At 66.5% G+C, this 115343-nt stretch carries 90 protein-coding genes, 2 pseudogenes and 1 riboswitch (1 of these 93 running past the window's edge); of the genes and pseudogenes, 50 read left to right on the top strand and 42 right to left on the bottom strand.

The features are described 5' to 3' along the window. Positions 1 to 202: 202 nt before the first annotated feature. Genes AWC31_RS21285 through AWC31_RS21300 form a run of 4 tightly spaced genes read right to left on the bottom strand, consistent with a single transcriptional unit; the run spans position 203 to position 3520 of the window. Positions 203 to 655 carry a MarR family winged helix-turn-helix transcriptional regulator gene (locus tag AWC31_RS21285; RefSeq protein ID WP_067848479.1) on the bottom strand — a complete coding sequence of 151 codons (453 nt, stop codon included), beginning with the start codon at positions 653 to 655 and terminating at the stop codon, positions 203 to 205. 32 nt (positions 656 to 687) lie between these two features. Continuing rightward, complete coding sequence (locus tag AWC31_RS21290; RefSeq protein WP_085145984.1) at positions 688 to 1926, bottom strand: metal-dependent hydrolase family protein; 1239 nt, start codon at positions 1924 to 1926, stop codon at positions 688 to 690. Further along, entirely contained in the window at positions 1923 to 2252 is a 330-nt protein-coding gene (locus AWC31_RS21295) for a hypothetical protein (RefSeq protein ID WP_067848473.1), read from the bottom strand. Before AWC31_RS21295 ends, AWC31_RS21290 begins: the two co-directional genes overlap by 4 nt. Next, positions 2249 to 3520, bottom strand: coding sequence for an aromatic ring-hydroxylating oxygenase subunit alpha (locus AWC31_RS21300; RefSeq protein WP_085145985.1), 1272 nt, complete (start codon positions 3518 to 3520; stop codon positions 2249 to 2251). Before AWC31_RS21300 ends, AWC31_RS21295 begins: the two co-directional genes overlap by 4 nt. Positions 3521 to 3638: 118 nt before the next feature. Between AWC31_RS21300 and AWC31_RS21305 the strand changes: the two genes are divergently transcribed. Together AWC31_RS21305 and AWC31_RS21310 are read left to right on the top strand one after the other, a co-directional pair. Continuing rightward, on the top strand, positions 3639 to 5093 hold the full coding sequence (locus AWC31_RS21305) for an aldehyde dehydrogenase (protein WP_085145986.1): 1455 nt from the start codon (positions 3639 to 3641) through the stop codon (positions 5091 to 5093). A 14-nt stretch (positions 5094 to 5107) separates the two neighbouring features. Then, complete coding sequence (locus AWC31_RS21310; RefSeq protein ID WP_085145987.1) at positions 5108 to 6250, top strand: amidohydrolase family protein; 1143 nt, start codon at positions 5108 to 5110, stop codon at positions 6248 to 6250. Here AWC31_RS21310 and AWC31_RS21315 read toward each other — a convergent pair. Further along, complete coding sequence (locus tag AWC31_RS21315; protein ID WP_085145988.1) at positions 6247 to 6849, bottom strand: TetR/AcrR family transcriptional regulator; 603 nt, start codon at positions 6847 to 6849, stop codon at positions 6247 to 6249. The two genes, AWC31_RS21310 and AWC31_RS21315, sit on opposite strands and share 4 nt — an antisense overlap. Before the next feature lie 102 nt (positions 6850 to 6951). Between AWC31_RS21315 and AWC31_RS21320 the strand changes: the two genes are divergently transcribed. Together AWC31_RS21320 and AWC31_RS21325 are read left to right on the top strand one after the other, a co-directional pair. Beyond that, positions 6952 to 8130 carry a spirocyclase AveC family protein gene (locus AWC31_RS21320; protein ID WP_085145989.1) on the top strand — a complete coding sequence of 393 codons (1179 nt, stop codon included), beginning with the start codon at positions 6952 to 6954 and terminating at the stop codon, positions 8128 to 8130. Then, positions 8117 to 8947 carry a CbbQ/NirQ/NorQ/GpvN family protein gene (locus tag AWC31_RS21325; protein ID WP_085145990.1) on the top strand — a complete coding sequence of 277 codons (831 nt, stop codon included), beginning with the start codon at positions 8117 to 8119 and terminating at the stop codon, positions 8945 to 8947. Before AWC31_RS21320 ends, AWC31_RS21325 begins: the two co-directional genes overlap by 14 nt. A 2-nt stretch (positions 8948 to 8949) precedes the next feature. Here the strand turns inward: AWC31_RS21325 and AWC31_RS21330 are convergent, their stop codons facing one another. From AWC31_RS21330 to AWC31_RS21350, 5 genes are all read right to left on the bottom strand, one after another. Further along, entirely contained in the window at positions 8950 to 10143 is a 1194-nt protein-coding gene (locus AWC31_RS21330; protein WP_085145991.1) for an alpha/beta hydrolase, read from the bottom strand. Next, positions 10136 to 11752 (bottom strand): acyl-CoA ligase FadD12, encoded by a 1617-nt coding sequence (fadD12, locus tag AWC31_RS21335; RefSeq protein WP_085145992.1) that lies wholly within the window; start codon positions 11750 to 11752, stop codon positions 10136 to 10138. Before fadD12 ends, AWC31_RS21330 begins: the two co-directional genes overlap by 8 nt. A gap of 6 nt (positions 11753 to 11758) precedes the next feature. Then, the gene (locus AWC31_RS21340) at positions 11759 to 12568 is read right to left on the bottom strand and encodes a 1-acyl-sn-glycerol-3-phosphate acyltransferase (protein ID WP_085145993.1); all 810 of its coding nucleotides are present in this window, start codon (positions 12566 to 12568) and stop codon (positions 11759 to 11761) included. Between the two features lie 93 nt (positions 12569 to 12661). Further along, positions 12662 to 13093: a type II toxin-antitoxin system VapC family toxin gene (locus tag AWC31_RS21345; protein WP_085145994.1), complete on the bottom strand. Its 432-nt coding sequence runs from the start codon at positions 13091 to 13093 to the stop codon at positions 12662 to 12664. Continuing rightward, positions 13080 to 13337, bottom strand: coding sequence for a ribbon-helix-helix protein, CopG family (locus tag AWC31_RS21350; RefSeq protein ID WP_085145995.1), 258 nt, complete (start codon positions 13335 to 13337; stop codon positions 13080 to 13082). Before AWC31_RS21350 ends, AWC31_RS21345 begins: the two co-directional genes overlap by 14 nt. A 79-nt stretch (positions 13338 to 13416) precedes the next feature. Between AWC31_RS21350 and AWC31_RS21355 the strand changes: the two genes are divergently transcribed. From AWC31_RS21355 to AWC31_RS38155, 4 genes are all read left to right on the top strand, one after another. Beyond that, positions 13417 to 14247, top strand: coding sequence for an arylamine N-acetyltransferase family protein (locus AWC31_RS21355; RefSeq protein WP_165766016.1), 831 nt, complete (start codon positions 13417 to 13419; stop codon positions 14245 to 14247). Between the two features lie 64 nt (positions 14248 to 14311). Further along, positions 14312 to 15220: a helix-turn-helix domain-containing protein gene (locus tag AWC31_RS21360; RefSeq protein WP_085146335.1), complete on the top strand. Its 909-nt coding sequence runs from the start codon at positions 14312 to 14314 to the stop codon at positions 15218 to 15220. Beyond that, positions 15220 to 15744 carry a dihydrofolate reductase family protein gene (locus tag AWC31_RS21365; protein ID WP_085146334.1) on the top strand — a complete coding sequence of 175 codons (525 nt, stop codon included), beginning with the start codon at positions 15220 to 15222 and terminating at the stop codon, positions 15742 to 15744. The genes AWC31_RS21360 and AWC31_RS21365 overlap by 1 nt, the downstream gene beginning before the upstream one ends. 61 nt (positions 15745 to 15805) lie before the next feature. Beyond that, positions 15806 to 15940: a hypothetical protein gene (locus AWC31_RS38155; RefSeq protein ID WP_264051771.1), complete on the top strand. Its 135-nt coding sequence runs from the start codon at positions 15806 to 15808 to the stop codon at positions 15938 to 15940. 59 nt (positions 15941 to 15999) lie between these two features. Here the strand turns inward: AWC31_RS38155 and AWC31_RS21370 are convergent, their stop codons facing one another. Together AWC31_RS21370 and AWC31_RS21375 are read right to left on the bottom strand one after the other, a co-directional pair. Next, on the bottom strand, positions 16000 to 17475 hold the full coding sequence (locus AWC31_RS21370; protein ID WP_085146336.1) for an aldehyde dehydrogenase: 1476 nt from the start codon (positions 17473 to 17475) through the stop codon (positions 16000 to 16002). A gap of 55 nt (positions 17476 to 17530) precedes the next feature. Further along, positions 17531 to 18295, bottom strand: a complete 765-nt coding sequence (locus AWC31_RS21375; protein ID WP_085145997.1) for a class I SAM-dependent methyltransferase — start codon at positions 18293 to 18295, stop codon at positions 17531 to 17533. Between the two features lie 33 nt (positions 18296 to 18328). Here AWC31_RS21375 and AWC31_RS21380 point away from each other — a divergent pair, with 33 nt between their 5' ends. Then, complete coding sequence (locus AWC31_RS21380) at positions 18329 to 19489, top strand: glycosyltransferase family 4 protein (protein ID WP_085145998.1); 1161 nt, start codon at positions 18329 to 18331, stop codon at positions 19487 to 19489. A 485-nt stretch (positions 19490 to 19974) separates the two neighbouring features. Here AWC31_RS21380 and AWC31_RS21385 read toward each other — a convergent pair whose 3' ends face one another. After that, on the bottom strand, positions 19975 to 21654 hold the full coding sequence (locus AWC31_RS21385) for an MmpA family trehalose lipid delivery protein (RefSeq protein ID WP_085145999.1): 1680 nt from the start codon (positions 21652 to 21654) through the stop codon (positions 19975 to 19977). Between the two features lie 17 nt (positions 21655 to 21671). Further along, positions 21672 to 22868 (bottom strand): cell envelope lipid trafficking protein PgfA, encoded by a 1197-nt coding sequence (gene pgfA / locus AWC31_RS21390; protein ID WP_067848413.1) that lies wholly within the window; start codon positions 22866 to 22868, stop codon positions 21672 to 21674. Positions 22869 to 23083: 215 nt separating this feature from the next. Between pgfA and AWC31_RS21395 the strand changes: the two genes are divergently transcribed. After that, complete coding sequence (locus AWC31_RS21395; RefSeq protein WP_234816967.1) at positions 23084 to 24202, top strand: acyltransferase family protein; 1119 nt, start codon at positions 23084 to 23086, stop codon at positions 24200 to 24202. 20 nt (positions 24203 to 24222) lie between these two features. Here the strand turns inward: AWC31_RS21395 and AWC31_RS21400 are convergent, their stop codons facing one another. From AWC31_RS21400 to AWC31_RS21410, 3 genes are all read right to left on the bottom strand, one after another. Further along, positions 24223 to 25194, bottom strand: a complete 972-nt coding sequence (locus tag AWC31_RS21400) for a phosphotriesterase family protein (RefSeq protein ID WP_085146001.1) — start codon at positions 25192 to 25194, stop codon at positions 24223 to 24225. A gap of 138 nt (positions 25195 to 25332) precedes the next feature. Continuing rightward, complete coding sequence (locus AWC31_RS21405) at positions 25333 to 25752, bottom strand: carboxymuconolactone decarboxylase family protein (protein WP_085146337.1); 420 nt, start codon at positions 25750 to 25752, stop codon at positions 25333 to 25335. Positions 25753 to 25812: 60 nt separating this feature from the next. After that, a complete protein-coding gene (locus tag AWC31_RS21410) occupies positions 25813 to 26127 on the bottom strand; it encodes a GNAT family N-acetyltransferase (RefSeq protein ID WP_085146002.1) in 315 nt (104 codons plus the stop codon). A 72-nt stretch (positions 26128 to 26199) separates the two neighbouring features. Between AWC31_RS21410 and AWC31_RS21415 the strand changes: the two genes are divergently transcribed. Next, positions 26200 to 27801, top strand: coding sequence for an MFS transporter (locus AWC31_RS21415; RefSeq protein ID WP_085146003.1), 1602 nt, complete (start codon positions 26200 to 26202; stop codon positions 27799 to 27801). A gap of 50 nt (positions 27802 to 27851) precedes the next feature. Then, positions 27852 to 28793 carry a R2-like ligand-binding oxidase gene (locus AWC31_RS21420; protein WP_085146004.1) on the top strand — a complete coding sequence of 314 codons (942 nt, stop codon included), beginning with the start codon at positions 27852 to 27854 and terminating at the stop codon, positions 28791 to 28793. Positions 28794 to 29108: 315 nt separating this feature from the next. Here AWC31_RS21420 and AWC31_RS21425 read toward each other — a convergent pair whose 3' ends face one another. Together AWC31_RS21425 and AWC31_RS21430 are read right to left on the bottom strand one after the other, a co-directional pair. Then, positions 29109 to 33296 carry an alpha-(1->3)-arabinofuranosyltransferase gene (locus tag AWC31_RS21425; protein WP_085146005.1) on the bottom strand — a complete coding sequence of 1396 codons (4188 nt, stop codon included), beginning with the start codon at positions 33294 to 33296 and terminating at the stop codon, positions 29109 to 29111. Positions 33297 to 33330: 34 nt separating this feature from the next. After that, positions 33331 to 33504, bottom strand: a complete 174-nt coding sequence (locus tag AWC31_RS21430) for a DUF2613 domain-containing protein (protein ID WP_018602702.1) — start codon at positions 33502 to 33504, stop codon at positions 33331 to 33333. A gap of 140 nt (positions 33505 to 33644) precedes the next feature. On the opposite strand from AWC31_RS21430, the gene AWC31_RS21435 reads away from it, so the two are divergent. After that, positions 33645 to 34793, top strand: coding sequence for a glycoside hydrolase family 3 N-terminal domain-containing protein (locus AWC31_RS21435; RefSeq protein ID WP_085146006.1), 1149 nt, complete (start codon positions 33645 to 33647; stop codon positions 34791 to 34793). A gap of 3 nt (positions 34794 to 34796) precedes the next feature. On the opposite strand, the gene AWC31_RS21440 is transcribed toward AWC31_RS21435, so the two are convergent. The 5 genes from AWC31_RS21440 to AWC31_RS21460 are packed head-to-tail and all read right to left on the bottom strand — an operon-like array spanning position 34797 to position 41539. Then, positions 34797 to 36251 carry an aminotransferase class I/II-fold pyridoxal phosphate-dependent enzyme gene (locus AWC31_RS21440; protein ID WP_085146007.1) on the bottom strand — a complete coding sequence of 485 codons (1455 nt, stop codon included), beginning with the start codon at positions 36249 to 36251 and terminating at the stop codon, positions 34797 to 34799. Further along, entirely contained in the window at positions 36248 to 37426 is a 1179-nt protein-coding gene (locus AWC31_RS21445; protein ID WP_085146008.1) for an amidohydrolase family protein, read from the bottom strand. Before AWC31_RS21445 ends, AWC31_RS21440 begins: the two co-directional genes overlap by 4 nt. Beyond that, complete coding sequence (locus tag AWC31_RS21450; RefSeq protein WP_085146009.1) at positions 37413 to 38708, bottom strand: aspartate aminotransferase family protein; 1296 nt, start codon at positions 38706 to 38708, stop codon at positions 37413 to 37415. Before AWC31_RS21450 ends, AWC31_RS21445 begins: the two co-directional genes overlap by 14 nt. Continuing rightward, entirely contained in the window at positions 38705 to 40198 is a 1494-nt protein-coding gene (locus tag AWC31_RS21455; RefSeq protein ID WP_085146010.1) for an APC family permease, read from the bottom strand. The genes AWC31_RS21450 and AWC31_RS21455 overlap by 4 nt, the downstream gene beginning before the upstream one ends. Positions 40199 to 40219: 21 nt before the next feature. Then, a complete protein-coding gene (locus tag AWC31_RS21460) occupies positions 40220 to 41539 on the bottom strand; it encodes a type I glutamate--ammonia ligase (RefSeq protein WP_085146011.1) in 1320 nt (439 codons plus the stop codon). 115 nt (positions 41540 to 41654) lie between these two features. Here AWC31_RS21460 and AWC31_RS21465 point away from each other — a divergent pair, with 115 nt between their 5' ends. The 3 genes from AWC31_RS21465 to AWC31_RS21475 are packed head-to-tail and all read left to right on the top strand — an operon-like array spanning position 41655 to position 43967. Continuing rightward, complete coding sequence (locus AWC31_RS21465; protein WP_085146012.1) at positions 41655 to 42452, top strand: class II glutamine amidotransferase; 798 nt, start codon at positions 41655 to 41657, stop codon at positions 42450 to 42452. Between the two features lie 5 nt (positions 42453 to 42457). Continuing rightward, positions 42458 to 43330: a MurR/RpiR family transcriptional regulator gene (locus AWC31_RS21470; RefSeq protein WP_067848367.1), complete on the top strand. Its 873-nt coding sequence runs from the start codon at positions 42458 to 42460 to the stop codon at positions 43328 to 43330. 16 nt (positions 43331 to 43346) lie between these two features. Beyond that, a complete protein-coding gene (locus AWC31_RS21475) occupies positions 43347 to 43967 on the top strand; it encodes a TetR/AcrR family transcriptional regulator (RefSeq protein ID WP_067848364.1) in 621 nt (206 codons plus the stop codon). A gap of 16 nt (positions 43968 to 43983) precedes the next feature. On the opposite strand, the gene AWC31_RS21480 is transcribed toward AWC31_RS21475, so the two are convergent. Beyond that, entirely contained in the window at positions 43984 to 45072 is a 1089-nt protein-coding gene (locus AWC31_RS21480) for a methyltransferase (RefSeq protein WP_085146338.1), read from the bottom strand. A gap of 159 nt (positions 45073 to 45231) precedes the next feature. Next, a riboswitch (cobalamin riboswitch) is annotated at positions 45232 to 45418 on the top strand. A gap of 111 nt (positions 45419 to 45529) precedes the next feature. Here AWC31_RS21480 and AWC31_RS21485 point away from each other — a divergent pair. From AWC31_RS21485 to AWC31_RS21515, 7 genes are all read left to right on the top strand, one after another. Beyond that, positions 45530 to 46504 (top strand): ABC transporter substrate-binding protein, encoded by a 975-nt coding sequence (locus AWC31_RS21485; protein ID WP_085146339.1) that lies wholly within the window; start codon positions 45530 to 45532, stop codon positions 46502 to 46504. Beyond that, positions 46501 to 47274 (top strand): class I SAM-dependent methyltransferase, encoded by a 774-nt coding sequence (locus AWC31_RS21490; RefSeq protein WP_085146013.1) that lies wholly within the window; start codon positions 46501 to 46503, stop codon positions 47272 to 47274. The genes AWC31_RS21485 and AWC31_RS21490 overlap by 4 nt, the downstream gene beginning before the upstream one ends. A gap of 29 nt (positions 47275 to 47303) precedes the next feature. Beyond that, positions 47304 to 48302: a FecCD family ABC transporter permease gene (locus AWC31_RS21495; protein WP_085146340.1), complete on the top strand. Its 999-nt coding sequence runs from the start codon at positions 47304 to 47306 to the stop codon at positions 48300 to 48302. Then, a complete protein-coding gene (locus tag AWC31_RS21500) occupies positions 48299 to 49093 on the top strand; it encodes an ABC transporter ATP-binding protein (protein ID WP_067848349.1) in 795 nt (264 codons plus the stop codon). The genes AWC31_RS21495 and AWC31_RS21500 overlap by 4 nt, the downstream gene beginning before the upstream one ends. Before the next feature lie 103 nt (positions 49094 to 49196). Beyond that, positions 49197 to 50663, top strand: a complete 1467-nt coding sequence (locus tag AWC31_RS21505) for a DUF3375 domain-containing protein (RefSeq protein ID WP_085146014.1) — start codon at positions 49197 to 49199, stop codon at positions 50661 to 50663. Beyond that, entirely contained in the window at positions 50660 to 51373 is a 714-nt protein-coding gene (locus tag AWC31_RS21510) for a DUF4194 domain-containing protein (RefSeq protein WP_085146015.1), read from the top strand. The genes AWC31_RS21505 and AWC31_RS21510 overlap by 4 nt, the downstream gene beginning before the upstream one ends. Next, positions 51363 to 54716, top strand: a complete 3354-nt coding sequence (locus tag AWC31_RS21515) for an ATP-binding protein (protein WP_085146016.1) — start codon at positions 51363 to 51365, stop codon at positions 54714 to 54716. The genes AWC31_RS21510 and AWC31_RS21515 overlap by 11 nt, the downstream gene beginning before the upstream one ends. A gap of 35 nt (positions 54717 to 54751) precedes the next feature. Here the strand turns inward: AWC31_RS21515 and AWC31_RS21520 are convergent, their stop codons facing one another. Further along, complete coding sequence (locus AWC31_RS21520; RefSeq protein WP_085146017.1) at positions 54752 to 55342, bottom strand: helix-turn-helix domain-containing protein; 591 nt, start codon at positions 55340 to 55342, stop codon at positions 54752 to 54754. A gap of 184 nt (positions 55343 to 55526) precedes the next feature. Here AWC31_RS21520 and AWC31_RS21525 point away from each other — a divergent pair, with 184 nt between their 5' ends. Genes AWC31_RS21525 through AWC31_RS21540 form a run of 4 tightly spaced genes read left to right on the top strand, consistent with a single transcriptional unit; the run spans position 55527 to position 61507 of the window. Next, on the top strand, positions 55527 to 56966 hold the full coding sequence (locus tag AWC31_RS21525; protein WP_085146018.1) for an APC family permease: 1440 nt from the start codon (positions 55527 to 55529) through the stop codon (positions 56964 to 56966). Then, on the top strand, positions 56963 to 59479 hold the full coding sequence (locus AWC31_RS21530; RefSeq protein ID WP_085146019.1) for a CehA/McbA family metallohydrolase: 2517 nt from the start codon (positions 56963 to 56965) through the stop codon (positions 59477 to 59479). Before AWC31_RS21525 ends, AWC31_RS21530 begins: the two co-directional genes overlap by 4 nt. A 31-nt stretch (positions 59480 to 59510) precedes the next feature. Then, positions 59511 to 61139: a N,N-dimethylformamidase beta subunit family domain-containing protein gene (locus AWC31_RS21535; protein ID WP_234816943.1), complete on the top strand. Its 1629-nt coding sequence runs from the start codon at positions 59511 to 59513 to the stop codon at positions 61137 to 61139. Beyond that, positions 61136 to 61507: a cupin domain-containing protein gene (locus AWC31_RS21540; protein WP_085146021.1), complete on the top strand. Its 372-nt coding sequence runs from the start codon at positions 61136 to 61138 to the stop codon at positions 61505 to 61507. The genes AWC31_RS21535 and AWC31_RS21540 overlap by 4 nt, the downstream gene beginning before the upstream one ends. Here AWC31_RS21540 and AWC31_RS21545 read toward each other — a convergent pair. Beyond that, on the bottom strand, positions 61493 to 62206 hold the full coding sequence (locus AWC31_RS21545) for a TetR/AcrR family transcriptional regulator (protein WP_085146022.1): 714 nt from the start codon (positions 62204 to 62206) through the stop codon (positions 61493 to 61495). The genes AWC31_RS21540 and AWC31_RS21545 overlap by 15 nt on opposite strands. 77 nt (positions 62207 to 62283) lie before the next feature. On the opposite strand from AWC31_RS21545, the gene AWC31_RS21550 reads away from it, so the two are divergent. Continuing rightward, entirely contained in the window at positions 62284 to 62988 is a 705-nt protein-coding gene (locus tag AWC31_RS21550) for an NAD(P)-dependent oxidoreductase (protein ID WP_085146023.1), read from the top strand. Continuing rightward, a complete protein-coding gene (locus tag AWC31_RS21555; RefSeq protein WP_085146024.1) occupies positions 62985 to 63689 on the top strand; it encodes a DUF4386 domain-containing protein in 705 nt (234 codons plus the stop codon). The genes AWC31_RS21550 and AWC31_RS21555 overlap by 4 nt, the downstream gene beginning before the upstream one ends. A 64-nt stretch (positions 63690 to 63753) precedes the next feature. Here AWC31_RS21555 and AWC31_RS21560 read toward each other — a convergent pair whose 3' ends face one another. Beyond that, the gene (locus AWC31_RS21560; protein ID WP_067848861.1) at positions 63754 to 64569 is read right to left on the bottom strand and encodes a MaoC/PaaZ C-terminal domain-containing protein; all 816 of its coding nucleotides are present in this window, start codon (positions 64567 to 64569) and stop codon (positions 63754 to 63756) included. Positions 64570 to 64582: 13 nt separating this feature from the next. After that, positions 64583 to 65935 carry a 3-oxoacyl-ACP reductase gene (locus tag AWC31_RS21565; protein WP_085146025.1) on the bottom strand — a complete coding sequence of 451 codons (1353 nt, stop codon included), beginning with the start codon at positions 65933 to 65935 and terminating at the stop codon, positions 64583 to 64585. A gap of 109 nt (positions 65936 to 66044) precedes the next feature. On the opposite strand from AWC31_RS21565, the gene AWC31_RS21570 reads away from it, so the two are divergent. The 4 genes from AWC31_RS21570 (at position 66045) to AWC31_RS21585 (ending at position 70625) form a co-directional block, all read left to right on the top strand. Next, positions 66045 to 67346, top strand: coding sequence for an acetyl-CoA C-acetyltransferase (locus AWC31_RS21570; RefSeq protein ID WP_085146341.1), 1302 nt, complete (start codon positions 66045 to 66047; stop codon positions 67344 to 67346). A gap of 364 nt (positions 67347 to 67710) precedes the next feature. Further along, positions 67711 to 68616, top strand: coding sequence for a TIGR03564 family F420-dependent LLM class oxidoreductase (locus tag AWC31_RS21575; protein WP_085146026.1), 906 nt, complete (start codon positions 67711 to 67713; stop codon positions 68614 to 68616). 69 nt (positions 68617 to 68685) lie between these two features. After that, a complete protein-coding gene (locus tag AWC31_RS21580) occupies positions 68686 to 69981 on the top strand; it encodes a sensor histidine kinase (protein WP_085146342.1) in 1296 nt (431 codons plus the stop codon). Continuing rightward, complete coding sequence (locus AWC31_RS21585; RefSeq protein WP_085146027.1) at positions 69978 to 70625, top strand: response regulator transcription factor; 648 nt, start codon at positions 69978 to 69980, stop codon at positions 70623 to 70625. Before AWC31_RS21580 ends, AWC31_RS21585 begins: the two co-directional genes overlap by 4 nt. Here AWC31_RS21585 and AWC31_RS21590 read toward each other — a convergent pair. The 6 genes from AWC31_RS21590 to pdxS all read right to left on the bottom strand — a co-directional run bounded on the left by AWC31_RS21590 (position 70622) and on the right by pdxS (position 76874). Continuing rightward, positions 70622 to 71296 (bottom strand): DUF1361 domain-containing protein, encoded by a 675-nt coding sequence (locus tag AWC31_RS21590; protein ID WP_085146028.1) that lies wholly within the window; start codon positions 71294 to 71296, stop codon positions 70622 to 70624. The two genes, AWC31_RS21585 and AWC31_RS21590, sit on opposite strands and share 4 nt — an antisense overlap. 29 nt (positions 71297 to 71325) lie before the next feature. Next, the gene (locus AWC31_RS21595; protein ID WP_085146029.1) at positions 71326 to 72417 is read right to left on the bottom strand and encodes an S-(hydroxymethyl)mycothiol dehydrogenase; all 1092 of its coding nucleotides are present in this window, start codon (positions 72415 to 72417) and stop codon (positions 71326 to 71328) included. A gap of 66 nt (positions 72418 to 72483) precedes the next feature. Next, positions 72484 to 73845: an aldehyde dehydrogenase family protein gene (locus tag AWC31_RS21600; protein ID WP_085146030.1), complete on the bottom strand. Its 1362-nt coding sequence runs from the start codon at positions 73843 to 73845 to the stop codon at positions 72484 to 72486. A gap of 1 nt (position 73846) precedes the next feature. Next, positions 73847 to 74581, bottom strand: coding sequence for a gamma-glutamyl-gamma-aminobutyrate hydrolase family protein (locus AWC31_RS21605; protein WP_085146031.1), 735 nt, complete (start codon positions 74579 to 74581; stop codon positions 73847 to 73849). Between the two features lie 6 nt (positions 74582 to 74587). Continuing rightward, on the bottom strand, positions 74588 to 75961 hold the full coding sequence (locus AWC31_RS21610) for an aminotransferase family protein (protein WP_085146032.1): 1374 nt from the start codon (positions 75959 to 75961) through the stop codon (positions 74588 to 74590). Between the two features lie 31 nt (positions 75962 to 75992). Continuing rightward, positions 75993 to 76874 (bottom strand): pyridoxal 5'-phosphate synthase lyase subunit PdxS, encoded by an 882-nt coding sequence (gene pdxS, locus AWC31_RS21615; RefSeq protein WP_110775224.1) that lies wholly within the window; start codon positions 76872 to 76874, stop codon positions 75993 to 75995. A gap of 231 nt (positions 76875 to 77105) precedes the next feature. On the opposite strand from pdxS, the gene AWC31_RS21620 reads away from it, so the two are divergent. From AWC31_RS21620 to AWC31_RS21635, 4 genes are all read left to right on the top strand, one after another. Further along, complete coding sequence (locus AWC31_RS21620) at positions 77106 to 78122, top strand: phosphotriesterase family protein (RefSeq protein WP_085146034.1); 1017 nt, start codon at positions 77106 to 77108, stop codon at positions 78120 to 78122. Positions 78123 to 78264: 142 nt separating this feature from the next. Further along, positions 78265 to 79467 carry a glutamine synthetase family protein gene (locus AWC31_RS21625; protein WP_234816944.1) on the top strand — a complete coding sequence of 401 codons (1203 nt, stop codon included), beginning with the start codon at positions 78265 to 78267 and terminating at the stop codon, positions 79465 to 79467. Beyond that, positions 79460 to 80863, top strand: coding sequence for an APC family permease (locus tag AWC31_RS21630; RefSeq protein WP_234816945.1), 1404 nt, complete (start codon positions 79460 to 79462; stop codon positions 80861 to 80863). The genes AWC31_RS21625 and AWC31_RS21630 overlap by 8 nt, the downstream gene beginning before the upstream one ends. An 83-nt stretch (positions 80864 to 80946) precedes the next feature. Continuing rightward, positions 80947 to 81717 (top strand): FadR/GntR family transcriptional regulator, encoded by a 771-nt coding sequence (locus AWC31_RS21635; RefSeq protein WP_165766018.1) that lies wholly within the window; start codon positions 80947 to 80949, stop codon positions 81715 to 81717. Between the two features lie 11 nt (positions 81718 to 81728). Here AWC31_RS21635 and AWC31_RS21640 read toward each other — a convergent pair whose 3' ends face one another. Continuing rightward, on the bottom strand, positions 81729 to 82388 hold the full coding sequence (locus tag AWC31_RS21640; RefSeq protein ID WP_234816946.1) for a TetR/AcrR family transcriptional regulator: 660 nt from the start codon (positions 82386 to 82388) through the stop codon (positions 81729 to 81731). A 265-nt stretch (positions 82389 to 82653) separates the two neighbouring features. On the opposite strand from AWC31_RS21640, the gene AWC31_RS21645 reads away from it, so the two are divergent. From AWC31_RS21645 to AWC31_RS21675, 7 genes are all read left to right on the top strand, one after another. Continuing rightward, entirely contained in the window at positions 82654 to 83970 is a 1317-nt protein-coding gene (locus AWC31_RS21645) for an FAD-dependent oxidoreductase (protein WP_085146037.1), read from the top strand. Between the two features lie 38 nt (positions 83971 to 84008). Beyond that, complete coding sequence (locus AWC31_RS21650) at positions 84009 to 84461, top strand: flavodoxin domain-containing protein (protein WP_085146038.1); 453 nt, start codon at positions 84009 to 84011, stop codon at positions 84459 to 84461. 39 nt (positions 84462 to 84500) lie between these two features. Further along, the gene (locus AWC31_RS21655) at positions 84501 to 86012 is read left to right on the top strand and encodes an APC family permease (protein WP_085146039.1); all 1512 of its coding nucleotides are present in this window, start codon (positions 84501 to 84503) and stop codon (positions 86010 to 86012) included. A gap of 43 nt (positions 86013 to 86055) precedes the next feature. Continuing rightward, positions 86056 to 87264, top strand: a complete 1209-nt coding sequence (locus AWC31_RS21660; RefSeq protein WP_085146040.1) for a cytochrome P450 — start codon at positions 86056 to 86058, stop codon at positions 87262 to 87264. A 28-nt stretch (positions 87265 to 87292) separates the two neighbouring features. Next, positions 87293 to 87655 carry a cupin domain-containing protein gene (locus AWC31_RS21665; RefSeq protein WP_085146041.1) on the top strand — a complete coding sequence of 121 codons (363 nt, stop codon included), beginning with the start codon at positions 87293 to 87295 and terminating at the stop codon, positions 87653 to 87655. A 152-nt stretch (positions 87656 to 87807) separates the two neighbouring features. Beyond that, positions 87808 to 88215, top strand: a complete 408-nt coding sequence (locus AWC31_RS21670) for a YciI family protein (protein ID WP_067848184.1) — start codon at positions 87808 to 87810, stop codon at positions 88213 to 88215. Continuing rightward, the gene (locus AWC31_RS21675) at positions 88216 to 89367 is read left to right on the top strand and encodes an RNA polymerase sigma factor (RefSeq protein ID WP_085146042.1); all 1152 of its coding nucleotides are present in this window, start codon (positions 88216 to 88218) and stop codon (positions 89365 to 89367) included. A gap of 40 nt (positions 89368 to 89407) precedes the next feature. On the opposite strand, the gene AWC31_RS21680 is transcribed toward AWC31_RS21675, so the two are convergent. Next, positions 89408 to 91243 carry an acyl-CoA dehydrogenase gene (locus AWC31_RS21680; protein ID WP_067848179.1) on the bottom strand — a complete coding sequence of 612 codons (1836 nt, stop codon included), beginning with the start codon at positions 91241 to 91243 and terminating at the stop codon, positions 89408 to 89410. 237 nt (positions 91244 to 91480) lie between these two features. Between AWC31_RS21680 and AWC31_RS21685 the strand changes: the two genes are divergently transcribed. Beyond that, positions 91481 to 92560, top strand: a complete 1080-nt coding sequence (locus tag AWC31_RS21685; RefSeq protein WP_085146043.1) for an NAD(P)H-dependent amine dehydrogenase family protein — start codon at positions 91481 to 91483, stop codon at positions 92558 to 92560. 16 nt (positions 92561 to 92576) lie between these two features. Here AWC31_RS21685 and AWC31_RS21690 read toward each other — a convergent pair. Continuing rightward, positions 92577 to 103565, bottom strand: a pseudogene (locus AWC31_RS21690) (type I polyketide synthase). A gap of 246 nt (positions 103566 to 103811) precedes the next feature. Between AWC31_RS21690 and AWC31_RS21695 the strand changes: the two are divergent. The 4 genes and pseudogenes from AWC31_RS21695 to AWC31_RS21710 all read left to right on the top strand — a co-directional run bounded on the left by AWC31_RS21695 (position 103812) and on the right by AWC31_RS21710 (position 111261). Beyond that, a pseudogene (locus AWC31_RS21695) lies at positions 103812 to 105229 on the top strand (condensation domain-containing protein). A 63-nt stretch (positions 105230 to 105292) separates the two neighbouring features. Further along, entirely contained in the window at positions 105293 to 108304 is a 3012-nt protein-coding gene (locus AWC31_RS21700; protein WP_085146044.1) for an MMPL/RND family transporter, read from the top strand. Positions 108305 to 108361: 57 nt separating this feature from the next. Beyond that, positions 108362 to 109510 carry an acyltransferase PE gene (pe, locus tag AWC31_RS21705; protein WP_085146045.1) on the top strand — a complete coding sequence of 383 codons (1149 nt, stop codon included), beginning with the start codon at positions 108362 to 108364 and terminating at the stop codon, positions 109508 to 109510. After that, positions 109510 to 111261 carry an AMP-binding protein gene (locus AWC31_RS21710; protein WP_085146046.1) on the top strand — a complete coding sequence of 584 codons (1752 nt, stop codon included), beginning with the start codon at positions 109510 to 109512 and terminating at the stop codon, positions 111259 to 111261. The genes pe and AWC31_RS21710 overlap by 1 nt, the downstream gene beginning before the upstream one ends. Positions 111262 to 111267: 6 nt before the next feature. Here the strand turns inward: AWC31_RS21710 and AWC31_RS21715 are convergent, their stop codons facing one another. Beyond that, entirely contained in the window at positions 111268 to 111921 is a 654-nt protein-coding gene (locus AWC31_RS21715; protein ID WP_085146345.1) for a GAP family protein, read from the bottom strand. 101 nt (positions 111922 to 112022) lie between these two features. Between AWC31_RS21715 and AWC31_RS21720 the strand changes: the two genes are divergently transcribed. Continuing rightward, a complete protein-coding gene (locus tag AWC31_RS21720; protein WP_085146047.1) occupies positions 112023 to 112508 on the top strand; it encodes a flavin reductase family protein in 486 nt (161 codons plus the stop codon). Between the two features lie 12 nt (positions 112509 to 112520). Here AWC31_RS21720 and AWC31_RS21725 read toward each other — a convergent pair whose 3' ends face one another. The 3 genes from AWC31_RS21725 to AWC31_RS21735 form a co-directional block, all read right to left on the bottom strand. Continuing rightward, positions 112521 to 112682, bottom strand: coding sequence for a hypothetical protein (locus AWC31_RS21725; RefSeq protein WP_110775225.1), 162 nt, complete (start codon positions 112680 to 112682; stop codon positions 112521 to 112523). Between the two features lie 264 nt (positions 112683 to 112946). Then, positions 112947 to 113696: a succinate dehydrogenase/fumarate reductase iron-sulfur subunit gene (locus AWC31_RS21730; protein ID WP_067848152.1), complete on the bottom strand. Its 750-nt coding sequence runs from the start codon at positions 113694 to 113696 to the stop codon at positions 112947 to 112949. A gap of 1 nt (position 113697) precedes the next feature. Further along, on the bottom strand, positions 113698 to 115343 hold the 3' portion of the coding sequence (locus AWC31_RS21735) for a fumarate reductase/succinate dehydrogenase flavoprotein subunit (RefSeq protein WP_085146049.1). Its footprint extends 265 nt past the window's final position; the window shows 1646 of its 1911 coding nt (coding positions 266-1911); the start codon falls outside the window, past its right edge; its stop codon occupies positions 113698 to 113700.

The following is a 115343-nucleotide window of genomic DNA, read 5'->3' on the forward strand; positions in this document are numbered from 1 at the left end:
GCCTCCCAGAACCGCTCCCGCACCCAATCTGCCAACCCGCCGCCCGGCGGTACACCACGACCACGAAACCCCGTCTGGAAACCCATAAAAGCAACACCCTTCGAATCAAGGTGTTGCAGCCACCACTTGAGTCTGAGCGGCGGGTCGCGGATGAAACCGCACCCTCAGCGCGAACGGCGCGAACGGCCCGGCAGACGGCGGCTCAGTGCTCGACGTGGTCGTCGAACAATTCGTGGCCCGTGCCCTTTTCGACCACGCGGCTCAACAGCTCACGCAGCGTCTTCTGCTCCTCGGCGGTGAGAACGCCGAACACCTTCTCGTGGGCGGCGATCGCATCGGCGACCACTGCCGCGGCGACCGAACGTCCCTCATCGGTGAGGAACGCCTGCAGGATGCGGCCGTGCTGGGGATTCTGCTTGCGCTCGACGAGCCCGCGCTTCTCGAGGGCGGTGAGGGCCAGCTGCACGCCCTGCGGGCTGATCAGCAGCCGGCGGGCCAGCTCGGCTCCGGACAGGCCGGGTTCGTTCGCCAGCTGTCTGAGCACACCAATCTGTGCGGTGCTCACGCCGTGGTCGCTGACCGCATCGTTGACGGTGGTCAGCGAGAAGTAGAAGGCCTGCTTGAGCAGCCACAGGATGTTGTCGGTGAGTTCCATGTCCGTCCCTTCACCACGACGGTATCGCGTGATCAGGCCGCTTTGTGCACTACGCCGTCCTTCATCACGAATGAGACGTCGAGTGTGGTGGAGATGTCTTCCGAGGGGTCACCGGGGACGGCGATGATGTCGGCGAGGTAGCCGGGCGCCAGCCGACCGAGTTCGTCGTCGGCGTCGATCAACTCGGCGGCAACCACGGTGGCCGCGCGGATCGCCTGCATCGGAGTCATCCCGCGCTCGACCAACGCGCACAGTTCCTTGGCGTTCTGGCCGTGCGGAATCGCCGGCGCGTCGGTACCGCACGCGATGCGGACGCCGGCCGCAATCGCCTTGGGCAGCATGGCTTTCGCACGCGGGAACACGTCGAGCGCCTTCTTGCGCAGTTCGGGTGCGATGCGGTCGATCGCCATGGCGTCGGTGAGGTAGGTGGTGGAGACCAGGAAGGTGCCGTGGTCGACCATCATCTGGATGGTCTCGTCGCTCGCGAGGAAGCCGTGTTCGATGCAGTCGATGCCGGCGCGGATGCAGGCCTGGATCGCGGTGTCACCCACGGCGTGCGCGGCCACCCGGACCCCGGCGCGGTGCGCCTCGTCGGCGATGGCCGCGAACTCGGCGTCGGAATACTGCTGGGCGCCCGGGGCGGTGCTGTGCGACATCACCCCGCCCGACGCGGACACCTTGATCAGTTTGGCCCCGTGCCGGATCTGGTAGCGCACGCACGCGATGACGTCGGGCACCCCGTCGGCGATGCCCTCGGCCACGGATAACGGCATGATCCCCGGCGCCAGCCGCTGGAACACCGTCGGGTCCAAGTGCCCGCCGTACGGTGTCACCGCGTGCCCGGCCGGATAGATGCGCGGCCCGGCGTGCCAGCCCTGATCGATCGCCCGCTGCAATGCGACGTCCAGCAGATATCCACCGGTCTTGACCATCAGCCCGAGGTTGCGCACGGTCGTGAATCCGGCGTCGAGCGTCGTACGCGCGTTGACCGCACCGCGCAGGGTGCGATACGCCGGATCGTCCTGCACGCCGTGCATGGGCGTGGGCAGCCCCTCGGGGCCACCCGGCCCGCCGATCAGCAGGTTGAGCTCCATGTCCATCAGGCCCGGTAGCAACGTGACGTCACCGAGGTCGATCACTGTCGAATCGGACGGCAGCTCTGGGGGATTCACCGCCGTGATGCGGTTGCGGTCGACCACGATGTCGGCCGGTGTGCACACCTGCCCGGCCTCTACGTCGGCCCACCGCGCGGCGCGCAGGACGACCGTCACGGCACGGGCTCGAAGTCGCAGTCCAGCCAGGTGGCACCGGAATCGGGGACCCGCGGCTGCTTCCAGCACTCCACCGGGAACGACACGGTGATCATCGAATACAGCATGTGCATGAGCGCCAGGACGTCGTCGGGCAGATCGTCGAGGGGGAACTTGTCGCAGTACGCGATAGCTTCCTCGGCGCGCGCGGTGATCGCGTCGTAGAACGCCTGCATCTCCGTCATCGAGCTGGCCAACCGTTTGGCGTAGCGCTGTCGTTCGGTGGACAGGCACCACTCCGAATACGGTTCGAGGTCGGCGAATTCGGTTGGCAGCACGGCGCTCACACCCCCACCGCCGATATGCGGTTCTGGTAGTCGGCTATCCACGCCGCGGTCTCCTTGTGCAGGTGCCGCAGCAGGATCTCCTGATCGTTGAGCACGAACTCGGAGATTGCGCGCGACTCGATCATCGTCTGGGTGGCCTCGAGCGTGTTGGCGTCCTGCAAGCCGTATTCCTTGAAGGAGGCAGCCGCCAACTCCTGGGCGATGCGCTCGCGCGGGGTGCGCGGCTGCGGGAAGTACAGCGTGCCTTCGAAGACGTGTGTGTTGTACGACGTCGGCCAGTAGTGGTAGGTGAGATACCAGCCCTGGCCCCAGAACAACATCACGAAGTTCGGGAACAGCTGGAACGAATCCAGGCCCCACGGATCGCATTTCGCCGGGTTCAGGCCTTCGGGCATGGGCCCGAGATCGGGTTTGTCCCACGGGCCGAAAAGCCCGCTCTGGCAGATGTCTTCGATCGGCTTGCGCATCTCGGCCGACATCTCCCAGGCTCGCACGCCCGATGTGCTGACGAGCCGGTGCGGGCCTTCGAGGCGATAGTGCGGTGCCTCGAATCCGGCCTCGGCCGCGGCCTTCGAATACGCGGTCGGTGACTGGTTCGCATGCAGTACCGGTGCGTGGTAGAACTCCTGGAACGCGTCCATGTAGAGCTTCCAGTTCGCGTTGACCTCGGAGCGGTAGTGCCAGCGTGAGGTCAGCTTGTCGAACGGATAGCCTTCCAGCCCAACGATCATCGGCCCGAGGAACTCACGCAGCGACTGATCGGGAGTCTTGGCGAAGTTGACGAAGATGAACCCTTCCCACACGTCGCAGTGCACTTCCACCAAGCCGTAGCGGGATTTGTCGAGGTCGAAGAACTCCTCTTCCTGCTGCACGAACGTCAGGTTGCCGTCGAGGTCATAGCGCCAGGCGTGGTACTTGCAGGTGAACTGGCGGCACACGCCGCGGGTCTCCTCGCGCGGCATGTCGTTCCACACCAGTTTGTTCCCGCGGTGGCGACAGACGTTGTGGAAGGCTTTGATTTCGCCAGAGGCGGTGCGCACCAGGATGATCGACGTCTTGACAACCGGGAGTTCCTTGGTGAAGTAGCTGCCCTTGCGTGGCAGCTGTTCGACGCGGCCGACGTTGAGCCAGGCCCGTTTGAAGATCGCCTCGCGCTCGAGCTCGTAGATCTCCGGGCTGATCGAGTCCTCGTAGGACACCGGGCCGGTGCCCAACTCGGGGTAATGCTCGGTCCAACTGCCTTCTGGCGGCTTGGGGAAACGTGGCATCGCTACTCCTGTCCCGATGACTTGGGCCGACCGTATCGGCTCATCCCGATAATGACAAGTAGTTGATAATGCATGCTGTCACCGCCCATACTGGAAGGACGACGGCGGGAGGATCCGGATGGATCAACATCTGGGGGAGTACATCGGCATCGAGGCCGACTGGTCGCTCGACGGTGGCCACCCGCACCAGATCGAGGTGGTGTCACCGCACACCGAGCAGCCCATCGCCCGGGTGGCGGCGTCGCTGCCTGCCGACGTCGACGCGGCCGTGGCGGCCGCACGCGCGGCCGTCGATCGGGGACCATGGCCGCGGCTTCCACCCGACGAGCGCATAGCCGCGCTGCGACGCCTGGCCGACTTGTATTCGCAGCGACGTGAGCAGATGGCCCAGCTCATCTCCGCGGAGATCGGTGCGCCGATCAGCTTCGCCAAGCGTGCCCAGGTCGGCTTGCCGACCATGATGATGTCGGCGTTCTGCGATGTCGCCGAGGCCTACCCGTGGCAGGAGGCGCGGCCGGGCTTCTTCGGTGCCGACGTGCGCATTCGCCGGGAACCGGTCGGTGTTGTCGCGGCCATCGTGCCGTGGAACATGCCGCAGTTCCTGATCATGACGAAGCTCGTGCCCGCGCTGCTCGCGGGATGCGCCGTCGTGCTGAAGCCTGCGCCGGAGTCGCCGCTCGACGCGCTGCTGCTCGCCGAGATGATCGAGCAGATCGGGCTGCCGGACGGTGTCGTCACCGTCGTGCCGGGTGACGCGGCCGTCGGTGCGCACCTGGCAAGCCATCGCGGCGTGGACAAGGTTTCGTTCACCGGGTCGAGCAGCGCGGGCCGTGCGGTCGCCACGGCATGTGCGGCCAATCTGACAAGGGTCAGCCTTGAGCTCGGCGGCAAGTCCGCCGCGATCGTTCTCGGCGACGCCGATCCCGAGACGGTGGCCGCCGGGGTGCGCTCGGCGAGCCTGTCCAACAGTGGGCAAATCTGCAACGCCCTGACCCGCATCGTCGTGCCTGCCGCGCGGGAGGAGGAGTTTGTCGACGCCCTTGCGGCTCGGATGTCGGCGCTCAAAGTGGGCGATCCCGCGGATCCGGCCACCGAACTCGGCCCACTGGTGTCCCGCAGGCAACAGCAGCGTGTCCGCGACTACATCGAACTCGGCCGGCGCGAGGGTGCCCGCCTGGTGATCGGCGGAACCGACCTGCCGACGGGAGTCGACACCGGGTGGTACGTGCAGCCGACGTTGTTCGCCGCTGCGGACAACTCGATGCGCATCGCCCGTGATGAGATTTTTGGTCCCGTGCTGACCGTCATCCCGTATGAGGACGAGCGCGACGCCATCGCGATCGCCAACGATTCCGACTACGGGCTGGCCGGGTCGGTGTGGACCGCCGACACCGATCGCGGGATACGAATCGCCGAACAGGTGAGAACCGGCACCTTTGGGGTAAACCAGGGGTACACAATGGATCCGTTCGCACCGTTCGGCGGTGTCAAGGACAGCGGCTACGGCCGTGAGCTCGGCCGCGAAGGTCTCGACGGCTACGTGGAGACCAAGTCCATCGCCGTCGCCGGTTGAACGAGAGGGAGACCATGACCGCAATAGCTTCGCACCGGACACCGGCCGCCGAACGCATCGCCGTTCGCTGCGTCGATTCCGACGTGCATCCCGTGCCGCGCCGCGGTGTGCTCGGCGAATACATCCCCGAGCCCTGGCGCAGCAGGTATTTCGGCACGCACGACGTCGGTGAGCTGATCTACTACGACGCTCCCGACTACGCCCACGCCTACGCGATGCGCACCGATACGTTCCCATCCGACGGCGAATTCGCGGGCAGCGATCCCGATCTCGCGTTCCGACAGTTGATCATGGAAGCCGGGGCCGACATCGCGATCCTTGAGCCCGCGGCGTATTCGGCGCACATTCCCGAGGCCAACCACGCCATGAACTGCGCGCTCAACGATTGGCAGGCCAATCACTGGCTCGACAGTCACAACAACTGGCACGAGCGGTGGCGCGGATCGATCTGCCTTGCGGTCGAAGCCCCCGAGCTCGGGGCACAGGAGATCGAGCGGTGGGCCGGCCACCCGTACATGGCCCAGATCCTGATCAAGGCCGAGCCGCGTCCGTCGTGGGGCGACCCGAAATACGACCCGCTGTGGGCCGCGGCCACCAAACACGACATCACCGTGAGCTGTCACCTGTCGCGCGGCGAATACGACGAACTTCCGCTCCCGCCAGTGGGTTTGCCGAGCTACAACCACGACTTCATGGTCACCTACTCGCTGCTGGCGGCCAATCAGGTGATGAGCCTGATCTTCGACGGCGTGTTCGACCGGTTCCCGACGCTGCGGATCGTGTTCGTCGAGCACGCGTTCACCTGGATCCTGCCGCTCATGTGGCGTATGGACGCGATCTATGAGGCGCGCAAGTCGTGGATGGACATCAAGCGCAAACCCAGCGAGTACGTCAAGGACCACATCAAGTTCACCACCCAGCCCCTCGACTATCCCGAGGACAAGACCGAACTGTCGCGGGCCTTCGAATGGATGGAGTGCGACAAGATCCTGTTGTTCTCATCCGACTACCCGCACTGGACCTTCGACGATCCGCGCTGGCTCGTCAAACACCTGCCGGAACGCGCGCGCGAAAATGTCATGTTCCGCAACGGAATCGAGACTTACAAGCTGCCGGAGACCGTACCGGTGCTCGAAGGGCAGGTGCGAGTCTTCTAGGGCAGCTTGATAGCTGACACGTACATGTCGACGATCGGCCGATAGAGGTCGACGTCGTCGAGTTCGCTGCCCAACACCACTGAGTCGCTCGTGGCGATGAGGACCTGAGCGAACGTCTTGGGCGGTATCAGCAGCGTGCCGCCGAGGCGATCGATGCCGTCGACGATGAACTTCGCCAGCGCGTCGACCACCTCTGAGCGCTTGGCGGCGACGCGTTCCCGCGATTCCGGGTTTCTCCGGAGGTAGAGCGTGAACTCATGTCCGAGGGCGGCGTGTTCGGCCCCGCGGTCCTGGCTCAATTCGCGCCAGCGCTTGGCGATCTCGTCGCGTTCGCGTGCGCCGACCTGCTTCGCGCTCGACATCACGTCGGCGAAGTTGTCGAAATACCGGCGCCAATACCGGTCGCTCACCGCCAGGAACAGGTCTTCCTTGGTGGCGAAGTGCTTGTAGATGGCACCCTTGGTGTAACCGGCGGCGCGTGCGATGTCGTCGAGAGTGGCTGGCGCGAAACCCTTTTCGGCGAACACCTCCTCGGCGGCGTCGAGCAGCACTGAGCGCGTGTGCTCCATGCGTTTCTCTCGGGTCCACCGCTCGACCATGACTGAAATTCTTCCACAGAATCTCAGATACCTATTGGTTACTGAGATACCGATTGGTATATTTTCGGCGAACCGCCACGAGAGCGAACTTCAGGAGGCGTCGTGAGCGATCTGTCCAAGAAACCTGCCGTCACTGAATCGATCGCCGGAATCGCCGACCTGGAGAAGCAAGGCCCGTCGTCGGCGAACGCGTACAAGATCTGGGCGACCGTTGGCCTGGCCTTCCTGGTGCTGACGCTGTATGTCGCCATCCGGTGGGTCACCGGCCCCTATTTCGAGCCGGTGTCGAGCGGCCCGAGCGAACCACCGCTGTACATGAAGATCCCACTGATCGCGAACGCCGTCGTGCTCTGGATCGGCTTGCCGTTTGCCTTGTGGTTCTTCCTCATTCGGCCCTGGGTGCGCGAGAGGCGCATCACGCTCGACGGCATGCTGCTGGTGTCGATGGGCCTGATGATGTTCCAGGACCCGATGCTCAACTACTACAGCACCTGGTGCACGTACAACGCGTGGCTGTTCAACCAAGGTTCGTGGGCACCGTACATCCCGGGCTGGGTGGCGCACGAGGAACCGGGGCACACGGTGCCCGAACCGATACTGACCAACATCCCCGGCTACGCGTACGGCGTCTTGCTGCTCACCATCGTCGGGTGCTGGATCATGCGAAAGATCAAGAACCGGTGGCCCGGGATCAGCAACCTGCGGCTGGTGTTGGTCACCTACGCGATCGCGTTCGTATTCGACTTCATCATGGAGGCGCTCATCCTCCTGCCGATCGGCTTCTACTCCTACCCCGGCGCCATTCAGTCGTTGTCGTTCAACGCGGGCACTTACTACCAATGGCCCATCTACGAGGGGCTGATGTGGGGTGGCGTCCAGACGGCGCTGGTCTGCCTGCGCTTCTTCACCGATGACCGGGGCCGCACCGTCGTCGAACGCGGAATCGACCGCGTCCGCGGCGGATTCGTCAAACAACAGTTCATCCGGTTCCTGGCGGTCTTCGGCGGTGTCAGCGCGTGCTTCTTCCTGTTCTACAACGTGCCGGCGACCTGGCTGGGCATGCAGGGCGACGCGTGGCCGGAGGACGTGCAGAAGCGTTCGTACTTCAACCCCGGCATCTGTGGCGAGGGCACCGACCGGCCGTGCCCGAACCCTGACCTTCCCGTACCGACCCACCGTTCGGGGTACGTCAACCACGAAGGTGAACTGGTCCTGCCGGATGGGGCGACCATCCCGCCCGTCGTGCCCATCCAGCGGGCGAACACCGATGACGGTCAGTAAGTTTCGGCCGATCACCGAACCGGGCGTATCGGCGCCGTTCTACCGAGCGGTCGGTGACGAGGTCGAGGTGTTCCGGGCAGCGGCTCGCCGCGGTCTGCCGGTGTTGCTGAAGGGGCCGACGGGGTGCGGAAAGACCCGCTTCGTCGAGGCGATGGCGCATGACCTCGGTCGGGAGCTGATCACCGTCGCGGGTCACGAGGACATGACGTCGGCGGATCTGGTGGGCCGCTTCCTGCTCAAGGGTGGCGAGACCGTCTGGGTCGACGGCCCGTTGACGAGAGCGGTTCGCGAGGGTGCCATCTGCTACCTCGACGAGATCGTCGAAGCACGCCAGGACACCACCGTCGTCATCCATCCCCTGGCCGATCACCGTCGCGAACTGCCCATCGACCGGCTCGGTACCACTTTGTCGGCGGCACCGGGATTCCAACTGGTGATCTCGTACAACCCCGGTTACCAGAGCATCCTGAAGAGCCTCAAAGACTCGACCCGTCAACGCTTCGTCGCGATCAGCCTCGATTTCCCGGCTGCGGAGATCGAGACCGAAGTGGTCGCCCGCGAGGCCGGGATCGACGAATCGACTGCTGAGTCGCTCGTCGCGCTCGGAAACGCGATCCGGACGCTGGACCGCTCGGCGCTCAGCGAGGTGGCCTCCACCCGCATGCTCATACTCGCCGGCGGGCTCGTCGCCGAAGGACTGAGCCTGCGCGGCGCTGTCCAGTCCGCCGTAGTTGAGGTGCTGTCCGATCTGAGCTCGCGGATGGACGAACTGTTCTTGTCCGCCCTCGCCGAACTGGCTGCGCCGCAACGGCGGTGAAGTCAGCGCTTCGCCAACACCCAGTTCAGGAACTTCTCGACGGCATCGGCGGTGTAGTGGCCGTGGGGTGAGCCGAAGAAGTCGAATGCGTGCTGTGCGTGCGGGATCTCGGCGTAGACGACGGGCGACGTGGACGCGTCGCGTAGTGCTTTCGCGAACTCCCGGCCCTCACCGACGGGGATGAGTGAGTCGTTGACGCCGTGGAGGATGAAAAACGGTGGGGCATCGGGGCGTACCAACGTGATGGGCGACGCGTCGCGGTACACCTGCTGATTGCCCGAGAGCGGCAGCTTCACGATGAGCCGTTGCAGGATCTCCATGAACTCTGAGCGCCCGGTTCCGCTGGTGCTGAACCAGTCATAGCGACCGTAGACCGGCACCGCGGCGACCACCGAGGTATCGGCGTCCTCGAATCCCGGCTGCCACTTGGGATCGTTGGGGGTCAGCGCCGCCAAGGCGGTCAGATGTCCACCTGCCGATCCGCCCGTGATGCAAACCGACTCGGGATCGCCGCCGTACGACGCGATGTTGTCCTTGACCCAGGCCAGTGCCCGCTTGACGTCGACGATGTGATCGGGCCACGGGTGGCGTGGGCTGATCCGGTACCCGATCGACACGCAGATCCAGCCTTGCTCGGCGAGGTGGCTCATCAGCGGATAGGACTGCGGGCGGCGCATCCCGATCATCCAGGCGCCGCCGGGTACCTGCAGGAGCACCGGCGCCTTGCCGTCGCGCGGCAGGTCGGTCCGCATCCAGATGTCGGCCAGGTTCGCCCGGTGCGGGCCGTAATGCACGGTCTTCTGCGCGTAGCGGCGCCTGCTCCACGACGTGGACCACACCTCGCCGCGCCGCAGTGGCCGCGGTGCCACCGCGTAGTCGGCACCGAGCGCGGTGCGCAGCGGATCCTCGAAATACGGTTGCGAGGCCAACCCGCGACGATGGATGAGATACAACAAAGCCCAGGAAATCGCCTTGAGCGCCAATGAGATCCGGCCCTGTGCAGACCGGTAGTCGCCGCGGATACCGCGACGCAGGGCGTCGACAACCGACACCGTCGTGATCAGTGGTGCGTTTTCCGACGTCGGCCAGCCGAACGCGAAGGCCGCGACGGTGGTGTAGCCCTTGCGGCCGAGCGGCTTCACCGCGTTGACCGCGTTGAGCAACTCCGCGGCCGCAGACAGCAGTGGTCTAGCCATCGACCCGGTCCTGCAGTTCGCGGCGCGCGATCTTGCCGGTGCTGTTGCGGGGCAGTTCATCGAGAACGGTGATCTCGCGTGGCACTTTGTAATTGGCGAGGTTTTCCCGCACGTGGGCCTTGAGCGCGTCGACCGTGACCGCACCGGACAGCACGACGAACGCCGCCAACCGCTGCCCGAACTGCTCGTCGTCGACGCCGATCACCGCGGCCTCGGCAACCTCGGGATGGCCGGCGAGAACCTTCTCGACCTCGATGGGATATACGTTCTCGCCGCCCGAGACGATCATCTCGTCGTCGCGGCCCACCACGAACAGCCGGCCGGCCTCATCGAGATATCCGACGTCGCCCGAGCACATGTAGCCGTCGTGGAAATCTCTCGTCGTACCCGAGGTGTATCCGTCGAACTGCGTCGAGTTACGCACGTAGATCGTGCCCACCTCCCCGGTCGGGACCTCGCGGAGATCGGGATCCAGGATCCGGATATCGGTGCCCTCGGCGGGTTTTCCCGCGGTATCGGGCGCGGCCCGCAGATCGGCAGGCGTCGCCGTGGCGATCATCCCGGCTTCGGTCGCGTTGTAGTTGTTGTAGATGACGTCGCCGAAGCGGTCCATGAACTTGATGACCACATCGGGACGCATGCGCGACCCTGACGCGGCGGCGAACCGCAGCGACCGGCCGTCGTAGCGGCGCAGCACGTTGTCGGGCAGTTCCATGATCCGGTCGAACATCACCGGAACCACACACAACCCGGTGGCGCGGTGCCGGTCTACGAGCTCGAGCGTGGCCTCCGGGTCGAACTTGCGCCTGGTGATGATCGTGCAGGCCATCGACGCCGCGAACGCCAACTGGGAGAAGCCCCACGCATGGAACATCGGCGCCACGATGACGACGGGCTCCTCGGCGCGCCACGGCGTGCGGTCCAGAATCGACTTGAGCACTTCGGGACCACCGCCGGAATGCTTGGCGCCCTTGGGTGTTCCGGTTGTGCCCGAGGTCAGCAGGATGACGCGGCTCTTCTCGGACGCCCGGCGCGGCTGCTTGCCCGCGAACTGCTCGACGAGTTTGGCGACGGTCTTCTCGTGTGCACGGGTGTCGGTCCAGGCGACGATCCGGGCCGTGTCCGGATGCCCGGCAAGTGCTTGATCGACAGTTCCGGTGAACTCCTCGTCGTAGATGACGGCGTCGACCTTCTCTCGGCTCATCACCTCGGCCATGGCCGGTCCGGCGAATGAGGTGTTGAGCAGCAGTACGTCAGCGCCGATGCGGTTGGCGGCGATCAACGACAGCACGAACCCACGATGATTGCGCGCCATGATCCCCAGCACGTGCGGTGCACCACCCGGCAGCGCCTGCAGTCCGGCGGCCAACGCGTCGGCCTGTTGGTCGATCTGGCGCCACGTGAGCGTGCCGAGTTCGTCGACGAGACCCGGCTGATCCGGGCACCGCTGGGCCGCGCTCGCGAAACCCGATGTGACGCCCATGTTCTCGCGGGCCATCGCCGCGGCGATCCGCAGATACTTGTCGGGCCGCATCACCGCGATCAAGCCGGCCCGGCGCATGGTGGTGGCCAGGCCGACGGCGTCGGTCAGGCGGTCGAGCGGGCCCACCGCGGATCAGCCGATCACCGGGAAGCGGCGTTCTTCCGCGAGCTCGTCCAGCGCCCGCTGCATCACATGGCGGACATGTGCGTCGACCTCGTCGATGTCGGGGTTCTCACCGAACTCGGTGACGATGTCGACCGGCGGAAGTGTCTTCATCACGATCTTGGTGGGCAACGGCACGTTGAGCGGCACGACCGCGGACAACCCGAACGGAAAACCGAACGACAGCGGCACGATCTTGGTGCGGGCCATCCGGGCGATCGGGCCCAGCGCCTTGGCCACCGCGGTGCCGCGGGACAGGAAGAGCTGGGCTTCCTGTCCTCCTATCCCGACCATCGGAACGATCGGCACACCGGCATTGAGTGCGGCTTTGACGTATCCGGTGCGGCCGTCGAAGTCGATCTTGTTGGCCGCCAGGGTGGGCCGGTAGACGTCGAAGTCGCCGCCGGGAAATACGACTACCACGCCGCCCGAGCGCAGCGCCTCGTCGGCGTTCTCGTGGTTGGCGCGGATGAATCCGGTCTTCTTGAAGAAGTCCGCGGTGGGCCCCGTCATCAGCATGTCGTGGCTCAGCGTGTACACCGGGCGGCCGTACCCGAACTTCTCGTAGAAGCCCGTCGCGAACACCGGCACGTCCATCGGGAACAGCCCGCCCGAGTGATTCGACACCACGAGGGCGCCGCCGTTGGGGAAGGTTTCCAGGCCGCGCACCTCCGCGCGGTGGTAGCCCTTGATCAGCGGCCGCAGCCAGCCCATGACCTTCTCGGTCAGGCCCGGGTCCCACTTGGTGATCTCGGACGGATCGATGTCGGTGGCGGCCACAAGTCCCCCTGATACGAATTGAAACGTGTTCTAGTTTTGCAGTGTACCCAGGTAACGCTCGAACTTTCACAAAACCGCAGGTTGCTATGGGTGCTATTGGTCAAGCGGATGGCGCCAGCGCAATCGACGGAAGCGGGCAAACCCACGGTCAGCGCTGAGCCACGTGGCGTTGTTCTCAAGTGCGTAGGCGGCGACGTACGCGTCCTGGACATCGTTGCCACGTGCCGCAATGTCTTCGCAGAGTTGCCGGAACAGCTGCCAATGCCGCTCGCCGCTGCGCAAAGTGAGTGCCGCGGGTGCCGCGACGAGCGCGTCGATCGCCTCCCATGCTTGCTGTGGATCTGTGGGCTCGGTGAAGACACGGCGATTGGTGATCACGCGGTGAAACCCGCTGAGCACGATGTCGGGCAACCCAAGTGGCTCATCGCCGTTGGCGATCCGCTCGAGCAGTGACCGGTAGTCGGCGTGCTCCGGTAGGTCGGGTCGATGGGCGTAGACGAGGACGTTGACGTCAACGCAAAGCATCGAACGATGCGCTCTCGTCCATTGCCTCGGCGACGGTGCTGTTGAAGGCGATGTCGATACCTGGCCGAAGCCCGCCGGAGCCCCTCGGTCGGACGGCGTAGGGAGGCCGGTCTTGGTGCGCGGCCGGCTCGAGCCCACGTCGCACCGCATCCTCCAGAACAGCCGCGACTGTTCGCCCGGAGCGCGCCGCGCGAGCCTTCACCTCACGGTAGAGCTCGTCGTCGATCCGGATGGTGGTGCGCATGCTGTCATATTAGCTTCAGCACCAGGCATAAAGATGCCTGGTTGACCTGAACTGCCGTTGAGGTCGCACGATGGTGCGCATGGCAACCGACCTCACCGCATACTTCGCGCGGATCGGCTTCGCGGGACCGGCGCGCACCGACCTCGACACGTTGCGTGCAATCGTGGCCGCGCACAACCGGTCCATCCCGTTCGAAAACCTCGACCCGCTGCTGGGCATACCGGTGGTCGACCTGAGTTACGGGGCGCTGCACGACAAGCTCGTCGACCGCCGCCGCGGCGGATACTGCTACGAGCACAACGGCCTGCTGGGCTACGTGCTGGAACAGCTCGGGTTCGGGGTCGATCGCCTGGCCGGCCGCGTGGTGTGGATGAAAGAGCCTGACGCGCCGCTTCCCGCACAGACCCACAACGTCCTCGCCGTGACGGTGCCCGGCGAGGACGAGCGCTACCTGGTGGACGTCGGATTCGGCGGTCAGACACTGTCCTCGCCGATCCGGTTGGCGGCCGGACCGGTCCAGGAAACGCGCCACGAGCCGTATCAGCTCCTCGAACACGGCGACGGGCTCGTGCTGCAGGCGCAGATCCGCGGCGACTGGAAGCCGCTGTACACGTTCACCACCGAACCCCGCCCGCGCATCGATCTCGAAGTCGGGAGTTGGTACGTGTCAACGTATCCCGAGTCGATCTTCGTCGTCGGACTTACGGCCGCCCTGATCACCGACGACGCCAGGATCAACCTACGTGGTCGCAATCTGGCCATCCACAGCCGCGGTGAGACCGAGCGGGTGCGCTTCGACACCGCCGGCCAGGTGCTCGACGCGCTCGAAGGCCGATTCGGGATCGATCTGACCGACCTCGGTGCGCACGTCGACCTCAAGGCCCGCGTCGACGAGGTGCTCGACACCTGAGACAGACAGCAGGAAAAGTCATGTTCCTGGCGGCGGCGGCCGACCATACTCGGTGAATGTGAGCGTGCAGCCGAACGGACGGGACCGATTGCGGGAGTTGCTCGACGCGGTGGTGGCCGATGACAACGCCGGCGTCGGCGAGATGGCCCGCAGTAGTCGCGCTTCGGAATTTCACTTCTCCCGGGAGGTACGCCGACTCACCGGTGAACCACCGGCCGCGTTACGCAGGCGCGTGATGCTGGAACGTGCCGCGTGGCGGCTTCGGCAAGGTGAGGGTGTCGCCGAGGTCGCCGCCGCCGAGGGTTGGTCGTCGGCGGAGGTGTTCTCGCGGGCGTTTCGACGGGCGTTCGGGGTGCCGCCGTCGCGGGCGAGCGCCGTCGGATTCCGTTTGGCCGCACCGAACGGTGTGCATTTCCACCCGCCGCACTCGTTGTGGTGTGACGGCCGTGCGGGCGGTTCCGGGCCTGACATCGCGCAGTTCATGCTCGTCCACGACATCGCCGACACCGGGTATCTGATCGAGCAGGCCGCGGCGCTCACGGAAACTCAATGGCGACAGGAGATTTCACCGGGTCAGGTGGTACTGGACTGGGACGGTCCCGAACCCAGTGTCGCCGCGGTGCTCGGCACGATCGTGTGGACGAAAGAAGTGTGGCTGGCCACGATCGAAGGCCATGACTTCCCGCCGCGCACGACGACTGCGGAGGCGACCGCAGAACAACTTGCCGCCCACCACGAGGTGATCGGAAAGCGGTGGACCACAGTGATTTCCGAACATGCCGCGGCGGGCAGGCTGGCCGATACGGTGATCGACGCACTGTGCGATCCGCCGGAATCGTTTCAGCTGTACGGCATCGTCGCGCACGTACTGAACTACTCGGCGCACCGGCGCGGGCTGGCCCGCGCGATGCTCGTTCGTCACGGCATCGACACGCACCGGGGTGATCCACTGGAATGGATGAGAAGGGACTGATGAGCAAAACCGTCTACTACACCGCATCAAGCCTCGACGGTTACATCGTCGACGACAACGACAGCCTGGACTGGCTGCTCACGCGAAACATCGACCAGGGCGGCCCCTTCGGCTACGACGATTTCATCAAGACCATCGGTGCACTGGCGATGGGGTCGGCGACCTACGAGTGGATCGTCAAGAACGACACCGACGGATGGACGTACGACCAGCCGACGTGGGTGCTGACCCATCGGCCGCAAATCATCGTCGAGGGCCATCCGGTGCAGGTCTTCGAAGGCGACATCACCGAGTTGCACCCCAAGCTGGTCTCGGCCGCCGCGGGCAAGGACGTCTGGGTCGTCGGTGGCGGAGACATCGCGGCGCAGTTCGTCGCGGCCGGCCTGATCGACGAGATGATCGTCAGCTACACGCCGTGTTCTCTCGGGGCGGGCTCGCGGGTGTTGCCGATCCGCTCGGAATGGGTTCTGGCGGAATCGGCGGTCAACGGCGACTTCGTGTGCGCTCGCTGGACGCCGACGTAGATGAGAGCGTTCTCATCTACGTCTCACCGACGGGAGACTCACCACCCGCAGGCTTGACGGTGTGCGCACGACGATCCTGATACCCATCGCGGCCCTGGTGATCGCCGGGGCCGCGACGGCCGTCGGCGAACGCGGCGCCCGCGCCGACGAATCGCAGGCCGGCCAATGCCAGACCGACCGTCAGGACCTTCCATAACTCCGGTCGCTGCATGAGGCTCAGGAGCCGAAGATGAGCACCTTCTCATGCTCGCGGATTTACTCCGGCGTGTAACCGAACGGCAGCAGCACGCTCTTGGCCTGGGTGTAGGCCTCGATGCCCTCGGGACCGTTCTCGCGGCCGATGCCCGAGTTCTTGTACCCGCCGAACGGAGCGCCCGGGTCGAACGCGTACATGTTGACCGCGTACGTGCCCGTGCGGATCTTGGACGCGATCTCCATGGCCTTGCCGAAATCGGTCGTGTACACACTGCCGGCCAGGCCGTAGGGCGAATCGTTGGCGATGCGCACCGCGTCGTCCTCGGTGTCGTAGGGGATCACCACCAGCACGGGCCCGAAGATCTCCTCCTGCGCGATGGTCATCGAGTTGTCGACGTCGGCGAACACCGTCGGCTCCACGAACCAACCCGAATCCAGGCCCTCGGGCCGGCCGCCACCCGTGACGATCCGGGCACCCTCCTCGACGCCCTTCTTGATGTAGCCCTCGACGCGCTCACGCTGCTTCTCACTGATCAGCGGGCCGATCATCGAAGCGGGATCGTCGGGCAGCCCGGCCTGCATCCCGGCGGCAGCGGCCGCGAGCTTCTCCACGACCTCGTCGTAGCGCGACCGGGGCGCCAGGATGCGGGTCTGACCGACACAGGCCTGCCCGCTGTTCATCAGCCCGGAGAACACCAGCATCGGCAGCGTCGAATCCAGGTCGGCGTCTTCGAGGATGATCGCTGCCGACTTGCCGCCCAGCTCAAGCGTGCAGGGCTTGAGCTTCTCGGCCGCGATCTTGCCGATCTCCTTGCCGACCGCGCTCGACCCGGTGAACGTGAACTTGTCGAGCTCGGGGTTGTTGGTGAGGGCGCGGCCGGTCTCCACACCGCCGGGCACGACCGACAGCACACCTTCGGGCAGGCCCGCTTCGGCGAACACCTCGGCAAACAGGTTGGTGGTCAGCGGGGTCTCGGCGGCCGGCTTGAGCACGACCGTGCAGCCCGCGAGCAGCGCCGGGCCGAGCTTGTTGCAAGCCAAGAAGAACGGCACGTTCCAGGCGATCACCGCGCCGACCACGCCGATGGGCTCCTTGAGCACCATGGTCTGGCCGTAGATGCCGTCGCGAATGTCCTTCCACGCGAATTTGTCCGCCGCACCGGCGTAGTACTGCAGGCCGGACACACCCGCGCCGAACTGCATCATGTCGACGATGGTCGGCGGCTGGCCGGTCTCCAGCTTGAGCAGGTGCTTGAACTCGTCGGCCCGCTCGTTGACCAGCTCGACGGTCTTGGCCAGCACGGCCTGGCGCTCGGCGGGCGACATCCGCGGCCACGGGCCCTCGTCGAACGCCTTGCGGGCCGCGGCGCACGCGGCGTTGACATCGGCCTCGGCGGCCAGCGGCACCTGGCCGACTTTCTCGCCGGTGGCGGGGGAGAAGACTTCGATGATCTCGGAGGTCGACGGCTCGACCCAGTGGCCGCCGATGAACAACTTGTCGTAATCGGTCTTGGCGACATCCACACTCTGTGTCATGAGCGTCACACTACCCAGATTTCGGTGAAACGAGAACCTGTTCCAGTTGGGCGGTCTACCGGGGCCCTAGAACGAGCACCAGATTGCTCACCATGAACTCCCGCAACCCCGGCGCCGACGTCATCCACCATGCCCATCGTGGGTGGTAGCGGGGAAATGCGGCGATCAGCGATCCGGTGCTCGCGGCCCATTCCAGCCCGTCGGCGGCCGACACCGCGAACAACGACGATCCGTAGTCGTTCTTGGGTCGGTGGTCGTGTTTGCGGGCGTAGCGATCGGCCGCTCGTGCACCGCCCAGATAGTGGGTGAGACCCATCTCATGACCGCCGAACGGACCGAGCCACACCGTGTAGGACAACACCGCAAGACCGCCGGGGCGGGTCACCCGCAGCATCTCGTTGCCCAGCCGCCACGGCTGCGCCACGTGCTCGGCGACGTTCGACGACAGGCAGATGTCGACGCTGGCGTCGGCGAACGGCAGTGCCGTCCCGGACGCTCGGACAAACGTCCCTGCCCCCGGCTCTCCCGCCGGACCTGCGTGCATTTCACGCGGATCAGGCTCAACGCCGATGTAGTGCATGCCCGCGGCCTCGAAGGCCGATGCGAAGTAACCCGGCCCGCCGCCCACGTCGAGCACCGTGCGGCCGGTGGCGGCGTTGCCGGTCGCTCCGGTCCACAGGTCGGCCACCATCGCGACGGTGTCGTCGGCCAGCGCCCCGTAGAAACGGGCCGGCGCGGTCTGCTCGAAGCGGAACTGCGACAGCAACCGCACCGACCGGCGCAAAGTCGCGCGGCGGGCAAAGCGGTCGGTCGGATTCACTCGCCCAACGTACTGGCCGGTACTCTCAACACGATGTCCGCTGCGCCCATCTCGTCCGTCCTGCTGCTGTGCTGGCGCGACACCGGGCACCCGCAGGGCGGTGGCAGCGAAGCCTACGTGCAGCGCATCGGCGCGCAGTGGGCCAAAGAAGGCATGAACGTCACACTGCGCACCGCGCGCTATCCAGGGGCGGCACGCGAAGAGATCGTCGACGGGGTGCGGATCAGCCGCGGCGGCGGCCCTTACTCGGTGTACATCTGGGCCGGGTTGGCGATGGTGCTGGCCCGCATCGGCCTCGGGCCGTTGCGCCGGTCGCGGCCCGACGTCGTCGTCGACACCCAGAACGGCCTGCCCTTTCTTGCGCGGCTGGCTTTCGGCCGGCGCGTGGCGGTACTCGTACACCATTGCCACCGCGAGTTGTGGCCCGTTGCCGGACCCGTGATGGGCCGGGTCGGCTGGTTCGTCGAGTCGAAGTTGTCGCCGCGCCTGCACCGCCGCAACCAGTACGTCACGGTGTCGTTGCCATCGGCGCGCGATCTCAACGAGCTCGGCGTCGATTCCGGCCGTATCGCCGTGGTGCGCAACGGACTTGACGAAGCACCCGAGCAGACGCTCGAGCTGCCCCGCTCGCAGACCCCTCGGATCGTCGTGCTCTCGCGGCTGGTGCCGCACAAGCAGATCGAGGATGCCCTTGAGGCCGTCGCGCAGTTGCGGGACGATATCCCGGGCCTACGTCTCGACATCCTGGGCGGTGGCTGGTGGCAGGAGCGCCTCGTCGACCACGCCAACCTGCTCGGCATCGCCGACGCCGTCACGTTCCACGGCCACGTCGACGACGTCACGAAACATCGTGTGCTGCAGCAGAGTTGGGTGCACGTGCTGCCGTCCCGCAAAGAAGGCTGGGGGCTCGCGGTCACCGAGGCCGCTCAACACGGTGTGCCCACCATCGGCTACCGCTCCTCGGGCGGGTTGACGGACTCGATCGTCGACGGCGTCACCGGGCTGCTGGTCGACGATGGCGACGGTCTGGTGTCCGGGCTTCGGCAGCTGCTGACCGATCCGGTACTGCGCGCGCAGCTGGGCAGCAAGGCCCAGGCGCGCAGCGACGAGTTCTCCTGGGCGCAAAGCGCGGACGCGATGCGTAGCGTGCTTGAGTCGGTTCGCGATGGGCGCTTCGTCAGCGGTTTGGTCTGAGTTCGGCCGAGGTGTGGGTCTGCCCGCCTGTGAGCGACAATGTCGCTGAAATCGCCTCTGCTGCATCGGTTGTCCCGCTGGCCACACCAGTTTTGGGCTGATTGGCCACAGGAGTCGACTGGCGCAACAGCAGCCTCAGCGGTTACGTGCCCGCCTACGAGCGACTTTGTCGCTGGAGAGGTGGGCAATGGATGACGCTGATTGCCAACGGTATTCGGGGTGGCGTCTACGCCTAGGGCTGCTGTCACATACTGACTGGAGTCCTCGGCGTAGCGACAGATGGCACTCCAGAGGCTCCGGCCGCGAATGCAATAACCCCGCGCGCGACATTGTCGCTGATAGGTGGACAGCCGAATTTGCGTTACCGATAAGGCCCGTGAGGTCAGAGTGACCGATGTTGCTCACGCCGTGGGGCTCAAGTGAAAGACGTTGCACCCGAGGTGGTTTCCGCGACATTGTCGCTCATAGGCGGGCAGGCCGGCACCTCACTGGGTGGCCGCCACGGCATCGCGCACGCGCCGCCCTCGAAGCGCCGTGATCACCATGCCGAGCGCGCCCGCCGCCAACACCCCCAGCCACACAAGATGCGCGGCGATCATCAGCGGCCGGCCGGACGCCGCCGGCGCCGAGCCGCCGATGCGGTGCACGGTGATATCACCGTCGCGGTAAGCCACCGGCAACGGCAGATTCGACGGGATGCCGTTGGTTTGAACCACCAGCCAGCCGACGCCGGCATCGGCCAGCGTCTGCTGATCGGCGCCCGTCCGCAGCAGATCTTGGACCTCGCGGGCCCGTGCTCCCTCGCCGGGCACGATCTCACCGCCGATGAACAGGTCGCCAGTGGTCAGCACGTCGGCCCGCACCCAGCGCGGCAGCGGGTCCAGCACCGGTGCGGCGCCTGCCCAGTAGAACAGCCGCATGCTGTCGGGCGGCAACACCGCGACGGGGCGGGGATCGTCGTTGATCACGTCGGCCGCGGCAGCCCAGCCGGATGGGTATTGCACGGTGGCGACCGTGCCGCCGACACCCCAGGCCAGGTCGGGCAGCACCGCGATGAGCGCGGCACAGCACACCGCCGCGGCCGCACCGGCCGGCACGCGTAGCCGCTGCAACGCCTGCGGGGCCGCCGCTGCCGCCAGCACATACCCGGGCATGGCCAGCGCGACCCACTTCTGCCCGTCGCGCACGACCCCGAGACCGGGAACCGCACGCGTCACGGATTCCACGACGGCCAAACCCGGCCCCGTGGCCATCGCCGCGGGCATGAGCACGGCGAACGCCGCGAGCACCAGCAACGGCACCGCCGCGGGCTTGCGTAGGACGACCGGAAGGCCGAGCGCGACGATTCCGAGCAGCACCGCGGCGGCCACGACCGCGAAAAGTCCCGCGCGGGAGGCAGGGACGGCATCGCTGTTCCAGATGCCACCGAGGCTCGCCAGGCTGCCCAGCGTCGCCAAACCCGGTTCGGCGCGTGCGGCGAACGCATGCACACCGGCAGCCGGATCGGGCGACGACGAAACCGCACCCCCCACGGCCGCGGCCACGAGCCACGGCACCGCGGCCAGCACCGCCAATCCAACACCGCACGCCGCGACCCGCCACCGCTGCCAGCCGTCGCCCGGTACGGCAACGCAGGTCAGCGCGATCGCGGCGGCCATCATCAGCCCGGTCGGCGTCAGACCGGCAAGAGCGATCCAGAAGGCCAGCCCGAACGCCGCACGCCACGTAAAGCCGTCGGTCCGCATCCGCACCACCGTCGCGGCCACCCAGGGCAGGCAGCCGTAGCCGACCAGCAGGCTCCAATGGCCCTGCAGCAGCCGCTCGGCGACGTAGGGATTCCAGATGGCCAGCGTGGCCGCGATGAACTGGCCGGCGAGCCCGGCCGGTGGGACCACGAGCGATACGAGCCGGGCCGCGCCCCAGCCCGCGAGCCACAGCGCGGCCACCAACAGGACTTTCACCACCACGCCGCCGTCGATCACGGTCGACGTGAGCGCGACGAAGAAGTCCTGCGGCAGGGCCCGCGGCGCGGCCTCGGACAAGCCGAGCGCGGCGTCGGTCAGATAGGACCGCGGTGTCGACACCGCGTCGCGCAACAGCAGATATCCGGGTGCCAGCAGCGGGGCCGTCACCAATAACGACAGTGCCAGCGCGTACGCAGGCAGGAGGAAGGAGCGCCGGCTCAGATCGGTCGGTCCGGAGGCAGGTCAGACGGTCGCTGCGCGGGCAGCTTCTCGGTCTTGGCCTCCGCACCCGGTACCTGGATGCCCTGGGTGTCGAAGAACCCGTGGTCGGCGGTGTCGAGCCCGGGGTCGATCAGCGTCGACTCCGCCCGCACCGCGAACGAACCCACGACTGCGCCGCCGACCAATGCGATCAGGCCGAGCGCGGTGAACGTGATCGGCAGGATCCGCGTCCACAGCGCCACCCGGTCGCGTTCGTCCTGTGCGGCCGAGACCTGGGATTCGACGGTTTCCTCGGTCGAGGTGACCTTGTAGTCGACGTAGGTCACCTCGGGTTTGAGGGCCTCGCGCGCGTAGTACTGGTAGCCGTGCTCCTCGGCCTTGACGATGGTGCCCGACACCGGGTCGACCCAGAAGGTGCGCTGCGCGGCGTAGTAGCGGTCCATCGTGATCGACTCGTCCGGCTCACCGGGCACGCCCCACATCTCGGCTCGCGCGGTCACCGACGAGTCAGCGTCGTCTTCGTACAGCGATGAGTACTTGACCGGCTCTACCAATTTGCCTTCGGCGTCGTAGCCGACGTTCTGGATGAACCGGTAGGCGGTGAGCCCGTTGACGTCTTCTTCGCCGTCGTAGTTGGCGTCGAACGGCTTCTGGGCGATCGGATCGAAGAACGGATACGTCTTCTTCTCGGTGTCGAACGGGAACCGGTAGGTCAGGCCCTCGTGCGGCAGGGCGATGTTGGTCGGCGGCTTCTCGTCCTCGATCGCGCGCGGTTTCTGCACCGCACCGCCGGGGTTGTTCTCGCTGGACACCGCGAGCGCCGAGTTCCGGTTCACCGTGACGGTGTCGACCATCGCCAACAGCAGGCCGTTGTCCTGCTGGCGGTCCGTGCGGCGCAGCGAGCTGCCCACCTGCAGCGTCACCACTTCGGCGTTCGACGGCGCCTCGACGCTGATCTGCTGCTGCAACGCGACCGGAACGTTCCGGTCGATCGAGAACTTCTCAGCGGTCAGCGATGCCGGATCGAAGGCGGTTGCGGTTCCGTCGCTGACCAGCGTCGTGTCGATGTCGAGCGGAATCTTGGCGATTTTGCTCTTGGTGTACGTCGTCAGCAACAGTGCGGCGATCAGCAGGGCAGCACCCAACCCCATGAGTCCGCATGCCGCGATACGCAGCGCCACAGCGCGGTTCAAACCGGGCCTCCTTCGGTGTGGGCCAACTCGTCCTGAGGCAAACCCGTTCGACCCTAACAGCACTATTTAAGGCCATCACTTACTACGACGGCATCCGGCTGTGTGCATTAACCCGCAGTTTGGCGTGGGTGCGCCCGCCCGGCACACTGGTCGCCGTGACCACCGGAGAGTCGACGGTCGGCGGCACGCGTAGTTTCCTGCCGGCGGTCGAAGGCATGCGCGCCTGTGCGGCGATGGGCGTCGTGCTCACTCACGTGGCCTTTCAGACTGGTCACACCGGGGGCATCACGGGCCGCATCTTCGGCCGGTTCGACCTCGCGGTCGCGGTGTTCTTCGCGTTGTCGGGGTTCCTGCTGTGGCGTGGCCACGCCGCCGCGGCCCGCGGACTGCGCGAACGCCCGCCGACGGGCCACTACCTGCGGTCGCGGATCGTGCGCATCATGCCCGGCTACCTGGTTGCGGTCGTCGTGATCCTGCTGCTGTTACCGGAGGCCAAGGCCGATCTGACGGTGTGGCTGGCCAATCTGAGCCTCACTCAGATCTACGTGCCCTTGACCCTGACGGCCGGCCTGACACAGATGTGGAGCCTGTCGGTCGAGGTCAGCTTCTACCTCGCGCTGCCCCTACTGGCCTTCTTCGCGCGCCGGCTGCCGGTGCGCGCCCGCATCGGGGTGATCATCGCGGTCGCCGCGTTGAGCCTGTTGTGGGTGCGCATCCCGTTCGACGGCACCACGGGCCTCAACCCGTGGAACTGGCCGCCCGCGTTCTTCTCGTGGTTCGCCGCGGGCATGGTGCTGGCCGAACTGACCGTCAGCCCGTTCGGATGGGTACATCGCCTGGCCCGGCGCCGCGTGTTGATGGCCGTCATCGCGGCCGTCGCGTTCGGCATCGCGGCCTCACCGCTGGCCGGCCTGGAGGGTCTGCATCCCGGTTCGGTCGGCCAGGTGACACTGAAGACCGCGATGGGCGCCGTGGTCGCGGGCGCACTGCTTGCCCCGCTCGTGCTCGATCACCCCGACACGCCGCATCGCATTCTGGGCAGCCCGGTCATGGTCACGCTGGGACGTTGGTCCTACGGGCTGTTCGTCTGGCACCTCGCCGCGTTGGCGATGGTGTTCCCGATGCTCGGCGAATTCCTGTTCAACGGCCGCATGCTGGTGGTCCTGGTGTTGACGACGGTGTTCGGGTTCGCTCTGGCCGCGGTGAGCTACGCCTTGGTGGAATCACCGTGTCGCGAGGCGCTGCGGCGGTGGGAATACCGGCGCAAGCAGCCGGTCCCGCCGTTGGACAGTTCGATTACCCCGGAGCCGGAACCTGCGCCAGCCGCGCGATGAGGTCGTCGCGGTCAGGCATGTCAGTATCCGCCTTTCCGGTCGAAGATCCGGCGTGGGTTGTCGACGAGCATCGTGTTGATCTGCTCGTCGGTCACGCCGCGGTCTTTGAGCGCGGGGATCACATCGTTGTGGATGTGCAGGTAATGGCTGTTGGGCAGCGCTTTACCGGTCATCTCGTCGGGCAGCGCATCGAAGTAGCACCAGGTGTCGTGCGAGAGCACCATCCGGTCGGCGTGCCCGCGTTCGCACATCGTGGCGACGGTTTGCACGCGCTCGGCGAACGGTAGGAACACGTCGATACCGAACCGGTCCATGCCGATGTAGGAGCCGTTGGCGATCAACTCTTCGAGATAGCCGATGTCGGTGGTGTCACCGCTGTGGCCGATGACCACGCGCGACAGGTCGACGCCTTCATCGGCGAAGATCTGCTGCTGCTCCAGACCGCGGCGGGTCGCCGCGTGCGTATGGGTGGAGATCGGCACGCCGGTCTGGCGGTGCGCCTGCGCGACGGCTCGCAGTACGCGTTCCACACCGGGTGTGACGCCCGGTTCGTCGGTGGCGCACTTGAGGATTGCGGCCTTGATCCCGGTGTCGGCGATGCCGTGGTCGATGTCGCGGACGAACATCTCAGTCATCGGTTCAGACCCGCCCATGGCCGGCCCGCGGAAGTGGAACGTCATCGGGATGTCGTTGTAGGTGTAGAGCCCGGTTGCGACGACGATGTTGAGGTCGGTCGCGGCGGCGATGCGGGCGATCCGCGGGATGTAGCGGCCGAGCCCGATGACGGTGAGGTCGACGATCGTGTCGACGCCGCGCGCCTTGAGTTCGTTGAGCCGGGCGATCGCGTCGGCTTCCCGGCCGGCCTCGTCACCCCACGATTCCGGGTAGTTCTGGGTGAGCTCGGTCGACATGATGAAGACGTGCTCGTGCATGAGCGTGACACCGAGGTCGGCCGTGTCGATGGTTCCGCTGACGGTTTTTACAGTCGGCACCTGGCCGATGCTAGGACGGTCTCGATTTTCGGGTGGCAATTCCGAAAAGCCTGGATCAGTCCGCCCACTCGCTCGTGCGAGGCGGGCGCGGGGCCATTGTCGGGCTCCTTACGTTGAAAACCGTTGCGCAGCACGGGATCACCCCGGGATTGGACTCCTGCGGCGCACCGGATGTCTGCTCATGATCGAGATCCGGTTGAACGCGTTGATCGTGATCGCCGAATAGATCAGCACCGAAACCTGGTCGTCGGTGAGGTGTTTGCGCACACTGGCGTACTGCTCGTCGGACAGGTGGCCGTCGGCTACGAGGGTCACCGCTTCGGCGATCTCAAGAGCGGCCCGCTCGGCCTCGTCGAACAGGTCGGTTTCCCGCCAGGCGGGCAGCACCGCGATGCGCTGCGTGGTCTCACCGGCCTCCAGCGCCGCATGGGAGTGCAGGTCGAGGCAGAACAGGCAGCGGTTGATCTGCGACACCCGGATGTTGACGAGTTCGAGCGTCTTTCGCGTCAAACCCGCAGCCTTGCCCTGGGTGCGTATCTCGGTGCTGGCCTTGACCATTGCCTGGTAGACCGACGGAGTCTGCTTGTCGATGTAGATGCGATCGGGCACCCGTCAGCCCTACCGCGCCTTCACGGCGGCGAGGGCATCGGGTGTGACGGGGTCGAGGATGTCGTCGTAGTCGTGGTGGCGTTTGACGTACTTGGCGATGTACGGGCATACCGGCACGATGCGCTTGCCTGCCGCCCTGGTGTCGGCCAGGGCTTGCTCGACGAGCGTGCCGGCCAGCCCCTGGCCGCCGAACTTGTCGTCGATTTCGGTGTGGTAGAGGATCCGTTGGCCTTCGGTGTCGACGTAGTCGATCAGACCGGCGTGTTCACCGTCGACGGTGATCTCGTACTGGCGGGCGTCGGGGATATCGCGAACTTCAGCCATGGCTCCCACTATGCCGCAGCCGACCGCGCGGCCTGGCAACATCGTGTCGGTGGCTCGACACGGGGGTGGCCGATGACGACTCCGACACCGCGGGCGCCGGCGACCTCGACATGGGCGCCGCTGGCCTCACCGATCTACCGCGCGTTGTGGATCGCGCAGTTCGTGTCCAATCTCGGCACCTGGATGCAGACGGTCGGCGCACAGTGGATGCTCGTCGCCGATCCGCGCGCCGCCGTCCTGGTCCCGTTGGTCCAGACCGCCACCACGCTGCCGGTGATGCTGTTGGCGTTGCCGTCCGGTGTGCTCGCCGATCTGGTGGACCGGCGCCGCTTGCTGATCGCCACCCAGGGCGCGATGGCCGCGGGTGTGGCAGCGCTCGCATCGCTCACCGGTGCCGGCCTCGCCACCCCGACGGTGCTGTTGATCCTGCTGTTCCTGATCGGCTGCGGGCAGGCCCTCACCGCGCCCGCCTGGCAAGCCATCCAGCCGGACCTCGTTCCGCGCGAGCAGATTCCGGCCGCCGCGGCGCTCGGCAGCATGAGCATGAACGGTGCGCGCGCGATCGGGCCCGCGGTCGCGGGCGCCCTGGTGTCGCTGTCCGGGTCGACGCTGGTGTTCGCGCTCAACGCGGTGTCGTTCGTCGGGATCGTCGCCGTGCTGGTGATGTGGCGCCGCCCCGCCGCCGAACAGCTCTTTCCCGCCGAACGGCCGTTGGCCGCGCTGAGCGCAGGCGGACGGTTCATCCGGAGCTCGCCGATCATCCGGCGGATCCTCCTGCGTGCGGTGCTGTTCATCGTGCCCGGCAGTGCCCTGTGGGGACTGCTCGCGGTGATCGCGAAGAACCAGCTGAACTTGTCGTCGTCCGGTTACGGACTGCTGCTGGGTGCGCTCGGTGTCGGGGCGGTGCTCGGCGCGTTCGTGTTGTCGCGGCTGCAGGCCGCGTTCGGGCAGAACACCCTGCTGGTCGCCGCGGCCATCGGATTCGGCATCGCCACCACGGTGCTCGCGTTGGTGCACGAGGTGGCCGTGGTGATGGCGACGCTGGTTGTCGGCGGCGCTGCCTGGTTGTTGGCGCTGTCGACACTCAACGCCTCGATGCAGCTGAGTCTGCCTGCCTGGGTGCGGGCGCGCGGGCTGTCGGTGTATCAGCTGGTCTTCATGGGCGGGCAGGCGATCGGCTCGCTGGTCTGGGGCTTCGTCGCGGGGGCTGCGGGCAGCGTCACCGCCCTGTTGGTGAGCGCGGCGTTGATGGCGGTGTGCGCGCTGTCGGCGCTGTGGTGGCCGCTGCACGCGCGCACCGGCGACCTCGATCTCACACCGTCGGCCCATTGGCCCGAACCGGCACTGGTGTTCGAGCCGGAGCCACCGGACGGTCCCGTCGTGGTGCTCACCTATTACCGCGTCGAACCGGAGCAGGAAGCCGAGTTCCTCACCGCCATGGCGGCACTCGGCCGGTCCCGGCAGCGGACCGGCGCGGCGCAGTGGCAACTGTTCCGCAGCGGCGAACAGGCCGCCACGTTCGTGGAGGCGTTCGTGGTGCGGTCGTGGGACGAGCATCTACGCCAGCACCACACCCGCCTGACCGGTCACGATCTGCTGGTCGAGCAAGCCGTCGAACGCTACATCGAGGGCGAGCCCGTCTCACAACATCTGATCGCGGTGAAGAGACGCTAGTGTGAGGTGTACCACAAAGGGGGCGGGCGGACCCGGAGGAGGTCGACCTCATGACTCGGACACAATTCGGCTCACTCGGCGCGGGTGGCCTCAACTGGAACAGCCTGCCGCTGAAGCTGTTCGCCGGAGGCAACGCGAAATTCTGGAATCCGGCGGACATCGACTTCTCGCGCGATCGCGCGGACTGGGAGGCGCTGACGGAGCGCGAACGCGAGTACGCCAGCCGCCTGTGTGCCGAGTTCATCGCCGGCGAGGAGGCCGTCACCAAGGACATCCAGCCGTTCATGAGTGCCATGCGCGCCGAAGGCCGACTCGGCGACGAGATGTACCTGACGCAGTTCGCGTTCGAAGAGGCCAAACACACTCAGGTGTTTCGGATGTGGCTCGACGCGGTCGGCGTCACCGAGGATCTGCACAGCTATCTCGACGAGGTCCCGGCCTACCGCCAGATCTTCTGCGAAGAGCTGCCCGATGCGCTGACCGCGTTGACGGCCGACCCATCGCCCGCTGCGCAGGTCCGGGCCTCGGTCGTCTACAACCACGTCGTGGAAGGCATGCTGGCGCTCACGGGATACTATGCGTGGCACAAGATTTGCGTCGATCGCGGCATTCTTCCCGGTATGCAGGAGTTGGTCAGGCGCATCGGTGACGACGAGCGACGGCATATGGCCTGGGGCACGTTCACGTGCCGGCGGCACGTCGCTGCCGACGATGCCAACTGGACGGTGTTCGAAACCCGCATGACCGAGCTGATCCCGCTGGCGTTGCGTCTGACCGAGGAAGGGTTCGCCCTCTACGCCCCCGACATCCCGTTCGGGCTCGAAGAAGACGAGTTCCTGCAGTACTCCAGTGACAAGGGGATGCGGCGGTTCGGCACGATCGGCAGTGCCCGTGGCCGGCCGCTCGCCGAGATCGATGTCGACTATTCCCCGCTGCAACTCGAAGACACCTTTGCCGACGAGGACGAGCGAGCCCTGGCGGCCTCGGCGTGATCTTGTCTACGCAGCACGCGAGCGCGCTGTGGTGTCGGCGAACCCCTCCGCCGCCGACACCACAGCCTTGTGCACGCGGGCGTGCACAACCCGCCCGGATCCAGCTAATTCACCGCCTCCCGCCTGCGCGGGTGAACAACTTCCTGGATCTGCCTACACGCCGTCGCGGCCGGCTCAGGGCCTCCCCCATGTAGCAAACCTTGAAGCCGGCGTTAACGGTGTGCGTCAGTACCGTAGGTATCGGGTACCTGCCTTGTCAACCGGTACAACGGACAGACCTGGTCAGCCCCGGTGTATGGGGCTGCACCGCATGCTTCAAAGTTCGCTGGGCGCCTGCGGACCGGGTTTGCCGGTGGGGCTACGCCACGGTGGCACGGCCGAGGCAGCCAAGAACGCCACCGAGACCAGGGCAAGGAACTGCACACCGGGGGAGTGCCCGATGTACCCGTCTACCGACCGCCACGGGTTCTGGCTCAGAACCGCCCCGGCGAGGATGAACCCGACCGCCGCCGCGCCGACGGTGACGTTGTCACGCCAGCGTGCGCGGTTGCGCAAGAGATGCCGCACACCGATCGCCGCGCCGACCACGGCCAGGCCGGCAAGGCCCGAGACCGCGGCGCCCGCGACCAGCACTCCCGCTCCCGCGATCAATGGGCCGGGGCGCCACGGACGGGCGGGCTCCGTGGCGGGCGCAGGCCGCCGCACCGGCAACAGCGCCAGCAGTGCCAGGAGTGGCAGTAGCGCCAGGCCTCCGATCAGGCCGACGCGGTACGGCGTGTTCGAGCCGAAGGACAGCGTCACCGTGCCGTCGGTCCCCGCCGGGATCAGCCAGCCCTGCTGCCACCCGTTCACCGTCACGGGCGTCAACCGATTGCCTTCGGCGTCTCGGGCGGTCCAGCCCGGGTTCACGCTTTCGGGCACCGTCAGCACTCGCTGGGTGGGCGCCGCACCGACGCGGACCTCGCGGTGGTCCGGTGACCATGCCGCGACATCAGCGGGAGTGGTTGTAGCCGTGCGCAATTCGTCGGCCAGGGGGGTGGACAGCACCACGCCGTCGACGATGAATGCCGCACCCGGGCTGACCAGAAGCTCTTGCTGCCCGGCAGGCAGGGCCACCGGTTCGCTGCGGCATGGCTGCGCCGGGATCGGGTCGCCGTCGAGCAGCGCGCCGACTGTCGTCTTCACCGACGTCTGGATGAACTGCCCGGCGACGCCGATGATCGGGCCCTGCCCACACGGAAGACTCACGGCCCGTTCGCGGTTGGCCGCGGCGTCGGCAGCGCCGACCGGCTTGCCGCGCCCGTCGAGCACGGTCAGTTCGGCAAGCCCAGGCGGCTTGAGCTGATCGAACCCGAGTGACGTGCGGTCGATGATGTCGTTCCAGGCCAACAGCGAGACAGTGATGGTGTCGGTCACCTTGGGCTTGAGCGTCAGTGTCTGCGTCTCGCCGTTGCCCGGCAGTTCGTGCATCTGCGGGCCGTCGCCGAGATCGACCGCCACCAGGGTCGGATGCGCCGGCGGCTGCGTCGAACCAGGATCGATGCGCAGGGCACCGACTTCGGTGCGGGCCGGCAGTTTCAGCGTCAGTGTCGGTGGCGACTTGAACTGCACGACGCGCTGCGAGGCGGTCCACGATGTCCGCGGATCCCCGTCGGTGGCGGCATAGGCCGAACCCAGGATGTCGATCGGATCGGCATCGCCGAACGCTCGGGTGGTGCCCGGCTGAGCGACCAGATCGGCCAGCTTGGGCCCCTGCCTGCCCCGTATCCACACCGTCAGTTGCACTTCGGTGGCCTCCGGGACGGTCAGGGTGCGGCTGAGGTTCACCGGTTCCTCGGAGGCCAGCGCCATCGCGGCCGCGCAGCGCACGCCCACCGGGCTATCCGCGCAACCCGCCCGGCCGAGCAGTTCGGTACCCAGATCCCATTGCGCCACAACCGAACCCGCTGGCGGGCCGGGTACCTCGACGGTATGGCGAAGGTTGACCGGATGGGCGAAGCCCGAGGCGTCGTACTGGGTGATCGCCAGATCGGTGATGCCGAACTGCACGCCGGCCGAGCCGTCGTCGGTGCCCACCGCGGTGATACGAACCCAGGGTGTTTCGCCGACCGGCAGCGGAATCGTCATCGGCTTGCCCGCGGTCTCGAACCGGCGCGTGCTGGTGCCGGTCGCCGTGGCCACCTCGATCCGGCGCACCTGCGCACCGACGGCGGTGGCACTCGGCGTGATGGTGATGCTGGCGTTGGTGACGGGATGATCGAAATCGACCTGCAGCCATTGGCCGATGGCGGCTTGCAGCGCGTTGGACACCCACGCGGTCGAACTGTCGCTGTCGATGGCTGCCGCAGGTCCCGTGGCCGGTGCGACGTTGGGCAGGGCCGTGGAGTCCGCGGCCGAACTGGACACCGACAGTCGCCCACCGGTCCAGGCGCCGTAGACCGGATCGGCGCCACCCGCGGGATAGTCGGGCACCCGATTGTGGGTGTGGCGCGCATCGTCCGGCGTGCGGATGGCCGACGCGTGGTCATCGACGCGGCCGTAGTCGATCTCGCGTGCGGTCGGAGTGTCGGTGACCACCACGTCGGTCACCGGTAGACCGGCGCGCTGGGCGTCGGTGGCCAGCAGCATCGGACCCAGCGGCGGCTTTGCCGACAACCGGCGTCGCTCGTCGAGGCGCAGCAGCGCCTCCGGGGCGCCCGCGACGCGCGTCATCGCGTCGGCGTCGACCAGGTAGGGCGCTGCCGGATTCGATCCGCCGGTGTCGACACGATAGATCTGCACGGCCGGATAACGCGGCCGCAGTCCGCTGTCGGCCACGAATCCCTCGAGGGTTCCCGGGCCCACGGGATCGCCGAATTCGGCCACCTTCGACAACCCCGGTGAGCCTTCGATAGCCCGGTGCACGAGGATCGGCCTGGCGGATCGCGACACGTCCGGATCCAGGTCGTTGCGCACGACGACGTATGAAATACCTTGGCGGGCAAGCGTATCGGCGAGGCCGGCGGACGGGCGGCCGGCTGCGAACAACCGCTGCACCGAGTCGAGGGCGCGAATCGTCTCAGGCGGTGTCAGCGGTATCGAATCGCGCACACCCCACGGGCTCTCACCGAGAACCTGCAGCGGCTCGTCATGGCTGTTACCCCACACCTGGGTGGCGAACGGCGCACCGGGCGCAACCAGCACGCGGCCGCGTTCGGTGTTGTGCTCGTCGAGCCAGTCGGCGGTCTCGTGCCAGTACTGCGGGATCGCGGTGAACGTGCCGGGCGGGGTCAGCCTGCCGGTCCAGGCGAGTGAGGTGCCCGCCGCGAGCGCGGCGAGCACCACGATGGCCACCGCGATCCGCTTGTCGCGCTCCGGGCGCGCGAATGCCCGAAGCCACACCGGGCGGGGTGCGCTGCCCGGCAGCGGGATCCGGCCCAGCAAGTGCGCCAGTCCGAGCGCGAGCGGCAACCGGATCACCGGCTCGAGCTTGGCGAGGTTGCGCAGCGGCGTGCCCGCGCCGTCGAGGAACGCCTGAACCTGCAGCGCGACGGGCGAGCCGAGGCCTCCGGAATAGCCGAGCGCCAGCAACACGACGCCGATCAACAGCATCGTGATCAACCGGCCGCGCGCGGGCATCGAGCGAAGCGCGAGCCCGGCCAAACCGGCCGCCGCGATCAGCGTGGTGGCCAGAACCGCCATCGTGCTCGTCACGAGCGAGGCGCCCGCGGTAGCGCTGGGCGCCACGAACGGCGTCCAGCTGTCGGTGCCGCGCAACATCTCGGTCAACGACATCCACTGCGTGGTGACGCCCGAGGACTCGATGAAATCGAGGAACGGCGGGCTGATGCGGCCCAGCATCACCAGCGCGACCACCCACCACGTGATGGCCAGCACCGAGCACAACGCCCACCACGCGGTGAACCGCCACCAGAGCCGGTTCGGCCGATGGCACGCCCACCAGATGACCGCGGCCAGGCATCCGGTCAGGGTCGCGACAGCGTTCACCGCCCCCATCAGTGCGACCGCACCCGCCGAACGCGCGGCCATCAGCCGCACCGAATGCGTGCCGCGCAACGCGAGGATGACCGGCAGCAGCACCCACGGCGCCAGCATCATCGGCAGCGTCTCCGACGAGATCGCGCCGAGGGTGGTCAGGACGCGCGGCGACAGCGTGAACGCGACGGCCCCCAGCACCCGCGAACTGGGGCTGCCGATGCCGAGGGCCTCGGCGACCCGCAGCACACCCCAGAACCCGACGGTCAACAACAGCGCCCACCACAGGCGCTGCGTCACCCAGCCGGGGATGCCGAGCAGATCACCGGCCAGGAAGAACGTGCCGTGCGGGAAGAGATAGCCGTAGGCCTGGTTCTGGGCCTGGCCGAACGGCAGGTCGCTGTTCCACAGGTTGAACGCACGAGCCAGGAACCGCATCGGATTCGCGGTGAGGTCGAGCTTGGTATCGGGTGATATCTGTCCGGGCGACTGGGCGAAAGTCAGGACGAGTGTCGCCGCAGCGACCACCCACAGCCAGCGCCGCGAGAGCGGCGGGGCCGGGTTAAGTACGGTCGCCGTACTCGACCCGGTTGAGTACCGATGACGCCGGATCGCCCGCTTGCAGCGGAGGCTTCGTATCCTGCTGCACCATCAGCGTCACACCGAAGACGGCGGCCGCGCCCAGGAGCAGGCCGACCACGATGCTGGCGGCGGAGGGGACGACGAACCGGTTCACCCGGCCAACGTAGCACGCTGACGATAGTGATCGAGGCCACTGACGAGCGGGTGTTCCGGCGTTCCGGCCGCCGGTGAGTGGTCCCGGTGCGACACGCAGGGGATCGATTACCGCCTCGCCACCGGCTAGGGTCAGGCCCCATGGCTTCACCGCGCCTCCTCGCGACGTTCGTAGCGATGTCCGGACTGCTGCTGGCCTGTTCCTCGCCGAGCAGCCCGCAGCCCGCACCCACGACCGAGCCGCCGGCCATGCAGCCCGTGGCGACCAATGAGCCGTTGCCCGCCGCGCCGCAGAGCTGTGATCTGGCGAGCCTGCCGGTGCGTGACAAGCTGGCGCAGCTGCTGACGGTCGGAGTCACCGGCGCTGCGGACGCGCGGGCGATCGTCGCCAATCAGCATGTCGGCGGCATCATGGTCGGCAGTTGGACCGACCTGTCGATGCTCACCGACGGTTCGCTTGCCGACATCGTCGCCAACTCGGGACCACTTCCGCTTTCGGTCAGCGTCGACGAGGAAGGCGGTCGGGTATCGCGGCTGTCGTCGCTCATCGGCAGCCAGCCCTCGGCTCGCGACCTTGCTCAGACCCGCACCGCCGACGAGGTGTACGGCATCGCGCTCGAGCGCGGCCGGGCCATGCGCGGCCTCGGCATCACCGTCGACTTCGCGCCCGTCGTCGACGTCTCCGCGAACAGCGCCGCGATCGGTGACCGGTCGTTCGGCGATGATCCGGCTGTCGTGACCGAGTACGCCGGGGCGTACGCCCGTGGACTGCGCGATGCCGGGGTGCTTCCGGTCCTCAAGCACTTCCCCGGTCACGGCCACGCCTCGGGTGACTCGCACACCGGCTCGGTGACCACGCCGCCGCTCGCCGATCTGCAGAACAACGACCTCGTCCCGTACAAGACCCTGACCACCGCCGCGCCGGTGGCCGTCATGGTCGGGCACATGCAGGTGCCCGGGCTCACCGGCGGAGACCCGGCCAGCCTGAGCCCCGCCGCGTACCAACTGCTGCGCTCCGGCGGTTACGGCGGCCCCGGTTTCAACGGAGTCGTCTACACCGACGACCTGTCGAGCATGGCCGCGATCAACCAGCGCTACGGCGTGGCCGACGCTGTTCTGCGTGCCCTGCGGGCCGGTGCCGACAACGCGCTGTGGGTCACCACGGGCGAGGTGCCCGCGGTTCTCGACGGGCTGGAGCAGGCGGTGGCCGCGGGCGATCTCAGCCAGGCCGCCGTCGATGCGTCACTGCAGCGGGTGGCGGCCGCCAAGGGCGGGATCCGCTGCGGCTGACGCTCACTTCACGACGGTGACGGTGCCCAGTTCCGGGTCCGATGCGCTGATCGGATTGCCTGCCGCACGCAGCGCCGTCAGCAGGTCGACGACCTCGGCCGTCAGACGTTCACCGGGCATGACGAGGGGAATGCCCGGCGGATAGGGCGTGATGGCCTCGGCCGCGATGCGATCGGTCGCCTGGCTGAACGGCACCGCGCCCGCGTCGGCGAAGAACGCTTCACGCGGGGTCAGCACCGTGTCGGCGCGAAACGCCAGCAGGTCGGCGATCAACATGTCGTCGGCGCTGGCCGGCCCGGCGCTGCGGCCCGACCACTGCGCCACCTCGGTGAAGCCGGCCACCAGCCGGTCCATGTCGGCGTCGGTGTTGCCGATGGTCGAGATGCAGAGCACGTGGCCCGGCCCGCTCAATTCGGGCTGGACGCCGTGCACCTTGTTGAGCCGCGCGACGAGATCGCGTGCGTCGGCGGCAAGGCCGCGGGTGCCGATGAGCAGTTTGGTCTCATCCAGTCCGTGAAAGCCGGTGTGCGCGCCGGTGGCGTCACCGGGCCGCAGTACCCGCAGGCCGTCGATCGCGGCCAGCCGGGTCGCGGCGCGTCTGGCCCGATCCAACGCCGCGTCGAGCATGTCGCGCCCGTTCACCATCATCTGGCGGCGAGCCAGATCGATCGACGCCATGATCGCGAAATGCGGGCTGGTGGTCTGGATCAGCTGCAATGCGCGGCGCACGGCGGCCGGATCGAGTTCGGCGGGGTCGATGTGCAGCACCGCGGCCTGGCTGAGCCCTGACAGGATCTTGTGCACCGATTGCACGGTCGCGCTCGCGCCGGCCCGCTCGGCCGCCACCGGCAGTTCGGGATGGAACGCGAAGTGCGGCGAGTGCGCCCCGTCGACCAGAAGTCTGGCGCCGAAGCGCCGGCACAGCGACGCGAGCGCCTCGATGTCGGCGGTGGTGCCGTAGTACGTCGGGTGCAGTGCCCACAGCGCTTTCGCGCCGGTCTCGGCGAACGCCCGTTCGACCACGTCGGCGTCCAACCCGTGTGCGACGCCGAATCCACCGTCCCAGCGAGGCTCGAGCCAGACGGGCCGGGCGCCGACCTGCACCAGGCCCGCGAGCACCGACTTGTGCGCATTGCGTTGCACCAGAACAGGTTCGCCGGGTGCCAGTGCCGACAGCGCCATGGCGATGTTGCCACTCGTCGAGCCCTGCACCAGGATGAAGCTCGCGCCGACACCCCACGCGTCGGCGATCAGTTCCTCGGCCGCCAGGATGGGGCCCTCCGGACAGTGCAGGGTGTCGGTGTCGGGCAGGTTGTTGAGGTCAACGGCGGCAATGTGATCGCGGAACCACGGGTCGAGTGTGCGTCCGCCCTTGTGGCCGGGGCTGTAGAACGGCGCCTGGTCGCGTTCGACGAACCGGCGCAGCGCCTCGAACAACGGTGCGGCCTCGTGGTTCACAACGCGTACACCCGGTTCGCGTTGTGTACCCCGATCATGTCGACGATCCGGATCGCGTCGGCCTCGGTGCAGTCCCCGGCGCGCACCCACTCACCGAGTACCAGCCCCATCGCGCGCCGCCACAGCACCGAGCCGAGCAGATGCAGTTCGGGCGGGCCGAACGCATCCGACGAGTACAGCTGCTTGGCGAACGGCGCGGTCTCCAGGGCTTCGGCCACCAGGCCCGTCGACCGCACACCGAGATAGTTGATACCAAGTCCCACATCGAAATTCACGTGATCGAACGCCTGCGCGAGATAGCCGGCCTTGCGGTGGAACGGATAGCAGTGCAGCAACAGCACCGGAACCGGTGTCATGGTGCGCAGCAACGGCAGCAGCAGCATCGGGTCGGTGCGGTGCAGGTCGAGGTCGCGGTCGCCGAACCCGACATGCACCTGGATCGGCAGGCCGTGCGCGGCGGCCTCATGCACACCGAACGCGATCAGCACCGGACTGTCGAGCCGCAGCGTGTCCCGCCCGGCGAGTTCCCTGGCGTGCTCGACCACCTGCGCATCGGCCGGGCGAGACCAGTCGATGTCGAACGAGGTACGGTACGCCGCAATCGTCTTGGTACCCACGGTGCCCGGGGCAGCGTCGGCCAGCGCGGCGCGGAACGCGTCGGGAAAGTCCTCGGGGCGCGTTCCGTCCTCGAGCAGTTCCTCGGCCAAGCGCTCGAGCCGCAGGATCGACGAGGATGGCCGTCCGCTGAGCTGGGTCAGCCGCTCGGGGGTGGTGATGAGATCGCCCTGGAAGCCGGTGTCGACGACCCAGCGCTCGACGCCTGCCAACGGCAGCATGAGCTCCGACAGTTCGTCGGGGCCGAGCTCACTGCGGCGTTTCCAGTACTCGTCGGCGCCCGCATGGGCGGGCAGGCCGAGAACCGGTGCGCACCAACGCCGTATCGACAGCCCCAGCGGGGAGTCGAACTGCGTCATGAAATCCGGTACCGGATCGGTGGATCCCTCGTTGATCGACGCCTCGAACCCGGCTCGGTCCACCGGCTTGTCGAACGTCCCGTGCACATGGTGGTCGACGAGGCGGACGGTGCGCAGGTGGTCGGCAAGTTCGGCGGGCACGGCGGATCCGACGCCGTCGAATACATCGATGGGTGAGCCCGCGAATTCACCATCCGGCATATCGTGCGACCTCCTCTGCGTCGACCTTTCCCGCTGCCGCGTCGTCGATGGCCGAACCGAGGATCTCGGCGGCCCGCACGGCTTGCTCTTCACTCAGTATCAGCGGCGGCGTGATCTCCAGGACATTGCCTCCGACGTAGTAGACCACCGCGCCGAGCTCCCAGGCCCGGTAAGACACCTGGGCGGCCAGCCGGGGATCGGGGTCCCAGGTCGCGGGATCGATGAGTTCCAGCCCGATCGCCAGTCCACGGCCCCGCACGTCGCCGATCACGTCGCTGTCGACCGCGCGCAACGCATCCTGCAGTACCGCACCGACTTTCACCGCGCGCTCGGCGAGCTGCTCGCCGACGATCGTGGCGAGTACGGCGCGACCGGCCGCGGTGCAGACGGGGTTTCCGGCGGTGGTCAACAGTGCCGAAGCGGCCGGCTCGTCGAGCAGTGCGGCAGGTCCGACCGCCGCCGACAGCGGCAATCCGCCGCCCAGCACCTTGCCGAACGTGACGATGTCGGGGACGACGCCGTCGTGTTCGAACGCGTGCAGCGTGCCCGGCCTGCCCAGGCCCATCTTGACCTCGTCGCAGATCAACGGGACTCCGTGGCGTCGGCATACCTCGTGCAGGTCGGCGAGGAACCCGTCGGGCGGCACGACGAGCCCGCCATCGGACAGGATCGGCTCGACGATCAGACACGCGACCGTTCCGGTCGCCATGTGCCGGTCGGCGAGGTCGAGGCAGGCCGCGACGTCGGCGCCGACCTCATCGCGAGCCGGCCGGAACGGGTTGGGATAGGGCAGGAATGCCACGTCGGCGTCCGCGGGCACGCCCGCGTCGACGTGCACGCCCGATACGCCCATCGCGACGCCGACACCGCCGTGGTAGCTGTGCTCGAATGCCAGCACGGTGCGGCGTCCGGTCGCGTGTCTGCAGGCCCGCAGGGCGACGTCATTGGCGTCGGATCCGGCGTGGCCCAGATACACCCGGCGCTCACCGGTTCCCGGCACCAGGGCGAGCAGATCCTCGGCCAGGCCGACGGAGTCCGGATGGACTGCCGCCAGGCCACCGGCGCCCGGCGCGGTGCGCACGGCCCGGCTGACCGCGTCCGCGACAGCCGGATGCCCGTGCCCCAACCCCGACGCCGTCCACGTCGCCGACAGGTCCAGCAGTTCACGGCCATCGGGGGTGATGAGCGTGCAGCCGTGCCCCGAAACCACCTCCAACGGGAAGAACCGCAGCTTCTCGACCCCGGCGATGACGGCTTCGTCGCGCTCGTAGAGCGTGCTCACCGCACCTCCACCGGCGGTGTGAGCGCCAGCTCGGCGGTCAACGATTCACCGACACGTTTGGCGATCCCCGAGGCGGCCAACGCGATCACCAGACCGACCGCACACCAGTACAGCCCCAAAAGCGGTGCCGCGGTCCAGGTTTCGGCGTCCTTGACGTTGAACCACAACACCACCGCGATCACCACCGCACCCAGCAGCGGCAGCGCCAGGCCCAGGACCTTGCCATGGCCGCCGTGCACGTCGACGAACTTGGGTGCGCCGACGAACCACGCCGCGGCGATCTCGACAAGCAGGTAGCACACCATCAGGCACACCGAACCGGCCACCGCGAACAGGAAGTAGGTGTCGATCGCATCGTTACCGGTGCCCATGTCGGGCCAGCCGATCGCACCGCAGATCAGGTTGATCACCAGCGCCAGCCCCACGACGAGCCACGAGGCGCGCCGCGGGCCACCCGTCGCTTCGTGGATGTGCGCCAAGGACTTCGGGCCGAAGCCGTCGCGGCCGAACGCATAGAGCATGCGGCCCGACGTCGCGGCGGTGGCCATGTGGCAGCCGAACGCCGCGACGGTCGCGGTGAAGATGATGAGCAGCGAGAACCACTGCCCGATGTAGCTTGAGCCCAAGTCGCCCAACGTGTTACCCGAGCTCTGGAATGCTGCGAGCCCAGCCTCGTCGGTGCCGAATCCGATGACCTGAGCGAACATCACGACGACGAACAGCACTCCGGTCAGGATCAGCGTGCCGGCCAGCGCGCGCGGGATGTTGCGGCCCGGGTTGTCGGTCTCCTCGCCCATCGATGCGCAGGCCTCGAATCCGGCCCAGGACAGGAACGCGGCGACCACACCGCTGAGCACGGCCGCGGCCGAGACACCGCCGCCGGAGAACGAGAACACGCTGAAGTCGATTCCGGTGGTCTCGGCGCCGCCGCGCGCGAAGATCACGACGACCAGCACGACCATCGCGACGATGCCGATGCCCTCGATGCCGAGGAGGATCTTGGCGAGCAGCCTGATGTCACGACCGGCCAGTGCGAACGAGATCACCGCACCGATCACCACGACCACCAACCAGGGCAACTGGTAAGGGTTGTCGCTGGCCGGTTGCAGTTGGGCGATGAACGCGTTGGTGAAAGCCGCTGTCAATGCCAGGGTTCCGATGGAGAATCCGACGTAGGCGCCGAGCATCGCGAAGCCCGAGAAGAATCCGGCGCGCGGCCCGACGGTGCCGCCGACAAGGGCGTAGGCCGATCCGGCGTGGTTGAGATGACGGGTCAGCCGCACGAAGCTGTAGCCGACCAGCGAGACCCCGATGAGGCCGATCAAGAACACCAGCGGGATCGCCTTGCCGACGGTGCCGATCAGTCCCTGCCCGTTTCCCGACATGGCCAGGGTCGGGCCGACCGTGGCGACTGACAGTGCCAGCGCCACCCAGAACGGCAGGCGCCGGTGCGGCAGTTGATCGGATTCCGGTGTGGCGCTGGTGGTCATCGAGAGTCTCCTTCGGGTGGGTCAGCAGCTCCACGCCAGGCGCAGGGCCTGGCAGGTCTCGGCGGGTGGGCGGTCGCCGTAGGTGACGAGCTCGTGCCGCCGCACGGCCGCCAGTCCTTCGACCACCGCGGGCGTCAGGAGTTCGGCGGCGACGGCCGAGGATTCCAAAAGCTCGATCACCGTGCGGTGATCGGCCGGTAGCGGTCTGGCTTCACTGTTGGCCGGATCGTCGGTGACCTCGGCGGGCAGTCGCAGGTCTTTGTCGATGCCGCGCAGTGCGCTGCCCAGCAGGGCCGCCGCGGCGAGATACGGGTTGGCGCTCGGATCGATGATCTTCAGTTCGACGTTGGCGCCGTGCGGATTTCCCGGCGTCGCCGCGATGAACCGCACCGCCGCCTCCCGGTTCTCCAGCCCCCAGCATTTCGCCGCGCCCGCCCAGTTGCCGGGCTTGAGCCGCGCCGCCGAGATCACCGAACCGGCGTATACCCCGACCAGATCGGGCAGGCCGTCGAGCACGCCCGCGACGGCCGAGCATCCGGCCGGTCTCATGCCGTGCGGTCCGTCGCCGCCCGACAGCAGCGGGCCGGTGTCGTCGGCCACTGACAGGTGCAGGTGCGCGCCGTTGCCCGCCTCGCCGGCGAACGGCACGGGGGAGAAGGAGACCGTCATGCCGTGCCGGGCCGCGACCCGGCCGATCACGATGCGCGCCAGGATGACTGCGTCAGCGGCGGCCACCGGTGTGGCGGGCGCCAAGGACACCTCGAGTTGGTCGTGGCCGTACTCGGTGTGCAGTTGTTCGACGGCAAGGCCGGCGCGGGCGGCTGTGGCGTTGAGGTCGACGAGAAAAGCCGATTTGTCCAGCGATGTGCGTATGCCGTAGGGCGACCAGTTGGCCGTGGTGGCGTGCCCACCGTCCGGTGCGAGCATCGTGCATTCGAGTTCGGCCCCGACGAGGACGGTCAGGCCGCGGTCCGTCGCGGCTCGTTCGGTGTCCGCCAACAACGACCGGGTGCACAGCGGAGCCGGATTGCCCTGCTGGTCGTACAGGCTCGCCGGGGCCCACGCGACTTTCTCCTCGACCAGGCGCAGGTCGGCCGGGTCGATGCGGATCCGCTGGTCGCCGACCACGCCGATGCTCGGGGTGAAGGCGATGCCGCTGTCCACGCAGAACACGCTCCACGACGGCGAGACCCCCATGCCGGATTGTTCGAACGCCGAAAGGCGGTGCAGCGGGACGTATTTGGCGCGGGTGACGCCTGCCAGGTCGGTCAGCGATCCGGCCACGATCTCGACGCCTTCGGCGCGCAGTTCGTCGATACGTGGCGTGATGGCTGCCGGCATAGGTCCTCCTGACGTTCCGAGTCTGCGAGCACGCTATGTCATAAATGTTTCATATTCTTTAATATGAGCGCTATAGGTTCGATTCATTAAATTTTTGGCGGGGAGGGGCGAATCCATGTGCCGACTGCTGGGCGTGGTGTCGACGACACCGATTTCCGTCTCGGACGCGGTCGGCGCCCACGTCCTCAAGGACTTCGTCGCGTTGACGCGCGTGCACGGCGACGGTTGGGGTATCGCCAGGGTCGAGCAGGCCGGCGATGTTCCCGACGTGGAGGTGTCGGCGGGCAGCGCGCTCGACGATCCCGCGTTCGATTCAGCGGTGCGGCGCCCGCCCGCGCTCGCGAGCATGGTGCACCTGCGTTGGGCCACCAACGGGCTGGCGGTCGAACCGCAGAACTCGCATCCCTTTGTCGTGGACGGAATCGCCATGGCGCACAACGGATCCATCAAGCCGGCCAGCCCGCTCGACGACATGCTCGAGCCAGACATCGCCGCGTCGTTGCGGGGTACCACCGACAGCGAGCGCTACTTCGGCGTCATCCGGCAGCATCGCCGCACCGCACCCGATCTGGCCGAGGCGGTCCGGCGTGCGGTGGCGCAGTTGCGGCCGATCTACCGGGAAGCGAGCCTCAATGCGCTCCTGCTCGGCGAGGGGCAGTTGATCGCCGTGCACGCCCACGCGCACAGTTTTCTGCCCGATGAGGACGTCGAGGAGATCACGGCCGCCGAGCTGCCGACCGAGCACCTCGAGGACTACTTCGCTTTGCGGTGGGCCCGCCCCGCCGACGGCACGCTCGTGGTTGGGTCCACCGGATTCGGCGATCTGGATTGGCAGCCGTTGCCGCCCGAGAGCGTCACCGCAATCTCGATGGGTGACTTGTCGATGACTTCGGTGCCGGTCATGGCAGATTGAGAAGCGTGTCCGAGGATTCCGCAAACGCCGAGCCGACGGTGGAGGCGCGTGCGACGGCAGCACTGCCGACACTGAGCAAGGCCGAACGGCGGGTCGGACGGGCGTTGCTCGCCGACTACCCGAGCGCGGGTCTGGCCAGCGCGGCGCGGCTCGCCGAACGGGCTGAGGTGAGCCCGCCGACCGTGCTGCGGTTCGCACAGTCCCTCGGCTATGAGGGATTCGCCGATCTCCAGGTCGCCTTGCGTGCCGAGCTGTCGGCCAGATCGAGCGGGCCGATCACCCGGCTCCCGGACGCCCCGGCCGCGGGCAGCATGCTCGACCGCCTGCTGCAGCAGGCCCGCGCGCAGAACGAACGGGCCGCGGAAACTCTGGCGATGCTGCCGGAATCCGCGCTGGAGGCCGCGGTCGCGCTGCTCGCGGACACCGGCCGGACCCTGTACCTGCACGGCGGCCGGTTCTCGCAGCTGCTGGCCGTCCACCTGGCCGCCCATCTCGAGCAGTTGCGGTCCGGCGTCCGGGTGCTCACCGACCCGACCGGGCGCGACCTCGGTGCATTGCTGGAACTGTCGCGCACCGACGTGCTGGTGTTGTTCGACTATCACCGCTATGAGCGAAGCGCCGCCGTCCTGGCCCGCCGCGTGCACCGGGCCGGCGCTACCGTGCTGCTCATCACCGATGACCTGGCCTGCCCGGTCGCGCCCGACGCCGAGGTGGTGCTCGCGGCGTCGAGCACCGTGGGCACGACCTACCAGAGCATGGCGGCGGGATTCCTGCTGACCGAGCTGCTCATCCCGCTCGTCATGGACGCCGTCGGCGAACCCGCACGCACCCGCATGGCGCTGTGGGAAGAGCAACGGCGTACGGAGTTGCTGCCCTGACAGATACCCTGTTCGGATGGCTGGTGGAACGAAGCGGCTCCCGCGCGCGGTGCGCGAACAGCAGATGCTCGATGCCGCGGTACAGATGTTCTCGGTCAACGGTTATCACGAGACCTCGATGGACGCGATCGCCGCCGAGGCCGAGATTTCCAAGCCGATGCTGTATCTGTACTACGGCTCCAAGGAGGAGTTGTTCGGGGCCTGCCTGAACCGTGAGCTGACCCGATTCGTCGACGTCGTGCGCGGCCAGATCGATTTCACCCAGAGCCCGAAGGACCTGCTGCGCAACGCGGTGCGGTCGTTTCTGACCTACATTGACACCAACCGCGCGTCCTGGATGGTGCTTTACACGCAGGCCACGAGCTCACAGGCATTCGCGCACACCGTGCGCGAAGGCCGCGAGCGCATCATCGACCTGGTCGCCAGGCTGTTGAGTACGGGCACCCGTAATCCTCAGCCCGACAGCGACTTCGAGATGATGGCCGTCGCGCTGGTGGGTGCGGGCGAGGCCATCGCGACCCGGGTCAGCACCGGCGACGCCGATGTCAACGAGGCCGCCGAGTTGATGATCAACCTGTTCTGGCGCGGTTTGAAGGGCACGCCGTCGGACGCCAACCCGGACCGCGCCGCGGGGTAGGACAATCGCGGCGCGGTCAGACCGCCTGTCCCTCAACCAAACTGAACGGTGATGCCGTCGGCACCACCCGGGTCAGCCGGAACCCGGCCTGCTCATAGAGCTTGCGGTAATCGGCCTCGGTACGCTCGCGGGCCGCGATACCGATCAGCATCTCCATGTCGGTCCACTTGCCGATGAATTCGCGGTCGTGGTCGGGGATGACGCCCTCGATGAGCAACAGTGTGGTTCCCGGTGCTGCGGCGGCGCGCACGTTGCGCAAGATCGTCAGCGCCTGTTCGTCGGGCCAGTCGTGAATGATGTTCTTCAAGATGTAGGCGTCGGCCCCCTCGGGTACGCGTTCGAAGAACGACCCGGGCAGCACTTGTACCCGCTCCGCGGTGCCGCACCTGCCGAGCAACTCCGGGGCGCCTTCGACGACCTGGGGCAGGTCGTAGAGCAGACCCCTGGCCGACGGAGTCGCTTCGAGGATGGCCGACAGCAGCCGGCCGTGCCCGCCGCCGACATCGGCGATCGTGGCGAAGCGTCCGAAATCGTAAGCCGCGACCACCGGGGCGATCGCCAATTCCGAGATGCTCGTCATGGCGTCGTTGAAGATCGCGCCGAGTTCGGGCTCGGAACCGATGTAGTCGAAGGCCTCTTTGCCGCGCAGCTTGGGGATGACGGCTTCGCCCGTGCGTACGGCGTCGCCGAGGTGGCTCCAATGCTCGCGATGCTGCGGTGAACCCACGAACCGGGCCATCCCCGCGATCGACACCGGAGCGTCCTTGCGCAGGCTGTCGGCGAGCGCGTTGAGTGCGTAGCGTCCGTCGCGCGTGCGCCGGAACACCCCCTCGCTGACCAGTGCCCGCATGAGCCGGTCCAGCGCATCGGCGTCGGCGCCGACCCGGCGGGCCAGCTCGTCCGGGCGCAGCGGACCGCCGGCCAGCGCGTCGGCGACTCCGAGCTCCGCGGCGACGGTGATGCCCTGTGCGACCCAGGCGGACAGGATCAACTCGAGCATCACGGCGGGCGGCGGGGCCGTGCGCTGATAGAGCCTGCGCAGGTGATGGCGGACGCGTTCGGTTGCGCGGACCAGCCCGACGGGAGGCACCTTGGCGGTAGTCACCGGATGAATGTAGGGCAGCGCGGGTGTCTTGGCGGCCGGACGGAAAAGTTGCCAGGGGGTGGGGTTCAACGCCTTAATGAAAATGATTATCATTAACGCGTGCTGATGCCCTTTGTGTCCACCTGCGCCGCCGAGGCGCCCACCCGATCCGGCGCGCTGGTATGGTCCGGTCGAGCCAGTCGTACCCAACCCGATTGGGTCAGGGAATCCGGTGCGAATCCGGAACTGACGCGCAGCGGTATGGAGGACAGGCGGAGCAACGGCCACTGGCCCCTCGACGGGGCTGGGAAGGCGCTCCGCCTGGATGATTCCGAGTCCGAAGACCTGCTGGCTCGGGCCTCGTCGCCGGGTTGCGGCGCGAGGTCCGCCCATCGGACGGACTCCGCGATCGGGTCCCGGATCGAAAGGTCTCGTCGTGTCTGAGCGCACGCGCACCATTTCCGTTCTGCTACTTGCCATGTCGCTGCTGGCCGGGTGCGGCTCATCGGCGGGCAAGACCACCACCTCGTCCGGCGGCGACACCGCTGGCTATCCCGTTGCCGTGGAGAACTGCGGCCGAACGGTGACGGTGAAAGCTCCGCCGCAACGAGCGGTCTCGATCAATCAGCCGGCCACCGAGCTGTTGTTGACGCTCGGACTGGCCGATCGCATGGTCGGCAGCGCATCGTGGAGCGACGAGGTCCGCCCCGAGCTTGCCGCCGAGAACGCCAAAGTGCCGGTGCTGAGTCGCGATTTCCCGTCGTTCGAACGTGTTCTGAAGGAGAAGCCCGACTTCGTGTACGCGACGTTCGACTGGTCGTTCACCGACGAGGGAGTGGCCCCGCGGGACCGCTTCGAGAGTCTCGGCGTGCCCACCTATCAATCGTCGAGCGAATGCGGTGGGCAGGACGCCGCCCAGCAGCGGCCGCTCACGCTCGATGACATGTACGCGGAGATTGCCGATGTGGCAAAGATATTCGGCGTCCAGGATCGGGCCGATCAGCTGATCTCGTCGCTGCGTGCCCGGAAGGCCACCGCGGCCGACGGGCTCAAGGCCGACGGCGTCACGGTGATGTGGTGGTACGCGGGCACCAAGACTCCCTACATCGCGGGCTGTTGCGGTGCGCCGGGCATCATCACCACCGAACTCGGAACACGGAACGCATTCGCCGACAATCGCCAACTGTGGCCCGAGATCTCGTGGGAGGCCATCCTCGAACGCGATCCCGACGTACTCATCCTCGCCGACCTCACCCGCGGTGACGACGGCGACAGTGCGGCCGCCAAGATCCGGTTCCTGGAAACAGATCCGGCCGCCAAACGGTTGACCGCGGTGCGGGAACGCCGGTGGATCGTGTTGCCGGGTACCGCGATGGACCCGTCGCTGCGCACTGTCGATGCGATCGAGACTGTCGCGGCCGGGCTGCGCACGCTCGGGGTGGTCGGCAAATGAGCGGCGCCGAATCCGCGGCCGCGCTTCTGGCATCGTGGGACGAGCAGCAGGCGGCCTATATCGCCGACCGCGAGGGCAGGTTCCGCATCACGGTGGAGTTGTTGGAACTCGCGTGCGGCGACAGCCCGGTCGTCGTCGACTTGGCTTGCGGGCCAGGGTCATTGACCAGGCGAGTGCTCGATGCGCTGCCGAACGCCAGGGTCGTGGCCGTCGACCACGACCCGCTGCTGCTCGACATCGCGGCCCGGGCGTTGCGGCCGGTCTACGGGGACCGGGTGACGGTCCTCGACGCCGATCTCGCTGACGAGAACTGGCCGGCTCTCGTCGCCGGCGGGCTCGGCGGCAGTGCGCCTGATGCCTTCGTGTCGACGACGGCCCTGCACTGGCTCATGCCCGATACCCTGCTACGGGTCTATTCGGCCGCCGCGGCGTTGCTCGGCACCGGCGGAATCCTGCTCAACGGCGACCATTTCCGCTTCGACCGCCGATCACCGGCGCTCGGTCGCTTCTCCGCCGCACATGACGAAGCGACTCAGCGGCGCGCTCACCGCTCCGGCGCACTGAGCTGGGACCGGTGGTGGCAGGCGGCACGGGCCCAGCCGGGCGCTGCCGCGCTCGCGGCGGTTCGCGACGAGCGGTTCGCCGAGCGTCCCGACCCGCCGTCTACCGCCGTCGACTTCCACTTGTCGGCGCTCGCCCAAGCCGGTTTCGCCGAGGTGGGCACGGTGTGGCAACTGCTCGACGACTATGTCGTGCTCGGCGTGAAGTGAGCGCCAAACCGGCGTTGCGCAACCCGGGGATGCTGTTGCTCGTACCGATCGCTGTCGGCGGTCTGCTGCTCTCGATCATGGCCGCAATCCTCATCGGACCCGCCGAACTCGGTGTGCGTGACGTTTACGCCGTTATTGCACAACACCTTTGGAACCACGCCGCCGAGGTGGCGCCGATCGACGATGGCATCGTCTGGGAGCTGCGGCTGCCACGCGCGTTGCTGGCCTCGATATGCGGTGCCGGCCTGGCGATCTGCGGCGCGGTTCTGCAGTCGATGATGCGCAACCCACTCGCCGACCCCTTCATGCTCGGCATCTCATCCGGCGCCTCGACCGGAGCGGTGCTGGTGGTGATCACCGGCATCGGCGGTGCGCTCAGCCTGTCTGCCGGTGCATTCGCCGGGGCGCTGACGGCGTTCGTCCTCGTGCTGATCCTCGCGGCCGCCGCGGGTGGCGGACAGGATCGGGTCGTGCTGGCCGGAGTCGCAGGCACTCAACTCTTTTCGGCGATCACCTCGTTCATCGTGTTCTCCTCCGCTGATGCCCAGCAGACCAGAGGTGTGTTGTTCTGGCTGCTCGGCTCGCTCGGCGGGGCCAACTGGGATCAGGTTGCGCTGTGCGGTGCGGTGTGCGCGCTGGGACTCGTCATCTGCTGGACGCAGTCGGACGCCTTGGATGCGTTCGCATTCGGTCACGACGCGGCCGCCTCGCTCGGGGTGGCGGTCATGCGGGTGCGGGTTCTGCTCCTGGCCACGACGGCGCTGCTGACCGCGGTCCTGGTCAGCGCGGCGGGCGCGATCGGGTTCGTCGGGCTCGTATTGCCACATGCGGCGCGGATCATCGTCGGTCCGGCGCATCGCCGGCTGCTCGTGGTCACGGCGCTGGCCGGTGCGATCTTTCTGGTCTGGGTCGACACCGCGGCACGCACCGTGTTCGCCCCGCAGGAACTGCCGGTCGGTGTGGTGACCGCGTTGGTCGGCGTGCCGATCTTCGTGCTGATCCTCGCGCGCAGGAAGCGACCCCGATGAGTGTCGAGCAGCAGGCGGGCCCGATCGTGGCCGACGCCGTCAGCTGGTCGGCCGGCGGACGGCTCGTCATCGGCGGAGTGTCGCTCGTGCTGCGAGAGGGGGAGACGCTCGGCCTGCTCGGGCCGAACGGCTCGGGCAAATCGTCGTTGCTGCGCTTGCTTGCCGGGCTGCGGCGGCCCAGCGGCGGCGCGGTGCTTCTCGACGGCCGGTCGCTTGCCGGTCACCGCCGCCGCACGGTCGCGCAACGCATCGCCGTCGTCGAGCAGCAGGTCAGCACCGACATCAACCTGACCGTCGAGCAGATCGTGCGGCTGGGCAGGATCCCGCACCGCGGCGTGTGGTCCGGCGACGCCGCGGCCGACGACGCAGCGGTCGAGCGTGCGCTTGCCCACACCGGCACGGTGCATATGCGCAACCGCGATTGGCGCACCTTGTCGGGAGGGGAACAACAGCGTGTGCAGATCGCGCGGGCGCTCGCTCAGGAACCGCGCGAGCTGTTGCTCGACGAGCCCACCAATCACCTGGACATCCGCCACCAGTTCGAGCTGCTCGCACTGATCCGTGACCTGCCGGTGACCGCGGTCGTCACCCTGCACGACCTGACCCTGGCCGCGTTGTTCTGCGATCGGCTCGTCGTGCTCGCCGAAGGTCGCGTCGCTGCCGCGGGAGTACCCGCCGAGGTGCTGACGCCTGCGCTGATCTCGGCCGTTTACGGGGTCGACGCGCGTGTCATCGCCGACGGGGCGGGTGCCGGCCGGCCGTCGGTTCACCTCCTGCCGCCGCGGCCGTGAGGTGGCCGCCTGGCAAATCCGGTGTCTTCGGCGCCGCCTAAAGTAGGACGGATGAAGACGAGTCTGATCCAGCCGGTGGGCTCCGGCGGGGTGCTGTGGTTGCATGCAGCACGCTGACGTGGGTCGGCCGTCGTTGGAGCGGCTCTACGAGCTGAACCGGACCGTCGCGGACTCGAGGTCCATCCGCCTGCTCGTGACCAACAACCTGGCCGGCTACCTGACATTGATGGAGCGCCATCTCGATCGGGGTGCCAAGCTCACCGAGACCGAGCTGGTGGTTCGGCTGGAGCGCGACCTGGCTGCGATGGGATCCGACAACGAACAGTCGGGCCTGCAGCTGATCAAGTACTGGGCCAGTCAGGGGTGGTTGCACCGGATCACCGAGCAGGCCGGCGACGGTGAACGCAACGTCTGCTACCTGACCTACGAGGCCCGGGCGGTGCTGGACTTCGCCCGCCGGATGCGACGTGAGGACACCATCGCGACCGGTGGTTCGATCGCCGGCGTAGCGGCGGGTTTGCGGCGCGTCGCGGGCCAGGTCAGCAACGATCCCGAGCGGATCCGGGCCGACATCGAGCAGGAGATCGAGAAGCTGCAGGCCGAACTCGACGCGCTCGACGAGGGCAGGCGGCCCGAACCCAACCCGCTCGACGTCGAGGACGAGGCACGTGCGATCGCTCTGCAGATGGAGCAGATCATCTCCGACATCGGGCAGTACGGCAGCATGCTGAACCGCATCACCACGCGGTTGCTCGATTCGTCGGCAGACACCGATCTCGGCTACCGGGAGCGTCAGCGTCAGCTGTTCGACGACTACGAGTCGCTGTTCGCGTCGCGCGAGAGCGCGTCGTACACCGCGTTCACGCGCATGGTCCAGGATCCCGAACAGCGGGCCGGGCTCGTCGCCGACATCGAGATGGTGACCAGTCAGCTGCCCCATCTCGACCCAGGTCTGCGAGAGGTGATGACCGGGTTCTTCACGCTCGTGTCGGCGCAGACCGCCGAGGTCGGCCGGACCCGGCAGCGGTGTGCGCGGCGCATCAAGCGCTTCGTGGCATCGGGGACGCTCGAGGAGAGCCGCGGCGTCACGCGTCAGCTCAACGATGCGCTGGCCAGCGCACACGATCTGCTCAAGGTCTCACTGGCGGACAGCCGCGTCGGCTTGGAGGTGCCGCTGGCGCGTGCCGACTTCAACTCGATCGGTGCGGTGGCGTTCAAGATTCGCGACGCGGTTCCGCCGACCCCGGCCGAACCCTCGGACGGCGAGGTGAACCTGTCGGCGTTCGCGGCGCTGGCCGCCCAGGTCGACGCCACCGAACTCGCCGACCTCGTCAACGCCGCCGTCGAGCGTGGACCGCTGCCGCTGCCCGAGGCGATCGGCATGCTCGACTCCGCCTACCTCGGCCACGTGATCGTGCTGTGGTCCTGGGCCCTCAAACAGCCGCACGACGACGGCATCGAAACGGTACGGGTGCGGTTCCAGTCGCTTGAGGGGGCTGACCGTGAAATCGAAGTCCCCGCACTGGTCTTCACCGAACCGATCCCTATTGTCAGCGAGAGTTTGTTATGAGTGACACGTCCATTGACTTCGATGCGCTGCCCAGCATCGACGCGGTCGAACGGTCGACACCGGAGCGGCGCGCGCCGCGTTTCGACGGCGACGCCAGTGAACTGCCCGACCGCGCGTGCTGGGCGCTGCAGCACCTGCTGTCGCGCCGCTACATCCGCAAGGACAACCACGCCGAACTGTGGTCGTGGGTGACCCGGTACCGCACCGAACTGACGGTGCGGCTCTCCGAGCTGGATCTGCGCCTGTGCATCGCCGACGACCACGACATCGCCTACGTCGAGCAGGCGGAGTATGAATCTCAGTGGCGCCGTAAGCTTTTGCGCCGCGAAACGCTGAACACCTACGACTCGATCCTGGCGCTGCACCTGGCCAAACTGATGCGCGCGGCGGCGCGCGACGAGGATGTCCTGATCAGCCGTGAGGAGATCCACGAGCTCTTCGCCGGGGTGAACAACGACACCGACCGCGATGCCGCATCGTTCGACAAGCGCATAGACAACGCGATCGAGCGGTTGACCGACATCGAGATCCTCGTCCGCAATCGCGAAGACGAGGGCAGTTTCACGGTCAGCCCGGTGATCAACGCGATCATGACCGCCTCGGTGATCACCGAACTCGCCCAGCAGTTCGACCAGCTCAAACGAGCGGCCGGACGAGGTGCCGACGACGCCGACGCAGTCGAGGATGAGGTGGACGCCCATGGTCGCTGAACCGACCAATCAGTTCTATCTGTCGCGCCTTCAGGTCATCAACTGGGGCGTCTTCGACGGCTACCACTCGATCCCGTTCAGCCCGCAGGGCACGCTCATCACCGGATCGTCCGGCAGTGGAAAATCATCACTGCTGGATGCCATTTCGCTGGCTTTCCTGCCGTCGCACCGACGGAACTTCAACGCGTCGGGTGACACCACCGCCGCGGGTTCGGGCACCGGCAAACGCACGGTCGACAAGTATGTGCGCGGCGCATGGGGTGAGCGCCGCGACGGCACGAGCCGCCAGATCATGTATCTGCGCGGCATCGGGCCGGCCTGGTCGGCGGTCGCGGTCACGTATTCCGATCACACCGGGCGGGCCGTCACCGGTCTGGTCCTGAAATGGCTTGCTGCCGAGAAGGTTTCCGATCCGGGCAGTCGCTACTATCTCATCGACGCCGACCGCGACATCTTCGGCCTGTGTAACCGCTGGGCCGCCAACGGTTACGACGCGGCGGTGTTCCGCGACGACGGCTGGTCGGGCGGCAGAAGCGAAAGCCAGTATCTCGCGCAGTTGTATTCCATCATCGGTATCCGGGCCTCGGAAGCCGCTCAACAGCTGCTCGGCAAGGCGAAATCGCTGAAAAGCGTTGGCGGGCTCGAACAGTTCGTTCGCGAATTCATGCTCGACGAGCCCGCGAGCCTCAGTGGGGTCGAGGAGGCGCTCGAGCAGATCAACCCGCTCGTCGAGGCGCGCGGTCTGCTCGACGTCGCGCGCCGTAAACGCAACACGCTCGGCAACATCGAGGCCGTGCAGGCGCGCTATGCCGACGAGGCGGCCAAGTTCGGCGTCATCGACACCGTCGACAACGCGATGGTGCGTGACTACGTCGACCATCTGCGGCTGCAGCAGGCCGGCCCCGAGATCGACAACCTCGACGACCAGATCACCCAACTCGGCGCGCAGCGTGACGAATTCGGCGCCCAGCAAAGACAGCTCAAGAACGAGCACAACTCGCTGATGGCGCAGATCAACACCGTCACCGTGGACCTGGTGCCGTTGCAGCAACGGCTCAGCGAAGCGGAGCGCGTGAGCGAAGAGGTCGCCAGGCGGCGCAGCGGCTATGAGGACAAGATCGTCGCACTGGGGTTCACCGCACCCGACACTGCCGAGGACTTCTGGTCGTTGCGCGAATCCCTCATGGAGGAAGCGGACCGTCTGCACCGCGAACTGTCCACCGGTAACACGGCTTACGTCGAAGCGTCGGCGAAAGAAGTACGGGCCCGTGAGGCACGCGAGGCCGTCGAGGCCGAACTGGAGCGGGTCCAGCGCCTCGGGTCGCCGCTGCCGCGCACCGAGTACGAGATGCGGGCTCGGATCGCCCGTGCGCTCGATGTCGCCGAGCGGGATCTGGTGTATGTCGCTGAGTTGATGGAGCTCAAACCCGACGAGGCCCGCTGGCGTCTCGCGGTCGAAAAGGTGCTGCGGGGGGCCGGGTTACGGCTGCTGGTTCCCGACGAGCACTGGGATGCCGCGCTGCGCTTCGTCAACGAGAACGACATGCGGGGCCGGATTCAGCTCCAGCATGTCAGGCACGGCGCGCAACTGCGTGAGCCGGCGCCCGAGACGCTCGCGACCAAGGTTCGGGTCGCCGACCCGACCCATGACAGCGCCGTCGAAGCACTCAACGTCATCGCGTCCGTCGGCGACTATGCGTGCGTGGACCGTCCGGAGGAGTTCGCCGAGCATCCCCGGGCGGTCACCGATCAGGGCCTGCGCAAGGACAGTGGCCGGCTCTCGATCAAGGACGACCGGTCCAAGCTGCGGCCGTCGGACTACATCTTCCTCGGTGACTCCGAGGCCAAAGTGCATGCCCTGCAACATGATCTGGCCAACGCGCACGACGCCTACAGTACGGCGCGCAGCGCGCGGGAGCGGCTCGACGAACACCGCGCGAGACTGCAGGCGCGCGAGCGGGCGTGCCGGGCCTTGTGCGATCAGTACATGCAGTGGAGTGACATCGACACCGACTCGGTCGACGAACTGCTCGAGCGTCTGCAGGACGAGCACGACCTGCTTGTCACGGAGAATCCCGACGTCGAGCGGCTCCAACAACGCGCCGACGACTGCTGGGAACGTGTCGAGAAGGTCATTCAGCAGATCGGTTCGCTCAACGAGCGCGAGACCAACCTCGACCGTCGGCGCACCGCGTTGCTGGAACTCGTCGAACGCCTCGACCCCGGCGAGGTTCCCCAGCATGCCCGCGACACGCTCGACAGTTACGCGGCCGACATCGCGCTGCCACTGGAACTGCTGGAGTCCGATCCGTTCCGCAACGAGCTGATCAGGGTGATCGGCCGCGAACGCGACCGCCTGCGCGGTGACCGCAACCGCTCGCACGACGAGCTCGCGGGAATCATGGCCGCGTACGACAGTTCGTTCCCCGATGCGATCCCCAACGACAGCGACGATTTCGACGAACGCGTCCACGACTATGTGGCACTGTGCCGGCGCATCGACGAGCGTGAACTGCCCGACGCCTACGAGCGCATGCAGCGGCTCATCACCGAACAGGCTCCCGGCGCGATCCTGAACCTGCACATGATCGCCGACAACGAGGCCCGCCGGATCACCGAGCAGATCGCCCGCGTCAACACCGGGCTCGGTGCGGTCGAGTTCAACCGCGGCACCAGGCTCACGCTGCACGCAGGCACGCGCCACCTCGCGGCCGTCGATGAACTCAACGAGAAGGCCCAGCGCATCGCGGCCCGGGTGTCACTCGTGAGCTTCGGCGACGAGACGGCGATGTTCGAGCAGTACACCGACATCCTGCAGTTGCGAAAGCTGTTGGCCGGCAACACGCCTGAGGATCGGCAGTGGACCCGTGACGCGCTCGACGTGCGCAACCGGTTCGTGCTGTACTGCGAGGAGCGTGACGCCGAAACCGGTGAGGTCATCCGGACCTACAGCAACTCCGGCGACAACTCCGGCGGTGAGCAGGAGAAGCTCATGGCGTTCTGTCTGGCCGGGGCGCTGAGCTTCAACCTGGCCAGCCCGGACAGCAATGACACGCGACCGATGTTCGCGCAGCTGATGCTCGACGAGGCGTTCTCGAAGTCCGACCCGCAGTTCGCACAGCAGGCGCTGTCGGCGTTCCGCAAGTTCGGCTTCCAGCTCGTGATCGTGGCGACGGTGCAGAACACCACGACCATCCAGCCCTACATCGACAGCGTCGTCATGGTGTCCAAGGCCGACGCCGCGGTGCCCAACGCTCGTCCGGTCGCATCGGTCACCGCCGCATCGATCTCCGAATTCACCGATCTACGACGGAGTTCGGGGGATGTGGTCCCGGCGTCCTAATAGGCACCGCCGGTGTGTCCGGTCGGGCGACGGGTTCAGTCGGTAATCGTCCCGCTCCAGGCGGCGGGGCAGAGGACCCATACGACCTCTGCGGGTTGGTCGGATGGGTTGCGCCACGTGTAGGGTTCGCGGCCGGGCATTGTCAGGGTGTCACCTTCGTTGAGCACGAAAGTCTCAGTGGGAAGTCGTATCTCCATCACTCCAGACAGCACGTGTGTGACTTCGACATCGCAGTTGACCGTGAACATCTCGTCGCCGCCGGTAGACCCGGGTTCCAGCGTCGAGCGCAGCACCTGGACCTTGGCTTGGGCGCGAGGGGTGAGCAGCCGCTCGAAGGCTCCTCTGCCGCCCATGTGGACCGCCGGGGCCGAAGCGAGTGGAACCACTCCGGTGTCTGAATCCTTGAACAGCGAACCCACATCGAGCGAAAGCACCTGACACAGGCTGACGAGAGTTGCGACGCTGGGCGATGTCTCGTCCCGCTCGACGCGGGACAGGAATCCTCCGCTCAGCCCGCATGCGACCGCGACCTGTTCGATGGTCATTCCCTGTGACTTGCGCGCGGCGCGCAGTCTGGCGCCGATCCGCACCGGATCGCCCGAGGCCGACGGATGTACTGGTCTCAACCGTTACCTCCTCAAACCGGTGTACGCCGCGTCCACACGATCATCGACCGTACGGGTGCGATACCGGAAATTAACGCACCGCGTCTTGACCACCTCACACCTCGACATTACTGTGATGCAAACTTTCATGCCTATAAGGCATGAGAAATCCAAACCTTGCTTGCTTGGCTGACAGAGGAATGCGATGAGTCAACCGCCGCCGGACAATCGTCTCGCCCGCAACGCCCTGAACCTGCCCGATCTGGTGTTCACGGTGCTCGCCACACTGGCCCCGCTCACGCTCGTTATGGCTGTGGCGCCGCTGCATTTCCTCAAGGGCGGCCCGGCTGTGCCGGGTGGATACCTCGTCGCGGCGGCTGTGATGGCATTGTTCGCGGTCGGCTTCTGCACGATGACCCGGTACGTCCGCAACACCGGTGCGTTCTACGCGATCATCACCAAAGGACTGGGTCCGATCGCGGGCGCTGCTGCCGCGATGCTCGCGGTCGTGGCCTACAACGCGCTGCAGGTGTCGACGTATGGCGCGATCGGCTACTACGCAGGCAGCAGCGCCGCACGATTCCTCGGCATCTCCTGTCCGTGGTGGGTCTTCGCCGGCGCTGCGCTGATCGCGGTCGGCTACCTCGGGTATCGAGGAATCACCACCAGCGCCAAGGTCCTGGCCGCTGTTCTCATCGCCGAGATCGCTGTTCTGATCATCATGGCGGTCGCGGTGTTCGCCACCGGCGGGCCGGAGGGCTTCAGCGCTCGCCCGTTTGAGCCGTCGACGGTTCTGTCAGTTCACAACAGCGCGATGTTCGCGCTCATCTTCGGGGCCTTCATGGGTTTCGAGTGCACCGCGATCTACGCCGAAGAGGTCAAGGGTGGCGCGTCGACCGTGCGGCGGGCCACGTACCTGGCGGTCGGTTTCATTGGCATCTTCTATGCGGTCATCACCTATGCGATCGTCACCGCATACGGCGCCGATCACATCGCCGCGGCCGCCGCGGCCGACCCTGCAGAATTGGCGCTCAACGTTGTCGCCGACTACACATCGTCCATCCTTCTCGACATCACCGAGGTGCTGCTGTTGCTCAGCGCCTTCGCCGCTTTGTTGGCGCTTCACAACGCGTCGAACCGATACGCCTTCGCGCTTGGCCGGGAGGGCTTGCTACCCAGGGCTTTCGGAAGTACCCATCACCGCACACACGCACCTCTCGTGGCTGGTGTCGCGCAGTCGGCGCTCGCGGCAGTCGTCTTGGCGTTGTTCGTCATCTTCGGTCTCGACCCCTATCTGGGCCTGCTGTTGTGGGGTAGTGCCCTCGGATTTCTCGGCATCATTGTGCTGTGGGCGTTCTGCTCCCTGGCCGTCATGGTCTACCTGCGTCGTCACGCGCCTGAGGCGGGATTGTGGCGAACCACGGTGGCTCCGGTGCTGTCGTTCGCAGTGCTCGCCGTTGTGGTGGTGCTCGTGTTCGCGAACTTCGATTTCCTCACTGCGGGTGGGCCGGTCGTGAACACCGTCCTGATCGTCGCGGCCGGCCTGGCGATCGTGGGTGGTGCGGCACGCGCCGGCTATCTCCGCAGAACCAATCCTGACGCATACCTGGCCTTGGGCCGTACCGAAGCAGGGGTGGACCAGTGACCGATCAGCTGCGCGGATACACGCCGCTCGATCTCCACCGTTGGTACAACTGCGACGTCTCGATATTCGACGATCCCGACAATGCCACGCTTGGCGAAAAAGAGTTGTACGGCTTGCCATTCCACTTCGGCGACAGGCAGCGGGCAGCGTTGCTCGTCGGACCCGGAGGTGCCGCGGACGCAGTGACCGTTCCCGTAGACGCCGTCGCCCGGTGGCTGATATTCGCCCATGCTCTCTATGAGACCGACTTGTTCGACGGTGCGCCGGTAGGTGCGCCGTGTGGTGCGTACGAATTGCTGTACGCCGACGGCACCCGTGTCGAACACACGCTCAGGCAACGTTTCGAGATCGGGCCGTCTCCACGGCTGTGGGAAGGGCGTCCTCTTCCGTTGGATTGGGGCCAAACTCCATTCCTCGCGCACAACGGTGCAGAACACGAACTGATGGACCGTGTCTGCGGCCGATACGACGAAGCAGGCGCGCGCCTGGTCGACATCGAGGACGCTCAGTCGAGGGTGCCCTACGTCCTGCCGTACCGGTATTACCTGTGGGCCTACCGCAATCCTTTTCCGGACAAGCAGATCGCCGAAGTTCGGATCAGCGCGCGTGACCGGTCGCTGCTCGTCGGCGCGATCACGATCAGCGACCTCGTCGAAGAGCCCTTCACCCGCGACGTGTCGCGCGAAGTGGTGATCACGGTGCCCGACGGTGAGATCGACGAACACGTCGCCCTAGCCGTGGACCGCGGAACCGCGACATACGTGTATCGCACGGTAGGGGAGGTCGAGGAGTCTGAACTGCCGGCGTGGGGGAAGCCGCGCATTCCAACCCGAACCGGATATGCGAGAGTGTCGGCCTCGCCGTCGGCCACGCTGCGACTCACACGTGGATCCGAGGAGTTGGGCCAGTGCGGTTGGCAGGATCTCGCCGAGGATGCGCCGCTCGTCCTGCCGAGCGGCGCCACCCTCACGTTGGCCCCCGCCGCGAAAGCGTGGGTGCGCATCACGATCCGTGACAGCGAGACGGGTGAGCCGCTGGCCGCTCGCCTGCACTTTCACACCGATCACGGAATTCCGTTCGCCCCGTACGGACATCACGCTCACATCAACTCCGACGGCGGCACGTGGAATCTCGACATCGGAGGCGACGTGCGCCTCGGCGCGCACACCTACGCGTTCGTCGATGGTGAATGCGAGGGTTGGCTGCCGGTCGGCGATCTCACCGTCGAGGTCTCGCACGGTTTCCACTACCGGCCGGTGCGGGAGGTGGTCCGGATCGAGCCCGGACAACGCCACGTCGAGTTCGCGTTGACACGGCTGTTCGATCCGCGCCGGCGCGGATACTTCAGTGGCGACACCCACGTCCACTTCGTATCCACTCGAGGTGCCGATCTCGAGGCACGTGCCGAAGACGTCGACGTGGTGAATCTGCTGATGAGCCAGTGGGGCCATCTTTACACGAACACTGAGGAGTTCACGGGCCGTCCCGAGGTGTCGCACGACGGGCACACTGTGGTGTTCGCCGGGCAGGAGAACCGAACCAACATGCTGGGCCATATCAATCTGCTCGGACTTCGTCGGCCGATCATGCCGTGGTGCACCGGCGGTTCCGAGGAGGCAGATCTCGGTGGCGGGCTTGAGACCACGCTGTCTCACTGGGCCGATGAATGTCGCGCGCAAGGTGGCACCGTCGTCCTCGCGCACTTTCCGGTGCCCAACGGCGAGACCGCGGCGCTGATCGCCACCGGGCGCATCGACGCCGTGGAGACAATCGCCTACGACGATTACAACATCAACGAGTACTACCGCTATCTCAACGCCGGTTACCGACTGCCCCTTGCCGCAGGTACCGACAAGATGACTGCCGAGGTCCCGATCGGCCTGATGCGCACCTATGCACGAGTCGCGGACGGCGCTCAATTCGACTATTGGTCATGGTGTGCCGCGGTGCGCGAAGGCGATACATTCGCCAGCAGCGGTCCCTTGCTTCACCTGACGGTCGACGGCCGGAGGCCGGGAAGCGAGGTTCAGGTAGCCGCCGAAGGCAGGGTCGGTGTCCACGTGGAACTGTCGTCGATCTTTCCCGTCGGGTCGATCGAGATCATCGTCAACGGTGTCGTCGCCGACCGTATCGACTTGTCCGGCGGGGGATTCGAGAGGGAACACCGCACCGAGGTGGACGTGCCCGGTGACTCGTGGATCGCCGCCCGATGCTTCGGACTCGGCCCGGAGATATTGCGGCACAACGACACCTGGCAAAGACCAGTGGTCGCGCACACCTCGCCGGTGTACGTATCTACCTCCGGTGGCTACAGCCGCTTCGACGGCGACGTCGTCGCATCGATGCTCGCCCTCGTCGATGGCGCGGCCGAATACATCGAGCACCGCGCCCGGCGGCACTGGCCGGCCGACGTGTGCCACCGACACGGGCGTGACGATCACCTGGCCTTTCTTCTCGAACCTCTCGATGAGGCCAGGCGTCGGCTCGAATACCGAATCAACCAACAGCGCTGACATTCACCGCACGAATTAGATGGGAGTAGACGTGTCGTTGACCGACATGACGGAAGCCAGTGTGAAGCCGGCCTTTGCCTGGTCGCCGGCCGACTGGCCGTCAGAGCGGCCGTTCGTCAGTGGCGGTCCAGAAACCTGGTTGTACACCGACAAATTGAGCTATTACCCGACCGAAACCGTGGCATTTCACATCAACAGTTCGGCGCTGGCCTTCGAGCTTGAGATCGTCCGTGACGGTGCTATCCCTCGGACCGTCTACCGGGCGGCCGATCTGACCGCGAACAGCCAGAACACACCCGAGGACGCTTATGCTGTCGGCTGCGACTGGCCGGTCCGCCATACCTGGGTGATACCGGAGGACACCGCTTCGGGCTGTTATCTCGTCATCGTCCGCAATCGTCGTCCCGACGGCACCGTGTGGGAGCGCGAGCACTTCTTCGTCGTCAAATCCCCAGTATCGCAGCGCAAACGGATCGCATTGGTGCTCACCACCAGTACGGTGCTCGCCTACAACGACTGGGGGGGAGCCAATCATTATCGGGGCCTCGGCAATGATCCGCGCAACGACGCAGGCAGTCCGGTGTCGTCGGTACGCCGTCCGATTGCGCGTGGCATGCTGCGCAAGCCTGCCGGCGCCCCGCGGGAGTACCACCCGTACGATCCGCCGATCGGCTGGATCCCACGCTACGACAGTTACGAATGGGCCCGTTTCAACGGCTACAGCCGACATCACGCTGACGCCGGATGGGCAACGTACGAAAGGCCATTCGTGGTCTGGGCCGAGCAGAACGGATATGACGTCGACTATCTGACCCAGTTCGATCTCCACGAGGAGCGGGACAGCTTGCGAGGCTACTCGTGCGTGGTGACCGTGGGTCACGACGAGTACTGGAGTTGGCGCATGCGCGATGCTGTCGACGACTTTGTCGACAGCGGAGGCGGTTTCGCCCGGTTGGGTGGCAATTATCAATGGCAGGTACGGCTCAGTGACGATATGGCCACCCAGTACTGCTATCGGCTGCCGGCTCTCGACCCGGAGGCCGTCGAAACACCCCACCTGGCGACCACGGTGTGGGAAGCGAAGTCGGTCGGCAGGCCCGGCGCGACGACGATCGGACTGAACGGCCTTGGCGGTATCTACAATCGCTACGGTGTCGCCACGCCGCGGTCGTCGGGCGGTTACACCGTGTATCGCCCGGAACACTGGAGCTTTGCCGGCACCGATCTCTATTACGGTGACCTGCTCGGCGGTTCACCCGCATTTCTCGCGGCCTTCGAAGTGGATTCGGTGGAGTACACATTTCGCCGCGGGTTGCCCTACCCGACCTTCGAAGACGGTGCGCCCAGCACGCTCGAAATTCTTGCGATGTGCCCGGCGGTACGAGGTGAGGAAGACCGCTTCGGTGGCCGTTACCCGCTGGGCGGGCCGGAGGCCGAGGTATACAACTACAACGCTGAACTCGGAGACGACCTGCCCGACTACGTCCACGAAGGCGAAATGCGCGGTGCGGGAATGATTGCCGCATTCACTCGCGGTGACGGGGAAGTGTTCAACGGCGGTAGCACCGAGTGGCCGCATGCTCTCAGCGTCGGCGATCCGCAGGTCGACCGGATCGTTCGCAATGTCCTGGATCGCTTCGCCGCAAAGGAACGCCGATGAATATCGACGCCGTCACCACCGTCGACACCGTCCATACGTTTCGCGTCGTTCCCGATCCGGACAGTTATACGAGCGTCAGCTCCGAGTGGGCCGAAGAAGAGTTCAGAGCCTTCGAGCTGGACAACGGATCGCTCGGCGGTCTGTGGCGCGGAAAGCCGGGAAGTGTGTACTTCGAACGCTGGCCTTACACCGAGATGTGCGTCATCATCAACGGGCACATCGCGATTGAAGACAGTGACGGCGGCCGCCGCGACTTCCGCACCGGCGACGCATTCGTAATTCCCGAGGGCTTCCGCGGAACATGGGTGACCGTCACACCCACGGAGAAGTACTTCGTCGGTGTGGCCACCGGATCATCGCTTACGTGAGGGCTTCCGCGAATCTTCACCGTGCCAACGTTCGCGCTGTTGCTCCAGCCCGTCGAGGATGAGGTCGAGCCCGACCTCGAATTCCTCGGCGTATGCGTAGTCCGGGTTCAGTCCGCGCTCGAGGATCATCTCGGCGAGGTGCGGATACTCGTCGCTGGGCATCTGCTCCAGGATGGATCCGGCAACCTCCTCGAGCTCGGCGGATGATCGGAATGGCAGGCTGAGCTCCTGGAGCGTGAAGCCGTAGATGTAGCTGTCGAGCACCGAGAATGCGTGTGCCGCACCGGCAATCGAGAATCCGCCCGACCGCAGGCAACCGATGGCCGCGTTGTGCTGGCGCAGCGTCGCGGGGCCCGGGTTCGCTCGTGAGTCCATCAGGCGGATTGCCCACGGGTGACGGATCATCGCGTCGCGCATCGATACCGCCCTCCCTCGCATCGCGGTCCGCCAGTCCACATCGGCGGACGGAAGCTCGATCTCGGCGAAGACGAAATCGACCATGCCGTCGAGGATCAGGTCCTTGTTGCGGAAGTGGTGGTAGAGCGACATCGACTCGACGCCGAGCCGCTCGGCCAGCCTGCGCATGCTGGGTACGCCGGTGCCGGATTCATCGGCGAGTGCGACTGCCGTACGAAGCACCAGCTCCTTGCTGAGCGGCTGGCGGCGAGGCGCGGACGTGCCGGTTTCGTCGGTGGACACTTGACAACCTTACGCAGCAAGGCTGTACCTTACGCCATAAGGCTGGTGCGGCGGCAAGTGGAAGAAGGGTCGGGAGTATGAGTGGGACGGCGAAGCGGATCTGCGTCGTGGGCGCATCCGGGAAGCTCGGACGCTATATGGTGCAGCACGCACTGGACCGTGGATACGAAGTCGTGGGTGTCTGCCGCGAGCGCAGCGTGCCCAAGCTAGCCGATTTCGCGGACCGGATCACGGTGATCGCCGGCGCGACCGACGACCCCGCGGTCATCGCACGGGCGGTGAATGGATGCGACGCCGTGCTCACGGTCCTGGTGCCGTGGGGCGTGCGCGGCTACGCCTCGGGCACCGCGCAGGCGGTGCTCGACCACGCGCGTCCCGAGGCCCGGCTGGTGTTCTCCTGCGGGTGGCACATCACGCGCGACGGGAAAGACGTCTACACCAGGAAGTTCAAGCTGTACGCGGCGGTGTTCGGCCGGCTGGCCAAGCTGGCCCGGGTGGTGGACGTCGACGACCAGGTCGAGGCGTGCCGGAGGATCTTCGCGAGTGACACCCGCTGGACGGTCGTACGCGGCAGCGACTTGGAGGAGGGCGAGAGTCAGGGCATGCCGGTGTGGAGCCGGCACGTTGGCGATCCAATTCTGGCGAGCAATCTCACTCGTCGCGTGGACTACGCATCCTTCATGGTCGAGGCGGTGGACAACGAGGCGCTCGTCCACGAGGCCCCGGCCATCGTCGGACGGCTGACCCCCTCTGCCCTGGCTCACGCCGGTGACCCGGCATGAGCGTCGGATACGTGCTCGCACCGCCGACAACGCCCAAGGCGCTCGCGAGAATCGCCGGGTGTCTCTATCTGACTGTCGCGATGCTCACGATCTTCGCGGGAGTGGTGAACACCAGCACCGTCGTGTCCGGAGATGCGGCGGCCACGACCGCGAACCTCGGCGGGTCCGCCACATTGTTCCGAATCGGCTTCGTCAGTGAACTCTTGGGCGCCACAGCGTTTCTCGCGACGGGTATGACTCTGTACGTCCTGCTGCGGCACGTCAGCCGGCTCGCCGCTGCCGCGATGGTGACGATCGTGGCGGTCAGCGTCGCGATCCAAAGCCTGAGCCTTCTCAACCAGAAGGCCGCACTGATGATCGTCACCGGCCACTATGCTTTCAGCCCAAGGGTTTCCGATCAGCTCACCCTGTTGTTCGCCGACCTGCAGCGTGAGGGGTACTTGATCGCCCAGACGTACTTCGGCCTGTGGCTGCTGCCGCTGGGTTATCTCGTGATGAAGTCGGGCTACTTTCCCAAAGGGTTGGGTGTCCTGCTCATGGTCGGCTGCTTCGGCCACCTCACGGACGTGGTCACGCGCTCGCTCGCCCCGAGCCTCGGCGAAACCACTTCACTTCTCGCCCTCGGCATTGCGGCAGTCGCTGAACTTTCGTTCATCGGGTGGCTTCTGGTGAAGGGGGTCCGGGAGCCGCGGCCTGAATAAGTGCTGAGTCTGCGTACAGATCGCGGTTTCGCGCAAGAACGCGATCTGTACGCAGTCTCGACGCTCAGAGCCCGCGCACCGTCGCGGACAGGTGCGGGTAGCCCTTCGACAGGTGCCGCAGGGTGAGGTCCCAACCTTCGCCGTCACGCTCGACGTAGAGCCCGGCCCGTGCGGGCAGCACGACCGGCTTCGCGAACCGCACCGAGTACTTCACCGCATCAGGCATCTGGCCCTCGATGTTCGCGAGCACCGCTGCCGCACTGAACATTCCGTGTGCGATCACGGTCGGGAAGCCGAACAGTTTGGCGGCCACCGCGTTGGTGTGAATCGGGTTGTGGTCGCCGCCGACCGACGCGTAGTGGCGGATCTGGCCGGGCGTGATGTGCAGCACCGCGTTGGGCGGCGGCAGCTTCGGCTGTTTCTGCGGTTCGGGTTTCGGCTCATCGGACAGGCTCGTCCGCTGCTGGTGCAGAAACGTCGTGACCTGATGCCACGCCGTGTCGTTGCCGACCTTGATCTCCGTCACGATGTCGACCAGAAGACCGCGACGGTGCTCACGCAGGTTCTCGGCGTGCACCGCAACGCTCACGGTGTCGGTCACCGCGATGGGCCGATACTGGGTGATGTGGTTTTCGATGTGCACCGAACCCATTGCGGCGAACGGGAAGTCGAATCCGGTCACCAGCGACATCACGGTCGGGAAGGTCAGCGCGAACGGATAGGTGAGCGGCAGCGTGTCACCGAACCGCAGGCCCGTCACCTGGGCGTATGCCGCGACGTTGGCCGGATCGATCGTCAGGTCGTCGACCGTGACGGTGCGGTCGGGCAACGTCTCGCTGCGCGGGACGAACGGCAGCGCACCGGCCACCGCGCGGAGCATCGTCAGATCCACCTCAGGCTCCCAGCATGGCCTGGCCGCAGACGCGGATCGTGTTGCCGGTCACCGCGTTCGACGCCGGGCTCGCGAAGTACGCGATGGTCTCGGCCACATCGACCGGCTGTCCACCCTGGAACAGTGAGTTGAGCCGGCGGCCGACCTCGCGGGTGGCCAGCGGGATGGCCTCGGTCATCTTGGTCTCGATGAATCCGGGTGCGACGGCGTTGATGGTGATGTTCTTCTCGGCGAGCACTGGTGCCAATGCTTCGGTGAGACCGATCATGCCGGCCTTGGTGGTGGCGTAGTTGGTCTGGCCGCGGTTGCCCGCGATGCCTGCCATCGACGACAGGCCGATCACCCGGCCGCCTTCGCCGAGTGTTCCGTTGGCCACCAGGCCCTCGGTGAGTCGCTGCGGGGCAAGGAGATTGACCGCGATGACGGCGTCCCAACGGCCCTCGTCCATGTTGGCCAGCAGCTTGTCGCGCGTGATGCCTGCGTTGTTGACGAGGACGTCGACCTTGCCGCCGTGGTGCTCGGTCACGTGCGCGGTGATCTTGTCGACCGCGTCGTCGGCGGTCACATCGAGCGTCAGTGCCGTGCCGCCGACCTTGTGGGCGACCTTGTGGAGATCGTCGGACGCACCCTCGACGTCGACGGCCACCACCGTGGCGCCGTCGCGTGCGAACACCTCGGCGATCGTCGCGCCGATGCCGCGAGCCGCGCCCGTCACGACCGCGACCTTGCCGGCCAGCGGCTTGTCCCAGTCAGCCGGCGGCGTCGAGTCTTCGGCGCCGACGCGGAACACCTGCCCGTCGACGTAGGCCGACTTGGCCGACAGGATGAACCGCAGCGTCGACTCCAGGCCGGTGGCGGCGGGCTTGGCGTCGGCGGCCAGGTACACCAGCGCGGCCGTGGCGCCGCGGCGCAGCTCCTTGCCCAGTGAGCGGGTGAAGCCCTCCAGTGCACGCTGAGCGATCTGCTCGTGCACGCTCGCGGCCTGATCCGGCGTGGTGCCGACGACGACCACCCGGGCGCACGGGCCGAGGTTGCGCAGCAGGGGAGTGAAGAACGTGTAGAGTTCCTTGAGCCCCGCGGCGTCGGTGATGCCGGTCGCGTCGAGCACGACGCCGCCGAACGAATCGGCCCAGCGGCCGCCGATGTTGTTGGACACCACGTCGTAGTCGTCGGCCAGCGCGGCACGCATGGGTTCGACCACGCGTCCGGATCCGCCGATCAGCAGGGAACCGGCCAGCGGCGGATCGCCGGGGCGGTAGCGGCGCAGCGTCTCGGGCTGCGGCACGCCGAGCTGTTTGGCCAGGAACGATCCCGGCCCGGAGGTGAGCACTTGGGAGAACAGGTCGGAAGCCACTTCAGCTGCCTTTCGCTTCGCAGTACTGCGTTGTCCATACCGAACTTACTCCAGAGTAAGAACAGTGGGTAATATGGCCCCGGACAACCCGACAGTGGGAGGCAAACACATGGCGAACAACACAACAAGGCGTCGCGTTGCCGTATTGGGTGGCAACCGGATTCCGTTCGCGCGGTCCGACGGCGCGTATGCCAATGCCTCCAACCAGGACATGTTCACCGCGGCGCTGGACGGCCTGATCGACCGCTTCGACCTGGCCGGGGAGCGGCTTGGCGCCGTCATCGGCGGCGCGGTGCTCAAGCACAGCCGGGACTTCAATCTCATGCGTGAGTGCGTGCTTGGCAGCGCCTTGTCGCCCTACACGCCTGCCTACGACATCCAGCAGGCCTGCGGTACCGGCCTGCAGGCCGCGACGGCGGCCGCCAACGCCATCGCGCTCGGCCAGTACGAGGTCGCGGCGGCCGGCGGCGTGGACACCGCGTCGGACGCGCCGATCGCGTTCGGCAATGACCTGCGGCGCGTGCTGCTCGGGCTGCGCCGCGCGAAATCCAACGTCGACCGGCTCAAGCTGGTCGGCAAGCTGCCCGCGGCGCTCGGCGTTGAGATTCCGGTGAACAGCGAACCCCGCACCGGCATGTCGATGGGTGAGCACGCCGCCGTCACCGCCAAGAAGATGGGCATCAAGCGCGTCGACCAGGACGAACTCGCCGCGGCCAGCCACCGCAACATGGCCGCCGCCTACGACAACGGCTTCTTCGACGACCTGGTCACGCCGTTCCTGGGCCTGTACCGCGACAACAACCTGCGCGCCGACTCGAACCCGGAAAAGCTCGCGAAGCTCAAGCCCGTGTTCGGGGTCAAGGCCGGTGACGCCACGATGACCGCGGGTAATTCCACTCCGCTCACCGACGGCGCGTCGGTCGCACTGCTGGCCAGTGAGGAGTGGGCGGCCGCGCACGGGCGCGAACCGCTGGCCTACTTCCTGGATTCCGAGACCGCCGCCGTCGACTACGTCAACGGTCCGGACGGTCTGTTGATGGCGCCCACGTACGCGGTGCCGCGCCTGCTCGCCCGCAACGGCCTCACCCTGCAGGACTTCGACTACTACGAGATCCATGAGGCGTTCGCGTCGGTCGTGCTCGCCACGCTGGCGGCCTGGGAGTCCGACGAGTACTGCAAGGAACGGCTCGGCCTGGACAGTGCGCTCGGCTCGATCGACCGCTCCAAGCTCAACGTCAACGGCTCCTCGCTCGCGGCCGGTCATCCGTTCGCGGCCACGGGCGGCCGCATCGTGGCCCAGCTCGCCAAGCAGCTGCACCTCAAGAAGAAGGAAACCGGTCAGCCGGTCCGCGGCCTGATCTCGATCTGCGCCGCGGGCGGCCAGGGCGTCGCCGCCATTCTGGAGGCCTGACCAGGGCTGATACCGCGAGGTCAGACGGCGACAAAACATTCGAAAAGTTTGTTTTGGAAGTGTGTAACGGCCGTCCCTAGGGCGCCGATACATGGGTAGCTCCGTGTTGCCGTCTGACCCCCCGACCCGACGGCAACACGGGGCCACCTTTTGGAAACACCCCATGAACGTCGGTCGAAATTTCCTCTGGTCTGAGGGGTACCCGAGGCGTACGATCGACCGTACGACGGGTTCGGGAGTGACTGATCCAAAGAGTCGGTTTACGGGGTGAAAAACCGGCGGCGCGAGACGAACTGAGACGCCCCCAAGTGTCCTCCCGAACCCGCCCTATTTTTTTGCCCAACCCACCACTTAGCGTGGGCACATGCAGATCAGCATCCTCAGCTCACTCAGTGATACCGGCGGCCGCTCGCCGATCGACGCCACCGTGCAGACCCTGGCCCAGTTGCGCGACGAGGGATTCCGCCGGGTGTGGATGACGCAGATGCCCTACGAGCCCGATCTGCTGACCGTCCTGGCGGTTGCGTTCCGCGAGGTCGACGGGATCGAGGTCGGCAGCGGGGTCATCCCGATCCAGAACCAGCATCCGATGCTGCTCGCCCAGCGCGCCCTGACGCTCAACCTGATCAGCCGTGGCCGGTTCATCCTCGGACTCGGCATGACGCACCAGGCGGTCACCGAGGGGATGTGGGGCATCCCGTGGGACAAGCCGGTGCGGCGGCTGCGGGAGTACCTCGACGGGCTGCAGCCGCTGCTGGCCGGTCGTCCGGCCGACGCGCCAGGCGAGACCGTCACGACGCGCGGTGCGCTGCAGATCCCGGGCGCCGTCGCGCCCGACGTCTACATCGCCGCGCTCGGGCCGCAGCTGCTCAAGCTCGCTGGGCGGCACACCGCGGGCACCGTCACCTGGATGACCGGACCCAAGACGCTGGCCGAGCACGTCGCACCGACGCTGCGCGACGCCGCCGCCGGGCGGAAAGTCAACGTGGTGGCCGCACTCCCGGTCAGCGTGACCGACGACGTGGACGGCGCCCGCGCACAGGCAGCCAAACAATTCGCGATGTACGGCCAACTGCCGTCCTACCGGGCGATGCTCGACCGCGAAGGCTATGCCGGACCCGAGGACGCCGCGATCATCGGCGACGAAACCGCCGTCGCCGAACGGATCCGGGCCCTCGACGGCGTTGACGAATACGTCGGTGTGGTGTTCGACGCGTCACCCGAGACCAGGGCCCGCACCCGTGCGCTGCTGCGCCGACTCGATGCCTGACGGTGTGGACAACCGCACCACCGATTGGCCGGGCAGCACGCTCGTCGGGTGCCGCTCCGTCCGGCGACCATGGTTCCCGTGACTACAACCGCGTTGGCACCGTCGGCCACCCATGACGACTGGCGCCGAATCCTGCTGACCCCGCTGCGGGCACCCGCCTGGCGGGCCTACCTGTACTTCGTGCTGATCAGCGTGCTCGCCGTCGCCGGTGTGGTGTACCTCTTCTGCACCGGGCTGGTGTCCGGGCTCCTGCTCGTCACGTTGATCGGGGTACCGCTGCTGGCGTTGGTGGTGCTGAGCGGGCGGTTGTGGAACCGGCTCTACCGAGCACTGGCCCGAATCGTCGGGGTCCAGATCGACGAGCCCGAGCGCTTCGTCCGCCCTGCCGGCTGGCCGCACACGGTGGCGGCCGCGCTGACCGACGTGGTCGGCTGGCGTGCCCTCGGGTTCCTGGCTCTCCAAGCGATCGTTATGACACCGGTCGGCTACTTCGTGCTCGTCGGAATCGCCATCTCGGCGGTGCTCGTGGTCGCGCCGGCGCTGTGGCTGATCACCGGGGAGTCGGTCGTGAGCTTCGGCGAGCCGGTCGATTCGCTGGGGCTCTACCTGTTGATGGCCGTCGGCGGCGCCGTCGCCCTGTACCTGCTGGGCTGGGCGATGATCTGGATCGGGCGCGCTCATCTGTGGCTGGCCAAGACCTTGTTGGCGTCCACCGGCCGGGAGCGCCGGGTGGCGCAGCTCGAGCAGGCCCGCGCCGAGGTCGTCGACGACGCCGCCGCGCGGTTGCGCCGCGTCGAACGCGATCTGCACGACGGCACTCAGGCCCGGCTCATCGCCGTGGCGATGACGCTGGCGCGCGCCGAAGAGCAGTTGGCGCAGCCCGACCGTGCCGACCGTGCGCGTGAACTGGTCGCCGATGCGCTGGCCAACACCCGCGACACCCTCACCGAGCTACGCGACCTGGTACGCGGAATCCGGCCGCCCGCACTGGATCTCGGGTTGGGTCCCGCGGTGCAGACCCTTGCGGCCCGCAATCCCATCCCGGTGGAGTTGGTCGACGACATCAAGGTGCGACCGTCGCTCGGCGTGGAAACGTTGGCGTACTTCTGCGTGGCCGAGCTCCTGGCGAACGTGTCCAAACACTCCGGTGCCACCCAGGCCACGGTATGGCTGCACAGCGATGGCACCGAACTGCGGATAGCGGTCGCGGACAACGGTTCCGGCGGGGTCACCCCGGCGAACGGATCTGGCTTGACCGGGCTGGCCGACCGGCTGCGGATGGTCGATGGAACGCTCGAGATCGACAGCCCGGAGGGCGGTCCCACCACGGTGACCGCTGTGGTGCCGTCCGGAGCGGAGCGATGACCCGGCTGGCAATCGCCGAGGACAATGCGATCCTGCGCGACGGCCTGACCCAACTGCTCTTGGAACGCGGGCACGATGTGGTGGCCAAGGTCGGCACCGCCGAGGAACTCCGCGATATCGCCGACACCTTGAGCCCCGAAGTGTTCGTGATCGACATCCGCATGCCACCCACATACACCGACGAGGGGTTGGTCGCGGCGGTGTCACTGCGGCGCACCCACCCGCACATCGGCGTGCTGCTGTTCTCGCAGTGGGTCGAAACACGTTACGCCGCCGAACTGTTGGCCGGTCGTCCGGAAGGCGTGGGTTATCTGCTCAAGGATCGGGTCGCCGATATCGGCGAGTTCGACAGTGCCGTACGACGCGTCGCGGCGGGCGGGACGGCACTGGATCCCGAGGTCGTGCGCCAACTCATGGGCGCCCGGCGCGGTGTCGACGTGCTCGACCGCCTGACCGCGCGCGAACGCGAAGTGCTCGCCCTCATGGCCGAGGGGCATTCGAATAGTGGCCTGGCGGACAAGCTTTCGATTTCCGAGCGGGCTGTCGAAAAACACGTCACCAGCATCTTCGCCAAACTGAACCTGCCACCGTCACAAGCTCACCATCGCCGTGTGCTGGCGGTCGTGACGTATCTGAATTCCTAGGTGTGCTCGCCAGGGACGGTGGTGCGCTGGTGCGCCACGTCGACGGGTCCGCTGAGAGACCAGACCGTGAGATAGGCCAGCCCGAAAAACGCTGCGACGGCGATCGCCACGCCCGTCGACTGGACGTAGGCGAACGGCGAGCGCACCCACTCGAGCGTGGCGGCCACCACCGACTCCGGCCGGGTGACAAGATCCCAGGAGTTCCATCGCTGGAACCGGCCGATCACCACCCCGATCGCACACAGTCCCACCGAGACGACGACGGTCAGCCAACCCCACGCCCGGCCGAGATCACGGTCGACGCGCTGGTGCACCAGCAGCAGGGACACCACCCCGAGAAGAATCCCGGTCCAGGCCGCGAACCCGTACTGCAATACGTGGCGCCACAACTCATAACCCTCGCCGAGATGCACGAGATCGGTGACCAGGTAAGGCGCATTCGGTAGAAACGCCAACCAGATCAGGCCGAGCGGTACCAACCACAGTCGCCGGCGCACCACTGCGAATCCGACGGCGAAGACCATGGGAATCCAGGCCAGGAACAAATTCCACACTAGGAACCGAGTGGGGTAGGACAGCGGCGCGGCCGGATCGGTGACACCGAGCACCAACGTCAGCCCGGTCGTCGCCAGCAAGGACAAGATCAGGACGACGCGACGGGCGTTGGTCATGGCTCCAGTTTGCCGGGTGGACCGACGTCTCAGGATTTCAGTACCACCACTGAGCGCAGGACGTCGCCGGCGTGCATTTTGTGGAAGGCGTCTTCGATCGCGTCGAGGCCGATGCGTTCGGAGACGAATTTTTCCAGCGGCAGCCGGCCCTGCAGGGAGAGGGAGATGAGGGTGGGGAAGTCGCGTTCGGGTAGGCAGTCGCCGTACCAGGAGGATTTGAGTGATCCGCCGCGGGAGAAGAAGTCGACGAGCGGCATTTCCAGGGTCATGTCGGGGGTGGGCACGCCGACCAGCACGACGGTGCCGGCCAGGTCGCGCGCGTAGAACGCCTGCTCATAGGTCGCAGGCCGACCCACCGAATCGATGACCACATCCGCACCGTGACCGTCGGTCAGATCTTGAATCGACTTCACCACATCCGCATTGGCGGCATTGACCGTGTCGGTGGCGCCGAACTCCCGCGCCCACTCCAACTTTCGATCATCGAGATCGACGGCGATGATCTTCTTGGCGCCGACGAGGGCGGCGCCGGCGATGGCGGCATCACCGACGCCGCCGCAGCCGATGACGGCCACGGTGTCGTCGCGACCGACGGCTCCGGTGTTGATCGCCGCGCCGATGCCGGCCATGACGCCGCAGCCCAGCAGCCCGGCCACGGCCGGATCGGCCTCGGCATCGACCTTGGTGCACTGGCCCTCATGGACCAGGGTCTTGTCGGCGAACGCGCCGATACCCAGGGCGGGGGTGAGTTCGGTGCCGTCGGTCAGCGTCATCTTCTGCGCGGCGTTGTGGGTGTCGAAGCACAGGTTCGGGCGGCCCCGCTTGCAGGCGCGGCATTCCCCGCATACTGCCCGCCAGTTCAACACCACGAAGTCGCCGGGCTCGACATGGGTGACGCCCTCGCCGATGGCCTCCACGGTGCCCGCGGCCTCGTGGCCCAGCAGGAACGGGTACTCGTCGTTGATGCCGCCCTCGCGGTAGGTCAGATCGGTATGGCACACCCCGCACGCGATGATGTCGACCACCACCTCACCCGGACCCGGATCCGGGATCACGATGTCGACCAACTCGACGGGCTGCTTCTTGGACCGCGAAATCACACCGCGCACTGTCTGAGGCATGGTGAGTCCTTTCTTTGAGTTCCATCGATGCGCTTGCCGGCGATCAGCGGTTGGCCCGGCCAGTGCCTACGATGCGGTGTTGAAGAAGACGTTCTTCACTTCGGTGTAGGCGTCGAGCGCATCTGGACCAAGTTCGCGGCCCAAACCTGACTGCTTGAAACCGCCGAACGGCGTCGTGATGCGCACGGAGGTATACGAGTTCACGGCCAGTGCCCCCGCGTCCACCCCACGCGCAACGCGCATCGAGCGTGCGGCGTTCGACGTCCAGATCGATCCGGCCAAGCCGTAGATGGTGTCGTTGGCTCGGGCAACCGCCTCGTCCTCGCTGTCGAAAGCGAGGACGGAGACAACGGGCCCGAAAATCTCTTCACGCGCCGAACGATGGTCGTCGGCGATGGGATGAAGCACGGTGGGGGCAAACCAGTACCCGGGCCCCGTCGGCGCCGAACCACGGAACAGCACGGGTGCGTCATCGACGTAGCTCTGCACGGTGGCGGCATGACCCGCCGAGATCAGCGGGCCCATCTGAGTGTTCTCCGCGAGCGGGTCGCCGACGACGATGTTGGAGACGACCTTCTCGAGTTTCTCGAGGAACGTTTCCAGAGCGGACCGTTCGACGAACACCCTCGACCGTGCGCAGCAGTCTTGTCCCGAGTTCCCAAAGACCGCGCCCGTCAGGCCCTCGGCGGCCGCGTCGAGGTCGGCGTCGGCGAACACCAGCGCCGCCGACTTACCGCCCAGTTCCAGGGTCACGCGTTTGATGCCCTCGGCGGCACGCCGCGCGATGTCCTTGCCGACATCGGTCGAACCGGTGAACGCGACCTTGCCGACCGCGGGATGCTCGACGAGCTGGCTGCCGATCGTCCGTCCCGGGCCGACGACGACGTTGAAAAGACCCGCGGGTAGCCCGGCCTCGACGGCGAGCTCGCCGAGCCTCAATGACGTCAGCGGTGTGAGCTCAGCGGGCTTGAGCACCACCGCATTGCCAGCCGCCAACGCCGGCGCCACCTTCCAGGCGGCGATCGTCAGCGGATAGTTCCACGGCGTGATCAGCCCCACCACACCGATGGGTTCGTGGAACGTCATGTCCACGCCGCCGGCCACCGGAATGGTGTGTCCCATAAGGCGTTCCGGGGCGGCAGCGTAGTAGCGGAATGTCGCTGCGACGCCGGCGATCGCGCCACGGGCATCGCTGATGGGCATGCCGACGTTGCGGGCCTCGAGCTGGGCCAGGGCTTCGCGGTTGTTGTCGACCGCCGCCGCGATGGCCAACAGCACCTCAGCACGGAACTGGGGTGGCTGTGCGGCCCACTGCCGCTGCGCGACGGCGGCGCGGGCGATCACATCGTCCAGCCCCGCGGGTGTGATCTGTTCGAGCGATTGGAGGACCTTCTCGGTCGCGGGCTCGATTACGTCGATGACGGCCATGTCAGTGGTTTCCTCCGAGAGCGTGAGTTGCGCTGTTGATGAAGTCGGTCAGTGCGTGTTGCAGTTCGGCCGCCTCTGGATGCCACTGCACCCCGAGCACGTACCGATGGTCGGGCCATTCGATTGCCTCGGGCAGTTGATCGGGTAGCGACCGAGCCGTGACGACGGCGCCGTTGCCGAGCCGGTCCACGCCTTGGTGGTGGTGCGAGTTCACGACCTGTATTCCGCTGCCGCACAACCTCGCCGCGTGCGTGTCACAGTCCACCTCGACTTCGTGGAACGTCGCGTGGTCGAGCCGTCCCGGGCTGGGGCGGTGTTCGGCGTAGCCGGCGTCGAGCAGGTGTTGATGCAACGTGCCTCCGGCCGCGACGTTGAGAACCTGCATGCCTCGGCACACTCCGAGTACGGGAATGTCCCGCCGCATGGCTTCCCGGGCCAACATGAGCTCGAACTCGTCGCGCAGCGGTTCGGTCGCCTCGGTGCGGCCGTTGTTCGCCGCTCCGTACGAAGACGGCTCGACGTCGACACCGCCGATCAACAGCAGCCCGTCGATGCGGTCGATGAGCAATCCGGGGTTCTCGACCGCGCGCGTGTCGGGCACGAGGCCGAGTGGGATCCCGCCTGCCGCATGGATTTTGGCGAGGTAGGTCGCGGGGATGATCGCGGCCTGCTGATTCCAGAAGCCCCAGCGGGCGATTTCGAACGCCGTGCAGACGCCGATGACCGGTACGGTCACGTCTGATCAGCCGATCTCGTGGGCGAACTTCGCCTCTGCCTCGGTGAGGCAGCGGTCGACGATCTCGATGGCGCGCTCGGCTTCGCTACGCGTCAGCACGAACGGCGGCGCGAGGTGCAAAACATCCCACACCCGGGTGACCAGGCCCTCTTCCTGCGTGCGCAGTGCGAGCTGCTTGATGAACGGATGCGATGTTCCCCACGCTTCGCGTGTCTCCTTGCTCTTGACGAAATCGATTGCGCACAAGAGACCTTTGCCGCCACGGACATCACCGACAGTGGGGTGGCTGCGCAGCTCCTGGGCGAGCTCGAACAGGTACGTGCCCATCTCGGCGGAGCGTTCGACCAGGTTTTCGCGTTCGAGGATCTCGATGTTCTTCAGGGCAGCGGCAGCTGCCACGGCATGACCGCCGAAGGTGATCAGGTGTCCGAGTGCGTGCCCGTCGGGACGGAAATCGTCAAAGATCGACGACCGGACCGCCACGGCCGCAACCGGTGCGTAGCCACTCGAAAGGCCTTTGGCCATGGTCATGATGTCGGGAACAACGCCGTAGTGCTCGGCGGCGAACACCTTGCCCGTGCGTCCCCAGCCGGTGATGACCTCATCCATGATGAGCAGAACGCCGTACTTGTCGCAGATTTCGCGCAGCATCTGCCAGTACACCGGGCTCGGCAGGTGAGTCCCGTTGGCGACCGAGATCGGTTCACCGATCACCGCGGCGACATGCTCCGGACCCTGGATGAGGATCTCCTGCTCGACATAGCGGGCGCACATGATGTCGCCGGCCTCGCCCTCAAGACCGAAATCGTTGCGATAGTGGTTGGGGTTGGGCACCTTGCTGACGCCGGACATGAACGGCCCGAAGTACTTTTCGCTCGCACTGCCGGTCAGGCTCGCAGCGCCGAACGTGGTGCCGTGATAGGAACCACGCCGTGCAATGATCTTGTAGCGCTTGCCAAATCCGCGTATCACCTGCACCTGCTTGGCGATCTTCATCGCGCTCTCGACTGCCTCGGATCCGCCCGAGCACAGGAACACGCGGTCGAGGTCGCCCGGGGTGAGGGACGCGATCTTGCCGGCAAGCTTGATCGCTGCCGGGTTGGCGGCATTCGATGCGGCGGTGTAGGCAATCTTGCCGGCCTGTTCGGCCATGGCCTCACCGATCTCGGTGCGGCCATGGCCGGCCGCCACCACGAACAGCCCGGCCAGGCCGTCGATGTACTCCTTGCCGTTCACGTCGATCAACGTCGAGCCGCTGCCCTCGACGAAGACCCGTAGCCCGCCCTGGATCAGTTCGTTCCATTCCAGGTCGTTGCTGTGCAGCCAAAGGTGGTCGAGAGCTTGTGTCTCCAGCTCGTGGCGAGTTTGCAGTGACGTCATGATGTGTTCCCTTTCTTGATGATTCGTCTTGTCACCAGCCGCGTTGGGCGAGGCGGTGTGGGGTGGGGATGTCGTCGACGTTGATGCCGACCATGGCTTGGCCGAGGTTGCGGGAGACTTTGGCGAGGACGTCGGGGTCGTCGTGGAAGGTGGTGGCTTTGACGATGGCGGCGGCGCGTTGGGCGGGGTCGCCGGATTTGAAGATGCCCGACCCGACGAACACGCCCTCGGCGCCGAGCTGCATCATCATCGCCGCATCGGCGGGGGTGGCGATGCCGCCGGCGGTGAACAGGGTGACGGGTAGTTTGCCGGCGCGGGCGACCTCGGCGACGAGTTCGTAGGGGGCTTGGAGTTCTTTGGCGGCGACGTAGAGTTCGTCGTCGCGCAGGGTGGTGAGCCGGCGGATCTCGCCACCGATCTTGCGCATGTGGGTGGTGGCGTTGGAGATGTCGCCGGTGCCGGCTTCGCCTTTGGAGCGGATCATCGCCGCGCCTTCGGTGATGCGGCGTAGTGCTTCACCGAGGGTGGTGGCTCCGCAGACGAAGGGGGCGGTGAAGTGCCATTTGTCGATGTGGTGGGTGTAGTCGGCGGGGGTGAGGACTTCGGATTCGTCGATGTAGTCGATGCCGAGGCTTTGCAGGATCTGGGCTTCGACGAAGTGTCCGATGCGGGCTTTGGCCATCACGGGGATGGTGACGGCGTCGATGATGGCTTCGATCATGTCGGGGTCGGACATGCGTGCGACGCCGCCTTGGGCGCGGATGTCGGCGGGGACGCGTTCGAGGGCCATGACTGCCACGGCGCCGGCGCCTTCGGCGATGCGGGCTTGTTCGGGGGTGACGACGTCCATGATCACGCCGCCCTTGAGCATCTCGGCCATACCCCGCTTCACCCGCGCGGTACCGACGTTTATCGGAGATGGGTCGACCGCGAGTTGATTGGATTGTGACACGATCCATTTTCTACCGTGGCGGTGACGGTCCGTCAAGACGTGGTCCGTCGTGTTCCCTGGGGCGGCCCGCAAAGTCGTTGATTACGGGACTGTTTCGTCGGCTCATCGACTGCACGTTGACGTCTCAGGTATTGCCAAGCGTCAGGACGTCTGATAAAAAGGCGCTCACCGAACTCCATTTAAGGATGTGCGATGCCGATCTACACAGTCCTTGGCCCCATCGAACCGTCCGAGTTGGGCGAAACCAGCATGCACGAGCACCTGCTGATCGACGGTCGCGTCTGGTTCGAACCCGCGCGTGAACCCGTTCCGGAACCACCAGCGGTCAGCCTCGAGAACTTGGGATTTGTTCACTGGAACCTGGTCAGTCTCGAGGACAATCTGCTGATCGACGACGTCGACCTGGCCGTGCGAGAGCTTGAGTACTTCGCTGGCGTGCCGAACGCCGGCCTGGTGGACCTCACCAACATCGGCCTCGGCCGCCGGATCGATGATCTGGCAACGATCTCCAAACGAGCCGGCCTGCACGTGATGAGCGGCTGCGGGTTCTACATCCACGACTCTCACCCCGACTACGTCGAGCAGTGGAGCGTCGATCAACTCGCCGAGCTGCTGATCGGTGAGCTCCGGGTAGGCGTCGACGGCACGGGCATCAAAGCGGCGCTCATCGGTGAGATCGGCACCAGTTCACCGGTCACCGAGCGGGAGAAGAAGGTGCTCGCCGCGGCCGGTACAGCCGCGGTGGAGACACAGGCATCAGTGAGCATCCACCTGGAGCCACGCGGTGCGGAAGCGCTGAACGTACTGGAAATCTTGTTGGGTCAAGGGATGTCGACCGATCGCGTCATCATGGGCCACCTCGACGAACATCTCGACAAGGCCTATCACGCCGATGTCGCGCAGTCCGGCGTCGCGATGGCATTCGACACGTTCGGTTCCGACTTCTACTTCAGTGGCCTGTTCAAGGATCCCACCGACCTCGAACGGATCGACCACCTCCTGCCCCTGCTGCACGACGGCCACGCCGAGCAACTGGTGTTGGCCTGTGACGTGTGGACGAAGGCAAATCTCAAGCACTACGGCGGTTTCGGATACGACCATCTGCACCGCCGCATCCTGCCGCTGCTACGTGACGAGCACGGGGTCAGTGACGACACGATCACGCAGATGATGGTCGGCAATCCCCGCCGATTGCTAAATCGGCCTTGAGCCCATCGACTTAGAGGAAAGTCAGTTGTCCACAACATATGCCGACTCGGCAAGGGCCGACGTCGTGAACGGCCTTCCGGCTGACGCACATTCAGTCGTACCACTCTTCCCGGATATCCACGGAAATCTGCGTGGGAAGCTCGTGGATCCCAAGCTGATCAGCTCCGACCGGGCACTCACCGAAGAAATTCCCACCACCGATCTGTTGCTCGCGGTCGACCCCCTCGATGAGCCGATCACCACGCTGTCCACCATGGGGCTGAAGGGCGGCGCGAAAGATCTCCTGCTGCGTCCCGATCTCACCACGCTGCGTCCGATGCCGTGGTTCCCGGCCGCCTACCTTCTGCTGGGTGACCTGTACGAGACCAGCGGCGAGCCATGTGCCGTCAGTCCGCGTCAGGTCCTGCGCAGAGCCCTGGATGCGCTCGCAAGTCATGGACTGAAGCTCAAGGCGGCGTTCGAGTTCGAGTTTCGGCTGTTCCGCGAAGGCACGTGGGAACCCGCGACTGCCGGCTTGAGTTACAGTCCGCTGACCCTCTCCCATGTCACCGACTTCATCGGCACCCTCCGCCGATATGCCGACGAGCTACGACTCGGCCTCTCCGTCGTGCACAGCGAGGGGGCGCCCGGCCTGGTCGAGGTCAACGTCGACCCGCAGGACGGTGTGGCGGCCGCCGACACCGCAGCATTGTTGCGGCTGGTCGCGGTCGAAGCCGCCCGCAGGCACGGCCTGTCTGCCAACTTCATGGCCAAACCCGTTGCGCACGAAGAAGGATCGAGCGCACATGTGCACTTTTCGATGTGGGACGAAGTCGGCGACAACGCATTGGGTGCGGCCGCGGGCAATCGAGACGATGAGTTCTACCGGCGCGCGGCGTGGGGAATGCTCACCCATCTGCCCGCCCTCAGCCTGATCTACAACCCGACGATCAATTCGTACAAGCGGCTCGTTCCCGGCTACTTCGCACCGGTCAGTGCGGCCTGCGGGCCCGACGACCGCTCCTTTGCCCTTCGCGCACTGCTGAAGAGCCCGGCGGCGAGCCGATTCGAACTGCGACGTCCCGGCGCGGATTGCAATCCATACCTGACGCTGGCAGCCATCGCGGCGTCGGTGCATCTCGGCTTGATCGATCGCACTGTGCCCGACCGTGGCCAACTCGACGGTCACGATGGTGCGCTGCCTACGAGCCTCGAAGGGGCGATCGTCGAATTCCGCAACCGGGACGGACGTTTGGACCAGGTCCTCGGTGCTGAGTTCTGCACACATTATCTGCACACGCGGGAATGGGAATTGCACGCATGGCAGAACGCTGTGAGTGAATGGGAAAGGCAGCGCTATGCCTGAGTCGCAGGAAACCACTGACGCCGTGGCGAAAGCCGAGCGCTACGAACAGGAACTGAGCCGCAGCCTTGGCCTGTGGGGCAATGTCGCGTTGTGCGTCGCTGCGATCACGCCCGCTGTCGGGGTTTTCGCCATCGCACCGATCCTGCTCAACATGGCCGGGACCGGCGCGGTATGGGCGTTGGTCATCGCGGGCCTGCTCGGACTGTCGATGGCAGCGTGTTACGGCGAACTGGGCAGCGCCTATCCGATCGCGGGCGGTGACTATTCCGTCGTGGCCCGAACCCTCGGCAAGGCCGCGGGCTTCGTGTCCCTGGTGTTCACCGGACCGGTGTGTGCGTTTCTGATCCCCGCGGTGGTGGCGTTGACGATCGCCACCTACCTCAACGTCGTCGTGCCCCTCGACGCGCGTTGGGTCGGCGCCGCGGTGATCGCCGTCGGGACGGTCATCGCGATCCTCGGCGTCCGGCTGAGCGCGCGGCTCGTCGGCCTGCTGCTCGCGGTCGAACTGCTGGTAGTCGTCTTCGTAACGGTTCTCGGTTTCGTCAAGACCCAGCATTCACTGGTCGAGGTGCTCACGCCCACCGTATTCGGGCCCGACGGTCCGCAAGCTCTGGCCGTGGGCACCCTCATGGCGGCGGTCGCCGTTGCTGCCTTTACGTACAACGGTTTTCAAGGTGCACTGTTGTTCTCCGAGGAGACGTCGGGCGGCGGGCGCAACATCGCCCGTTCGGTGTTCATCTCCTTGGCGGTCGCGGTGTCGTTCGGTGTCATCCCGGTGCTCGGCGGCCTGCTGGGAGCGCGATCGCTGGAGGAATTCACCACGTCGCCGACGCCATGGCAGCAGTTCCTCACCGATACCGGCGGCGAGCTGTTCAACACGATCGTCAGCCTCGGTATCGCGCTGGCGGTGGTGAACGGCGTCATGGCGCTCACCCCGTACTTCGCTCGGGTCATCTACAGCTCGGGCCGCGACACGATGTGGCCTGCGCCGATCAGCAGGGCGCTGGCCAAGGTGCATCCGCGGTTCGAGACACCATGGGTCGCAACGCTTGTCATCGGAATCGCCGGCATCATCTTGATTCTGACGATGGATGTCGAGGCAATGGCGACCGTGATCGGCACGGTCATCGCGTTGGAGATGATCCTCGTCGCGCTGTCGGCGATCGTCAGCAGGGTTCGCTTTCCCGAACTCGTCCGGCCGTACCGCATGCCGCTGTGGCCGGCAGCGCCGGTGGCTGCGATCGCGCTGTGCCTGGTAGTACTCGTCGAGCAGACGCGAAAAGACCAGCTCACCGCCGTCGTCATCGTCGTCGTGTCCCTGGCGTACTACGCCGGCTATCTGCGGACCAGGGCGGCGACGCACATGAAGATGCTCGACCCCGCCGAGTCCGACTGAGGAATGCGCCGGTCATGACGAGCAGTGTCGAGTGGGTAGCATTGTGCGATGAGCCATCGCAGGCGAGCGGGTCGGCTGAGCGCATGAGTCTCCTGATCAGCGGCATATCGAGCGGGGCCGTGTCGCTCCCGCCGAGCCACGTCGACGTCAACCGGTACGTGGCCGATCTCGTTCGCCGAGAGATTCGCCTCGGCCTGCTTCCCCCCGGTTCGGCGCTGCCCTCCGAGCGGGATTTCGCCGAAATGCTCGGCGTCGGCAGGACTCCGGTCCAGCTGGCATTCCGCCAACTGCAGTTGGAAGGCCTCATCGAACGCCGCCGTGGTCGCAACGGCGGAGCCTTCGTCCGAGGCGCAGGCGAAGACGAGTCGCGCTTCCACGACGTCATCATGGAAGCCATCGAGAACCGCGACGAGATCCGCCTCGCGATGGAGTACCGGTGTCTCGTCGAACCCTCGGTGTCACGGCTGGCAAGCGAAAGGCGCACGGCGACAGAGCTGAACGACCTGGAGGCCGCCCACGCGTTGCTGCAGGAGGCGTCCGACGACGCCTCGTTCATGAGAAGTGACGCGGTCTTCCATCTGACGCTGGCGCACATCACCGCGAACCCCTTCTTGATCCGCGGTATCGAGGAGTCCCGGCAGTGTTGTCACCCCGCCTTGGCGTTGCTGCCCGAGGGCGGCACGTTCCACGAAGCCACCATCGCAGAGCACCAGGAAGTTCTGGAGGCGGTGCAGGCGCGCAAGCCCGACGAGGCCGAGCGAGCGATGAGCGCGCACGTTCAACGAAGTATGTGGAGCGTGCAGAAACTACTTGCGACGCTCAAGGATCGCCACGTGGAGGCTTCGGCCGGGTGACGATGCGTGGCTCACTCGCCGGAGTAGCCGGCAAAATAATCGGCGAGCATGCGCCTGACCTCGGCGATCGTGGCCGGGTCGCCGTCGGGGTCGTCGGTGAAAGCCAGCTGGAAGAGGCGTTCGACGGCGTGCATGGCGACTCTGCACTGCAGTTGGGTGAGCGAACCGAACAGCGGAGTGTGCCTGCGGAATTCGGCCAGGACAACGGCTGCGAAATCGTCGATCGCCTGGTGATCGAGCTGTCTGACCCGGTGCGTCAGGTTCTGGCGCACCCACAGCTCCCGGATCAATGGAATCCGGTGTTCGGCAGTGTAGAAGTCGATTACGGCGTCGACAATCTCGATCCATCGGTCGCCGGGCCTGCTGCGCAGTGCCTCCTCGAACGCGACCGCCGACTGCTGGATGCGCTGGTATGACAGTTCGTCGAGGACGCGTTCCGGAGTCTCGAAAAACGCGTAGAACGAGCCCCGGCTGATCCCCGACTTGTCGAGCAACAGCGTCGGCGACCCGACCACCGCTTCATAGCCGACCTCTTCCACCAACTCTGCCGCGGTGTCGAGGATGCGCTGGATCATTGCCCTCGACCGCTCCTGAAGCGGCCGCTTACGCAACCCGCCGGCTAGCTCGTGATGCCAGGCGGTGCCGACCGTCGGACTCACGGACTGTGCCACCCATGCCCCCTAGTTGATCGCATGCCTGCTCCGCAGTGGTGCCGGCACCGCGAGTGTAACCGGGTCGCGATTCCAGTCCTGTTACCGGTCGGCCGACAGGTTGCGCGCCGATTCGAAGTCGTCGCGTAACCGGTGTGTAAACCCCGCTTGCACCTATAGACACGCCCAGTTCGGGGATTTATTGTGTGAAATACGCGACTCAAGTCGCGTCTCTAGTCTAAATTCAGGTTCGACCGATTTTCGGCCACTTTTCCGAGGTGAACCAATGTACGACCCAAACCTGGTCGCCGCCCCAGCGTCGGCTTCCAATCCGCTACGACCGGCGATCGCCGTCGTCGGCAGCGGTCCGTCCGGCTGCTACGTCGCTCAGTTCCTCGCCAAGCAGTGGGCGGATGCCGACATCACGATCTTCGAATCACTCCCGGCGCCGTACGGCCTCATCCGCTACGGCGTCGCCGCTGACCATCAGGGTGCGAAGGGTGTGGCGCGCCAGTTCGATCGCATGTTCACGAAGGGCTCGGTGCGGTTCGCCGGCAACGTGTCGGTGGGCCGAGACATCGATTTCGACCTCTTGGCGGGCAGCTTCGACATCGTCGTCCTGGCGACCGGTCTTCCCAAAGATCGGCCGTTGGGAATTCCGCAAGAACCAGGGACACGCGTGCTCGGCGCAGGGGCACTTCTGCGGGCCCTCAACGGTTTTCCGTCCAAGACGTTGCCCCAAGACGCGACCGGCCGCCACATTCCGCTCGGCCGGCGGTTGGCGGTCGTCGGAATGGGAAACGTGGCCGTCGACGTGATTCGGTTGCTGTCCAAGGACCGTGACGGCTTCGTCGGCTCCGACATCGACGACGAGTTACTCCACGAACTGCGTCCGGCCGCACCGGAGACCATCGATGTCATCAGCCGATCGGCGGTGACCGAGGCCAAGTGCGACACGGCGATGCTGCGTGAAGTGGTGTCCCTGAGCAACATCGACCTCGAAGTGACCGGGCTGCACGAACACGACAGCGGGCCGACGGCAGATCTGTTGCGTCCGTTCGCTTGCTCGCCGGCGCCAACGAGCGCCGACACCCATCGCACGCGGGTGCGCCTGCACTTCGGCGTCGCACCCGAACTCATCGAGAACAGCCACGGCTGCACGCTTCTACGTGCCCGCCGTCGGTACGGTGACCATCGCCTCGTCGACTTCGCGGTAGACACGTTGATCACCGCGGTCGGCTTCACCTGTGGTCCGTCCGATGATCGATGCTGCCCCTCCCAGGCGTGGGCGGGTGCCCACGTCTATCGCGTCGGGTGGCTGAGCCGCGGCGCAAAAGGGACGATCCCGGAGAACCGCAAGGACGCGCAGCGGATCGTCGGTGAGATCGTCAAGGACGCTGAATCACGACGAATTCCGCTGGGAAGGCCTGGTTTTCGCACGGTGGAAGCGCTCGTCGGAGACCGCGTCGTCAGCTTCGAAGACTGGCAGCGGATCGAAGCCTACGAGCGTCGATCCGCCCACCCCGACCGATGTCGCCGCAAGGTCGTAGATCTCGACAAGATGATCGAGATCGCAACCGCACCGGTGACCAGCAATCTCTAGCCCTTCGAACACGAACAATCCGACAGGAAGGCCAACGCATGGACACGGTGACGATTCTCTTCGGCACGGAATCCGGAAACTCGGAGATGGTGGCCGACGACATCTCCAAAGCCCTGGAAGACAACGGGATCAAGAGCGAAGTCTTCGACATGGAGGACTACGACGTCGGTGACCTCGGCATGCGGGAGATGGTCATCATCGTCTCCTCCACGTACGGCGAGGGCGACCTGCCCCATACCGCGCTGCCGTTCTTCACGGCGCTCAACGAGCTCAAGCCCGACTTGTCGTCCACACGCTTCGCCGCATTCGGCCTGGGCGACAGCACATACGACACCTACAACCGCGGTATCTCGACCCTCGCCTCGGCGTTCGCCGACCTCGGCGCGACGCAGGTCGGAGAGACCGGCCGCCATGACGCCGACAGCGGACTCGATGCCTCCGACGTCGCGGTTCCCTGGATCAACGACCTGTTCGCCGCCGCGCGGGTCTGACGCGCCCGACTCCCTCCAACCTCAAGAAAGACAACGGATATGACCGAAAACCAGTTGGCGGCCGATCCGCCCGTAGTGCCGGCCGGCGGCGGAACTTCACAGTCCAACCTCACCGGGAACATGGGCGTGGGCTCGCTGATGCTCACCGTCCTCGCATTCTCCGCTCCCATCGCCGCCGTCGCCGGCTTCATCCCGTTCAGCATCATGTTCGGTGGCGAGGGGGCGACTCTCGTGTTCGCCATCGCGACAATCAGCATGCTGTTGTTCGCCGTGGGCTATGTGACGATGACCAAGTCGCTGCCCAAACCCGGCTCGTTCTACGCCTTCATCAGCGCCGGTATCGGTAAGGCAACCGGATTGGGCGCCGCGTTCATGGCGGTCGTTTCCTACCTGTTGATGCTGAGCGGATGTTTCGTGTTCACCGGTCTGACCGTCACCGAACTGGTGTCGAGCATGGGCGGTCCGGAGACCCCGTGGTGGCTGTGGGCCATCGGCTGTTGGGTGATCGTCAGCATCTTGTGTTACTTCCACATCGAGGTGTCGGCCAAGATCCTAAGTGTCGCCATGGTTTTGGAAGTGGCGATCGTGATGGTGTTCAACGTGGCGGTGTTGCTGCGCGGCGGCGGCCCGGACGGATACTCGGCCACCCCACTCAACCCGGCCAGCCTGTCGCACGGCGACTTCGGGATTGCGCTGCTGTTCGCGATCATGATCTTCATCGGATTCGAAGCGACGGCGCTCTTCCGTGACGAGGTTCGGGACCCGGACCGGACGATTCCGCGGGCGACCTATGGCGCGGTGCTGTTCGTCGGCGCGCTCTACACGGTGTCGTGCTACCTGCTCACCACGGCCTATGGCGCGAATGCCGTGCAGGCGGCGACGGACGATCCGAAGATGATGTTCCCGGGCGCCATCGGTGCTTTCGCCGCACCCGTGTTCACACAGTTGACTTTTGCCTTCATCATCACCTCCGAGATGGCCGCGGCGATCTCGGTCCACAACGTGACCGCGCGCTACATCTACAACCTCGGCGTCGACAAGGCGCTGCCCGCGGTATTCGCCCAAGTGCACCCACGGCACGGTTCACCCGCGCGTGCGGCCGTCGCGGTCGCGGTCGTGGTCGCTCTGCTGGTCCTGCCGCTCGGTCTGGCGAATCAGGCAGGCGTGGGACTGGACGCGCAGCTGTTCGGGCTGGGAACAGTCGGTGTTCTGGCCTTGATGACCCTGGTGAGCATCGCGGTGATCGTGTGGTTCAGCCGCAGGGGAATCCCGCCTGGCGCCAGCTGGTTCAAGTGCTTCGGCGCGCCGGCCCTGGCCGTCGCCGCCCTGGGACCCACCATCGTGCTCGCGGTACTGCACTTCGATCTCGTCGTGGGTGGCGCACCCGGGCAGAACCTCGGACTGCTGCTGGTGCTCGGCGCTTCGCTCGTGCTCGGTGCGGGGCTCGCGCTGTACTTCCGTTCGGCCAAGCCTCAGGTGTTCGCCCGTTTGGGCCGGGCCGACACCGGCGAGGTGGAGAAGGCCGACGCCGTCGTGCCGACTCGCATGTGACCACGAAACGTCAAGGTGCACAGCCTAGTTGAGAGGAATTATCATGACAGTGACCCAGACTCGGACGACGAGTGACTGTCCGGCCACCCGGGATTATCTCCCGTGGAAGGACCCGGAGCTTCGTATCGACCCCTACCCCTTCTACGCCCGAGCGCAAGCCGAGGCGCCCGTCTCGAGGGACGAGGACGGTACGTTCGTCCTCACCAAGTTCGAAGACCTCATGCACTACGGCCGCCTCCCTTCGGTGATCATCGCGCCGGAGTGGGAGAAGGCCGGGGGATGGCGCATCCTCAAGGACATGGCCCTGGGCCACGACGAGCCCGACCATACGCGGCTGCGCCGATTGACCAGCAAGTGGCTGACCCCCAAGCGGATTCAGGACTGGGTCAAGATCACCGCCGCGGTGACCGATGAGATCCTCGATCGGGTCGGCGCGGACGGGCTGGTCGATGGGTCCGCCCTCGGGGTCGAGGCCACCCACGTCACGGTGTGCCGGCTGCTGCAGGTGCCCGAGGACGAGATCGAATCGGTGCGGCGCGAGATGCGCAAGGCCATGCCCGTCCTGAGTGCGGTACCCGATGCCAGTGACTTCGAGGCCTGCGAGGAGGCCCACGAGTATCTGCGGGCGCGCACCGCATTCCTGATCGAGCACAAGCGGGCGAATCCCGGCGATGGGCTCCTCGATCACCTGCTTGCCCTGCAGGACAGCGGCGAGATGACCGAGGCCGAGGTCTTCGCGACGACGCTGTTCTTCTACTTCGTCGGGCATATGGATGCCAGTTATCTGATCTCGTCGGGCCTGCACATGTTCACCCGACGGCACGACATCTTCGATGCCTTCCGGGCTGAGCCGGATGTCCGGCAGGCCATCGTCACCGAACTCGTCCGCTTCGATGCACCGGAGCCGGTGATCACCCGAACGACCACGGAGGACTTGGTCATTCGCGGTGTTCACGTTCCCGCCGGCAGCGTCCTGCGCTTGGTCATGGGGGCGGCCAACCGCGACCCCGACATCTTCGACAACCCGCACGAGTTCGACTTCAGGCGGCCCCCGGAGCAGTCGCGCAACCTGACGTTCAGTTTCGGCAGCCACAGCTGTCAGGGCCGGCTGCTGGCCGAAGCCGAGGTCCGGGTGGTGTGGGAACGCATCGCCGCCCGCTACTCCCGCATCGAACTCGCGGGGGAGCCGGTCATCAAGAACACCGACGCCTCACGGCACTACTACACCCTGCCACTTCGTCTGTGCCCGTAACGAATTCACACAACCAGAAAGGCAACCCATGACCACGTCAAGCACATCAACGGAGACCGCGGTCGTCGTCGGCGACGTCAACGCAGTCGAATTGGAAGACTGGGGCCCACTGCCCGAGGCCACCGGTGAACCCATGGCGACGGCAGGTAAGAAGCTGTGGACCGGCGATGGAATCCGGGAGTTCGGCATCTGGAAGTGCGCGCCCGGCCCGTCGCGGTGGGTGTTCGAGACCCACGAGAGCATCACAGTGCTGTCGGGCCGGATGACGGTCACCGAGGACGGCGGCGAGCCCTATGAGGTCAAGGCAGGCGACAGCGCCGTCTTCCCGAAAGGCTGGACCGGCAACTGGGACATCCACGACACGATCCTGAAGGTCTACACAGTCTTCTGAGCTGGTCTCCCTCGGCCGGTCGGGTACCACTGGACCCGGCCGGCCGACGGCCGCTTCCGTCGAATTTCGAGGCCGATGTCGAGAACCTCGTCGCGGTTCCGTCCCAGGGGTGACGCGACCAACTAGGGTCGCGAACCTGAAGGGAGAACAACATGGCCAAGTATCTGCTCCTCAAGCATTATCGGGGCGCGCCTGCGGCCGTCAATGACGTGCCGATGGATCAGTGGGCGCCCGAAGAAGTCCAAGCTCACCTCAAGTACATGAACGATTTCGCGGCCCGGCTCGAAGCCAGCGGCGAGTACGTGGACAGCCAGGCCCTCGCCCCGGAAGGCGCATGGGTGCGTTACGACGGCGAAGGCAAACCTCCGGTGACGGACGGACCGTTCGCCGAGACCAAAGACCTGATCGCGGGCTGGATGATCATCGACGTCGACTCCTATGAGCGCGCAGTCGAATTGGCGGGCGAGCTGTCGGCCGCACCCGGCGCGGGCGGTAAGCCCATTCATGAGTGGCTGGAGGTCCGGCCGTTCTTTCACGCTGCGCCGACGGTCACCGATTAGATGACCGCGGTGGACGACGCGCGCCTGCGGGACTTGATCCCCGCGGTCTTGGCGACACTCGTCCGCCGCGGGGCAGACTTCGCGACTGCCGAGGACGCCGTTCAGGAGGCGCTGGTTCGAGCCGTTCGGACGTGGCCGGACCAGCCCCCTGACGACCCGAAGGCGTGGTTGATCACCACCGCCTGGCACTGTTTCGTCGATCTCGTTCGATCCGATGTCGCTCGGCGCCGCCGCGAAGACCAGGTTTCCTATGAACCACCGCCCGGGCCGACCGCAGCAGTGGACGACACGCTGGCGCTCTACTTCCTGTGCGCACACCCGAGCCTGAGCTCCGCGTCGGCCGTCGCCCTCACGTTGCGGGCTGTCGGCGGGCTCACCACGCGCCAGATCGCCCAGGCCTACCTCGTCCCGGAATCGACCATGGCGCAACGGATCAGCCGGGCCAAACGCACCGTCAGCGAGGTCCGGCTGGATCAGCCGGGTGACCTCCGCACGGTCCTGAAGGTGCTGTACCTCGTGTTCAACGAGGGGTACAGCGGCGATGTCGACCTCGCCGCCGAGGCGATCCGGTTGGCCAGGCAATTGGCCGCAGGCACCGACCATCCCGAGGTTGCCGGGCTGCTCGCGCTCTTCCTGTTGCACCATGCCCGGCGCGCGGCCCGCACGCGCGCAGACGGAAGCCTCGTGCCGTTGGCCGAGCAGGACCGCAGCCTGTGGCGGCGCGACCTGATCGCCGAGGGGGTGGACGTGCTCCAGCGCGCGCTGGCTCGCGACCGGCTCGGGGAGTACCAGGCGCAGGCCGCGATCGCGGCGCTGCACGCCGACGCGCAGCACGCGGATGAAACCGATTGGGTGCAGATCGTCGAGTGGTACGACGAACTCGTGCTGCTCACCGACAGCCCCGTGGTGCGGCTCAACCGCGCCGTTGCCGTCGGCGAGGCGGACGGACCGCAGGCCGGCCTCGCGGCGCTCGCCGAGCTCGACCCGGCGTTGCCCCGCCATACCGCCGCGGCCGCGTATCTGCATGAGCGCGCGGGCGAATTCGACACGGCGGTACGGCTTTACGTCGAGGCCGCCGCACAGGCGGACAACGTCGCCGAGCGTAATCACCTGACGCTCAAGGCGGCGACCCTGCGCACGCACAACAAATGAGGCCCCCGGGTTTCCCGGGGGCCTCATCGGTTGAGCGGTTTTAGAACGCGGCCTCGTCGAGTTCCATCACGTCGTTGTCGATGGTCTCGATGACCTGACGGGTGCTGGTCAGCAGCGGCAGGAAGTTCTTGGCGAAGAACGATGCGGCTGCGATCTTGCCCTCGTAGTAGGCGCGGTCATCCCCGGTGGCGCCGGCGTCGAGCTTCTCGATCGCCACCGCGGCCTGGCGGGCCAGCAGCCAGCCGAGCAGCAGGTCGCCGACCGACAGCAGGAACCGGACCGAGCCGAGGCCCACCTTGTAGATGCTGGCCTGGTCTTCCTGAGCGGCCATCAGGTACCCGGTCAGCGAGGCGGCCATGCCCTGGACGTCGGCCAGCGCGGTGGCCAGCAGCGCACGCTCGGTCTTCAGCCGGCCGTTGCCGGACTCGTTCTTGATGAACTGCTCGATCTCGCCGGCGACGTAGGCCAGCGCCTGGCCCTTGTCGCGAACGATCTTGCGGAAGAAGAAGTCCTGGGCCTGGATGGCCGTGGTGCCTTCGTACAGCGAGTCGATCTTGGCGTCGCGGATGTACTGCTCGATCGGGTAGTCCTGCAGGAAGCCCGATCCGCCGTAGGTCTGCAGGCTCTCGGTGAGCTTGGCGTAGGCCTGCTCGGAGCCGAAGCCCTTGACCACCGGCAGCAGCAGGTCGTTGACCTTGTGGGCGAGTTCGCCCTCGATGCCGTGCACGGCCTTGGCGACCGCCGCGTCCTGGAAGGTCGCGGTGTAGAGGTACAGCGCACGCATGCCCTCGGCGTAGGCCTTCTGGGTCATCAGGCTGCGACGCACGTCGGGGTGGTGGGTGATGGTGACGCGCGGCGCGGTCTTGTCCATCATCTGGGTCAGATCGGCACCCTGCACGCGCTCCTTGGCGTACTCAAGAGCGTTGAGGTAGCCGGTCGACAGGGTTGCGATGGCCTTGGTGCCCACCATCATTCGGGCCTGCTCGATGACGTCGAACATCTGCGCGATGCCGTTGTGCACCTCGCCGACCAGCCAGCCCTTGGCAGGCTTGTCGTGCTGGCCGAAGGTCAGCTCACACGTGGCCGAAACCTTCAGGCCCATCTTGTGCTCGACGTTGGTGACGTAGACGCCGTTGCGCTCGCCCAGCTCGCCGGTCTCGAAGTCGAACAGGTACTTCGGCACGAAGAACAGCGACAGACCCTTGGTGCCGGGGCCTGCGCCCTCGGGGCGGGCCAGCACCAGGTGGAAGATGTTCTCGAACAGGTCATCGGAGTCGGCGGAGGTGATGAACCGCTTCACGCCGTCGATGTGCCACGAGCCGTCGTCCTGCTTGACGGCCTTCGTGCGGCCCGCGCCCACGTCGGAACCGGCGTCGGGCTCGGTGAGCACCATGGTGGCGCCCCAGCCGCGCTCAGCGGCGATCTCGGCCCACTTCTTCTGCTCTTCGGTGGCCTGCTTGTAGAAAATGCTCGCGAAGCCCGGGCCGCCGGCGTACATCCACACGGCGGGGTTGGCGCCGAGGATGTGCTCGTGCAGGGCCCAGACGAGAGCCTTGGGCATGGCAACGCCGCCGAGCTCGTCTTCGATGCCTACGCGGTCCCAGCCGGCTTCCTGCACGGCGCGGACCGACTTCTTGAACGCCTCGGGCAGGGTGACGGTGTGGGCGTCGGGATCGAACACCGGCGGATTGCGGTCGCCCTCGGCGAACGAATCGGCGATGGGTCCCTCGGCCAGGCGAGCCATCTCGTTGAGCATCTCGCGGGCCGTGTCGGCGTCGAGGTCGCTGTAGTCGCCGGTACCGAGCGCCTTGTCCACGCCGAAAACGTCGAACAAGTTAAAGGCCTGGTCACGGACATTGCTCTTGTAGTGGCTCACAATTCCTCCTCGGTGAGAATGCCACTTGAGGTTGGGTACTCCGGATAAGTTACCCACCAGTAACTGGGGCCAACTATACCGTCCAGTAACTTCAACGCAAAGCGAACGCGAGCAATTTCCCTGGCCTAACCAACCCAGCGGTTGATCGAAGTTCGTACCAACCTCGCTTCAGCGCGCTGAGCTGCGCTTTTCCGCGATTGTGAGGATCATCACGAAGCTGCCCGCTAGGGTGAGCGGATGCGTCGGATCGCCGTGTGGGGCACAGGCAATATGGGGGCAACCGCGATCCGGTCGGCGGTCGCGTTTCCGGGCCTTGAACTGGCCGCCGTCATCACCTCATCGCAGGACAAGGCGGGTCGGGACGCCGCGACGTTTGCCAGGCTCGATCAGGCGACCGGCGTCACGGCCACCGACGACATCGACGCCGCGCTGGCCGAATGCGACGCCGTGGCCTACATGTCCTCCGGCGACATCCGGCACGAGGAGGCGATCGCGGAAATCGCGCGTTGCCTACGTTCTGGCAAACATGTGGTGACCCCGTCGCTGTACTCGCTCTACGACCCGGCCTCGGCGCCGCCCGAGTGGGTCGAGCGGCTCACCGACGCCGCCGTGGCAGGCAACGCCGCGCTGTTGGTCAGTGGCGTCGACCCGGGTTGGGCCAACGACGCCCTCGCGGTGACGGCCGCAGGGTTGTGCACGCGCATCCGGTCCATCCGGTGCCAGGAGATCTTCGACTACTCGACCTACAACCAACCGCACGCCGTTCGGGTGCTGTGCGGGTTCGGCGGTTCGATGGACGACGTCCCGATGATGCTGCTGCCGTCGATCCCGACCATGGTGTGGGGCGGCAATGTGCGGCTGATCGGCCGCGGTCTGGGTATGGAGATCGACGACATCACCGAGAAGGTCGAGCGGCTGCCGCTCGACGAATCCGTCGACAACGTGCTCGGCCGCTTCGAGAAGGGCACCCAGGGGGCCTTCCGGGTGCAGGTCATCGGCTGGTCGCAGGGCGTCGAACGAGTCGTCGTCGACCACATCACCCGCATCGACCCGGCCTGCGCACCGGAGTGGCCGCAACCCGACCAGGGCGTCGGCGATCACCGGGTGATCATCGACGGTGACCCGCAGCTGAGCATCGTGGTGCGCGCCGACGTGCCGGGCGGCACCAGGGCCGACGGCGGCAACACGACCGCGGCCAACCGGCTGCTCGGTGCGATCGACTGGCTGGCCACGCAGAAGCCCGGGATCTACGACGGACTCGACGTGCCGTTACACCCACCGCTGCCGGCCGAGGTCGAAGCGACGCGCTGGGCCTGACATATGTCTGCCGAGCTCAGTTCTCGGCATCGGGCAGCTGGCCCACGAGGTACTCCGCGAGCCCGCCGATGGTCGGATAGTCGAACACCGCGGTCGCGTTGATCGTGAACTTGCCGCCGAACTGACTGTGCAGCCGGTTGCGGAGTTCGATCGCCATCAGTGAGTCCGTGCCGAGGTCGAGGAATCGGCTCGTCGCGGCGGGTGGTTGCGCGAGGCGCAGGAAGTTCTGCACCTCCCGCTGGAGGAACTCGGTCACGAAGCCGGCGCGCTGCGGCACCGGTATGTCCATGAGCTTCTTGAGCAGCTCACTGTCACCGGTGACCTCGCCGACGGCACTCGGCAGCACCAGGTCGAGGATCGGTGGCCGTGAACTGCCGAGCACCTTCGCGGCCCGCTGCCAGTTGGCCTTGAGAACCGTGGCTTGGCCCGTTCCGTTGGCGACGACCTCAGACAGTGCGCTCAACGCGGCCGACGGTTCCAGTGGAATCAGGCCCTGCGCACTGATATTGGCGGTCGCGGCCTCCGACGACGCCATGCCGCCCTGCGCCCATGGGCCGAAGTTGACGCCCGTTGCGGGCAATCCCTGCGCCCTTCGCCGCGCGACGAGGCCGTCGAGCAGTGCGTTGGCCGTCGCATAGTTGGACTGACCGGGCGAACCGAACAGACTCGACACCGAGGACGAGACGATGAAGAAGTCCAGCTCGTCGTCGTTCGTCAACCGGTCGAGGTGTAGAGCCCCGAAGGCCTTGGGCGACAGCGTGGTCCGGAACCGCTCGAGGTCCTGCTGACCCAACAACGCGTCATCGAGCACACCGGCCAGATGAGCTATGCCGGCGAGCGGCGGCAACTCCGCGCGGATCCGCTCCAAGAGTTCGGCAACCTCGGACTCCTCGCCCACATCGGCGGTGAAGACGTGGATGCGGGTCTTGTAGCGGTCGGTGATCTCGTCGATGACCTGTTGCGTGTCGGCGTCAGCAGCACGCCGGCTCGTCAACACGATGTCACCGGCACCGCGCTGCGCCAGGTACGACGCGGTGTGCAGGCCAATCGCGCCGAGCCCGCCGGTGATCAGGTAGCTGCGATCGGGCCGGGGCTGCAGTGGATTCGGGATCTGCACGACGATCTTGCCGATGTGCCGCGCCTGCTGCATGCGACGGAATGCGGTCCTCGCCTCGGTCAGCGGGTAGATCTCGGCGGGCAGTGGCTTCCAGGTACCGCCGGCAAGGCCCTCTGACACCTCGGTGAGCAAGTCGCGAATACGGTCGGGTTCGGTGAACATCACCGTGTCCAGCGCGACGATCTCGTAGGCGATGTCGGGCCGGGCCTGCGACATCTGCTCCGGTGACCAGATGTCGCGCTTGGCGATCTCGGCGAAGCGTCCGTTCTGGGCGGTGGCCTTCAGCGTCGCCTCGATGAAGCCCTCGCTGGTCAGGCTGTTCAGCACCACGTCCACGCCGGCGCCGCCGGTGTCAGCCAGGATCTGGTCGGCGAACTCCGTTGTGCGCGAGTCGTAAACGTACTTCACGCCCAGCGTGCGCAGCGTCGCACGCTTGAACGTGCTGGCCGTGGCGAACACCTCGGCCCCGCATTGCTGGGCCATCTGGATGGCCGCCAGCCCCACACCGCCGCTCGCGGCGTGGATGAGCACCTTGTCGCCCGGCTTCAGTTGTGCCCAGTCGAACGCGAGCCGGACCGTCAACGCCGCGGCGGGAATGGTCGCGGCTTCGACCGCGCTCACCCCGTCCGGGATCGGCGCCAGGAACTGGGCGGGCACGTTGAACCGGCTGGAGAACGCGCCCTGCATGGATCCGTAGACGCGCTGGCCCGCTTCGACTCCGGTGACGCCCTCGCCCAATTGCGTGACGACGCCGGCGAAGTCGCCACCGATCGGGCCCGGGTCGCCGGGGTACAAGCCGAGGACGTTGAGCACGTCGCGGAAGTTCAGGCCGGCTGCTTCGACGCGGACCTGCACGTAGCCCTCGTCCGGTGGCGGCACGTCCTTCTCGGTGATCCGGAGGTTGTCGATCGCGCCGCGTTCGGTGGGCGCCAGGGCGTAGTCGCCGCCGCGTGGCACCGTGAGGTTGCCGCTGCGTGCCCACGGCAGCAGGCGCGAGGCGAGCAGTTTTCCTTGGCGCACCGCGAGTTCCGGTTCCTCCACCGGCGTGGCCAACAGATCGGTCAGCGCTCGTACGGCCTCGGGTGAGCCGTCGCAATCGACGAGCCTGGCGCGCAGCGCAGGTTCCTCGTTGATCGTGGTGCGGCCGAAACCCCACAGCGACGCCTGCACGGGGTCGACCGGCTCGCCCGACTCGGTGGCCACGGCACGTTCGGTGACGATCCACAGGCCGTTGGGAAGCTTCAGGCCGCCCTGCACGGTGTGCACGGCGTCGAGAAGGTTCGCGATCTCCGCTTCGAGCCGGGCCGCGGCCTCGGCGCTGGACTCCGCGGCGGCCGGACCGGCGGCGCGCCACACGACGCCGGAGAACGGCACACCACGTTCAGTGGCCTGAGCCAGCACCTGTCCCAGTCGCTCGGAAACGCTGCTCGCGTCGAATGGGATGCACCCCGGCACGTTCGCGGCCAGTTCGTCGAATCCGGCGATCAGCCAGGTGCCGCCGGGCGTGCCGGTCTCATCGGCCTGCGGCGGCGAAACCTCATGCCAGCCGAGGGTGTAGAGCAATCGCGTGGCATCGCCGCCGAGGCCGCGCAGCAGCGCCTCGCGCGGTGCGCGTTTGACCGTGAACTCGCGGATGCCGCCCAGATGACGGCCATCTCGGTCGAGGTAGTCGAGATCGAACACCTGAGTTTCGCTGTCGAGGGCGCTTTCATGCCAGCGTGCCCGGCAGTAGAACCGCCGAGGCATCTTCTCCTTCAACGTCACCTGCCCGTACCGCAGCGGCAGGAACAGGTCGTTGACGCCCTGTTCGGCCGCGAGAAGTGCGGGGAATGCGGGGAAGGCGACCCCGGTGCACAGGTCCATCAGCACCGGGTGCATCGGCTCCGACCCGAGTTGTTCGGCGAGTTCCTCCCCGACGAGGATGTCGCCGACGGCCTCGCCGTCACCGAGCCACAGCGACTTCAGCGAACCGGACCACGTTGGGCCCCAGGCCAGTTCCAAGTCGGCGAAGGTCTCGAACAGCTCCTGCGGACGCATGCGATTCATCCGCTCGATCGCTTCGTCGATCGGCGCCGCGTCCTCGGCGGCGGGCTCGTCGCCGTCGTCGGCGGCACCGCTCACGACGGTTCCCTCGGCGTTCAACGACCATTCGGCGCCGCGTTCGCCGTACGGACGGCTGTGCACCTGGAACTTCCACTCCCCGTCGTGCACGGGATGCAGCGTCAGCTGCACCTCACGAGACGCCTTCTCCGGCAGGATGATCGGCTCGTAGAAGAAGACGTCTCTGGCGTGCGCCGGGGTTCCGACCGCGGCCAGCGCCATGGCGGCATACGTCGCGCCGGGCACGACGACGGTGCCGTAGATGACGTGATCGGACAGCCACGGCTGCGACCTGACCGACAGTCTGCTGGTGTAGATCGAGTCGCCGGACGCCAGATCCTTGCCGCTGCCGAGGATTCCCGACCCGGCGGGGCCGTCGACCGTGATGGCCGCGGACTTGGGCCAGAAGCGGCGGCGCTGGAACGGATAGGTCGGCAATTCCAGCTTGCGGCCGGACCGGCGGTGCAACGCAGCGAAATCCGGTCGGTGACCGCCGACGTAGGCCGCGGCCAACGCATCGGCGATCTGGCGCCGATCATCGATACCCTTGCGCAGCGAGACGATCGCCCGCGGCGCGGGCAGGTGCTCGGGCCAGACCTGCACGGCTGCCCCGGTCAGCACCGGTTGCGGACCGATCTCCATCAAGACCGAGCAGCCAAGCGCCGCCACGGTGCGCACACTCTCCGCGAACTGGACCGGCTGGCGGGAATGGCGCCGCCAGTATTGAGCGTCGATCGGGTTCTGGGCCGTGAGGACGGCGCCGGTGCGGTTGCAGACCAGCGGCAACGTGGGGGCATTGAACTGCAGCTGCGCTGCGAAGGATTCGAACTCGTCGAGCACCGGATCGAGCAACTCCGAGTGGAAGGCGTGGCTGGTCTGCAGCCACGTGCAGCGGATCCCCTCGTCCTCGAACTTGGCGACCGCTCGCTCGAGGTCCTCGGCTGGGCCGGACAGCACGGTGTTGGGTCCGTTGTAGGCACCGACCGACACACGCGGGAATTCGCCCGCGATCGTCTCGACGTGCTTGGCGTCGCTGAAGACCGCGACCATGCGCCCGCCGTCGGGGAGGCTGCCGAACAACCGGCCGCGCTCGGCGATCAGCCGTGCGCCGTCTTCGAGGCTGAACACTCCGGCCACGCATGCCGCCGCGTACTGGCCCACGCTGTGGCCCAGCACCACGTCGGGTTCGATACCCCAGGACTGCCACAGCCGGGCCAGGCCCATCTCGACGGCGAAGAGTGCCGGTTGCGCAAAGGACGTGTGCCGCAGGCGGTCTCCGAGCTCGCGATCGGTGGCGAACATCACGTCGAGCAACGGGTGGGGCAAGATGCCGTCGACCGCGTCGGCGCAGCGTTTCACGGTTTCGGCGAAAACCGGCTCGGCGTCGAACAACTCACGCGCCATCCCGGGATACTGGCTGCCCTGTCCGGTGAACAGCCACGCGGTCGTCGGGTGGTGTGTGTGCTCACCGCGCACGACACCAGGGCGCGTGCGGTTCTCGGCCAGATCGTCCAGCCCCTGACGCGCGCGCTCGATCGAGTCCACCACCAGCGCGGCGCGATGCTCGAAGTGCGAGCGGCCCGTGCCCGCGGTGCGGCAGACGTCGGCGAGGTCGACATCGGGGTGGGTACCGAGCCAGGCGCCATACCGCCGCGCCAGTTCGACGAGTGCTTCCGGTGACCGCCCGGACAGGGCGAGGACATGGACGGGAGCGTGGGCGTCGGGCTCCGTGGGCTCGGGGGTTGCCGCGTCGTCGGCGGCCGACGGCGTCGGGGGCTCCTCGATCAGCACGTGCGCGTTGGTGCCGGTGAATCCGAAGGAGCTGACGCCCGCGCGGCGTGGTCTGCCGTTGGCCTGTCACGGAACGGCCTTGTCGAGCACGCGCACCGGCAGGGAATCCCACGGGATGTGGGGCGACGGATTGTCGAAGTGCAGGCTCTGTGGCAACACCTCGTGCTGCAACGACAGCACGACCTTGATCAGACCCGCTGCGCCCGAAGCGGATTCGGTGTGACCAATATTGGTCTTGACCGATCCCATGAGCAGTGGCCGGTCCGCCTCCCGCGCGTCGCCGTAGGCGGCCGCGGCCGCCTGAACCTCGATCGGGTCACCCAGCGGGGTGCCCGTCCCGTGTGCCTCGAGGTAATCGACATCGCCGCCGGTCCAACCCGCACGAGCCAACGTCGTCCCGATAAGGCGTTGCTGCGCACCACCATTGGGAACGGTCAACCCACTGGATGCGCCGTCCTGGTTGACCGCGCTTCCGGGGATGACCGCGCAGATACGGTCCCCGTCACGCTGTGCGTCGCTGAGCCGCTTGAGTACGAGAATGCCGCAGCCCTCACTGCGCACGTAGCCGTCCGCGGAGGCGTCGAACGTCTTGCAGCGCCCGACGGGGGAGAGCATTCGCGCACGTGATGCGGCGACGACCGTCACCGGGCTCAGCAGGACGTTCACCCCGCCGGCCAAGGCCAGATCGCAATCGCCGGCATGCAATGCCTGGCAGGCCTGGTGGACCGCGACCAACGCCGAGCTGCACGCGGTGTCGACTGCCACTGCGGGGCCTTCGAAACCCAGCGCGAAGGCAACGCGCCCGGAGATGGCGTTGAGGGCGTTGCCGGTGATGAAGTACGGCTCGATCTTGTCGATGGATTCCGACGACAGCAGGTGCGCGTACTCGTTGGCGGCCACGCCTGCGAAGATGCCGGTTCGGCTGCCGCGCAGTGCGGACGGCGCATAGCCGGCTCGTTCGAGGCCCTCCCACACCGTTTCGAGCATCAGCCGCTGCTGGGGTTCGATCCAGACGGCCTCGCGCGGGGATATGCCGAAGAACTCCGGGTCGAATCCGTCTATACCGTCGAGGAATCCGCCGAAGCGCGTGTAGGTCTTGCCCGCGGTCTCCGGATCGGGGTCGTAGAACTCGTCGATGTCGAAGCGATCTTCCGGAACCTCCCGGATCGCGTCGATACCGCCGGACAGCACCTCCCAGAAGGCTTCCGGGTTGGGTGCGCCGGGGAATCGGCACGACACCGCCACGACCGCGATCGGTTCGTCCGTGCGCGTCGTGGCCGTCGACACAGGCTTCTTCGCGGATGCCTGGTCGTTGAGGCCGAGCACCTCCCCGAGCAGGTAGTCGGCCACGTCGGAGATCCGGGGGTGATCCATCACCAGCGTGATGGGAATCTCGTGGCCCACACCCTGTTCGATGCGGCGCCGCAACTCGACGGCCATCAGCGAATCCATGCCGAGGTCGAAGAACCCGGCGTCCTCACGGATTTCCGCGTCGTCGACCCGCGTCACCTCCGCCACCGCGGCACGCAGGTGATCGGTGAGAAGTTTCTTGCGTTGCTGCACCGGGGCATTGGTGAGCCGCTCGACCAGTTGGGTCTTACCCGAAGGGGTCGCGGTCGGCGCCGTGGGCGTCGACAGGGCGGGCACCTCGCGCTCCAACTCCGACAGGAACGCCCGTCGCCCCGCCTGCTGGTAGAGCGGCAGGAATCGGGCCCAGTCGATCCTGGCCACCACTCCTTGGACCGGACCGGCCGCCTCGGCGGCCGATACGACGTCTGCCAGGCCCGCGAGGGCATCGGCCGGAGCCAGTGTGCGAATCCCGCGCTGTTCCAGGCGCGCACGGGCCTCCGCGTCGGCCATACCGGCCGACCACGGACCGAAGTTGACGCTGATACCGGCGATACCCTGCTCACGCAGCCGCCAGGCCAGCCCGTCGAGGAACGCGTTCGCCGCACTGTACGCGGTCTGGCCGTATCCACCCCAGACCGAGGCGATCGACGAGGTGTTGATGAAGAAGTCGAGCTTCAGGTCGGCGGCGGCCTCGCTCAAATGCCAGGCACCCCAGACCTTTCCGGCGAACACTCGATCCACCTCGGCTTGTTGCGAGTCGAAGTCGAGGTCGCCGAGCGGCGTGGTGCCGATCTCACCGGCGGCATGGACGATACCGGCTAGCGGCGGCAGCTCAGCCTGGATGGTGGTCAGCAGACGCGCGACGTCGTGCGCGTCGGCGACATCGGCGGTGATCACCCGGAATTCGCAGTCGTATTGTGCGGCCAGCGCGTCGATGTGTTGTGCGGTCTCGCCGGGCGCGCGTCGGCTGGTCAAGACCACGTGCTTCGCACCGTGCCCGGCCAGGTAGCCGGCGATCTCCTTACCGATCGAACCCAGGCCGCCGGTCACCAGGTAGGTTGCGTCATCGCGCAGTTCGAGCGGAGCGCCGGTCGGTTGGTCGCCTCGTCGGACCAGCCGGGGCACGTGGACCGCGCCATCGCGCACTGCGATCTGGTCTTCCCTGGCCGAGGCGCGCGGCGCCGAGATGGCATCGACGATCCGGGACCATTCGTCGGCCGTACCTCCGGAGAGATCGGCGAGTCCGCCCCATACCTGCGGAAGCTCGAGCGCTGCGGCCCGACCGAAGCCCCACAGGCAGCTCTGATCCGGTGACACGGTGTCGGTGTCGGTGACCCGCTGTCCGCCGCGGGTCACCATCCAGATCGGTGCGCTGACCTCTGCTGCGACGGTGGCGCGGAAGAGACGCCTTGTCCCGCCGAGGATTCGGTGCTGCATCCGCAGCAGCGATCGCATCGAGGGGACGGCCTTGGCGCTCTGGTCCGCATCGACAGCCGCGACATGAAGGATGCGCAGGCTCCCGCCGTCCGCCGCGGCGGCGCGCAGCGCGTCGGCGAGCCGTTGCTCGTCGGCGTCTGATGCCGGCAAGCCGAGGAATCGATGCTGCTGACCGAGTGCGGTGAGCGTGTCGACCAACGGCTGCACCGCCGGGGACTCATCACCGACGATGATCCAGGTGGCTTTGGTGTCTGCGTCCGTAGCGGTGCGCGGAGCCTGGAACTTCTCCCAACGGAACTCGTAGCGGCCGTCTGCGATGGATTGCGTTGTTCGTTGCCGATTGTGCTGTTGCGCAAGCTTTCTCAACACCGCGAGGGTTTGATGATCGCCGTCGGTACCGTCGAGCAGCGCCGCGAGTTCCTCGATCTTGCCGTCCTCGAGAAGCTGCACGGCCTGGGTGCGTGCGGCGACCGGTGCCTGCGGGGTGATGCTCTCCCGCTCACCGTTTCGGTTGTCGGAGAACCAGTACTGGCGGCGCTCGAACGGATAGGTGGGCAGGTCGAGCTTTCGTGCGTGCGGCTGCCGGAAGGCAGCGAAGTCGGGCACGTGGCCCAAAACGTACGCGTCGGCGACGGCTTCGATGATCTGCCGATGATCGGCGGTGTTGCGGCGCATCGACGTGATGGCGCGCGGCGCGGTGGCCGGGTCGGGCCACGCGCTCAGCGCGGTCGCCGTGAGCACCGGCCGCGGGCCGATCTCGATCAGCACCTTGCAGTTCAGCTCGGACAGGGTGCGCACGCTCTTGGCGAATTCGACCGGTTGGCGGGCATGCCGGCGCCAGTAGGCACCATCGAGTTTCACGCTCCTGCCGAGCGCGGCACCGGTGCGGTTGTCGATGAGAAGCCGTTGCGGCGCGTTGAACGTGAACTGCCCGGCGTACGCCTCGAATTCGTCGAGGATCGGGTCGAGCAGCGCGGAGTGGAACGCGTGGCTCGTGTCGAGCCAGTCGCACCGGATGCCGTCGGCGGCAAGTCCGGCGACGGCCTTCTCCAGGTCTGGTGCGGGGCCCGACAGCACGGTGTTGGCGCCGTTGTAGGCGGCGACGGAAAGCGCCGGGTACTCGTCGGTGAGGCTCTCGACCCGCTCGGCGGCGGCGAACACCGCAACCATCCGGCCACCCGCCGGCAGGCTGCCGAACAACCTGCCGCGTTCGGCCATCAGCCGCGCGCCGTCCTCCAGGCTGAACACGTCGGCCACGCAGGCCGCCGAATACTGCCCGACGCTGTGGCCCAGCACCACGTCCGGATCGAAGCCCCACGACTGCCAGAGCCGCGCCAGGCCCATCTCCACCGCAAACAGGGCGGGCTGCGCGTAGGACGTTTGCCGCAGAGTCTCTTCGGCATCTGCACTGTCGAGATCGAAAATGACGTCCAGCAACGGTTTTTCGAGTACGCCGTCGACCGCGGCCGCGCAGCGCTTCAGCGTCTCGGCGAACACCGGCTCGGTGTCGAACAATTCCCGTGCCATGCCGGGGTACTGGCTGCCCTGACCGGTGAACAGCCACGCCGTCTTCGGGGTGTCGTGGGATTCTCCGCGAACCAGGCCGGGCGCCGGGCGGTCGTCGGCGAGCGCGCCGAGCAGCTCGATCGCGGAATCTCGCGAATCGACCACCAGTGCGGCGCGGTGCTCGAGGTGTGCCCGTCCCACGCCGGCGGTGAAGCACACGTCCGCCAAGGTGGCCTGCGGGTGTGTGCGCAGCCAGTCCCGGTATTGCGCGGCGATCTGCACCAACGCGGCGGGCGTACGCGCGGACAGCGGAAGGACGCTGAACCGCGCAGCCGCGGCGGCATCCGGCCCGGGTTTCTCGGCCGGATCCGATTCCGCGGCAGGCGGTTCGGGAGCTTCCTCGATGATGACGTGTGCGTTCGTCCCAGCGAACCCGAATGAGCTGACACCCGCGATGCGGGGCCTGCCGTTGCGTGTCCACGGAACGGTCTCCTTCACCACCTCAACCGGCAGGCGGTCCCACGGGATGTGCGGAGACGGGTTCTCGAAGTTGAGGTGCTTCGGCAAAGTCTCGTTCTCGAGCGACAGGATGACCTTGATGACGCCTGCGATGCCCGCGGCTGCTTCGAGGTGTCCGATGTTCGTCTTCGCCGAGCCGATCAGCAGCGGTTGGCCGGGATCGCGCCCGGCGCCGAGCACCGCACCCGCGGCCTGGGCCTCGATCGGATCGCCCAGCGATGTCCCGGTGCCGTGCGCCTCCAGGTATGTGATGTCGCGAGGCTCCAGATCGGCACGTTTCAAGGCATCGGCGATAACCCGTTGCTGGGCAACACCATTCGGCACCGTCAGACCACCCGAGGCGCCGTCCTGGTTGATCGCGCTGCCGCGGATCACCGCCCGGATGCGGTCACCGTCGCGAACCGCGTCTTCGAAGCGCTTGACGACGATCACGCCGCATCCTTCGCCGCGCACGTAGCCGTCCGCCGCCGCGTCGAAAGTCTTGCACCGCCCGTCGGGCGCCAACATGTGCGCGCTGGAGAACGTGATCATCGTCGCGGGAGTCAGCAGGACGTTCGCGCCACCGGCCAGCGCGAGGTCACATTCGCCCAACTGCAGCGCCTGGCACGCTTGATGTATCGCCACGAGCGACGAGCTACAGGCTGTGTCGACGGCGACTGCAGGACCCTGCAGGCCCAGCCGGTAGCTGATCCGGCCGGCTGCGGCAGCATTCGAGGTGCCGATGGCCATGTAGGCCTCGATCTCGGGATAGGTCAGCTCGTCGGATGCCATGCCCAGGTAGTCGTGGGTCGCCAGACCGACGAAGACACCGGTGTTCGTGTTCGCGAGAGCTGTTGGCGCGGTACCCGAATGTTCCACCGCGCGCCACGCAGTCTCCAGCAAGATGCGGTGCTGCGGGTCCATGAGCCTGACCTCGCGTGTCGACATGCCGAAGAACGGCGCGTCGAATCCGGTCACGTCATCGACGAAACCCGCGCGGCGGGTTACGACCTTGCCGGGCGCGCCGGGCTCCGGGTCGAAGAATTCATCGACGTCCCAGCGGTCATCGGGAATTTCCGACACCGCGTCGCGACCCTCGCGTAACACGTCCCAGAACCCGTCGGCGTCCGGCGCCCCCGGGAAACGCGCTGCGTAGCCGACGATGGCAAAGCGGGGAGGCTCGTTCGGAAGTTCGGCGGAAACCATTAGAGGCCCCTTCCCTCTGACGTTACGCTCCGGTAACTTACTCGGCGGTCAGGTTAGCGGCAAGGGGCACAAAAAATTGCACCCGTTGCGAAATGTGTCTTCCAGAGGACCCCCGTCGACGCACACTATGGCACGTGAACCTCAGGTATGCGAGGCTTCGTTTCCAGTGTCGGGCAAAGGGGTAGGTTGGGCGCCGCTACGTGAGATGCCGGATCGGGGGACCGGCCGAACTGGGAGGACCGCGTTTTGCGCATCGGGAAGATAACTGTTGGCGCACTTGATGAATGGTCGTTGAGCCCGGGCTCGGTCACCTCGTGGCACCCGACAGCGGCGGCTCAGGAAATCGCGAGCCGGGCTCCGGTCAGCTCCGTGCCGGTTAGCTACATGCAGAGCCAACATCTACGTAATTACCGTGATCGGAGTGCCGCGGGACTGAACTTCTCCCGGCAGATCATCGCGAGCTGTGAGGTGCCTGGGCAATGTGACATCGCGGCCATGGACCATGCCGTCAATGCGTACCTCCGTCGCCACGACACATTCCGCAGCTGGTTCGAAGAGACCGACTCTGGCAAATTCGTCAGGCATAGCATCGAGGATCCGGCTGATATTGAATTCGTGGCCGTCGATCACGGTCCCATGACGGTCGACGAAATACGCGAACACGTCGTCGCGATCCCCAATCCATTGGAATGGGGCTGCTTCACCTTCGGAATTATCCAGAACGACAATTTCTTTACATTCTTCGCGGCCATGGATCACGTGCACGGCGATGCGACGTTGATCGGCACGACGATGATGGAAGCCAATGGCATGTATTCGGCGCTGAGTGGCAGCGGTCAGGCCCTTTCCCTGCCCGATGCCGGTAGCTTCGACGATTTCTGTGTCCGCGAACGCGAATACGCTTCGGCGCTGACCCTGGATTCGCCCGGTGTGCGCGCATGGCTCGACTTCGCCGAGAACAACAGCGACGGCTTCCCGGAATTCCCGCTCCCCCTGGGTAACCCGCATGAGTCGACGCGAAGTGACATGACGTCAGAACTCCTGATGGACGCGGCCCAGACGGAACGGTTCGAATCAGCGTGCACGGCGGCAGGCGCACGCTTCGTCGGCGGCTTGTTCGCCTGTCTGGGCCTGGTGGAACATGAGTTCACCGGTGCACTCACGTATTACGGGCTCACCCCGCGGGATTCGCGCAAAGCCGGCGACAATTTCATGACGCAGGGTTGGTTCACCGGCCTGATTCCGATCACCGTTCCGGTTGCCGCGACCTCTTTCGGTGAGGCCGCCTGGGCAGCGCAGTCCTGTTTCGATTCGAGCCTCGACATGGCGAGAGTTCCGTATTACCGCGTACTGGAGCGCCGTGGTTGAACTGGCCACGACCGAACTTCCCGGTGTCGAACTTCTTGCACGGCGGTGCGGCGCCGCTAAACGCCATCCTCGCCGCGGCCGACATGGGCCTCGCGAACAACATCGGCATCTACCCGGACGGGCGGTTCTCCTACCAGCTGACGATCTACATCTTCCGCTACGGCGAAGGCACGGCCATGGCGATCATGCATCCGGACAACCCGATCGCGAGGAAATCGGTCACCCGATACCTGAACGCGATGAAGTCCGTGTCTTCGCGGGTTGCTGACGTCGGGCACTGGGGACGCGTCGCGTAGCGGGGAGCAAAACGATGGCGATGGATTTTCCGCGATGCACCCCGGCGCGAGGGTGAGGACGATATGCGACGGCTAGCTGATCTCGTGGTGCGATGGCCCTGGGCGGTAATCGGGGTGTGGGTCGCGATGCTGATCGCCCTGCCGCTGTCGTTTCCGTCGCTGGGCGAGATGGCCCAGAAACATCCTCTCGCCGTTCTTCCCAGCGATGCGCCGTCGAGCGTCACCGCGCAGAAGATGACCGAAGCCTTCCAGGAACCCGGCAACGACAACCTTCTCCTGGTCGCGCTGATCAATGAAAACGGGCTGGAACCCGCCGACGAGGCGGCCTACCGCAAACTCGTCGACGCTCTACGCGACGATCAGGCGGACGTCGTGTCCGTGCAGGATTTCCTCAACACTCCACAACTGAGGCAATTCCTCACGAGCGAGGACAAGACGACATGGGTCTTGCCGGTGAGCCTCGAAGGCGAGCTCGGGACGCCGCGCGCGTTCGAGTCGTTCAACCGAGTGGCCGAAGTCGTCAAGACCAGCACCGCGGGCAGCCCGCTGGAAGTGCACCTGACGGGTCCGGCGGCCACCGTCGCCGATCTCACCGTCGCAGGCGAGACGGACCGTCTGCCGATCGAGATCGCGATTGCGGTGCTCGTGCTCGGTGTGCTGTTGCTCGTCTACCGCAGTGTCGTCACGATGCTGTTGCCATTGGTGACGATCGGGTCGTCGCTGCTGATCGCGCAGTCACTGGTGTCGGGCTTCTCCCAACTGACCGGTGCGGGAGTCTCCAACCAGTCGATTGTGTTCCTGAGCGCGATCATGGCCGGTGCGGGCACAGATTATGCGGTCTTCCTCATCAGCCGCTATCACGACTACCTGCGGATGGGCGCCGACTCCGATGAGGCGGTCAAGAAGGCGATGATGTCGATCGGGAAGGTGATCGCCGCATCCGCCGCCATGGTGGGCATCACCTTCCTCCTGCTGAGCTTCGCCAAGATGGGCGTGTTCAGAACGGTGGGCGTGTCGTCGGCGATCGGTATCGGCATCGCGTTCCTTGCCGGCGTGACGTTGCTGCCCGCGATCCTGACGCTGGCCGGACCGCGCGGATGGGTCAAGCCCCGGCGCGAACTGACCGCCGGCTTCTGGCGGCGGTCCGGGATCCGGATCGTGCGCCGCCCGGTGCCGCATCTTGCTGCCAGCCTGCTGGTGCTGGCACTGCTTGCCAGCTGCGCGATTTTCGCGGAGTACAACTACGACGACCGCAAGGTGGTGTCGCCGTCGGCGCCGAGCTCGATCGGATATGCCGCCGTGGAACGCCATTTCCCCATCGCGCAGTCCATCCCCGAATACATCCTGATCCAGTCGCCGCGCAGTCTGGTCAATCCCCGGTCCCTCGCCGATCTGGAGCAACTGGCCTCGCGTGTCGCGCAACTGCCGGACGTCGGTCTGGTCAGCGGCATCACCCGGCCCCTCGGGGAAGTGCCCGCCGAGTTCCGGGCCACGTTCCAGGCCGGCATCGTCGGTGACCGGCTGGCCGATGGCTCCGCCCAGATCGGCCAGCGCACCGGCGACCTCAACAGGCTGGCGGCCGGCGCCGACACGCTCGCCGACAGCCTGGCCGACGTCCGCGCCCAGATCAACCAGATCGCCCCCAGCCTCGCGAGCATGGTGAACGCGTTCTCCTCGGTTCGCACCGAATACGGCGGGGACAAGCTGGTGCGCGACGTCGAGACCGCGGCCAAGCTCGTGCAGAGCGTCAATGCGCTCGCCAATTCGATGGGCGTCAACTTCCGCGCGGTCAAGGACATGTTCGGTTGGATCGGCCCGGTCCTCACCGCGCTGCAAGGCAATGCGGTCTGCGATGCCAATCCCTCCTGCCGCGACACCCGCATGCAGTTCCAGCGGCTGGTCGACGCGAACAACGACGGCAGCCTCGACCAGATCAACCAGCTCGCGCAAGAACTCCAGGGCGTTGATGACGCGCAGTCACTCAACTCGACGATGAAAAGCCTGAACACCGCCCTCGCCAGCGTCAACAAGGCCGTCAACGCCATGGGGCTGAACAAGCCCGGCGGCCCGCAGGCGGGCTTGAAGGACTTGCAGCAGGGCGCCAACCGCCTGGCCGGCGGCAGCCGGGAAGTGGCAGGTGGCGTCGACGAACTGGTCAAGCAGGTCAAGGTGATCGCGGCCGGGCTGAATGAGGCATCGGCGTTCCTGTTGACCATGCGGCACAACGCCGCGGATCCGTCGCAGGCCGGGTTCAACATTCCGCCGGAAGTGCTGGGTCTGGCCGACTTCCAGAAGGCTGCCTCGGCCTACGTGTCGCCGGACGGCCGCTCGGTGCGCTATCTGGTGCAAACCAAACTCAACCCGTTCAGCTCCGACGCGATGGACCAGGTCAATCAGATCCAGGACATCGCCCGCGGGGCCCAGCCGAACACCACGCTGGCCGACGCCACGATTTCGATGGGCGGGTTCCCTGCGGCACTGCGTGACACCCGCGACTACTACCAGCAGGACATCCGGTTCATCATCGCCGCGACGCTCATCGTCGTCCTGCTGACCATGATGTTGCTGTTGCGGGCGGTCATCGCGCCGCTCTATCTCGTCGGTTCCGTGGTGGTCTCGTACTTCGCGGCGATCGGTATCGGGGTCCTGGTGTTTCAAGTCTTCCTCGGCGAGCAGCTGCATTGGAGCGTGCCTCCGCTGGCCTTCGTGGTCCTGGTCGCGGTGGGGGCCGACTACAACATGCTGCTGGTGTCGCGAATGCGCGACGAGTCTCCGAACAGCATGCGGTACGGCATCATTCGCACGCTCGGATCGACGGGCGGTGTGATCACCGCGGCGGGGTTGATCTTCGCCGCGTCGATGGGTGGTCTGTTGTTCTCCAGCATCGGCATGGTGGTCCAAGGCGGATTCCTGATCGGCGTGGGCATTTTGCTGGACACGTTCGTGGTGCGCACCATCACGGTGCCCGCCATCGCGACCCTCGTCGGTAAGGCGAACTGGTGGCCATCGAGGTTGGAGTCGCGGAAGCCCCGCGCACGGCCGCCGGCCGAGAGTGCGTCGGCAGTTGCCGAGTGAGCGGGCACACGTCATGTATGTGAAACTACGAACCGAAGCGGGCGATCAGGAGTGGCCATGAAGAAACTCCTTGCAGGACTTGCAGTGTTGATGACGACCAGCGTCAGCGGGGCGTTCGGCGTCCTTGGGACTGCGTCGGCCGATGAGACGCTGCTGCCCCCGCCACCGCCGCCTCCCGGCGGCCCGGCTGCTGGGACGCCGGAAAACCCAGGGACCGCGTACGCCTTGGGCGGCGCTCACGTCCTCGGGATTCCGTACGACGAGTACATCCGTATGACGGGCGAGCACTGGTTCCCCGGCATGAGGCGGACGAAGGTCGACTACCCGGCAGGTCAGGTTCAGGGGCACACCCTGGAACGGATATTCCCCGGTATCGGTGCGCTCGGAGAGCAGATCTATCCCGGCATCGGTCTCGACGGGCCGGACATCGGCGAGTCGGTCGACGAGGGGGAGGGAAACCTCGACGCAGCGATTCGCAACGGTGGCAAGGGAACAGCGATGGGGCTGTCCGAGGGAGCGCTCGTGGTCAACGCCGTGAAAGCGCGTCTGGCCAACGATCCGACCGCTCCGCCGCCGGATCAACTCAGCTTCGCGACGTTCGGTGATCCGATTGCCAAGCACCCGTTCGGCGAGAGTTTCCTGACCCAGAACTTTCCCGTCGGCAGCGTCGTGCCGTCTATGGACTACCGCATACCGGCTCCCGTGGAAAGCCAGTACCACACGGATCAATTCATCTCCGCCTACGACAGCATCGCCGACTGGCCGGACCGGCCCGACCACTGGATGAGCGTGATCAACTCGATCGCCGGGTTGGCCACCGGTCACACCGCGATCGCGTTTACCAATCCGAGCAATGTTCCGCCGCAGAACATCAGGACCACGGTCAACTCCAGGGGCGGGACGACGACGACGTACCTGGTTCCCGAGGAGCACCTGCCGCTGGTGCTGCCGTTCAAGTACCTCGGCTACGACCAGGGCACGCTCAACAAGCTCGACGCGGTGTTGCTGCCCATGGTGGACGCGGGTTATTCGCGCAACGACAATCCGGCGACCGCACCGATCACGGTGGACCCGGTGAACGGCTTCGACCCGGCGGAGGTGACCGCACCGGCCAACGAGGCGACCTTCGGCGGCGGCACCGATCCGATGTCCGAGCTGGTCAACACCGCCCTGTCGCTGCTGAACCCGCAAGGGGGTGGCTCGTGATGTCCACCCAGTCAACGATTCTCTCGATGCTGCACGGGCGTGCCAGCCTGCGCCCCGACGCCGAGGCCTTCACGTTCACCGACTACACCCATGATCCGGACGGTGTCTCCGAGACCCTGACCTGGTCGCAGCTGTCTCGGCGAACGATGAATGTCGCACGCGAGATCAGTGCGCACGGTTCAGCCGGTGATCGGGCGGTGATCCTGGCGCCCCAGGGCCTCGAATACATCCTGGCGTTCCTGGGATCCATGCAGGCCGGACTGATCGCGGTTCCGCTGCCACTGCCTCATCGCGGTTCGAGTCACGACCGGGTGAGTGCGGTGTTCGCCGATACCGCGCCGTCGGTTGTTCTCACGACGTCCTCGGTCGCCCAGGATGTCGGCGACTATGTGGATCAGTCCCGCCTGGACACCGCACCGAAGATCGTCCAGATCGACTCGTTGGATCTCGATGCCCGAGACGGATCAGACGCTCCGAGTCTCGGCGTTGTCGAGTACCCGGATACGGCGTATCTGCAGTACAGCTCGGGTTCCACGCGGCTGCCGACCGGTGTGATGATTTCGCATCGCAACCTACAGGCCAATTTCGAACAGTTGATGCGCTGCTTCTTCTCGGATGCAGACCGGACGTCGACGGCGAACGCGACGATCGTGTCGTGGTTGCCGTTCTACCACGACATGGGCCTCGTACTGGGTGTCTGCGCACCGATCCTGAGCGGCTATCGCGCCGTGTTGACGAGTCCCGTTGCGTTCCTGGAGAAGCCGGCCAGATGGGTACGAGCGCTGGCCGAGAACGCCCATTCGTTCTCGGCAGCGCCCAATTTCGCCTTCGACCTCGCGGCTCGCAAGACCAGGGACGCGGATCTGGCCGGGCTCGACCTGGGCGGCGTGGTGGGCATCATCAACGGCGCCGAGCGGGTCGAACAGGCCACCTTGGAGCGTTTCGCAGATCGGTTCGCCCACTTCGATTTTCGGGATCACATGCTGCGTCCGTCGTACGGACTGGCTGAGGCGACGGTATTCGTGGCCACCGGTACGTGGAGCGAGTCGTCGGACGTCGACAGCTTCGATGCCGACGAACTCTCTGCCGGCAGGGTCCGGCGGTGCGAATCCGGAACCGGCACTGCGCTGGTCAGATACAACCTGCCGCAGTCACCGATGGTGCGCATCGTCGACGTCGAGTCGCGCCGGGAATGCGCGCAGGACGTGGTCGGCGAGATCTGGGTCCACGGCGACAATGTCGCGGCCGGCTACTGGAGCCGCTCACCGGAGGAACAGCAGTGCTTCGGAGCCACACTCGTCGACCCCACGCCCGGCACGCCTGACGGACCCTGGCTGAAAACCGGTGACCTGGGCTTCATCTCGGATGGTGCGCTGTTCATCGTCGGGCGCATCAAGGATCTGCTGATCATCCGCGGACGGAATCACTACCCCGAGGACATCGAGGCCACGGTCCAACAGATCACCGGTGGCCGGGTTGCGGCGATCTCGGTGCCGGTGAACAGCACCGAGAAGCTGGTGACCGTGGCCGAGGTGAAGAAGCGGGAAGAGTCGACCGTCGAGGCGGTGCACTGGCTCAAGGAGATCAAGAGCAATGTCACGTCCGCGATCTCCAACGCGCACGGGTTGAATCTCGGGGATCTCGTCCTCGTGTCTCCGGGATCGATTCCGACGACCACGAGTGGCAAGGTTCGGCGTGCTGCTTGCGTCGAGCAGTACCGGCAGGACGAATTCACCCGGTTGGACGCCTGAGCGCGCTCAGAGACCGGCGAACCCCACAGCGAGCAGCACCAAGCCGACAGCGGCCAGCAGGACGGCCACCCCGCGGCGGCGCCGTGCCTGCAGCCAGTCGTTCAGTGCCGTCAGGGTCGCGCGGGTGCGGTCCGGCGCGACCAGGAATGAGATCAGCGGGATCTCGACGAGCCCGAACGCCACCACGTTAAACAGCAGCAACGCGCCGACCTGGGTCGCGGCCGCGGCGCCGGACGCGACGATGAGCGCCAGGGCCGCGAGATAGTCGACCGACGGCAGCGCGATACCGAGGCCCGCCGCGCCCGCCGTCCACAGCGAACGGCCGTTGAGCAGTTGCCGGGCGCGCGTCGCGAGCAGCCCCGGTTCCCGGGGCCCGGGTTTGCGCTCCAACACACCCGCAGCGACCACCGCAGCGGTCACGAGCACCACCACGCCGACCACGATCTGCACCCTGGGCAGGGTGAAATGTGCTGATCCCAACGCGGGTCGCAGCAGGAACAGCACGATGACGCCCACCGCGGTGCCCATCGCGAACCCGCCTGCCAGGAAGGTCAGCAATTGCAGCAGCGGACGGGGCCGGTTGAGCATCACGACGGTCATCCCGATCCGAAACGGTTCCAGGCTGACCGCAATGGCCATCGCGAGCAGCGGGATCCACATGATGCGGGTCAGGTTACCGGCAGCCGGGTCGGAGGCAGTTGCGTTCACAACGATTCCGAACCTGGCAGGCGCACACCCGCACGTGTGAAGATGGAGGTGCTATGAGCGCAACAGATCTGAGCCCGACATCGCTGCGTGAGGCGTTCGGCCACTTCCCGACCGGTGTCATCGCGATCGCGGCGGAGGTGGAGGGCACCCTGGTCGGCCTCGCCGCCAGCACGTTCGTGCCGGTGTCCCTGGATCCGCCGCTGGTCTCGTTCTGCTTGCAGAACTCCTCGACCACGTGGCCCAAGCTCAAGGATCTGCCGTCGCTGGGCATCAGCGTCCTCGGCGAGTCTCACGATGCGGCCGCGCGCACCCTGGCAGCGAAGACGGGGGACCGGTTCGCCGGCCTGGAGACCGAGTCACGCGAAACCGGCGCCGTGTTCATCCACGGCACCAGTGTCTGGCTGGAGAGCACAATCGAACAACTGGTGCCGGCCGGCGATCACACCATCGTCGTGCTGCGGGTCAGCGATATCACCGTGCACGACGACGTGGCACCAATCGTGTTCCACCGCAGCACGTTCCGCCGGCTTGGCGGCTAGCGCACCAGGCGGCTACGGACGCTGCGCGAGCTCTTCGCGATATCGAGCGATGCGCTCTTCGATCTCACTCGCATCAGCTGTGCGGCCCTCCTTGCGGGCCAACTGAGCCCGGGTCGACAACTCCCGGATCGCAGTGCGAATGTCGTTGACGCTGTGGGTATGTCCCATACTCATGAGCTGCCTTTCGACGGTGATTGGCTGCTGTGTCGAGCCTACGCGCGTCTCATACCCCAGTCCGCGAATGCGAAAACGACGGGACATACCTTTCTGAAGTTGTGAACACGGGGTTCGGCTCAGGGTTCGGCATCCCCTTCCATGCACTGTGCCGAACGTGCAGGCTTTTGCGCTCCCGAGCCGAGATCATCACAACAGGTTGCACGCTCGTCACAGCGATCAACCCACCACATACCGACAGACTCTTCGCGCAAGCGCTCGTCATCATCGCCGGAACAGCTTGTTGCCCAACCACACAATCGGGTCATACTTCCGGTCCACCACGCGCTCCTTCATCGGGATCAGCGCGTTGTCGGTGATCTTGATGTGCTCGGGGCACACCTCGGTGCAGCACTTCGTGATGTTGCAGAAGCCGAGCCCGAACTCGTCCTGAGCCATGTCCTTGCGGTCGAGCGTGTCGAGCGGGTGCATGTCGAGCTCGGCGACGCGCATGAGATACCGCGGGCCGGCGAATGCCTGCTTGTTCTCCTCGTGGTCGCGCACCACGTGACAGGTGTTCTGGCACAGGTAGCACTCGATGCACTTGCGGAACTCCTGCGAGCGCTCCACATCCACCTGCTGCATGCGGTATTCACCGGGCTGCAGTTCCTTCGGCGGGGTGAACGACGGGATCTCGCGTGCCTTCTCGTAGTTGAAGGACACGTTTGTCACCAGATCCCGCATCACGGGGAACGCACGAAGCGGGGTCACGGTGACGGTCTCGGCCGGGTCGAACGTCGACATCCGCGTCATGCACATGAGCCGGGGCCGGCCGTTGACCTCAGCCGAGCACGACCCGCACTTGCCTGCCTTGCAGTTCCAGCGCACGGCCAGGTCCGGGGCCTGGGTGGCCTGCAGTCGGTGAATGATGTCGAGCACCACCTCGCCGTCGTTGACCTCGACCGTGAAGTCCTGCAGGCCGCCGCCGGTGTCGTCGCCGCGCCAGACTCGCAGACTCGCTTCATAGGCAGCCATCTCAGCCCTTCCGTTCCGGGTGCTCGGCCAGTTCGGCGTCGGTGTAGTACTTCTCCAGCTCGGAGAGCTCGAAACACCCGAGCAGGTCGGGCCGCATCGGAACCTGCGGTTCGGGCGTCACCGACACGTCGGGCACGACGGAATCGTCGTTGTCGACGGCCCGGCACACCAGCAGGGTGTTGCGCCACTTGGCGTCCATCTCCGGATAGTCGTCGCGGGTGTGGCCGCCCCGGCTCTCGGTGCGTTGCAGCGCCGCCTTGGCGACGCATTCGCTGACCAGCAGCATGTTGCGCATGTCGATCGCCAGGTGCCAGCCCGGGTTGAACACCCGCCCGCCCTCGACCGTGACGTTGGCGTAGCGGGCCTTGAGCTCGGCGAGCTTGGTCAGCGCCGCTTCGATCTCTTCTTCCTTGCGGATGATGCCCACGAGGTCGTTCATCGACTGCTGCAGTTCGGCGTGCAGGGTGTACGGGTTCTCGGGGTTGTCGTGCTTGTCGAACGGCGCCAGCGCCATGCGGGTCGCGTCCTCGACCGCGGCCTCGGTGACCTTCGGCCGGTCGGGCAGCGCGCGCACGTACTCGGCGGCTCCCAACCCGGCGCGGCGGCCGAACACCAGCAGATCGGACAGCGAGTTGCCGCCCAGCCGGTTCGAGCCGTGCATGCCGCCGGAGCACTCGCCGGCCGCGAACAGGCCGGGCGTGGCACCCGCGCCGGTGTCCGGATCGACCTCGATGCCGCCCATCACGTAGTGACAGGTCGGGCCGACTTCCATCTCGTCCTTGGTGATGTCGACCTCGGCCAGCTCGATGAACTGGTGATACATCGACGGCAACCGGCGCTTGATCTCCTCGGGAGGCATGCGTGACGCGATGTCGAGGTAGACGCCGCCGTGCGGCGAGCCACGCCCCGCCTTGACCTCTGAGTTGATCGCGCGGGCCACCTCATCGCGGGGGAGCAGGTCAGGCGTGCGCCGGGCCGAGTCGTTGTCCTTGAGCCACTGGTCGGCCTCCTCCTCGGTCTCGGCGTACTGGCCTTTGAACACCGAGGGGATGTAGTCGAACATGAAGCGCTTGCCCTCGGAGTTCTTCAGCACTCCACCGTCGCCGCGCACGCCCTCGGTCACGAGGATGCCCTTGACGGACAACGGCCAGACCATGCCGGTCGGGTGGAACTGGATGAACTCCATGTTGATCAGACTCGAGCCGGCCCGCAGCGCCAGGGCATGCCCGTCACCGGTGTACTCCCAGGAGTTGGACGACACCTTGAACGACTTGCCGATGCCGCCGGTCGCCAGCACCACCGCGGGCGCCTCGAACAGCACGAAATTGCCCGTTTCGCGCCAATAACCGAACGCACCAGCGATCCGGTCGCCGTCCTTGATCAGCTCGGTGATCGAGCATTCGTGGAAGACCCGAATGCGCGCGTCGTAGTCGCCGAGTTCGCGCTTGTCCTCCTGCTGCAGCGAGACGATTTTCTGCTGCAGCGTGCGGATGATCTCCAGGCCGGTGCGGTCACCGACGTGGGCGAGGCGCGGGTAGGTGTGGCCGCCGAAGTTGCGCTGGCTGATCCGGCCGTCCTTCGTCCGGTCGAACAGCGCACCGTAGGTTTCGAGCTCCCACACCCGGTCGGGTGCCTCCTGCGCGTGCA

Origin of the sequence: Mycolicibacterium wolinskyi (assembly GCF_002101965.1) — a bacterium.
GTDB lineage: Bacteria > Actinomycetota > Actinomycetes > Mycobacteriales > Mycobacteriaceae > Mycobacterium > Mycobacterium wolinskyi.

What these genes read in the sequence shown, in the direction of transcription:
- AWC31_RS21285 (WP_067848479.1), bottom strand. Translation starts at nt 655, where the DNA reads ATGGAACTCACCGACAACATCCTGTGGCTGCTCAAGCAGGCCTTCTAC.
- AWC31_RS21300 (WP_085145985.1), bottom strand. Translation starts at nt 3,520, where the DNA reads ATGCCACGTTTCCCCAAGCCGCCAGAAGGCAGTTGGACCGAGCATTAC.
- AWC31_RS21305 (WP_085145986.1), top strand. Translation starts at nt 3,639, where the DNA reads ATGGATCAACATCTGGGGGAGTACATCGGCATCGAGGCCGACTGGTCG.
- AWC31_RS21310 (WP_085145987.1), top strand. Translation starts at nt 5,108, where the DNA reads ATGACCGCAATAGCTTCGCACCGGACACCGGCCGCCGAACGCATCGCC.
- AWC31_RS21315 (WP_085145988.1), bottom strand. Translation starts at nt 6,849, where the DNA reads ATGGTCGAGCGGTGGACCCGAGAGAAACGCATGGAGCACACGCGCTCA.
- AWC31_RS21325 (WP_085145990.1), top strand. Translation starts at nt 8,117, where the DNA reads ATGACGGTCAGTAAGTTTCGGCCGATCACCGAACCGGGCGTATCGGCG.
- AWC31_RS21330 (WP_085145991.1), bottom strand. Translation starts at nt 10,143, where the DNA reads ATGGCTAGACCACTGCTGTCTGCGGCCGCGGAGTTGCTCAACGCGGTC.
- AWC31_RS21345 (WP_085145994.1), bottom strand. Translation starts at nt 13,093, where the DNA reads ATGCTTTGCGTTGACGTCAACGTCCTCGTCTACGCCCATCGACCCGAC.
- AWC31_RS21350 (WP_085145995.1), bottom strand. Translation starts at nt 13,337, where the DNA reads ATGCGCACCACCATCCGGATCGACGACGAGCTCTACCGTGAGGTGAAG.
- AWC31_RS21355 (WP_165766016.1), top strand. Translation starts at nt 13,417, where the DNA reads ATGGCAACCGACCTCACCGCATACTTCGCGCGGATCGGCTTCGCGGGA.
- AWC31_RS21365 (WP_085146334.1), top strand. Translation starts at nt 15,220, where the DNA reads ATGAGCAAAACCGTCTACTACACCGCATCAAGCCTCGACGGTTACATC.
- AWC31_RS21370 (WP_085146336.1), bottom strand. Translation starts at nt 17,475, where the DNA reads ATGACACAGAGTGTGGATGTCGCCAAGACCGATTACGACAAGTTGTTC.
- AWC31_RS21380 (WP_085145998.1), top strand. Translation starts at nt 18,329, where the DNA reads ATGTCCGCTGCGCCCATCTCGTCCGTCCTGCTGCTGTGCTGGCGCGAC.
- AWC31_RS21395 (WP_234816967.1), top strand. Translation starts at nt 23,084, where the DNA reads ATGCGCGCCTGTGCGGCGATGGGCGTCGTGCTCACTCACGTGGCCTTT.
- AWC31_RS21405 (WP_085146337.1), bottom strand. Translation starts at nt 25,752, where the DNA reads ATGGTCAAGGCCAGCACCGAGATACGCACCCAGGGCAAGGCTGCGGGT.
- AWC31_RS21410 (WP_085146002.1), bottom strand. Translation starts at nt 26,127, where the DNA reads ATGGCTGAAGTTCGCGATATCCCCGACGCCCGCCAGTACGAGATCACC.
- AWC31_RS21415 (WP_085146003.1), top strand. Translation starts at nt 26,200, where the DNA reads ATGACGACTCCGACACCGCGGGCGCCGGCGACCTCGACATGGGCGCCG.
- AWC31_RS21420 (WP_085146004.1), top strand. Translation starts at nt 27,852, where the DNA reads ATGACTCGGACACAATTCGGCTCACTCGGCGCGGGTGGCCTCAACTGG.
- AWC31_RS21435 (WP_085146006.1), top strand. Translation starts at nt 33,645, where the DNA reads ATGGCTTCACCGCGCCTCCTCGCGACGTTCGTAGCGATGTCCGGACTG.
- AWC31_RS21445 (WP_085146008.1), bottom strand. Translation starts at nt 37,426, where the DNA reads ATGCCGGATGGTGAATTCGCGGGCTCACCCATCGATGTATTCGACGGC.
- AWC31_RS21455 (WP_085146010.1), bottom strand. Translation starts at nt 40,198, where the DNA reads ATGACCACCAGCGCCACACCGGAATCCGATCAACTGCCGCACCGGCGC.
- AWC31_RS21460 (WP_085146011.1), bottom strand. Translation starts at nt 41,539, where the DNA reads ATGCCGGCAGCCATCACGCCACGTATCGACGAACTGCGCGCCGAAGGC.
- AWC31_RS21465 (WP_085146012.1), top strand. Translation starts at nt 41,655, where the DNA reads ATGTGCCGACTGCTGGGCGTGGTGTCGACGACACCGATTTCCGTCTCG.
- AWC31_RS21475 (WP_067848364.1), top strand. Translation starts at nt 43,347, where the DNA reads ATGGCTGGTGGAACGAAGCGGCTCCCGCGCGCGGTGCGCGAACAGCAG.
- AWC31_RS21485 (WP_085146339.1), top strand. Translation starts at nt 45,530, where the DNA reads ATGTCGCTGCTGGCCGGGTGCGGCTCATCGGCGGGCAAGACCACCACC.
- AWC31_RS21490 (WP_085146013.1), top strand. Translation starts at nt 46,501, where the DNA reads ATGAGCGGCGCCGAATCCGCGGCCGCGCTTCTGGCATCGTGGGACGAG.
- AWC31_RS21495 (WP_085146340.1), top strand. Translation starts at nt 47,304, where the DNA reads ATGCTGTTGCTCGTACCGATCGCTGTCGGCGGTCTGCTGCTCTCGATC.
- AWC31_RS21500 (WP_067848349.1), top strand. Translation starts at nt 48,299, where the DNA reads ATGAGTGTCGAGCAGCAGGCGGGCCCGATCGTGGCCGACGCCGTCAGC.
- AWC31_RS21505 (WP_085146014.1), top strand. Translation starts at nt 49,197, where the DNA reads ATGCAGCACGCTGACGTGGGTCGGCCGTCGTTGGAGCGGCTCTACGAG.
- AWC31_RS21510 (WP_085146015.1), top strand. Translation starts at nt 50,660, where the DNA reads ATGAGTGACACGTCCATTGACTTCGATGCGCTGCCCAGCATCGACGCG.
- AWC31_RS21515 (WP_085146016.1), top strand. Translation starts at nt 51,363, where the DNA reads ATGGTCGCTGAACCGACCAATCAGTTCTATCTGTCGCGCCTTCAGGTC.
- AWC31_RS21525 (WP_085146018.1), top strand. Translation starts at nt 55,527, where the DNA reads ATGAGTCAACCGCCGCCGGACAATCGTCTCGCCCGCAACGCCCTGAAC.
- AWC31_RS21540 (WP_085146021.1), top strand. Translation starts at nt 61,136, where the DNA reads ATGAATATCGACGCCGTCACCACCGTCGACACCGTCCATACGTTTCGC.
- AWC31_RS21550 (WP_085146023.1), top strand. Translation starts at nt 62,284, where the DNA reads ATGAGTGGGACGGCGAAGCGGATCTGCGTCGTGGGCGCATCCGGGAAG.
- AWC31_RS21555 (WP_085146024.1), top strand. Translation starts at nt 62,985, where the DNA reads ATGAGCGTCGGATACGTGCTCGCACCGCCGACAACGCCCAAGGCGCTC.
- AWC31_RS21560 (WP_067848861.1), bottom strand. Translation starts at nt 64,569, where the DNA reads ATGCTCCGCGCGGTGGCCGGTGCGCTGCCGTTCGTCCCGCGCAGCGAG.
- AWC31_RS21570 (WP_085146341.1), top strand. Translation starts at nt 66,045, where the DNA reads ATGGCGAACAACACAACAAGGCGTCGCGTTGCCGTATTGGGTGGCAAC.
- AWC31_RS21575 (WP_085146026.1), top strand. Translation starts at nt 67,711, where the DNA reads ATGCAGATCAGCATCCTCAGCTCACTCAGTGATACCGGCGGCCGCTCG.
- AWC31_RS21580 (WP_085146342.1), top strand. Translation starts at nt 68,686, where the DNA reads ATGGTTCCCGTGACTACAACCGCGTTGGCACCGTCGGCCACCCATGAC.
- AWC31_RS21585 (WP_085146027.1), top strand. Translation starts at nt 69,978, where the DNA reads ATGACCCGGCTGGCAATCGCCGAGGACAATGCGATCCTGCGCGACGGC.
- AWC31_RS21590 (WP_085146028.1), bottom strand. Translation starts at nt 71,296, where the DNA reads ATGACCAACGCCCGTCGCGTCGTCCTGATCTTGTCCTTGCTGGCGACG.
- AWC31_RS21595 (WP_085146029.1), bottom strand. Translation starts at nt 72,417, where the DNA reads ATGCCTCAGACAGTGCGCGGTGTGATTTCGCGGTCCAAGAAGCAGCCC.
- AWC31_RS21600 (WP_085146030.1), bottom strand. Translation starts at nt 73,845, where the DNA reads ATGGCCGTCATCGACGTAATCGAGCCCGCGACCGAGAAGGTCCTCCAA.
- AWC31_RS21610 (WP_085146032.1), bottom strand. Translation starts at nt 75,961, where the DNA reads ATGACGTCACTGCAAACTCGCCACGAGCTGGAGACACAAGCTCTCGAC.
- AWC31_RS21620 (WP_085146034.1), top strand. Translation starts at nt 77,106, where the DNA reads ATGCCGATCTACACAGTCCTTGGCCCCATCGAACCGTCCGAGTTGGGC.
- AWC31_RS21630 (WP_234816945.1), top strand. Translation starts at nt 79,460, where the DNA reads ATGCCTGAGTCGCAGGAAACCACTGACGCCGTGGCGAAAGCCGAGCGC.
- AWC31_RS21635 (WP_165766018.1), top strand. Translation starts at nt 80,947, where the DNA reads ATGAGTCTCCTGATCAGCGGCATATCGAGCGGGGCCGTGTCGCTCCCG.
- AWC31_RS21645 (WP_085146037.1), top strand. Translation starts at nt 82,654, where the DNA reads ATGTACGACCCAAACCTGGTCGCCGCCCCAGCGTCGGCTTCCAATCCG.
- AWC31_RS21650 (WP_085146038.1), top strand. Translation starts at nt 84,009, where the DNA reads ATGGACACGGTGACGATTCTCTTCGGCACGGAATCCGGAAACTCGGAG.
- AWC31_RS21655 (WP_085146039.1), top strand. Translation starts at nt 84,501, where the DNA reads ATGACCGAAAACCAGTTGGCGGCCGATCCGCCCGTAGTGCCGGCCGGC.
- AWC31_RS21660 (WP_085146040.1), top strand. Translation starts at nt 86,056, where the DNA reads ATGACAGTGACCCAGACTCGGACGACGAGTGACTGTCCGGCCACCCGG.
- AWC31_RS21665 (WP_085146041.1), top strand. Translation starts at nt 87,293, where the DNA reads ATGACCACGTCAAGCACATCAACGGAGACCGCGGTCGTCGTCGGCGAC.
- AWC31_RS21670 (WP_067848184.1), top strand. Translation starts at nt 87,808, where the DNA reads ATGGCCAAGTATCTGCTCCTCAAGCATTATCGGGGCGCGCCTGCGGCC.
- AWC31_RS21675 (WP_085146042.1), top strand. Translation starts at nt 88,216, where the DNA reads ATGACCGCGGTGGACGACGCGCGCCTGCGGGACTTGATCCCCGCGGTC.
- AWC31_RS21685 (WP_085146043.1), top strand. Translation starts at nt 91,481, where the DNA reads ATGCGTCGGATCGCCGTGTGGGGCACAGGCAATATGGGGGCAACCGCG.
- AWC31_RS21700 (WP_085146044.1), top strand. Translation starts at nt 105,293, where the DNA reads ATGCGACGGCTAGCTGATCTCGTGGTGCGATGGCCCTGGGCGGTAATC.
- pe (WP_085146045.1), top strand. Translation starts at nt 108,362, where the DNA reads ATGAAGAAACTCCTTGCAGGACTTGCAGTGTTGATGACGACCAGCGTC.
- AWC31_RS21710 (WP_085146046.1), top strand. Translation starts at nt 109,510, where the DNA reads ATGTCCACCCAGTCAACGATTCTCTCGATGCTGCACGGGCGTGCCAGC.
- AWC31_RS21715 (WP_085146345.1), bottom strand. Translation starts at nt 111,921, where the DNA reads ATGTGGATCCCGCTGCTCGCGATGGCCATTGCGGTCAGCCTGGAACCG.
- AWC31_RS21720 (WP_085146047.1), top strand. Translation starts at nt 112,023, where the DNA reads ATGAGCGCAACAGATCTGAGCCCGACATCGCTGCGTGAGGCGTTCGGC.
- AWC31_RS21725 (WP_110775225.1), bottom strand. Translation starts at nt 112,682, where the DNA reads ATGAGTATGGGACATACCCACAGCGTCAACGACATTCGCACTGCGATC.
- AWC31_RS21730 (WP_067848152.1), bottom strand. Translation starts at nt 113,696, where the DNA reads ATGGCTGCCTATGAAGCGAGTCTGCGAGTCTGGCGCGGCGACGACACC.